The organism is Sphingopyxis sp. (genome assembly GCF_965279725.1).
Classification (GTDB): Bacteria; Pseudomonadota; Alphaproteobacteria; order Sphingomonadales; family Sphingomonadaceae; genus Sphingopyxis.
This window is the reverse complement of record NZ_CBDIIL010000002.1, coordinates 228,172-342,229: the sequence shown is the minus strand read 5'-3', so window position 1 is coordinate 342,229 and position 114,058 is coordinate 228,172. Positions and strand designations below refer to the sequence as shown.

The 114,058-nt window shown below is 62.8% G+C and carries 108 protein-coding genes, 5 tRNA genes and 1 pseudogene (2 of these 114 running past the window's edge); 64 read left to right on the top strand and 50 right to left on the bottom strand.

Annotated elements, in window-relative coordinates; genetic code table 11:
- Positions 1-316, top strand: the 3' end of a protein-coding gene (locus tag ACQY6T_RS06030) for a dihydrolipoamide acetyltransferase family protein (protein ID WP_428629503.1). It extends 986 nt beyond the left edge of the window; 316 of the gene's 1,302 nt are visible here — the last part of the coding sequence; the start codon falls outside the window, past its left edge; its stop codon occupies positions 314-316.
- Positions 317-422: 106 nt separating this feature from the next.
- Here ACQY6T_RS06030 and ACQY6T_RS06025 read toward each other — a convergent pair whose 3' ends face one another.
- The 4 genes from ACQY6T_RS06025 to ACQY6T_RS06010 all read right to left on the bottom strand — a co-directional run bounded on the left by ACQY6T_RS06025 (position 423) and on the right by ACQY6T_RS06010 (position 8,227).
- Positions 423-5,528: a hypothetical protein gene (locus ACQY6T_RS06025; protein ID WP_428629501.1), complete on the bottom strand. Its 5,106-nt coding sequence runs from the start codon at positions 5,526-5,528 to the stop codon at positions 423-425.
- Positions 5,529-5,595: 67 nt separating this feature from the next.
- A complete protein-coding gene (locus tag ACQY6T_RS06020; protein WP_428629499.1) occupies positions 5,596-6,660 on the bottom strand; it encodes a hypothetical protein in 1,065 nt (354 codons plus the stop codon).
- Between the two features lie 74 nt (positions 6,661-6,734).
- Positions 6,735-7,199, bottom strand: coding sequence for a hypothetical protein (locus tag ACQY6T_RS06015; protein WP_428629498.1), 465 nt, complete (start codon positions 7,197-7,199; stop codon positions 6,735-6,737).
- A gap of 11 nt (positions 7,200-7,210) precedes the next feature.
- Entirely contained in the window at positions 7,211-8,227 is a 1,017-nt protein-coding gene (locus ACQY6T_RS06010) for a hypothetical protein (RefSeq protein WP_428629496.1), read from the bottom strand.
- A 197-nt stretch (positions 8,228-8,424) separates the two neighbouring features.
- Between ACQY6T_RS06010 and ACQY6T_RS06005 the strand changes: the two genes are divergently transcribed.
- Together ACQY6T_RS06005 and ACQY6T_RS06000 are read left to right on the top strand one after the other, a co-directional pair.
- On the top strand, positions 8,425-9,621 hold the full coding sequence (locus ACQY6T_RS06005; protein WP_428629494.1) for an AI-2E family transporter: 1,197 nt from the start codon (positions 8,425-8,427) through the stop codon (positions 9,619-9,621).
- 43 nt (positions 9,622-9,664) lie between these two features.
- A tRNA-Asp gene (locus ACQY6T_RS06000) sits at positions 9,665-9,741 on the top strand.
- Positions 9,742-9,820: 79 nt separating this feature from the next.
- Here ACQY6T_RS06000 and ACQY6T_RS05995 read toward each other — a convergent pair.
- The 4 genes from ACQY6T_RS05995 to ACQY6T_RS05980 form a co-directional block, all read right to left on the bottom strand.
- Complete coding sequence (locus ACQY6T_RS05995) at positions 9,821-10,051, bottom strand: DUF2842 domain-containing protein (protein ID WP_428629492.1); 231 nt, start codon at positions 10,049-10,051, stop codon at positions 9,821-9,823.
- Positions 10,048-10,641, bottom strand: coding sequence for a 5-formyltetrahydrofolate cyclo-ligase (locus ACQY6T_RS05990; protein ID WP_428629490.1), 594 nt, complete (start codon positions 10,639-10,641; stop codon positions 10,048-10,050). The genes ACQY6T_RS05995 and ACQY6T_RS05990 overlap by 4 nt, the downstream gene beginning before the upstream one ends.
- Before the next feature lie 219 nt (positions 10,642-10,860).
- Positions 10,861-11,304 (bottom strand): cell division protein ZapA, encoded by a 444-nt coding sequence (locus ACQY6T_RS05985; protein ID WP_428629488.1) that lies wholly within the window; start codon positions 11,302-11,304, stop codon positions 10,861-10,863.
- Positions 11,297-11,494, bottom strand: coding sequence for a hypothetical protein (locus ACQY6T_RS05980; protein WP_428629487.1), 198 nt, complete (start codon positions 11,492-11,494; stop codon positions 11,297-11,299). Before ACQY6T_RS05980 ends, ACQY6T_RS05985 begins: the two co-directional genes overlap by 8 nt.
- A gap of 169 nt (positions 11,495-11,663) precedes the next feature.
- On the opposite strand from ACQY6T_RS05980, the gene tkt reads away from it, so the two are divergent.
- The 5 genes from tkt to ACQY6T_RS05955 all read left to right on the top strand — a co-directional run bounded on the left by tkt (position 11,664) and on the right by ACQY6T_RS05955 (position 17,521).
- Positions 11,664-13,631 carry a transketolase gene (gene tkt / locus ACQY6T_RS05975; RefSeq protein WP_428629485.1) on the top strand — a complete coding sequence of 656 codons (1,968 nt, stop codon included), beginning with the start codon at positions 11,664-11,666 and terminating at the stop codon, positions 13,629-13,631.
- A 39-nt stretch (positions 13,632-13,670) separates the two neighbouring features.
- A complete protein-coding gene (gene gap / locus ACQY6T_RS05970) occupies positions 13,671-14,678 on the top strand; it encodes a type I glyceraldehyde-3-phosphate dehydrogenase (RefSeq protein WP_428629483.1) in 1,008 nt (335 codons plus the stop codon).
- Between the two features lie 16 nt (positions 14,679-14,694).
- On the top strand, positions 14,695-15,891 hold the full coding sequence (locus ACQY6T_RS05965) for a phosphoglycerate kinase (RefSeq protein WP_428629481.1): 1,197 nt from the start codon (positions 14,695-14,697) through the stop codon (positions 15,889-15,891).
- Between the two features lie 100 nt (positions 15,892-15,991).
- Positions 15,992-16,861 (top strand): fructose bisphosphate aldolase, encoded by an 870-nt coding sequence (locus tag ACQY6T_RS05960; RefSeq protein WP_428630385.1) that lies wholly within the window; start codon positions 15,992-15,994, stop codon positions 16,859-16,861.
- A 24-nt stretch (positions 16,862-16,885) separates the two neighbouring features.
- Positions 16,886-17,521: an O-methyltransferase gene (locus ACQY6T_RS05955; RefSeq protein ID WP_428629479.1), complete on the top strand. Its 636-nt coding sequence runs from the start codon at positions 16,886-16,888 to the stop codon at positions 17,519-17,521.
- On the opposite strand, the gene ACQY6T_RS05950 is transcribed toward ACQY6T_RS05955, so the two are convergent.
- Positions 17,518-17,919 carry a hypothetical protein gene (locus tag ACQY6T_RS05950; RefSeq protein ID WP_428629477.1) on the bottom strand — a complete coding sequence of 134 codons (402 nt, stop codon included), beginning with the start codon at positions 17,917-17,919 and terminating at the stop codon, positions 17,518-17,520. The two genes, ACQY6T_RS05955 and ACQY6T_RS05950, sit on opposite strands and share 4 nt — an antisense overlap.
- A gap of 35 nt (positions 17,920-17,954) precedes the next feature.
- Here ACQY6T_RS05950 and thiE point away from each other — a divergent pair, with 35 nt between their 5' ends.
- From thiE to ACQY6T_RS05930, 4 genes are all read left to right on the top strand, one after another.
- Entirely contained in the window at positions 17,955-18,593 is a 639-nt protein-coding gene (gene thiE / locus ACQY6T_RS05945; protein WP_428629475.1) for a thiamine phosphate synthase, read from the top strand.
- Positions 18,594-18,893: 300 nt separating this feature from the next.
- Positions 18,894-20,852, top strand: coding sequence for an OPT family oligopeptide transporter (locus ACQY6T_RS05940; RefSeq protein WP_428629474.1), 1,959 nt, complete (start codon positions 18,894-18,896; stop codon positions 20,850-20,852).
- 101 nt (positions 20,853-20,953) lie between these two features.
- Entirely contained in the window at positions 20,954-21,517 is a 564-nt protein-coding gene (gene efp / locus ACQY6T_RS05935; protein WP_428629472.1) for an elongation factor P, read from the top strand.
- Between the two features lie 106 nt (positions 21,518-21,623).
- Entirely contained in the window at positions 21,624-22,442 is an 819-nt protein-coding gene (locus ACQY6T_RS05930) for an inositol monophosphatase family protein (RefSeq protein ID WP_428629470.1), read from the top strand.
- 6 nt (positions 22,443-22,448) lie between these two features.
- On the opposite strand, the gene ACQY6T_RS05925 is transcribed toward ACQY6T_RS05930, so the two are convergent.
- Entirely contained in the window at positions 22,449-22,982 is a 534-nt protein-coding gene (locus ACQY6T_RS05925; RefSeq protein ID WP_428629468.1) for a YbjN domain-containing protein, read from the bottom strand.
- Positions 22,983-23,019: 37 nt separating this feature from the next.
- Complete coding sequence (locus tag ACQY6T_RS05920) at positions 23,020-23,505, bottom strand: YbjN domain-containing protein (protein WP_428629466.1); 486 nt, start codon at positions 23,503-23,505, stop codon at positions 23,020-23,022.
- 215 nt (positions 23,506-23,720) lie between these two features.
- Between ACQY6T_RS05920 and ACQY6T_RS05915 the strand changes: the two genes are divergently transcribed.
- The 22 genes from ACQY6T_RS05915 to ACQY6T_RS05810 all read left to right on the top strand — a co-directional run bounded on the left by ACQY6T_RS05915 (position 23,721) and on the right by ACQY6T_RS05810 (position 43,263).
- A complete protein-coding gene (locus ACQY6T_RS05915) occupies positions 23,721-24,095 on the top strand; it encodes an NADH-quinone oxidoreductase subunit A (RefSeq protein ID WP_428629464.1) in 375 nt (124 codons plus the stop codon).
- Positions 24,096-24,124: 29 nt separating this feature from the next.
- Positions 24,125-24,658, top strand: a complete 534-nt coding sequence (locus ACQY6T_RS05910) for a NuoB/complex I 20 kDa subunit family protein (protein WP_428630384.1) — start codon at positions 24,125-24,127, stop codon at positions 24,656-24,658.
- Entirely contained in the window at positions 24,658-25,560 is a 903-nt protein-coding gene (locus ACQY6T_RS05905; protein WP_428629463.1) for an NADH-quinone oxidoreductase subunit C, read from the top strand. Before ACQY6T_RS05910 ends, ACQY6T_RS05905 begins: the two co-directional genes overlap by 1 nt.
- A complete protein-coding gene (locus ACQY6T_RS05900; protein WP_428629461.1) occupies positions 25,557-26,813 on the top strand; it encodes an NADH-quinone oxidoreductase subunit D in 1,257 nt (418 codons plus the stop codon). The genes ACQY6T_RS05905 and ACQY6T_RS05900 overlap by 4 nt, the downstream gene beginning before the upstream one ends.
- Positions 26,810-26,995: a hypothetical protein gene (locus ACQY6T_RS05895; protein WP_428629459.1), complete on the top strand. Its 186-nt coding sequence runs from the start codon at positions 26,810-26,812 to the stop codon at positions 26,993-26,995. The genes ACQY6T_RS05900 and ACQY6T_RS05895 overlap by 4 nt, the downstream gene beginning before the upstream one ends.
- Complete coding sequence (locus ACQY6T_RS05890; RefSeq protein WP_428629457.1) at positions 26,988-27,656, top strand: complex I 24 kDa subunit family protein; 669 nt, start codon at positions 26,988-26,990, stop codon at positions 27,654-27,656. Before ACQY6T_RS05895 ends, ACQY6T_RS05890 begins: the two co-directional genes overlap by 8 nt.
- A gap of 11 nt (positions 27,657-27,667) precedes the next feature.
- On the top strand, positions 27,668-28,027 hold the full coding sequence (locus tag ACQY6T_RS05885; protein ID WP_428629455.1) for a hypothetical protein: 360 nt from the start codon (positions 27,668-27,670) through the stop codon (positions 28,025-28,027).
- Entirely contained in the window at positions 28,017-29,306 is a 1,290-nt protein-coding gene (gene nuoF, locus ACQY6T_RS05880) for an NADH-quinone oxidoreductase subunit NuoF (protein WP_428629453.1), read from the top strand. The genes ACQY6T_RS05885 and nuoF overlap by 11 nt, the downstream gene beginning before the upstream one ends.
- Positions 29,303-29,938 carry a hypothetical protein gene (locus tag ACQY6T_RS05875; RefSeq protein WP_428629452.1) on the top strand — a complete coding sequence of 212 codons (636 nt, stop codon included), beginning with the start codon at positions 29,303-29,305 and terminating at the stop codon, positions 29,936-29,938. Before nuoF ends, ACQY6T_RS05875 begins: the two co-directional genes overlap by 4 nt.
- Positions 29,939-29,941: 3 nt before the next feature.
- Complete coding sequence (gene nuoG / locus ACQY6T_RS05870; protein WP_428629450.1) at positions 29,942-31,954, top strand: NADH-quinone oxidoreductase subunit NuoG; 2,013 nt, start codon at positions 29,942-29,944, stop codon at positions 31,952-31,954.
- On the top strand, positions 31,951-32,091 hold the full coding sequence (locus ACQY6T_RS05865; protein ID WP_428629449.1) for a hypothetical protein: 141 nt from the start codon (positions 31,951-31,953) through the stop codon (positions 32,089-32,091). The genes nuoG and ACQY6T_RS05865 overlap by 4 nt, the downstream gene beginning before the upstream one ends.
- Before the next feature lie 166 nt (positions 32,092-32,257).
- Positions 32,258-33,286, top strand: coding sequence for an NADH-quinone oxidoreductase subunit NuoH (gene nuoH, locus ACQY6T_RS05860; protein WP_428630383.1), 1,029 nt, complete (start codon positions 32,258-32,260; stop codon positions 33,284-33,286).
- Positions 33,283-33,771, top strand: coding sequence for an NADH-quinone oxidoreductase subunit NuoI (nuoI, locus tag ACQY6T_RS05855; protein WP_428629447.1), 489 nt, complete (start codon positions 33,283-33,285; stop codon positions 33,769-33,771). Before nuoH ends, nuoI begins: the two co-directional genes overlap by 4 nt.
- Positions 33,772-33,783: 12 nt before the next feature.
- The gene (locus ACQY6T_RS05850; protein ID WP_428629445.1) at positions 33,784-34,395 is read left to right on the top strand and encodes an NADH-quinone oxidoreductase subunit J; all 612 of its coding nucleotides are present in this window, start codon (positions 33,784-33,786) and stop codon (positions 34,393-34,395) included.
- A 124-nt stretch (positions 34,396-34,519) separates the two neighbouring features.
- Positions 34,520-34,825, top strand: a complete 306-nt coding sequence (gene nuoK, locus ACQY6T_RS05845) for an NADH-quinone oxidoreductase subunit NuoK (RefSeq protein ID WP_428629444.1) — start codon at positions 34,520-34,522, stop codon at positions 34,823-34,825.
- A gap of 4 nt (positions 34,826-34,829) precedes the next feature.
- Entirely contained in the window at positions 34,830-36,875 is a 2,046-nt protein-coding gene (gene nuoL, locus ACQY6T_RS05840; protein ID WP_428629442.1) for an NADH-quinone oxidoreductase subunit L, read from the top strand.
- Positions 36,872-38,416 (top strand): NADH-quinone oxidoreductase subunit M, encoded by a 1,545-nt coding sequence (locus ACQY6T_RS05835; protein WP_428629440.1) that lies wholly within the window; start codon positions 36,872-36,874, stop codon positions 38,414-38,416. Before nuoL ends, ACQY6T_RS05835 begins: the two co-directional genes overlap by 4 nt.
- Positions 38,413-39,846 (top strand): NADH-quinone oxidoreductase subunit NuoN, encoded by a 1,434-nt coding sequence (nuoN, locus tag ACQY6T_RS05830; protein ID WP_428629438.1) that lies wholly within the window; start codon positions 38,413-38,415, stop codon positions 39,844-39,846. Before ACQY6T_RS05835 ends, nuoN begins: the two co-directional genes overlap by 4 nt.
- Positions 39,768-40,571, top strand: coding sequence for a biotin--[acetyl-CoA-carboxylase] ligase (locus ACQY6T_RS05825; protein WP_428629436.1), 804 nt, complete (start codon positions 39,768-39,770; stop codon positions 40,569-40,571). The genes nuoN and ACQY6T_RS05825 overlap by 79 nt, the downstream gene beginning before the upstream one ends.
- The gene (locus ACQY6T_RS05820; RefSeq protein ID WP_428629434.1) at positions 40,572-41,357 is read left to right on the top strand and encodes a type III pantothenate kinase; all 786 of its coding nucleotides are present in this window, start codon (positions 40,572-40,574) and stop codon (positions 41,355-41,357) included.
- Entirely contained in the window at positions 41,354-42,988 is a 1,635-nt protein-coding gene (locus ACQY6T_RS05815; protein ID WP_428629432.1) for a ribonuclease J, read from the top strand. The genes ACQY6T_RS05820 and ACQY6T_RS05815 overlap by 4 nt, the downstream gene beginning before the upstream one ends.
- 14 nt (positions 42,989-43,002) lie before the next feature.
- Positions 43,003-43,263: a DUF1467 family protein gene (locus ACQY6T_RS05810; protein ID WP_428629430.1), complete on the top strand. Its 261-nt coding sequence runs from the start codon at positions 43,003-43,005 to the stop codon at positions 43,261-43,263.
- 102 nt (positions 43,264-43,365) lie between these two features.
- Here the strand turns inward: ACQY6T_RS05810 and ACQY6T_RS05805 are convergent, their stop codons facing one another.
- On the bottom strand, positions 43,366-45,726 hold the full coding sequence (locus tag ACQY6T_RS05805) for a hypothetical protein (protein ID WP_428629428.1): 2,361 nt from the start codon (positions 45,724-45,726) through the stop codon (positions 43,366-43,368).
- Between the two features lie 68 nt (positions 45,727-45,794).
- Here ACQY6T_RS05805 and ACQY6T_RS05800 point away from each other — a divergent pair, with 68 nt between their 5' ends.
- Positions 45,795-46,091, top strand: a complete 297-nt coding sequence (locus ACQY6T_RS05800) for an Hpt domain-containing protein (protein ID WP_428629426.1) — start codon at positions 45,795-45,797, stop codon at positions 46,089-46,091.
- Positions 46,092-46,281: 190 nt separating this feature from the next.
- Positions 46,282-47,589: a tetratricopeptide repeat protein gene (locus ACQY6T_RS05795; protein WP_428629424.1), complete on the top strand. Its 1,308-nt coding sequence runs from the start codon at positions 46,282-46,284 to the stop codon at positions 47,587-47,589.
- A gap of 87 nt (positions 47,590-47,676) precedes the next feature.
- Here ACQY6T_RS05795 and ACQY6T_RS05790 read toward each other — a convergent pair whose 3' ends face one another.
- On the bottom strand, positions 47,677-48,150 hold the full coding sequence (locus ACQY6T_RS05790) for an Lrp/AsnC family transcriptional regulator (RefSeq protein WP_428629422.1): 474 nt from the start codon (positions 48,148-48,150) through the stop codon (positions 47,677-47,679).
- 184 nt (positions 48,151-48,334) lie between these two features.
- On the opposite strand from ACQY6T_RS05790, the gene ACQY6T_RS05785 reads away from it, so the two are divergent.
- From ACQY6T_RS05785 to ACQY6T_RS05770, 4 genes are all read left to right on the top strand, one after another.
- Positions 48,335-49,990, top strand: coding sequence for a histidine kinase dimerization/phospho-acceptor domain-containing protein (locus ACQY6T_RS05785; RefSeq protein ID WP_428629420.1), 1,656 nt, complete (start codon positions 48,335-48,337; stop codon positions 49,988-49,990).
- Positions 49,991-49,996: 6 nt separating this feature from the next.
- Entirely contained in the window at positions 49,997-51,043 is a 1,047-nt protein-coding gene (locus ACQY6T_RS05780; protein WP_428629419.1) for a polysaccharide deacetylase family protein, read from the top strand.
- Between the two features lie 68 nt (positions 51,044-51,111).
- A tRNA-Ile gene (locus ACQY6T_RS05775) sits at positions 51,112-51,186 on the top strand.
- 70 nt (positions 51,187-51,256) lie between these two features.
- Complete coding sequence (locus ACQY6T_RS05770; protein WP_428629418.1) at positions 51,257-52,732, top strand: M20 family peptidase; 1,476 nt, start codon at positions 51,257-51,259, stop codon at positions 52,730-52,732.
- Positions 52,733-52,776: 44 nt separating this feature from the next.
- On the opposite strand, the gene ACQY6T_RS05765 is transcribed toward ACQY6T_RS05770, so the two are convergent.
- The 3 genes from ACQY6T_RS05765 to ACQY6T_RS05755 all read right to left on the bottom strand — a co-directional run bounded on the left by ACQY6T_RS05765 (position 52,777) and on the right by ACQY6T_RS05755 (position 54,819).
- Positions 52,777-52,853: transfer RNA gene (locus ACQY6T_RS05765), tRNA-Pro, on the bottom strand.
- Positions 52,854-52,908: 55 nt separating this feature from the next.
- A complete protein-coding gene (locus tag ACQY6T_RS05760; protein WP_428629416.1) occupies positions 52,909-53,208 on the bottom strand; it encodes a hypothetical protein in 300 nt (99 codons plus the stop codon).
- A 204-nt stretch (positions 53,209-53,412) separates the two neighbouring features.
- Complete coding sequence (locus tag ACQY6T_RS05755; protein WP_428629414.1) at positions 53,413-54,819, bottom strand: M28 family peptidase; 1,407 nt, start codon at positions 54,817-54,819, stop codon at positions 53,413-53,415.
- 132 nt (positions 54,820-54,951) lie between these two features.
- On the opposite strand from ACQY6T_RS05755, the gene ettA reads away from it, so the two are divergent.
- The 3 genes from ettA (at position 54,952) to ACQY6T_RS05740 (ending at position 57,535) form a co-directional block, all read left to right on the top strand.
- On the top strand, positions 54,952-56,631 hold the full coding sequence (gene ettA / locus ACQY6T_RS05750; protein WP_428629412.1) for an energy-dependent translational throttle protein EttA: 1,680 nt from the start codon (positions 54,952-54,954) through the stop codon (positions 56,629-56,631).
- Positions 56,632-56,702: 71 nt separating this feature from the next.
- Complete coding sequence (locus ACQY6T_RS05745; RefSeq protein WP_428629411.1) at positions 56,703-57,080, top strand: PaaI family thioesterase; 378 nt, start codon at positions 56,703-56,705, stop codon at positions 57,078-57,080.
- Positions 57,081-57,154: 74 nt separating this feature from the next.
- Positions 57,155-57,535, top strand: coding sequence for an SCO4402 family protein (locus ACQY6T_RS05740; protein ID WP_428629409.1), 381 nt, complete (start codon positions 57,155-57,157; stop codon positions 57,533-57,535).
- A 52-nt stretch (positions 57,536-57,587) separates the two neighbouring features.
- Here the strand turns inward: ACQY6T_RS05740 and ACQY6T_RS05735 are convergent, their stop codons facing one another.
- Together ACQY6T_RS05735 and ACQY6T_RS05730 are read right to left on the bottom strand one after the other, a co-directional pair.
- The gene (locus ACQY6T_RS05735) at positions 57,588-58,172 is read right to left on the bottom strand and encodes a hypothetical protein (protein ID WP_428629407.1); all 585 of its coding nucleotides are present in this window, start codon (positions 58,170-58,172) and stop codon (positions 57,588-57,590) included.
- Positions 58,173-58,186: 14 nt separating this feature from the next.
- Entirely contained in the window at positions 58,187-58,828 is a 642-nt protein-coding gene (locus ACQY6T_RS05730) for a carbonic anhydrase (RefSeq protein ID WP_428629405.1), read from the bottom strand.
- 62 nt (positions 58,829-58,890) lie between these two features.
- On the opposite strand from ACQY6T_RS05730, the gene lipA reads away from it, so the two are divergent.
- Together lipA and ACQY6T_RS05720 are read left to right on the top strand one after the other, a co-directional pair.
- Positions 58,891-59,826 (top strand): lipoyl synthase, encoded by a 936-nt coding sequence (gene lipA / locus ACQY6T_RS05725; protein ID WP_428629403.1) that lies wholly within the window; start codon positions 58,891-58,893, stop codon positions 59,824-59,826.
- Positions 59,827-59,834: 8 nt separating this feature from the next.
- A complete protein-coding gene (locus tag ACQY6T_RS05720) occupies positions 59,835-60,314 on the top strand; it encodes a type II toxin-antitoxin system RatA family toxin (protein ID WP_428629401.1) in 480 nt (159 codons plus the stop codon).
- Here the strand turns inward: ACQY6T_RS05720 and ACQY6T_RS05715 are convergent.
- Together ACQY6T_RS05715 and ACQY6T_RS05710 are read right to left on the bottom strand one after the other, a co-directional pair.
- Positions 60,257-60,814: a CinA family protein gene (locus ACQY6T_RS05715; protein WP_428629399.1), complete on the bottom strand. Its 558-nt coding sequence runs from the start codon at positions 60,812-60,814 to the stop codon at positions 60,257-60,259. The genes ACQY6T_RS05720 and ACQY6T_RS05715 overlap by 58 nt on opposite strands.
- Positions 60,815-60,816: 2 nt before the next feature.
- Complete coding sequence (locus ACQY6T_RS05710) at positions 60,817-61,995, bottom strand: bifunctional 2-C-methyl-D-erythritol 4-phosphate cytidylyltransferase/2-C-methyl-D-erythritol 2,4-cyclodiphosphate synthase (RefSeq protein ID WP_428629397.1); 1,179 nt, start codon at positions 61,993-61,995, stop codon at positions 60,817-60,819.
- Between the two features lie 95 nt (positions 61,996-62,090).
- Between ACQY6T_RS05710 and dusB the strand changes: the two genes are divergently transcribed.
- From dusB to hflX, 7 genes are all read left to right on the top strand, one after another.
- A complete protein-coding gene (dusB, locus tag ACQY6T_RS05705; RefSeq protein ID WP_428629395.1) occupies positions 62,091-63,089 on the top strand; it encodes a tRNA dihydrouridine synthase DusB in 999 nt (332 codons plus the stop codon).
- Complete coding sequence (locus ACQY6T_RS05700; protein ID WP_428629394.1) at positions 63,086-64,177, top strand: two-component system sensor histidine kinase NtrB; 1,092 nt, start codon at positions 63,086-63,088, stop codon at positions 64,175-64,177. The genes dusB and ACQY6T_RS05700 overlap by 4 nt, the downstream gene beginning before the upstream one ends.
- Positions 64,174-65,583 (top strand): sigma 54-interacting transcriptional regulator, encoded by a 1,410-nt coding sequence (locus ACQY6T_RS05695; RefSeq protein WP_428629392.1) that lies wholly within the window; start codon positions 64,174-64,176, stop codon positions 65,581-65,583. Before ACQY6T_RS05700 ends, ACQY6T_RS05695 begins: the two co-directional genes overlap by 4 nt.
- 93 nt (positions 65,584-65,676) lie before the next feature.
- Positions 65,677-67,968, top strand: coding sequence for a sensor histidine kinase (locus ACQY6T_RS05690; protein WP_428629390.1), 2,292 nt, complete (start codon positions 65,677-65,679; stop codon positions 67,966-67,968).
- Complete coding sequence (locus tag ACQY6T_RS05685; RefSeq protein WP_428629388.1) at positions 67,958-69,337, top strand: sigma-54-dependent transcriptional regulator; 1,380 nt, start codon at positions 67,958-67,960, stop codon at positions 69,335-69,337. Before ACQY6T_RS05690 ends, ACQY6T_RS05685 begins: the two co-directional genes overlap by 11 nt.
- A 114-nt stretch (positions 69,338-69,451) precedes the next feature.
- Positions 69,452-69,952 carry an RNA chaperone Hfq gene (gene hfq / locus ACQY6T_RS05680; protein ID WP_428630382.1) on the top strand — a complete coding sequence of 167 codons (501 nt, stop codon included), beginning with the start codon at positions 69,452-69,454 and terminating at the stop codon, positions 69,950-69,952.
- A gap of 41 nt (positions 69,953-69,993) precedes the next feature.
- On the top strand, positions 69,994-71,313 hold the full coding sequence (gene hflX, locus ACQY6T_RS05675) for a GTPase HflX (RefSeq protein WP_428629387.1): 1,320 nt from the start codon (positions 69,994-69,996) through the stop codon (positions 71,311-71,313).
- On the opposite strand, the gene mazG is transcribed toward hflX, so the two are convergent.
- From mazG to ACQY6T_RS05625, 10 genes are all read right to left on the bottom strand, one after another.
- Complete coding sequence (gene mazG, locus ACQY6T_RS05670; RefSeq protein ID WP_428629385.1) at positions 71,288-72,064, bottom strand: nucleoside triphosphate pyrophosphohydrolase; 777 nt, start codon at positions 72,062-72,064, stop codon at positions 71,288-71,290. The genes hflX and mazG overlap by 26 nt on opposite strands.
- 114 nt (positions 72,065-72,178) lie before the next feature.
- A complete protein-coding gene (locus ACQY6T_RS05665; RefSeq protein WP_428629383.1) occupies positions 72,179-72,355 on the bottom strand; it encodes a hypothetical protein in 177 nt (58 codons plus the stop codon).
- Entirely contained in the window at positions 72,352-73,116 is a 765-nt protein-coding gene (locus ACQY6T_RS05660; RefSeq protein ID WP_428629382.1) for an MBL fold metallo-hydrolase, read from the bottom strand. The genes ACQY6T_RS05665 and ACQY6T_RS05660 overlap by 4 nt, the downstream gene beginning before the upstream one ends.
- 13 nt (positions 73,117-73,129) lie before the next feature.
- The gene (locus tag ACQY6T_RS05655) at positions 73,130-73,906 is read right to left on the bottom strand and encodes a TatD family hydrolase (protein WP_428629380.1); all 777 of its coding nucleotides are present in this window, start codon (positions 73,904-73,906) and stop codon (positions 73,130-73,132) included.
- Entirely contained in the window at positions 73,906-75,498 is a 1,593-nt protein-coding gene (metG, locus tag ACQY6T_RS05650) for a methionine--tRNA ligase (RefSeq protein WP_428629379.1), read from the bottom strand. Before metG ends, ACQY6T_RS05655 begins: the two co-directional genes overlap by 1 nt.
- A 38-nt stretch (positions 75,499-75,536) precedes the next feature.
- A complete protein-coding gene (locus ACQY6T_RS05645) occupies positions 75,537-76,517 on the bottom strand; it encodes a DNA polymerase III subunit delta' (protein WP_428629377.1) in 981 nt (326 codons plus the stop codon).
- Positions 76,514-77,134 (bottom strand): dTMP kinase, encoded by a 621-nt coding sequence (gene tmk / locus ACQY6T_RS05640; RefSeq protein WP_428629376.1) that lies wholly within the window; start codon positions 77,132-77,134, stop codon positions 76,514-76,516. Before tmk ends, ACQY6T_RS05645 begins: the two co-directional genes overlap by 4 nt.
- A 78-nt stretch (positions 77,135-77,212) precedes the next feature.
- Positions 77,213-78,136 carry a D-alanyl-D-alanine carboxypeptidase family protein gene (locus ACQY6T_RS05635; RefSeq protein ID WP_428629374.1) on the bottom strand — a complete coding sequence of 308 codons (924 nt, stop codon included), beginning with the start codon at positions 78,134-78,136 and terminating at the stop codon, positions 77,213-77,215.
- Between the two features lie 52 nt (positions 78,137-78,188).
- Positions 78,189-79,130, bottom strand: a complete 942-nt coding sequence (locus tag ACQY6T_RS05630) for a septal ring lytic transglycosylase RlpA family protein (RefSeq protein ID WP_428629372.1) — start codon at positions 79,128-79,130, stop codon at positions 78,189-78,191.
- Between the two features lie 13 nt (positions 79,131-79,143).
- On the bottom strand, positions 79,144-80,139 hold the full coding sequence (locus ACQY6T_RS05625; RefSeq protein WP_428629370.1) for a lytic murein transglycosylase: 996 nt from the start codon (positions 80,137-80,139) through the stop codon (positions 79,144-79,146).
- A gap of 213 nt (positions 80,140-80,352) precedes the next feature.
- Here ACQY6T_RS05625 and ACQY6T_RS05620 point away from each other — a divergent pair.
- Positions 80,353-80,442, top strand: a tRNA-Ser gene (locus ACQY6T_RS05620).
- Between the two features lie 5 nt (positions 80,443-80,447).
- Here ACQY6T_RS05620 and rsgA read toward each other — a convergent pair.
- Both rsgA and ACQY6T_RS05610 read right to left on the bottom strand, forming a co-directional pair.
- Positions 80,448-81,338: a ribosome small subunit-dependent GTPase A gene (gene rsgA / locus ACQY6T_RS05615; RefSeq protein WP_428629368.1), complete on the bottom strand. Its 891-nt coding sequence runs from the start codon at positions 81,336-81,338 to the stop codon at positions 80,448-80,450.
- 303 nt (positions 81,339-81,641) lie between these two features.
- Entirely contained in the window at positions 81,642-81,845 is a 204-nt protein-coding gene (locus ACQY6T_RS05610; protein WP_428629366.1) for a hypothetical protein, read from the bottom strand.
- Between the two features lie 17 nt (positions 81,846-81,862).
- Here ACQY6T_RS05610 and ACQY6T_RS05605 point away from each other — a divergent pair, with 17 nt between their 5' ends.
- The 4 genes from ACQY6T_RS05605 (at position 81,863) to ACQY6T_RS05590 (ending at position 89,028) form a co-directional block, all read left to right on the top strand.
- Positions 81,863-84,871, top strand: a complete 3,009-nt coding sequence (locus tag ACQY6T_RS05605; RefSeq protein WP_428629364.1) for an autotransporter outer membrane beta-barrel domain-containing protein — start codon at positions 81,863-81,865, stop codon at positions 84,869-84,871.
- Positions 84,872-84,957: 86 nt separating this feature from the next.
- Complete coding sequence (locus ACQY6T_RS05600; RefSeq protein WP_428629362.1) at positions 84,958-85,626, top strand: RNA polymerase sigma factor; 669 nt, start codon at positions 84,958-84,960, stop codon at positions 85,624-85,626.
- Complete coding sequence (locus ACQY6T_RS05595; protein WP_428629360.1) at positions 85,616-86,548, top strand: FecR family protein; 933 nt, start codon at positions 85,616-85,618, stop codon at positions 86,546-86,548. The genes ACQY6T_RS05600 and ACQY6T_RS05595 overlap by 11 nt, the downstream gene beginning before the upstream one ends.
- Before the next feature lie 2 nt (positions 86,549-86,550).
- Positions 86,551-89,028, top strand: a complete 2,478-nt coding sequence (locus tag ACQY6T_RS05590) for a TonB-dependent receptor domain-containing protein (RefSeq protein WP_428629358.1) — start codon at positions 86,551-86,553, stop codon at positions 89,026-89,028.
- Between the two features lie 38 nt (positions 89,029-89,066).
- Here ACQY6T_RS05590 and ACQY6T_RS05585 read toward each other — a convergent pair whose 3' ends face one another.
- From ACQY6T_RS05585 to ACQY6T_RS05555, 7 genes are all read right to left on the bottom strand, one after another.
- Positions 89,067-90,206 carry an acyl-CoA dehydrogenase family protein gene (locus ACQY6T_RS05585; RefSeq protein WP_428629357.1) on the bottom strand — a complete coding sequence of 380 codons (1,140 nt, stop codon included), beginning with the start codon at positions 90,204-90,206 and terminating at the stop codon, positions 89,067-89,069.
- Between the two features lie 107 nt (positions 90,207-90,313).
- The gene (locus ACQY6T_RS05580; RefSeq protein WP_428629355.1) at positions 90,314-91,507 is read right to left on the bottom strand and encodes an acyl-CoA dehydrogenase family protein; all 1,194 of its coding nucleotides are present in this window, start codon (positions 91,505-91,507) and stop codon (positions 90,314-90,316) included.
- Between the two features lie 248 nt (positions 91,508-91,755).
- A complete protein-coding gene (locus ACQY6T_RS05575; protein WP_428629353.1) occupies positions 91,756-92,652 on the bottom strand; it encodes a PAS domain-containing protein in 897 nt (298 codons plus the stop codon).
- Between the two features lie 99 nt (positions 92,653-92,751).
- Positions 92,752-94,380 carry a TadG family pilus assembly protein gene (locus tag ACQY6T_RS05570; protein ID WP_428629351.1) on the bottom strand — a complete coding sequence of 543 codons (1,629 nt, stop codon included), beginning with the start codon at positions 94,378-94,380 and terminating at the stop codon, positions 92,752-92,754.
- 2 nt (positions 94,381-94,382) lie between these two features.
- Entirely contained in the window at positions 94,383-94,805 is a 423-nt protein-coding gene (locus ACQY6T_RS05565) for a TadE/TadG family type IV pilus assembly protein (protein WP_428629350.1), read from the bottom strand.
- A gap of 201 nt (positions 94,806-95,006) precedes the next feature.
- Complete coding sequence (gene yghU, locus ACQY6T_RS05560) at positions 95,007-95,882, bottom strand: glutathione-dependent disulfide-bond oxidoreductase (protein WP_428629348.1); 876 nt, start codon at positions 95,880-95,882, stop codon at positions 95,007-95,009.
- 75 nt (positions 95,883-95,957) lie between these two features.
- A complete protein-coding gene (locus ACQY6T_RS05555) occupies positions 95,958-97,154 on the bottom strand; it encodes a CaiB/BaiF CoA transferase family protein (protein WP_428629346.1) in 1,197 nt (398 codons plus the stop codon).
- A 191-nt stretch (positions 97,155-97,345) separates the two neighbouring features.
- Between ACQY6T_RS05555 and ACQY6T_RS05550 the strand changes: the two genes are divergently transcribed.
- Positions 97,346-100,585, top strand: a complete 3,240-nt coding sequence (locus tag ACQY6T_RS05550; protein ID WP_428629344.1) for an amidohydrolase family protein — start codon at positions 97,346-97,348, stop codon at positions 100,583-100,585.
- Between the two features lie 92 nt (positions 100,586-100,677).
- Positions 100,678-100,767, top strand: a tRNA-Ser gene (locus tag ACQY6T_RS05545).
- A 66-nt stretch (positions 100,768-100,833) separates the two neighbouring features.
- Here the strand turns inward: ACQY6T_RS05545 and ACQY6T_RS05540 are convergent.
- A complete protein-coding gene (locus tag ACQY6T_RS05540) occupies positions 100,834-101,472 on the bottom strand; it encodes a Yip1 family protein (protein WP_428629342.1) in 639 nt (212 codons plus the stop codon).
- Between the two features lie 187 nt (positions 101,473-101,659).
- On the opposite strand from ACQY6T_RS05540, the gene hspQ reads away from it, so the two are divergent.
- On the top strand, positions 101,660-102,034 hold the full coding sequence (gene hspQ, locus ACQY6T_RS05535; RefSeq protein WP_428629341.1) for a heat shock protein HspQ: 375 nt from the start codon (positions 101,660-101,662) through the stop codon (positions 102,032-102,034).
- A 21-nt stretch (positions 102,035-102,055) separates the two neighbouring features.
- On the opposite strand, the gene ACQY6T_RS05530 is transcribed toward hspQ, so the two are convergent.
- Positions 102,056-102,928, bottom strand: coding sequence for an ABC transporter permease (locus tag ACQY6T_RS05530; RefSeq protein ID WP_428629339.1), 873 nt, complete (start codon positions 102,926-102,928; stop codon positions 102,056-102,058).
- A 118-nt stretch (positions 102,929-103,046) separates the two neighbouring features.
- Between ACQY6T_RS05530 and ACQY6T_RS05525 the strand changes: the two genes are divergently transcribed.
- Positions 103,047-103,742, top strand: coding sequence for a GcrA family cell cycle regulator (locus ACQY6T_RS05525; protein ID WP_428629337.1), 696 nt, complete (start codon positions 103,047-103,049; stop codon positions 103,740-103,742).
- The gene (locus tag ACQY6T_RS05520; protein WP_428629335.1) at positions 103,739-104,137 is read left to right on the top strand and encodes a PaaI family thioesterase; all 399 of its coding nucleotides are present in this window, start codon (positions 103,739-103,741) and stop codon (positions 104,135-104,137) included. The genes ACQY6T_RS05525 and ACQY6T_RS05520 overlap by 4 nt, the downstream gene beginning before the upstream one ends.
- 57 nt (positions 104,138-104,194) lie before the next feature.
- Here ACQY6T_RS05520 and ACQY6T_RS05515 read toward each other — a convergent pair whose 3' ends face one another.
- Positions 104,195-105,025 (bottom strand): outer membrane protein, encoded by an 831-nt coding sequence (locus tag ACQY6T_RS05515; RefSeq protein ID WP_428629333.1) that lies wholly within the window; start codon positions 105,023-105,025, stop codon positions 104,195-104,197.
- A 168-nt stretch (positions 105,026-105,193) separates the two neighbouring features.
- On the opposite strand from ACQY6T_RS05515, the gene parE reads away from it, so the two are divergent.
- Together parE and ACQY6T_RS05505 are read left to right on the top strand one after the other, a co-directional pair.
- Positions 105,194-107,173: a DNA topoisomerase IV subunit B gene (parE, locus tag ACQY6T_RS05510; protein WP_428629332.1), complete on the top strand. Its 1,980-nt coding sequence runs from the start codon at positions 105,194-105,196 to the stop codon at positions 107,171-107,173.
- A 10-nt stretch (positions 107,174-107,183) separates the two neighbouring features.
- Positions 107,184-108,503, top strand: a complete 1,320-nt coding sequence (locus ACQY6T_RS05505) for a serine hydrolase (RefSeq protein WP_428629330.1) — start codon at positions 107,184-107,186, stop codon at positions 108,501-108,503.
- Between the two features lie 9 nt (positions 108,504-108,512).
- Here ACQY6T_RS05505 and ACQY6T_RS05500 read toward each other — a convergent pair whose 3' ends face one another.
- The 8 genes and pseudogenes from ACQY6T_RS05500 to uvrC form a co-directional block, all read right to left on the bottom strand.
- The gene (locus tag ACQY6T_RS05500; protein WP_428629328.1) at positions 108,513-108,989 is read right to left on the bottom strand and encodes a DUF417 family protein; all 477 of its coding nucleotides are present in this window, start codon (positions 108,987-108,989) and stop codon (positions 108,513-108,515) included.
- Between the two features lie 61 nt (positions 108,990-109,050).
- Positions 109,051-109,845, bottom strand: coding sequence for a LysR family transcriptional regulator (locus tag ACQY6T_RS05495; protein WP_428629326.1), 795 nt, complete (start codon positions 109,843-109,845; stop codon positions 109,051-109,053).
- On the bottom strand, positions 109,842-110,243 hold the full coding sequence (gene apaG, locus ACQY6T_RS05490) for a Co2+/Mg2+ efflux protein ApaG (RefSeq protein ID WP_428629325.1): 402 nt from the start codon (positions 110,241-110,243) through the stop codon (positions 109,842-109,844). The genes ACQY6T_RS05495 and apaG overlap by 4 nt, the downstream gene beginning before the upstream one ends.
- A gap of 17 nt (positions 110,244-110,260) precedes the next feature.
- Positions 110,261-111,466, bottom strand: coding sequence for a trans-sulfuration enzyme family protein (locus ACQY6T_RS05485; RefSeq protein WP_428629323.1), 1,206 nt, complete (start codon positions 111,464-111,466; stop codon positions 110,261-110,263).
- Positions 111,467-111,470: 4 nt separating this feature from the next.
- A complete protein-coding gene (gene leuB, locus ACQY6T_RS05480; protein WP_428629321.1) occupies positions 111,471-112,517 on the bottom strand; it encodes a 3-isopropylmalate dehydrogenase in 1,047 nt (348 codons plus the stop codon).
- A gap of 48 nt (positions 112,518-112,565) precedes the next feature.
- Entirely contained in the window at positions 112,566-113,303 is a 738-nt protein-coding gene (recO, locus tag ACQY6T_RS05475) for a DNA repair protein RecO (RefSeq protein WP_428629319.1), read from the bottom strand.
- Positions 113,291-113,683, bottom strand: coding sequence for a PaaI family thioesterase (locus ACQY6T_RS05470; protein ID WP_428629317.1), 393 nt, complete (start codon positions 113,681-113,683; stop codon positions 113,291-113,293). Before ACQY6T_RS05470 ends, recO begins: the two co-directional genes overlap by 13 nt.
- A 12-nt stretch (positions 113,684-113,695) precedes the next feature.
- Positions 113,696-114,058 (bottom strand): annotated as a pseudogene (gene uvrC, locus ACQY6T_RS05465) (excinuclease ABC subunit UvrC) (it continues 1,571 nt past the right edge of the window).

Here is a 114,058-nt window from a genome sequence, read left to right as displayed (position 1 = left end):
GCGTTTGGCCGAGGCCGCGCGGACCGGCAAGGCAAAGGTCGAAGAGCTATCTGGGTCGACGCTGACGATCACGTCGCTCGGCCCGCTCGGCGGGATTGCGACGACACCGGTGATCAACCGGCCCGAGGTCGCGATCATCGGTCCGAACAAGATTGTCGAGCGTCCGGTGTTTGACGGTGACGATATTCGCCGGGCGAAGCTGATGAACCTGTCGATCAGTTGCGACCACCGCGTCGTCGATGGCTGGGATGCCGCCAGTTATGTGCAAGCGCTGAAGAAGTTCGTGGAAACGCCCGTTCTGCTGTTCGCCGACTAAGATTCATCCAATCCGTTCGTATCGAGCGAAGTCGAGACACGCCGAAGGGGCTTGCCGACGATGGGCATCTCTACTTCGCTCGATGCGAACGGGTGTTTAGGTCGCGCTAGAGCCCCAACCCGGCAAAACTCGTCTGGTCGAACTTCAGCTTGAACGTGACATAGGCGCCCGACCGCGAGTATCGCGCGTCTTCGAAGTCACGGTCGTCGAAGCCCGCGAAATTATAGCCGAAGGTGACGTTGGCGTTCTTCATCGGCGCCAGCGTCACGGTCGGACCGCCTGCCCAGCTGACCGTATCGGCATCGGTGCCGATGCGCACGGTTCCTGAAGCACCAACATCGACATGTTCGCCCAGATTGAAGCGGAAGTCGGCGCCGATCAGGTTCGACCAGCCCTTGACGTCGTCGGCGCCAAATTTGTCGAAATTATAACGCGTTCCCCAGAAAAAGCCGAATTCGCCGCGTTCGTACCACATGCGGCCCGCGTCGCCGCGATCACTACGATCGCCAAGCGGGGTCCAGTTGACCGATAGGCTGTTGAGCACACGCTGGCTCGTCGCGTCCCCGTCGATCGTCAGTGCGCCGCCGCCGATCGGGCCGGGCTGGCCGGCGATCGCACCGCGGACCTTGTCCGAGCGGAATTCACTTTTGTTGAGCCACGACACGCTGGAGTCCGCAGGGCGGTGCGCCCAGCTCATTTCGAAATTGATGACCTCGGTCGTCGGCGTCGTCCCGCTGCCGCTCGCCTTGGCATAGGTGAACAGGGCGCCAAGGGCGCGGCCTTCGCCGAGCTGACGCAGGCCGCCGAGCGTCAGGCCGTAACGATTGGCGATTTCACCATCGCGATATTCGGCGCGCCCCGTCAGCGTCCAACGGTCGGCGCGATAGGTGGCACCGGTGCTCACCGCGAGAAAGTCCTCGGTCAGCGTGCCGTTGTCGCCAAGGAAGCCGCCCGAGGCAACCGGCTGGTTAACATTGATAACATCGCCCGCGCGAACACCGCCGATGGTGCGATTGCCGTCAACCGACACATCGACCGACCAGCGCTCGCCCAGCTTGAGCGCCTGTGACAGGCCATAAGCGGCAAAGCTGCGGGGGCCATATTCGCCAATCTCTTGCTGGTTGGCCGTCGCGAGCAACCGCGCGCCCGACCAAGGAGTCAGATCGAAACCCAAACGCGCGGTGCGCGCCTTGATCGTGTCGCCATCGGCGATTTCATAGCTGCCGACCAGATTGACGTCGCGATTGATCGCAAAGCGCGCGCCGAGGCGGTGACGGGTCGGAAAATCGATGCTCGCATCCTTGCCGCCCAGCGCAAATTCGGTCTGTGCGTCGAGCTCGAGGCGTTTTTCGAACAGACGCTGCGTCGCGCCCAACTGGACAATGTTGGAGCGATTGCGGGTACCGTCCGAAAGCCGGTCGTCGGCATGGGTCAGTCCAGCGCGGCCTACCGTGGTGCCATTGTCATATTCGGCGAGTATCCGCGCAGCGCGTCGACGCGCGCCGCCGACCAGAAAATCTTCCTGCCAGGCGCTACCTGCCAGCGACAGGGTCCGGGTCGTACGCAGCCGCGCATCGACGCCGAACTTTCGCGTACCGTTTTCGCCCCGGTTGAGCTGCCCCGCGCCGAAACCCGCTTCACGCTCGCGGACATAGGCCAGCAGATCGGCCTTGCTGCTGTGATGTTCGGCCTCGATCAGCCATGCTTTGGCGGAACCCGATGCTGCCGCCGGGCTGCCATTTTGGGATTTGGCGTCGCTGACCGCGAGCTCGGCACGGACTTCGGTGTCGATGCTGGGGCGATAACGGGCATCGACGCCGCCCAGGTTCGTCTTGGCATTGCCGTCCTCATCATGGATGAAGGTCGCGCCGACGCGCAGTTTTTCGTCATTCGACTGGTAGCTGACCCGGCCGCCGGCGTTGAGGACGCGCTGTCCGATGCCATCGACTTCATATTCCGCGACGATGAACTGCGGGTCGAGATTCGACGAGCGGCTGAGCACCGGGCTGCGAAAACGGACCGTGCCCGACAGATAGTCGATATCGTAATCGACGTGGCGCGTCATGCTAACGCTGTCAACAATGCGCTCGCTGTGGAAGCGGTCGCGGGTTTCGATGACGATGCGCTCGCTGTTCGGCAGGATGTCGCGCGCGCCGAGCCGATACGGGCCGGTCAGGCCGATGCCCTGGATCTCGTCGCGGCGGAAGCGATAGGGGGTGTCGGCGACGAAGGCGGTCGCGGCGAAATTGCGGCCGCGATACTCGGCCTTGCCGCCGTTCAGCGCACGCTGATAACGGGCAAGCTCCGGTTCCGAAATTCCTGTCTCGATATCGCCGAACATGGCATAAAACTGCGGCCGTTCAAGGCGGACATACAGCTTGCGCACCGATGCGGCGTCGTAGCGCGTCTCGTTGCGATCGGCATAGATGGTGTAATAGGCGCGCGGATCGATCACGCCGCCGAACCGGGCGTCGTCTTTGTCCTTGTCGCTGTCATACGCCAGCGTCATCAGCCATTTGCCGCGCACCCGGCCCTTGGCATAGAGCGCCAGGCGCGCGTCGGCATTGAGGTCGTCGAGCGTTTCCGCCGCGGGTTCCATGCGGTCGTCGAGGGTGTTGTAGCCGAGGGTGCCAGCGGCAAAGCCGACGACAGTCCACGGCCGATCGCCCGGATCGAGCCAGGTTTCGATCGTCTGCTTGCGCGTAACCTTGTCGTCGCGGAAGGTGAAATCGATCGCCAGCGTCCCCGACGCGGTGGTCGGTTCGAGTTCGACATAGGCGATGCCTTCGTCGCCATCGATTTTCCACAGCGGCGCCGCGCGTTCGAGCCCGGCGAGTTGGCGCGCCTGCTGCGCATCGGCTTCCACCGCGGGATAATAAGGGGCAGGAACGCTGAAATCGCCCGTCAGCCCGGCGCGGATCGGCTTGCCGTCGCGATCGGTCAGGCGCACCGCGATGACTGGGCGGGTGACGCCGTCGGCGACCAGCACCGACTTCTCACGGATCAGCGCGGCACGCATCGGAGTGATGGAATAGTGAACCTGACGCTCCAGCGTCTCGATGATAACGCCGTTCACATCCTTAACCTCGGCGGTCAGGCGGTTTTCGCCCTCGCGAATTTCGAGCCCGCGCCACAGGCTGACCGCGACGGTGCCGTCGGCAGACTTGCTGGTACCCTCGAAGGTCAGCGGGTCAGCGGCTTTGCCGTTGACGTGGAGCGTTACCGTCTGTCCCGGGGCGTGCTTCACTGCGGCGCGGATCGCCTTCGATCTCGGGTTGTGGTCGGTTGCGGGGAATAACCAGGCGATACCCGGCGCCTGACCGGCGAGCCAGTCGCGACCGGCACCCGCGGCTTCGGGATCGCTGAGCACCGCGGGTGCCGCGATCGCGGTGGTTTTGGGTGCCGCGCGCAGTGCACTGGCGACAGCGCGGAAATCAGCGCGTTTCAGCGCGCCGCCGCGGCCGTCAACGAAGCGCGAGATGGCGCTGCCGGCGCTTTGTGTCGAGCGGGCGCAGTCGATGGCTTCGCGGTCGAGCGGCAGCGTCGACGGGTCGATCTGGACCACGTGCAACCCGGGGCGCACGCCTTCGAAATGGTAGCGGCCATCCTCGTCGGTGACGGTGTAGCTGCCGTCCTGGAGCATTACGCGCACCCCGGCAATGCCGTCGGCTTTGCGCGGATCGATACTGCACCCGCCATCGGTAATACGGCCGATGATCGTCATCCGATCGCCAAGCTGGTCGCGTTTGATCGAAATCGTCGCCTCGGCAATATTGCTCGCCGACCCGCGATTATCGGTGGCGGAGGCGCGGTTAAGCGCGTTGCCCGGCTGCGCCGAGACAATGACTTCGGCCAGATAGGTGAGCAGCGCGGTGCGCGACGCCGCGATACTGGGGACGACCACGCTGAATTCGCGGCCGTTGGCGGCGATGTTGGCGGTCACGCGTGTCCCGTCGATCCGAACCGTGTCGGCGCGCAGGCGCATACCGGCAGGCAGGACGTCGCTGACAGTGACTGCGCCGGTATTCCGGCGCGCGTCACGGTTGGCGACCTCGATGCGATATTGGATGACGTCGCCGGGGACGGCGATCTGGGTGGAGGTCGTCTTGCGCAGGATCATTGGCAGGCCGGGCTGATCGACCGGAATGTCGACCCGTACCGGCGCCGGACTGTTGAGCGTGAAGGGGCTACTATAGCTGGCGCCGCTGATTTCGAACGGCAGTCCGTCGTCAGGGCGACGGAAGCCCGCCAGGTCGGCGGGACTCGATGCCGAGGGCGCGGTGAACGGCGCGGGCGGCTGAACGATCAGACGATAGGTTCCCGGTGCGACGAACGGAAAACGATAGTCGCCTGGCGGGAAGACATAGGTTTTTTCGCTCGCGTCGGTGACGCTTTGGCCCGTGATGACACTGGACGGGTAGGCGGAAACGCCGTCATCGCCGAATACCTGCGCGGGCTGGCCCGTCGCGGTGTCGACGATCGTGACGCGGCTGCCGGGGACGGGGGTGCCATCGCCGCTGTCGAACACGACGCCGAACGGATCGACAAGAAAATTGATAGTCGCCAAGGCGACAAGGCTGGCGTTCGCCTGGTCCGTCACGCGCAACGACAGCGCCGCGCCCGGATTGACCGAGAGGCGGCAGTCGCCCTGAACGACTGCGGGCGGAACGCCGATCGTGTTGATAATACCAACAAATTCGCCGCTGTTATTGGTGGTTTCGGTAAGCGTGATCTGCTCGCGGTCGCCATTTTCCAGCTCGAGGACGACGGCCAGTATGTCACGCTGCTGCGGATCGACATTCGCCGATGCGAGCGTGACGCCAACGACCAGCACTTCGCCGGCGCGAAAATTGTCGGTGCTTTGCAGCGAGGCCGGGGCGGTCGAAATGCCCTCGTAAACGCCGCTGAGGGGGATCGTGCTGCTCGTGCTGCGTGCGTTGGTGCGCGTACACTGGGTCGGCGCCAACGGCACCGATTTGTTGCCGCCGCCATTGGTCAGGCGATAAGTGGTGATTGTCGGCCGTTCGGGGGGGCGCGGCGCCACGGTGACGTCGACGCGGTTCGACAGCGCCTGACCGGGTGCGCCGTCATGCGTCCACTGCGCCGAAGCCGTGTTCGTGATCACCTGTGCACGCGCCGAGGGAACCGCGGGCAGCAATGCTGCCGCGACCAAGGCGGTCACAAGGCCGAAATATTTGGTGCCGAACGCCATGATAGCCCCGAATGGAGCAGCGGGAGACGGTTTTTGGGCCGTACCCGCTGCTCCGTTCGTTATTCGATCAGTTGACCGTCGCGCGGAAAACGAGCGTGCGCGTGGCGCCCGCTGCGATCGTGGCGATGGTGCCCGATACGTTGGGCGCCGAATAGCTGCCGCCTGCAGCGCCATCAGCGTTGCAGACGCCCCCGGTTACCGTACCGTTCAGCAGGATGGTCCCTGCATTGAACAGCAACTGGCCAGGGACCGGATCGTTGATCAGGACTGTCGTTGCCGCGACGCTGCCGCTGTTGGCCACCTGAATGCAATATTCAACGATTGCACCGGGAATCAGCTTCGGATTCGTCGTATTGTTGAACGGATCCGAGATGACGCGGCTGGTCTTGGTGACCGCCAATGTTGCGGTTTGCACGGTATAATCGTCGTTATCGCTATGCGACCCGTCGCGCGCCGCATCGCCGGTTGCACCCGCAATGTCGGCAAAGACGGTGTCCTTGCCAGCGGTGTTGGCGCCGGTTGTTTCTGTGATTGCCACGCCTTGCGAACCGACAAGCCCGCCTTCACGCGCCGTGGCGCGCAAGGTCACACCAGCGACGGCGTTGTTGGCAAGCGCCGCCGGAATATCGGCGACGACAAACAGCCGGATCGCCGTATCGACGACGAGTTCGTCGACGTAGCCGGTCAGCAGCGTGTCGCCGACATCCCAGCTACCGATCGTGCCGGTAACCGTATTATCGCGGTAAATCCGCACGTTGGTGGCATCGAACGTGTCGGTTCCCCCATGCGCGGCGGTACCGCCGGCGATCTGAGACGCGACAAGCGCAAAGTCGAGCACTTCGTTCGAGCTGTTGGTCAGCTGGAACGTCGTGACGGCGTTGGTTTGTCCAGGCACGACATTGGTCGTGACCGTCCCTACCTCTTCGACAAGCAGGTTGATCTTGCGATCGACGGTGAAACTGTTCGCCGCCGACTGCTGTCCTTGGGTGACGCCACCGACCTGATAGTCGACGGTGGCGGTATTCGTGATCGTGGTACCTGCGGTCGTTCCGGCAGCAAATGCCGGGGTAGCGGCGAGACTTGTGATCGCCGCCAGACCGATGATGCCCACGGTGTTCAGCTTGCTGGTCATAGCTGAGCTCCTTGGCTTTGATCGATTGCCGTTTCCCCACCGCTGGCAATCATTAAGCGGCTGTATCTATTATGTTATTTAACTACTCCTCGAAACATCAGCTTGCCGGTGCCACCGACCGGAATCGGCTTTTGAAAGGCCCAGCGGATGTGCGTCACATCGTCTGGCTGCGCCGCGCGGCGGGTGCCGTCGTTCAGCGCCACGGTCAGTTGATCCAATTGCCCCCAGCCGCGGCCGCCATCGATCGATACGAGCGGCCGGGTATCGCCGGCATCGGCAAAGCGTACCGCGGCGGGCAGGGGGTTGGTGATGACGAACTTGTCGGCGGGCTGTGCGCCCGCGTTGCGATAGTTCAGCACGAAGACAAGCCGGTCACCGGGAACCACAACCTTGGGTTCCTCGAGCAATATCCTCTGTTTACCTGTCGCATCGGTGATCACGCGCTCGACGAACACGTCGTTAGCGAGCGCCACCTGATTTGCGGCGAGCACCTGTCCCGGCAACAGCGCCGCGAGAAGCAAGAAAAGGGCCATGCGCATGCGCGTCTCCATCAATTGATCGTGGTTCGGAAGGTGACGGTGCGGGTCTGGCCGCCGGCAACGGTGCCGAGCGCGACGTTGATCCGCGTGCCGTTGTAATCGCCCGCATCGGCATCGACCCCGTCGGACTGCGCGACGCCGCCGAGCGTGATCGAGCCCGCGAGATAGCTGGTGTCTGCCGGGACATTATCGGTGATCGCGAGGCCGCTGACCGCACCGCTGCCCGCGACGGTCGCGACAATCGTGTAGGTGATCGTCGCGCCGGGGATCGGGTCTGCGGTACCGAGCGGGTTCGTCACCACCGCCGATTTTACTAGGGTGACGGTGGCCGCCGACACGATAAATGCGCCGGCATCGGTGCCATCCGCCCCGGTCGAGCCGACGACTGCGTCGCCGCCACCTTCGCCCTGACCGGCGAAGCTGGTTCCCGGCGCGCCGGTGCCGGTGACGGCTGCGGCGATCAGGCTGACGATACCGCGGTTGCCATCGACGACAGCGCCGGGCGTCGTCGCGACAACGAAAATAGTGACGCTTTCATCCGGGTCGAGTTCAGGATCGTTGGCACCGGGCGTATAGAGTGTGTCGGTGTTGGGATCGAAAATGCCGTCGCCATTGTCGATGTAGATTTGGGTGACGACGGGGTCATAATTGTCCCCCCCGGCGTTGGCGATCGTGCTCAGGGCGAAATTTTCGACGCCATTGCCGGTGTTGGTGACCGAGAAGGTCAGCACCTGTCCGGTCGCGCCCGGGGTCGTCGGCACATCGGCGGGATTACTCGAATCAACCGTCACATCGAGCAATTCGTCGACGAGCAAGTCGACCTGGTTCGAATTGATCGTGGTCGAGCCGCCGCCAGTGTCGAAAGTGGCACTCGCGGTGTTGCTGATCGTCGTCCCCGCGCGCGTCAGCGGCGGGGTGGCAACTTGGGCCTGAACCTGCGTGGGCAGCGCGAACGCCGCCAGCAGAGCGAGAATCGAACAAGAGGGTAGAAGCTGATGCTTCGCGCCCCCCACAGGCGCTTTCATCATCATTTTGACTCCGGATAGGTTGGTCCTTGGAGCCCTCAGTCGATGAAAAAGGGTAATTTCCGGTTAAAATGCAGAGAGAAAGACGGGTTCTGACCCAGACGGGGACAGAATGTGCGCTCGGTTCGTCGCAAAACGGGGCGACTGGCGCAAATTGTAAAGCGCGCGTAAGACGAGGCGGTTAACGCAGGAGACTTGGGGTGGCGGATGATCGGGCGAGCAGAGACACGCGCCCGCGCTCCAATCCGCTGCATCAGATTGAAATCGACGATTTCCGCCGCGATCGACTGCTCGCGGCGCTGGCGCTGATATTTGGCGCCAGTTTTTGTCTTGGACTGCCCTTTGCGTTGCAGGCGGGGGCTGAGTTCTTTCTACCGCTGACCGCTGCGATCGTGATCGCGATCGCGCTGGTGCCGCTGCTCGAGTGGCTGGAGCGGCGCGGGGTGCCGTCGGGGCTCGCGGCGTTCCTGTCACTGACCATGTTCCTGATGCTGATCAACGCGGCGCTGGCGATCATCGTTGTCCCGGCCACCGACTGGTTCGCGCGGCTTCCCGATTCGATCCCGCGAATCCAGAGCAACCTGGCGCCGCTGATCGACTTTTATTCGTCGCTGCAAGCCTTTGTCGATCGGACATTGCTGTCGGTTGCCAGCGGGAGCCAGGCAACGGCGCAGGCGGTAGCGGCGACCGCCCCAACGTCGGTCGTCGATTATTTCATCACGTCGGCGCCCTCGGCGGCGATTCAGCTGTTCTTTGCGGTGTTGGTGATCTTTTTCTTTCTCGCCGGGTGGACGCGCCTGCGCAAAGGCACGATCCGGCGGCGCGGTAGCTTCGACGGTGCGATGCAGACGGCGCGCGTGATCCAGAATGTCGTCGATGCAACTGCCGACTATCTGGCGACGATCACGATGATCAACGCCATCTTGGGTCTGACTGTCAGCCTGCTGTTGTGGGCTTTGGGGATGCCGTCGCCGTTCATGTGGGGCGGGATCGTCAGCATCTGTAATTTCGTGCCGTATCTGGGGCCGATTGTCGCTGCCGCATTATTGGGGCTGGGTGGGTTGATGACCTTCGACGCGGTCGGGCTTGCGCTGTTGCCCGCGATGATCTTTATCGGCGTGCATCTGGTCGAGGCCAATTTGATCACCCCGCTGGTGCTGGGCAAGCGGTTGACGATCAATCCGCTCCTCATTCTGGTGTCGTTGAGCTTCTGGGGATGGGTGTGGGGGACGCCGGGCGCCTTGCTGGCGGTGCCACTGCTGCTGATCCTGCAGACGGTCCTCGCATCGACCGGAACGCCCGATCTGGCGGGTTTCCTTTTCGAGCATGGTACGCTGACGACCACCGACGAGATGCGCGATCGATTAAATCGCACCCCGGAAGAAAGCGACGGTTGACAGGCCGGAGCGCGCCGCATATTGGCGCTGCTCCCAAGCACACGCGGGTGTAGCTCAGTTGGTTAGAGTGCCGGCCTGTCACGCCGGAGGTCGCGGGTTCGAGCCCCGTCACTCGCGCCATTCCTTGTCTTTCCGGACAGGATGGCGACCGCGGCTTGGGATTATCCATCTCAGGAAATTGGGGACTTGGCGCCGTTCGTTAGCGGCGCCAAGTCCCCAATTCCATCCAGCGCAGCAGCGGCTTAAGCGGCAGGATCCAGACGATCCCGGCGACCAGATAAAACACCGCCTGCACCAGCACCGGCCACCTGCCGACCCATGGCGACAGGCTGGCGATAATCGCGGTCCAGGCCGCGATCAGCAGCAGGATCAGCAACATTCCGGCCGGCTTGCGCCAGCTTGGCTGGGGATCGTTGGGTAACTGGCTCACAAACGGTCTCCACACAGGATGAATTCTTGCTCGGTCAGGATCGCATCGAGCGCCATGTCCGTCGATTCGCGGGGCGCAGCGTCGATTTCCTGCACCGACCAGCCGACCCCGATCCGTAGCGCCCCGGGATGCGCGGCGAAATAACGATCATAATGGCCACCGCCCTGGCCGATCCGGCTGCCCAGACGGTCGAATCCTACCAGCGGGCAAAAGATGAGGTCGGGGGCTGCCGGGCGCGCGTCGCCCATGGGCTGCTGCGTCCCCCATGGTCCCTTGTCCAGCGGCTCACCGGTTCGCCAGCGCCGAAAGTCCATTACGGCGATGCGCGCGGGGTGGTGAGGCAGGGCGAGCCCGCCTGCCGACGCGAGTTCAGCGAACAACGGCAGGATGTCGGGTTCATCGCCCCACGCCACATAAGCGCCGACGACGGCGTGATCGGCAAGAAGTTGTACCAGTGGCGCCGGCAGCGCGCGAAACGCAGCCAACTGGGCCATAGGGTCGAGATTGGCGGCGAAATGCTGCCGCCTAAAGCGCAGCCGTTCGCGCAATTTCTGCTTTTTCTGGGCCAGATCGGCGGACAAGTGGGTCATCGCCTCCTCCGGTCTTGTACAGGTCGGTTGGCGGGACCGCCGAGGTCGTTTGCTGGAAAGTCCTCTGACGCCAGTAACGTCAGGTGGGAACCATGTACGTCGGACCAGGGTCCGGGCAGGGACAGCTCCCTAGGATGATGTATCGCCTCAGGGATTTTCGCAAAAGCTCGTGCCGGGCAGTACCCGCCGCCCCTTATGTAGGGGCGCGGGCACGCGCGCTCAAGACATTTGCTCGACTTTCGTCGCCAGTGCCTCGATCCGGTCGGCGATCTGAAGCAGCGCGCGGTCGTTGGCGGGCTTGGCGAGCGTCGGTGCTGTCGGCGTGGATCGCAGCGCTTCAAGTTCCTTCAGCGCCGTCTGTTCGCGGACGACGGCAGCGCGCAATTCCTCGCGTGTCGCCGCTTCACGGCTTTCGGCGAGTGCGACCGCGGCGCGCAGCGAATCCGACTGGGGTTCGGCCTTGTCGACCTTGCCCTTGGCGTCCTGAGCATCGTCAGCGAGCATCAGGGCAGCGAAAAGCAATTGGCGAACTTCGGTCCCGCCCTGAATGCCGCGCGCCTTCTCGTCGACCACGGCCGCAAGCTGCAACAGCTGCGCTTCCTCTCCATCGGCACAATGGACGTCATAGGGGCGTCCGGCGATCGTCAGTTTGACATCAGCCATTTTCAGCCTCCGCAATCAGTCGGTCGAGCTCGCCAATCACCGCGGCAACTTCGGCCTTGAGCGCCGATTGGTCGGCCGCAGGGACCGCAATCGCGGGTTTGGGCGGGTTGGACAACGCCTTTTCGATGCGACTGAGCGCGCGTTCGATACGGCCGATGGCCAGGCTGGATTCGTCAAGATCGAGTTCCATGGCACATGGGTTAGCAGCGCCAGGGAGGGGGTGCAATTGCCCTCTCTGTCCAAAATGCGCGGATTTTGCGTCACGAGCGGTTGACTCCGGCCCCCGCCACCGCAAAGGGCTGTGCGCATCCGAACCGGACGGTGTGTCCGGCATCAGCCCAGCCATTCCCGGGGGATCCATGACACTGCCCGAACGCCAGCTCGCTAACGCCATCCGCGCGCTTGCCATGGACGCCGTTCAAGCCGCAAACAGCGGCCATCCGGGGATGCCCATGGGCATGGCCGACGTCGCCTCGGTGCTCTACGCAGATTATCTGAAGTTCGATCCGACCGACCCGAAATGGGCCGATCGCGACCGATTCGTGCTGTCGGCGGGGCATGGCTCGATGCTGGCCTATGCGACCTTGCATCTTGCAGGCTACGCCCGACCGACGCTCGACGACATCCGTAATTTTCGTCAATTGAACAGCCCGTGCGCGGGTCATCCCGAGAATTTCGAGCTGGAAGGCGTCGAAACGACAACGGGTCCCTTGGGGCAGGGGTTGGCGACCGCGGTCGGCATGGCGATTGCCGAGCGGCACCTCAATGCGATTTATGGCGACGATCTGGTCGACCATCGCACATATGTCGTGGCTGGCGACGGGTGCCTGATGGAAGGCATCAACCACGAAGCGATCGGTCTGGCCGGCCATTTGCAGCTCGGCCGCATGACGGTGTTGTGGGACGACAACAAGATCACCATCGACGGATCGACCGACCTGTCGACCAGCGAGGACATTGCGACGCGCTATACGGCGACCGGCTGGCATGTCGAAAGCTGCGACGGCCATGATCCCGCCGATGTTCGCCGCGCACTCGACGCTGCGCTGGCCGATCCACGCCCGTCGCTGATCGCATGCCGCACGATCATCGGGTTCGGGGCGCCGAACAAGCAAGGGACGTCGGCGACGCATGGCGCGCCGCTGGGTGCCGACGAGATTGCGGCGGCGCGCAAGGAATTGGGCTGGACTGCCGAGCCGTTCGTCATTCCCGCCGATATTGCTTCGGCATGGGCCGCGTTCGGTGAAAAGGGCAAGAATCTTCACGCGGAATGGAATGATCGCCTTGCAAGCAACCAAAAGAAAAAGGAATTTGAGGATCGTCTGAGCGGTAAGATTGTGCTAGGCGACGCTTTCAGAGCCTATCTCGACGGCCTCGTCGCAGAACCGCCGAAAGTCGCGACGCGCAAGGCCTCGGAGAACACGCTGGGCGCGCTGACCGCCGATATTGCGGCGCTGATCGGCGGCAGCGCCGACTTGACCGGTTCGAACAACACCAAAACTTCGTTGACCAAGCCGCTGACAAAAGACGATTATTCTGGCCGCTATATCTATTACGGCATCAGGGAATTCGGCATGGCCGCCGCGATGAACGGCATGGCATTGCACGGTGGCGTCGTTCCCTATGGCGGCACCTTCCTGGTCTTCGCTGATTATTGCCGCGCCGCGATCCGCCTGTCGGCGTTGCAGCAGCAGCGGGTCGTTTATGTGATGACCCACGACAGCATCGGACTGGGCGAAGACGGCCCGACGCACCAGCCGATCGAGCATCTCCAGTCGCTCCGGGCGATGCCGAACCTGCTTGTGCTGCGTCCCGCCGACGCGGTCGAAACCGCCGAGTGCTGGGCGCTGGCGCTGGCGCAGCAGAGTCGGCCGTCCTTGCTTGCGCTGACCCGCCAGAACCTCCCGCCGCTGCGTCATGACGTCACGGAAAATCTTTGCCTTAAAGGCGGTTACCGCCTTCGCGATGCCGCAGCAGCGCGCAATGTCGTGCTGGTCGCAACCGGCTCCGAAGTCTCGCTGGCGATCGAAATTGCCGATACGCTGGAGGCTGCCGGCCACGGCGCCGACGTTGTTTCGATGGTATCGACCGAGCTGTTCGACGAGCAGACCGCAGCTTATCAGGCTGACATTCTGCCCGCCGATGTGCTGACCGTGTCGATCGAGGCGGGTACCACCTTCGGCTGGGAACGCTATACTGGCCGCGACGGCCTGCGCTTCGGCATCGACAGCTTTGGCGCGTCGGCACCGATCGACGATCTCTATAAGCATTTCGGCCTGACCGCCGATATCATCGCCCCCAAGATATTGGCACGACTGGGCGCCTGAGGACCCGGACGACCGCACACGCAGAAAGGATTTTTCGACATGGCAGTGAAAGTCGCAATCAACGGTTTCGGACGTATCGGCCGCAACGTGGCGCGTGCCATTTTGGAGCGGACCGACCATGATCTGGAGCTGGTTTCGATCAATGATCTGGGGGACGCCAAGGCGAATGCCCGCCTGTTCCGCAATGACTCGGTCCATGGTGCATTCAGCGGCACTGTCGAAGTCGATGGCAATGACCTGATCGTCAACGGCAAGCGCATCCAGGTGACCGCAGAGCGCGATCCCGCCGCTCTGCCGCATGCCGCGAACGGCATCGATATCGTGATGGAATGCACCGGCTTTTTTACCAACAAGGCGGGCGGCCAGAAGCACCTCGACGCCGGCGCCAAGCGTGTCCTGATTTCGGCGCCCGCAAAGGAAGTCGACCTGACCGTTGTTTACGGTGTTAACGACGACAAGATCACCGCCGATCATCTGATAATCTCGAACGCGTCCTGCACCACCAACTGCCTCGCGCCCTTTGCCAAGGTGCTGCATGAAGCGATCGGTATCGAGCGCGGCCTGATGACCACGATCCATGCCTATACGAATGACCAGAAGATCCTTGACCAGATCCACGACGATCCGCGCCGCGCCCGCGCCGCCGCGATGTCGATGATCCCGACGTCGACCGGCGCGGCGGTGGCCGTCGGTCTGGTGCTGCCCGAACTCAAGGGCAAGCTCGACGGGTCGTCGATCCGCGTTCCTACCCCGAATGTGTCGGTGGTCGATCTCACCTTCACGCCGGTCCGCGAGACGACCAAGGACGAGGTCAACGCGCTGCTCAAGGCGGCGGCAGAAGGCCCGCTGAAGGGTGTGCTCGCCTATACCGACGAGCCGCTGGTTTCGATCGACTTCAACCATGATGCCGCCAGTTCGACCATCGACAGCCTCGAAACCGCGGTGATCGACGGCAAGCTGGTGCGCGTGCTGAGCTGGTATGACAATGAATGGGGCTTCTCGAACCGCATGATCGACACCGCGGGTGTGATCGCCAAATTCCTCTGATCCAAAGGAAACGTCGATGACCGCTTTTAAGACCCTCGACGATATCGGCGACGTCACCGGCAAGCGCGTGCTCGTGCGTGTCGACCTGAACGTCCCGATGTTCGAAGGCGCGGTCAGCGACGTGACGCGGATCCAGGCGGCGATGCCGACGATCCGCGAACTGTCGGACAAGGGCGCTATCGTGCTTTTGCTCGCGCATTTCGGGCGGCCAAAAGGTGCGAAGAACCCGACCCAGTCGCTCAGCCTCGTGATGGGCGGGCTGGAAGATGTGCTCGGCCATTCGGTGATGTTCATCCCCGAATGCGTCGGAGAAGGCGCGAAGGCGGGCATTGCGGTGCTCGCCGCGGGTGACGTCGCGGTGCTCGAAAACACGCGCTTCAATCCCGGCGAGGAAACGAACGATCCGGCCTTTGCCGACGCTCTGGCCGAAATCGGCGACCTGTACGTCAATGACGCCTTTTCGGCCGCGCATCGCGCGCATGGCTCGACCGAAGGCATTGCGCGCCGCTTGCCGGCTTATGCCGGCCGCGCGATGGAGGCCGAACTCAAGGCGCTCGACGCCGCGCTCGGCAATCCGGCGCATCCGGTCGCGGCGGTCGTCGGCGGCGCCAAGGTGTCGAGCAAGATCGACGTACTGCGCCATCTGGTGACCAAGGTCGATCACCTGATCATCGGCGGCGGCATGGCGAACACCTTCCTCGCCGCGCGCGGGGTCGATGTCGGCAAGTCGCTGTGCGAGCATGACCTGGTCGATACCGCAAACGCGATCTTCGACGCAGCGGATGCCGCGAATTGCACGATCCACCTGCCATATGACGTCGTGGTGGCAAAGCAGTTCGCACCGAACCCGCCGACGCGCACCGTCAACGTCCATGAAGTCGCGGCCGACGAGATGATCCTCGATGTCGGGCCGGCGGCGACCGAAGCCTTGGCAGACGTGCTCAAAAATTGCCGCACTTTGGTGTGGAACGGCCCAATGGGGGCGTTCGAGACCCCGCCGTTCGACACCGCGACCGTCGCGCTGGCCAAGACCGCTGCAGCGCTGACCCGCGAAGGATCGCTGATCTCGGTCGCGGGCGGCGGCGACACCGTCGCGGCGCTCAACCATGCCGGTGTGGCCAAGGACTTCACCTTTGTTTCAACCGCGGGCGGCGCTTTCCTCGAATGGATGGAAGGCAAGCCGCTGCCCGGGGTGGACGCGCTTAAAGCCTGAGTTTTTCGCGGCATTTGCATCCCGCTTGCCGGGTCGCTATGCGCACCGCCACATACGTATGCAAATCTACGGAGACGTTATGACCACCGCCGACGCTGCCATGCTGGACCAGATCAAATCGGGGCAGGGCTTTATTGCCGCGCTCGACCAGAGCGGCGGTTCGACGCCGAAGGCGTTGAAAGGGTATGGCATCGAAGCGGATGCGTTTTCGAACGACGAAGAGATGTTCGGGCTGATCCATGCGATGCGCAGCCGCATCGTCACCGCACCGTGCTTCAACGGCGAGAAAGTGATCGGCGCGATCCTGTTCGAACGCACGATGGACGGCGAAGCGGACGGCAAGTCCGTCCCGACGCTGCTCTGGGAGCGCGGCGTGGTGCCGTTCCTGAAGGTCGACAAGGGTCTGGAAGACGAAGTTAACGGTGTTCAGTTGATGAAGGCGAACCCCGGCCTCGACGAACTGTGTGAGCGCGCGGTCGCCAAGGGGGTTTTCGGGACCAAGATGCGCAGCGTCGTCAATCTTGCAAACCCGTCGGGCGTCAAGACGATCGTCGAACAGCAGTTCGCCGAAGCGAAGCGCATCGCGGCGCACGGCCTGGTCCCGATCATCGAGCCCGAAGTGAACATCAGGAGCACCGAGCGCGATAGCGCCGACCGCCTGCTGTTGAACGAAACGCTCGCGGCGCTGGACGCATGGGACGGCGCTCCGGTGATGCTCAAGCTGTCGCTGCCGACCGAGGCGGGGCTGTTCCAGCCGCTGGTCGATCATCCCAAGGTGCTGCGCGTCGTCGCGCTGTCGGGCGGCTTTGCGCGCCCCGAGGCGTGCGCCGAACTGGCGAAGAACCCGGGCGTCATCGCCAGCTTTAGCCGGGCTTTGCTGGACGACCTGCGTCATCAGATGAGCGACGACGAGTTCGACAAGTCGCTCGGCGACGCGATTCACGAGATTCACGCGGCCTCTGTGGCCTAGGTGATGGGAGAGCGGTGGCAAGCCGTGGACGATTATATCGCCGCAAAATTGCTCGGCGATGACGATGTGCTTGCCACCACCCTCGCCAACAATGCCGGCCAAGGCCTGCCGCCGATCGATGTGTCGGCGGCGCAGGGCAAGATGCTGTCCCTGCTGGCGCAGATAGCGGGTGCCAAACGCATATTGGAGGTCGGTACGCTCGGCGGCTATTCGACGATCTGGCTGGCGCGGGCGTTGCCCGATGGCGGTCGGCTGGTGACGCTGGAACTCGAGCCGCATCATGCGGCGGTGGCGCGCGCGAATCTGGAACGGGCAGGGGTGTCGGCCAAGGTCGATATTCGCGTTGGCCCCGCAGCCGATAGCCTTGCCGCGATGACCGACGAACCGCCGTTCGATTTCGTTTTCATCGACGCCGATAAGCAGAGCAATGCGCATTATGTCGTCGAGGCGATCCGGCTGGGGCGTCCCGGCACGACGATTATCGTCGACAATGTGGTTCGCGAGGGCGGGGTGCTGGAGGTTGACAGCGACGACGAGCGCATCGTCGGAACGCGGGCACTGTTCGACATGCTGAGCGCCGACCCGCGGCTCGATGCGACCGCGGTGCAGACGGTGGGCGCGAAGAAATGGGACGGGTTTGTGCTCGCGCGGGTGCGTTAAAGTCCGCCAGCAAAGCGGAACGAGAAGCGATAGTCTTCGGGCTTCAGCACGATATTCGTCATTTTGTCGGGGCGGACCGATTCCAGCATAATGCTGCCGTCGGCCAGCGGCGTCGATTCGCCCAGCGTCACCTCGAACGGTTGCTTTTCGCCATTGCCACGAATCCACAGCATCTTTACGCGCAAGCGGCCTGCCCAGACGCAGCGGGCGTTCATCGGACAGCGGCTGTCCTCCAGCACTTCGACCGGCTGAATGATCGGGCCGTCGGCATAGGCTCGCTGGCCCAGCGCGACGTTGCTGGCATCGGCGAGCGGCGTTTGCGCAGATGTCGCGGCGCACGCCGACAGCGCGAGGGTGGCGATAGCGATGGGGGCGGCAAGGCGGGAGATGTTCTGCATTTGCCGGTTGCTAACCGCGTCGCTATGAACGCGCCATGACCCGTACCCCCTGCCTCCTTTATCTTATCTCGCCGCTCGATGTCGGCGGCGATTTTCCCGACCGATTGGCCGAGGCGCTCGATGCCGGCCCGGTCGCGGCGTTCCAGTTTCGCGTCAAGGGGCTCGAACAGCATGAGGCGGCGGAGCTCGCCGAACCGTTGCAGGCGATCTGCGCCGCGCACGACGTGGCGTTTATTGTGAATGACGATGTCGCGCTGGCAAAGCGGCTCGATGCTGATGGCGTGCATCTCGGACAAGGCGATGGCGATCCGCGGGAAGCGCGTCGGGAGTTGGGTGCCAATGCCCAGATCGGCGTCACCTGCCACGCGAGCCGCCATATGGCGATGGAAGCGGGTGAAGCAGGCGCCGATTATGTCGCGTTCGGCGCCTTTTTCCCAACCGCAACCAAGGCGGTCGAGCATCACGCCGAACCCGAGATTCTGGAGTGGTGGCAGGGCATGTTCGAACTGCCATGCGTCGCAATCGGCGGGATCACTGCCGAAAATGCACGGCCTCTGGTCGACGCGGGCGCCGATTTCCTGGCGGTATCGAGCGGTGTGTGGGCGCATCCCGACGGCCCGGCGGCGGCAGTGGCGGCGTTCACGGCGCTGTTGAAAGATCAACCCGCGGGGTAATCGCCGCCCGGCGTTTTCGGGTATCCGCTCACCGGGCGCGGCGAGCCGCCATCCTGGCGCCAGCCAAACAGCCCCGCGCATGGCGCGGTGCGCGGTACGGGGCGGGCTCCGGCCCGCCGAGGCCGAGGTGTCAGATCGGAAAGATCGATACTCATCATGTCGCCGGTATGCCGGTAACGAATGCATCCATATTGGATCGATGCGTCAAATCGGCTTCGGTTCGTCGCCTTTTTGGCGTGGCTTAAATTTGAGCTTGCCAGGGGCGCGGCGGGTCGCGAGACAACGTGCGGGGAGATATATATGACCGACATCACCACGGCGACCGCACGCGGGCGCGAATTGACGCTTCGCGCGATCGTCCTTGGCGGCGTCCTGACGCTGATGTTCACTGCCGCGAACGTCTATCTGGGGCTGAAGGTCGGACTGACCTTTGCCACATCCATCCCCGCGGCGGTGATTTCGATGGCGCTGCTGCGCTATATGTCCGGCGCGACGATCCTGGAAAACAACATTGTCCAGACCATCGCGAGCGCGGCGGGTACGCTGGCCGCGATCATCTTCGTGCTTCCGGGGCTGGTGATGGTCGGTTACTGGCAGGGCTTTCCGATGCTGGAAACCACCGCGATCACGATGCTCGGCGGGATATTGGGGGTGCTGTTCTCGGTCCCGCTGCGCCGCGCGCTGGTGGTCGATTCGGATCTGCCCTATCCCGAGGGCCGCGCCGCCGCCGAAGTGCTGCAGGTCGGCGCCGCGAGCGCCGAGGGCGCCGAAGAAAATCGCGCCGGGCTGTCAGCGCTGCTGTGGAATTCGATTGTTGCCGCCGTCTTTACGCTGCTCACCCAGATGAAACTTGCGGGCGCTGAGGTTGCACGCTGGTTCGCGGTCGGCAGCGGTGCGACGGGCATTGCGGGTGGGCTTGCCTTCGCGTTGTTCGGCGTCGGCCATCTGGTCGGTCTGTCGGTGGGTATGGCGCAGCTTGTCGGCCTGATCACCGGTTGGTGGGTTTTGCTGCCGATCATGACCCAAGGTGGGGTAGGCGATGCGGAGACGCTGGCGAACACGGTGTTCCGCGCCGATGTACGCTTCTTTGGCGCCGGGGTGATTGCGGTCGCGGCGATCTGGACGTTGATCAAGATCGCCGGACCGGTGCTTGGCGGTATTCGCTCGGCGATGGCGGCAAGCCGCGCGCGGCAAGGCGGTGCAGCGATGGCGATCGAAGAACAGGATATGTCGATTTCCTGGGTGTTCGGCGGCTCGCTGGCGCTGATGCTGCCGATCGGCTGGCTGCTCTGGTCGGTGCTCGCCGGCGGACCGCTCGCGGGATCGTCGATAATTTTGGTCGCTGGCGCAATCCTGTTCATCATCGTCGTCGGGCTGATGATCGCATCGGTTACCGGCTATATGGCCGGCCTGATCGGCGCGTCGAATTCGCCGGTGTCGGGAATCGGCATCCTCGCGATCATCGCATCGTCGCTCTTGCTTCTCGGCCTGCTCGGCCGCGGCGGCGGCGAGGAAGAAATCAACGCGATGGTGGCGTATGCGCTGATCGTCACCGGCTTGGTGTTCGGGATTGCCACCATTTCCAACGACAATCTGCAAGATCTGAAAACGGGGCAGTTGGTCGGCGCGACGCCGTGGAAACAGCAGGTCGCGCTGATCATCGGCGTGATCTTTGGTTCGTTGATCGTGCCGCCGGTGCTCAATGTGCTGAACGAGACTGTTGGCTTTGTCGGGGTACCCGGCGCCGGACCAAACGCGCTTGCTGCCCCGCAGGCTGGGTTGATTTCGTCGCTGGCGCAGGGGGTGCTGGGCGGCGACCTGAACTGGGCGATGCTGGGCTATGGCGCCTTGGCCGGGGTCGGTTTCATCATCGTCGATGGACTGCTTGGCCGCGCGGGCAAGCTGCGACTGCCGCCGCTGGCGATTGGCATCGGGATCTACCTGCCGATGGCGGTGATCCTGCCGGTGGTGATCGGCGCAGTCGGTGGCTGGTTCTATGACCGCTGGGCTGCAAAGCGACCCAATGCGAGCTTTGCCCACCGCATGGGGGTGCTGACAGCGACGGGGATGATCGTCGGCGAAAGCCTGTTCGGGGTCGTTTACGCGGGCATCGTCGCGGGCAGCGGCAGCGATGCGCCGCTCGCCGTGGTCGGTGAGGGCTATGCATCCTATGCGCCTTGGGTCGGGCTGGTCCTGTTCGTCGGGCTCGTCTGGCTGAGCTATCAGCGCACCCGGCGGTTGGTCGTCGCAACGCCCTGACTTGCCCTTCGCCGCGCGCAGCGCTAAAGGCGCGCACCTGATACCGGTGCGCTGCGGGGCGCCGGTTTGCTCTTTCCATCCTTGAACAGCGAGTGTGCGCGATGAAAATCACCGGCGTTGAAATCCGTCCCGGCAATATTATCGAATTTGAAAAGGGGATCTGGAAGGTCACCAAGATCCAGCACACCCAGCCGGGCAAGGGCGGCGCGTATATGCAGGTCGAAGCCAAGAACCTGATCGACGGCCGCAAGCTCAACAACCGCTTCCGCAGCGCCGACACGGTCGAAAAGGTTCGCCTCGACACCAAGGATTTCCAGTTCCTTTATGCCGAGGGCGATGACCTGGTATTCATGGACAAGGACAGTTTCGAACAGATCACCATCGCCAAGGATGTCGTCGGCGAGGCGCACGAGTTTCTGCAGGACGGCATGGATGTCGTGCTCGAACTTTGGGAAGAGCGCCCGATCTCGGTCGAATTGCCCGAAACGATCGAAGCTGTGATCGTCGAAGCCGACGCGGTGGTGAAGGGCCAGACGGCGTCGTCGTCTTACAAGCCCGCGATCCTCGACAATGGCGTGCGCGTGATGGTGCCGCCGCATATCACCGCTGGCACCAAGATCGTAGTGCATGTGTACGACCGCGAATATGTCCGCCGCGCTGACTGATTGATTGCCCCTCCCGCTGGCGGGAGGGGCCAGGGTGGGCGACAGGCCCGCCTGTGTTTCTGACCACCCCCGACCCCTCCCGCAAGCGGGAGGGGGGAGAAAATAAATGGCCATATCCGGCATCATCACCGTCATGGAACGTGCCGCGCGCAAGGCGGGGACCAAGCTGCGCCGCGATTTCGGCGAGATCGAACATCTACAGGTCTCGCAAAAGGGTCCTGCCGATTTCGTGTCCAAAGCCGACCAGGCCGCCGAACGCACATTGTATGACGAACTGGGCCGTGACCGCCCGGGCTGGGGCTTCGTACTCGAAGAGGGCGGGATCATCGAAGGCGAACCGGGCAAACCGCGTTTCATCATCGATCCGCTCGATGGCACGTCGAACTTTCTTCACGCCATCCCGCATTTCGCGATTTCGATCGCGGTGCAGGAACCGAAGATCGGCGGCGGCTGGGGCGACATTACGTCGTGCCTGATCTATCAGCCGGTGACCGACGAAAGCTATTGGGCCGAGCGCGGCCGCGGCGCGTGGCTGCACGACCGGCGTTTGCGCGTCGCGTCGCGCCGTCAGCTCAACGAATGCCTGATTTCCACCGGTATTCCGTTCATGGGCCATGGCAATATGCCGCAGTGGAGCCGCATTTTCGGCGCGGTCGCCCCCGAAGTCGCCGGCATCCGGCGCTTTGGTGCCGCCAGCCTTGACCTCGCATGGGTCGCGGCGGGACGTTACGATGGTTTCTGGGAAAGCGACCTCAAAATCTGGGACGTCGCCGCCGGCATGCTGCTGGTGCGCGAAGCCGGCGGTTTCGTCAGCGATTTCCGCGGCGGCGACCGCGCGATCGAGCGCAGCGAATTTATCGCGGGCAGTGCGGCGGTCCATTCGAAGCTGCAAAAGCTGGTCGCGGGCGCGCTGCGCAACGCCTGAGCGCGCTTATTTCTTCTTCTTGGCGCTATCTCCGTCGTCGAAAACGAATGTGTCGAAATTGGCCATAACGTCGGTCCAGATCAGCAGGTTTTCGACGAACTGCGCGCGCGGCATGCCTCCGGCGTCGAGATGAAGGTCCATCTCGATGACTGGATCATTGTCTTTATCGACATAAGCGCGGCCGTAGCGATTCTTGGCGTTCCACTCGTTTGTGCGTTCCATCGGGAAGCGCTTACCGATCGTGAAGCCTGTGTAGAATTCGATGGATTTGCAGGGACCAACTTTTACCCCGCCGTCGCATCCAAGAAACAGCACAGTGAAGTCGCGTCCGCTGCTGCCCGATTTGATAAAGGGAGTGCCATCGTCCTCGGTTTCGATCTTGGCGCGATACCCCTCGTCTGACAGAAGTTTTGCGATCTGCCCGGCGTCCGCCCTGATCGGCACATTCGCCGCCGTCGCTTCTTGGAGCGGCGCCGTATTTTCCGTGGCACCCTGCGCAGGGGATGCAGCAAGCATGGCTACGGCAAACAATGTCTTCACAAATTTCCCCTTATTCTGCCGCCTCGGCGAACCATTTTTATTTCTCGAAAACATAATCGCGGTAACTGTCCATCAGGGCCGCCCAGGTGTTGAAGCTTTCGCCGACATTTTCGCGCGGGAGGCCCGCGAAGTCGAGATCGACGTCCATTTCGAGCACCGGATCGCCTTGGTCATCTTTATAGGCGCGGGCGAAGCGTTTGTCTTTGTTCCACTTGTTGAGCTTTTCGAGCGAAAGATCCTTCGCGTCGCTGAAACCCATGTAAAATTGCAGCGTCTTGCAATTCTTTTTGTCGTCATCGCAGTTCATGAACAGGACGAGGAACTTCAGATCGTTGCGACTGCTTTCGATGTAAGGGCTCTCGTCGGCTTTGGTGATCAGCGTTGCCGGCCAGCCTTGCGACTCGACGATCGCTTTGATGGTCTGCGGATTTTTGGCGTTGACCAGTTCAGCATGTGCCGGAACGGCCGCGATTGCGGTGGCCACCGCGAGTGTGAGCGCGGCGCGAAATATATTGTTTATCATGATGTCCCCTTTATCGACGGCGCAACCCACGCGCGGTAATCCGACCCCATCTTGGCGGCGTATCACGGCGATAGGGGCTGTCACCAGCTTGCTTTCTACTTTTGGTCACTTGGGCGATGAAAATCATGCCCGCGGTGCTTGCGACCGGCGGCATGCTGGCCTAAAGCGCCCGCATAACGGGTGGCAAACCCCTCAAAACAAGACTGCGAGCTCCCATGGTCGATCTGACGCAATATCTGCCGATCCTGATATTCCTGGTCATTGCGGTCGGGTTGTCGTCGGCTTTCGTGTTCCTGCCGATGGGCGTGGCGCGGCTGACCGGCGCGCATCAGCCCGACCCGGCGAAGCTGACCGAATATGAATGCGGCTTCCCGGCGTTCGAGGACGCGCGCAGCCAGTTCGACGTGCGCTTTTACCTCGTCGCGATCCTGTTCATCATCTTCGATCTCGAAGCGGCGTTCCTGTTTCCCTGGGCGGTTAGCCTGAAGGAAATCGGCTGGGCGGGTTGGGCCACGATGATGATATTCCTCGCCGAACTCGCGATCGGCCTTGTCTATGCATGGAAGAAAGGGGCGTTGGACTGGGAATGAGCAGCTCGATCGTCCTGCCGCCCGGCCAGATGCCGGTTGCAAGCCCTGTCGCACCGGGGACCAACCCGGACATGTCCTATTTCGACGACCTCAACAGCGAAGTCGGCGACAAGGGCTTTCTCGTCACCTCGACCGAGGACCTGTTCAACTGGGCGCGCACCGGGTCGCTGTGGTGGATGACGTTTGGTCTCGCCTGCTGTGCGGTCGAGATGATCCACGTCAACATGCCGCGCTATGACATGGAGCGCTTCGGCGCTGCGCCGCGCGCGTCGCCGCGTCAGTCGGACGTGATGATCGTCGCGGGCACGCTGTGCAACAAGATGGCGCCCGCGCTCCGCCGCGTTTACGACCAGATGTCGAACCCGAAATATGTCATTTCGATGGGCAGCTGCGCCAATGGCGGCGGCTATTATCACTATAGCTATTCGGTGGTGCGCGGCTGCGACCGTATCGTCCCGGTGGATATCTATGTTCCGGGTTGCCCGCCGACCGCCGAAGCCCTGCTGTACGGGGTGATGCAATTGCAGCGGAAGATCCGCCGCGTCGGGACGATCGAACGCTGATGGGTCATTCCGCTCCTCTCGTCGCGTCGCAGCCGGCGCTGGCCGCTGCGCTCAAGAAGCTGATCGGCACCGACCTGCTCGCGCATGTCTTCACCGTCGATGAAGACAGCATCACCGTCGATCGCACCGCGATTGCCGGGGTGATGATCAGCCTGCGCGACAATCTCGACTATCAGCAGCTGATGGAAATTGCGGGGGTCGACTATCCTGATCGCGCGGAGCGGTTCGAGGTCGTTTATCATCTGCTCAGCGTCACGAAAAACCACCGTCTGCGCGTCCGCGTGTCGACCGATGAGGCGACCCCGGTGCCGACGATCGTCCCGGTGTGGCCGAATGCCGGCTGGCTCGAGCGCGAAGTGTTCGACATGTATGGCGTGTTGTTCGCGGGTAATCCCGACCTGCGCCGCATCCTGACCGATTACGGGTTCCAGGGTCATCCGCAGCGCAAGGATTTCCCGCTGACCGGCTACACCGAACTGCGGTATAGCGAAGAGGACAAGCGCGTTGTCTATGAACCGGTGAAACTGGCACAGGATTTCCGCAATTTCGACTTCATGTCGCCGTGGGAAGGCGCCGACTATGTGCTGCCCGGCGACGAAAAAGCTGGCGGCACGGGCGAAGCGCCGGGCAAGGGCGCCCCGTCGCCGATGACCGCGAAGGAAGTGAAAGCGTCCGACAACAAGGCGAAGGCTTCGCCACCGCCGACCCCGAAGACGACCGAAAAGCCGGAGCAGACCGGGGCAGGGGCGAAGACCAACCTCAAGGCCGCAAAGACCAGCCGCGACGGCGCGAAATCCAAGGTTTCGACCAAGGAAGCCAAGACACCCGCGACGACCAAGGCCGAAAAGGCGCCGCCGAAGCCGCGCGCGCCGCGCAAGCCCAAGACAGGAGGTGACGCATGACCGACGCTCCGCATGTCAATCACTATGGCGGCGACCTGTTCGAGGGCTATCCGGTCGATACCGCGAACACCGCGGGCGATCAGGCGGTCACCAACTACACAATCAACTTTGGTCCGCAGCATCCGGCGGCGCACGGGGTGCTGCGTCTGGTGCTGGAGCTGGACGGCGAGATCATCGAGCGCGTCGATCCGCACGTCGGCCTGCTGCATCGCGGCACCGAAAAGCTGATCGAGTATAAGACCTATCTGCAGGCGCTGCCCTATTTCGACCGGCTCGACTATTGTTCGCCGCTCGCGATGGAGCACAGCTATGTGCTCGCGATCGAAAAGCTGCTCGACCTCGAAGTCCCGGCGCGCGCGCAATATCTGCGGGTGTTGTTCGCCGAGCTGACGCGCATCTGCAATCATATGCTCAACATCGGGTCGCACGTCATGGACGTCGGCGCGATGACCCCGAACCTGTGGGTGTTCGAACTCCGTGAGGATTGCCTGAACTTCTTCGAACGGGCTTCGGGCGCGCGGATGCACAGCGCCTATTTCCGTCCCGGCGGCGTGCATCAGGATGTTCCCGAAAAGCTGCTCGTCGACATCGGCGAATGGTGCGAAAAGCGCCTGCCGAAGCTGTTCGGCGACGCGATGAGCTTGGTCATCGACAACCGCATCTTCAAACAGCGCAACGTCGACATCGCGACGGTGAGCAAGGAAGACGCGCTGGCGTGGGGCTTCTCCGGCCCGATGATCCGCGGCAGCGGCATCGCATGGGATCTGCGCAAGTCGCAGCCCTATGACGCCTATGCCAAGATGGAATTCGACATTCCCGTCGGCACCCGCGGCGACTGCTACGACCGCTTCATGGTGCGCGTCGAGGAAGTCTATCAGTCCGCGAAGATCATCAAACAGTGCCTGCGCGACATGCCCACCGGCCCGATCGCCAGCCTCGACCGCAAGGTCGTGCCGCCGAAACGCGCCGAGATGAAGCAGTCGATGGAATCGCTGATCCATCACTTCAAGCTTTACACCGAGGGCTTTCACGTTCCGGCAGGCGAAGTTTATGTCGCGACCGAAAGCCCGAAGGGCGAATTCGGCGTCTATCTGGTCAGCGACGGCAGCAACAAGCCGTACCGCTGCAAAATCCGCCCGACGGCGTTTTCGCATCTGCAGGCGATGGACATGATGTCGAAGGGCCACATGCTCGCCGACACCACCGCGATCATCGGCGCGATCGACGTCGTGTTCGGGGAGTGTGACCGGTGATCGCTTTGCTCGACACGATCCAAAAAATGGCCCTTGGCGCAGCCCTCATGCTGCTCGCGCTGTATTACGCGCGCGGGTTTGAGGTAGGTGACGAAATCGCGCTAATGAACCTTGTTTGGCCAATTGCTCTCCTTGCCAAGCTGGCGCTTGAAAAACGCTCGAAAGTAGTCGCTCATGGCTGACGCACCCCAAATTCCCGATGAAGCTGAAACCCGCGCGCGCTGGGGCGCTTTTGCGTGGACGGCGGAGAACGCCGACAAGGCTAAGGCTGTCATTGCGCGCTATCCCGCGGGGCGTCAGCGCTCGGCGGTGATGCCGCTGCTCGACCTTGCGCAGCGCCAGGTCGGCGCCGAGACGCAGACGCAGGGCTGGTTGCCCGTGCCGGTGATCGAATTTGTCGCGGGCCAGCTCGATATGCCGTTCATGCGCGCCTATGAGGTCGCGTCCTTTTACACGATGTACAATCTGGCGCCGGTCGGCCGCTATCATGTGCAGGTGTGTGGCACGACGCCGTGCCTGCTGCGCGGGTCGGACGATGTGATGGCGGCGTGCAAGAACCGCGGCATGACCAAGGGCAAGACGACGCCCGACGGGCTGTTCACGCTGACCGAGGTCGAGTGCATGGGCACCTGCACCAACGCGCCGATGGTCCAGATCAACGACGATAATTACGAAGACCTGGATTTCGACCGCATGGCCGCGATCCTCGACGCGCTGGCGGCGGGCGAGACGCCGAAGGCAGGGACGCAGATCGAAGGCCGTCACACGAGCGAGCCTGAGGGCGGTCCGACGACGCTGAAAGAGATGGTCAAGGCCAACCATGATTATCGGAAGCAGTGGTAATGGCGTTCCGCATGCCCGGCATCTTGACCGTCACGCTCGCGCTGATCGGGATCGGTATGACCGCGACCGGCTATGCTTACGGCGCTGCGTTCGTGCTGGCCGGTCTGGTTTTCCAGATGCTGCATAATTCGGGCAACACATCGCCGCCGGTGCGCGGGTATTTCGCGATCGATCGCGCGCTGGGGCCGCAGAATGCCGCCGTGGTTGCTGGATTGCTGGCCGCTGCTTTGCTGGCGCTCGTTCTGTTCGCGGTCCATCGCGACGGTTTGAGCGTGACGCGCGGATTGCTGTTGGCGGCCCTGGCCGGGGTATTTTTGATCGATTTCGTCGCTCGTCGTTGGCGGAAAGGGAAACAGCGCCATGCTGGCTGACAAAGACCGCATCTTTACCAACATCTATGGTTTTCAGCCGTGGAACCTGAAATCGGCGCAGATGCGCGGGGATTGGGACAAGACCAAGGATCTGATGAAACGCGGCCAGGACGCGATCATCGAGGAGATCAAGGCATCAGGGCTGCGCGGCCGCGGCGGTGCGGGCTTCCCGACCGGGCTCAAGTGGAGCTTCATGCCGAAGGAGCCGCGCGCCGACCGCCCGAGCTTCCTCGTCATCAACGCCGACGAATCCGAGCCCGGTTCGTGCAAGGACCGCGAGATCATCCGCCACGATCCGCACAAGCTGATCGAAGGCGCGTTGATCGCGGGCTTCGCGATGCGCGCGCGCGCGGCCTATATCTATATTCGCGGCGAGTTCATCCGCGAGGCCGAGACGTTGTTCGCGGCGGTTCAGGAGGCATATGACGCCGGCCTGCTCGGCAAGAATGCGGCGAAATCGGGCTATGATTTCGACGTTTTCGTCCACCGCGGCGCCGGCGCGTACATCTGCGGCGAAGAAACCGCGATGATCGAAAGCCTGGAGGGCAAGAAAGGCCAGCCGCGCCTGAAACCCCCGTTCCCGGCGGGAGCGGGCCTCTATGGCTGCCCGACGACGGTGAACAACGTCGAGAGCATCGCGGTCGTCCCGACGATCCTGCGCCGCGGCGCGCCATGGTTTTCTTCCTTCGGACGCGAGAACAACAAGGGGACCAAGCTGTTCCAGATCAGCGGTCATGTGAACGCGCCGTGCGTCGTCGAGGAAGAGATGGGTATCACCTTCCGCGAACTGATCGACAAGCATTGCGGCGGCATCCGCGGCGGCTGGGACAATCTGCTTGCGGTGATCCCCGGCGGATCGTCTGTGCCGCTGGTTCCTGCGGCCGAAATCATGGACGCGCCGATGGATTTCGACGGGCTGAAAGCGGTCGGATCGGGGCTCGGCACCGCCGCCGCGATCGTCATGGATAAATCGACCGACGTCGTTCAGGCGATCAGCCGCATCAGCTATTTCTACAAGCATGAAAGCTGCGGCCAGTGCACGCCGTGCCGTGAAGGCACCGGCTGGATGTGGCGCGTGATGGAGCGCTTGCGCACCGGCGACGCCGACATCAGCGAGATCGACACGCTGTACGACGTGACCAAGCAGGTCGAGGGCCACACTATCTGCGCGCTCGGCGATGCGGCGGCGTGGCCGATCCAAGGCTTGATCAAGCATTTTCGGCCTGAATTGGAGCGGCGGATCCGCGACAATGGCGGCGTGTTGGAGGCAGCGGAATGATGATGAGACTTGTTCTTTTGCCTGCCATCGTTGCTGCTCTGGCCATCTGTACGCCATCGGCCGCTCTTGAGCCGATCGCTGCGAACGATGCCAATACACCTGAAGGGCGATTGGCGATCGAAGCCTATGGCGCCTGCGTGGTTAAGCTTAGCCCAAAGGAAAGCGCCCGCGTCCTGTCGATGGATTATAAAAAGTCGACATATCGCACGGCATTGAAAATGCTCGTAAAGGATGCTGAACGTCCATGCGCTCGGGCCAGCTTTGGCACAGGCCGCATGCGCGGTGATGACCTCAGTATGGCCGCCGCCATCGCCGAAGCGCTCATCGAAGCCGACCCCACAGCTGTGAATGCGCGCCTGGCGGGGATTGGTGCCGCCCAACGCACTCCGCTGGGTAAGACAGACGCTGTCGCGCATTGCCTCGCCCGCTCGTTGCCAGATCAAGTGAGTCAACTCTTCGCCACGGCCCCGGCATCCGAAGCCGAGGCTGCCGCCGCTGCTCCGCTACTGCAGGCTGTCCCAACGTGCGCGCGCGCAACCGCGGCGCCGGAGCAGTATGACCTCTCCATTCCAGCCGTGCGCGCAATACTTGCAACCGCCAGTTTCCGCATATTAGCGGCGCAGGAAAGCTGATTCATGCCTAAAGTCACCGTAGATGGCGTTGAAATCGATGTCCCGCAGGGCGCCACCGTCCTGCAGGCGTGCGAGCTGGCGGGGAAGGAAATCCCGCGTTTCTGCTACCATGAACGTCTGTCGATCGCCGGCAATTGCCGCATGTGCCTCGTCGAAGTCGCGCCGGGTCCGCCGAAGCCGCAGGCGTCGTGCGCGCTGCCGACCGCCGAGGGGCAGATCATCAAGACCGACAGTCCGATGGTGAAAAAGGCGCGCGAAGGTGTGATGGAGTTTCTGCTCATCAACCACCCGCTCGACTGCCCGATCTGCGACCAGGGCGGCGAATGCGATCTGCAGGATCAGTCGGTCGCTTATGGTCGCGGCGCGACGCGCTATGACGAGAACAAGCGCGCGGTGACCGAAAAATATATGGGTCCGATCGTCAAGACGGTGATGACCCGCTGTATTCAGTGCACGCGCTGCGTCCGCTTTGCCGAGGAAGTTGCCGGGGTCGAAGACATCGGCGCAATTGGGCGCGGCGAGAATATGCAGATCACGTCGTATCTGGAACGCGCGGTCGCGAGCGAGCTGTCGGGCAATGTCGTTGACCTGTGCCCGGTCGGTGCGCTGACCAGCAAACCCTATGCGTTCGAAGCGCGGCCGTGGGAGCTGACCAAGACGCTGGGCATCGACATGATGGATGCGGTCGGCACTAATGTCCGCATCGATGCGCGCGGGCGGCAGGTGCTGCGCGTGCTGCCGCGGATCAACGACGATGTGAACGAAGAATGGGCGAGCGACAAGACGCGTCACCATGTTGACGGCCTGACCCGCCGCCGCCTCGATCAGCCGTATGTGCGCGTGAACGGCACGCTGCAGCCCGCTAGCTGGAACGAGGCGTTCGCGGCCATCGCGGCGGTGAAAGCCGGTTCGTCGGTCGCGGCGATCGCGGGCGATATGGCCGATTGCGAGACAATGTTTGCCGCCAAGGCGCTGGTGAACGCGCTCGGATCGACGCTGCTCGAAGGGCGCCAGACCGGGCTCGACTATGACGTCACCAGCCTGTCGGCGGTCAATTTCAACACGGGCATCGCCGAGGCTGAAAATGCCGACGTCATCCTGCTGATCGGCACGAACCTGCGCTGGGAAGCGCCGTTGATCAACACCCGCCTGCGCAAGGCGGTGTGGAAAAAGGGCGCGAAGGTTTTCGCGATCGGGGCCGAAAAGGATCAGACGTACAAGGTCAGCTGGCTTGGCGACGACGCTTCGCTGGTGGCGAAGCTGCCCGCCGCGGCGCTCGACGCGCTGAAGGGCGCCGAACGGCCGCTGATCATCGTCGGCGGCGGCGGCCTGGCGGTCCCCGGCGTGCATGGTGCGGCGCTCGCGCTCGCCAAGTCGGTGAACGCGGTCAAGGATGGCTGGAACGGTTTTTCGGTGGTGCATATGGCGGCGAGCCGCATGGGCGGACTGATGCTCGGCTATGCGCAGCCCGGCGGCATCAAAGATATTGTCGCGGCAAAGCCGAAGCTGGCTTTCTTCCTTGGCGCCGACGAGGTCGATTTCACGGCCTTCGATAAGATATTGAAGGTCTATGTCGGCCATCATGGCGACAAGGGCGCACACGCCGCTGACGTGATCCTGCCGGCCGCGGCGTGGACCGAGAAGGATTTTACGACGGTCAACACCGAAGGCCGCGTCCAGCGCAGCGAAAAAGCGGTGTTCGGACCGGGCGACGCGCGCGAAGACTGGAGCATTTTCCGCGCTTTGGCCGATACGCTCGGGGTGTCGCTCGGCTTCGACAGCTTCGACGCTTGCCGCGCCGCGATGATTGCAGATGTTCCGGCGCTCGGCGTCGAAGGTGTCGCCGATTATGGTTGGACGGTGCCGAAGCTGCCCGCCAAGCCCGAAGCGCGCGCGATCCCGTCGCCGATCCAGGATTTCTACCTCACCAACGCCATCTGCCGCGCGTCACCGACGATGCAGCGCTGCTCGGAAGAGCTGGTCCATGGCGTCGATTTTGCGGAGGCCGCGGAATGACCCCGGTGCATATCATCGCGAGCACGCTGCTCGCCGGAATGAGCTTTGCCGTGTGGCGCGGGTTCAATCCCAAGAGCAAGTCGGAAAAGCCCGGGCCGCATAATGGTTGGAAAAACCAGGACGGGGCCAAGAAATGAGTTCCGTATTCATCAACATCGTCATGCCGGACTTGATCCGGTATCCATTCCGGCGTCTGCGTAAATGGACCCTTGATCAAGTCCGGGGTGACGAAATGGGGTGGTCGCTGTGACCGAATATTTCCAACGGATGATGCTCTACGTCCCGTTCAAGGGCTGGGTCGACATGGGAATGTCGGCCGAGGCGGCGTGGGCGCTTGCGACGATCGCGGGTATCCTGCTGATCGCGCTGCCGCTGATGCTCAGCGTCGCGATGATTATTTATGCCGACCGCAAGATCTGGGCGGCGATCGCGTTGCGCCGGGGTCCGAACGTTGTCGGTCCCTTCGGGCTGCTACAAAGTTTTGCCGACGGGTTGAAAGTGTTCCTGCAGGAAACGATCATCCCGACGGGCGCGAACCGCGGGCTGTTCCTGATCGCGCCGATCATCACCTTCACCGTCTCGCTGATGGCGTGGGCGGTGATCCCGTTCAATTCGGGCGCGGTGCTCGCCGACATCAACGTCGGGCTGCTCTACATCCTCGCGATTTCGTCGCTCGGCGTGTATGGCGTGATCCTGTCGGGCTGGGCGTCCAACTCGAAATATCCCTTCTTTTCGGCGATGCGCGCCTCGGCGCAGATGATCAGCTATGAAGTCTCGATCGGGTTCATCCTGATCGGCGTCGTGCTGTTTGCCGACAGCTTCAACATGAACGAAATCGTCAAGGCGCAGCAGGGCCATGGTCTCGGCATCGTCAACGCCTTCGGCTTCAACCTGCTGCTCTTCCCGCTCGCGGTGATGTTCCTGATCTCCAGCCTCGCCGAAACCGCGCGTGCGCCGTTCGATTTGACCGAGGCCGAGAGCGAGCTCGTCGCGGGGTATCAGACCGAATATTCGTCGATGGCCTTCGCGCTGTTCTGGCTCGGCGAATATGCCAACGTCCTGCTGATGTGCACCCTCAACGCGGTACTGTTCTGGGGCGGCTGGCTGCCCCCGCTCAACATCGACCTTATCCCGTGGTTCGACATTCCCGGCTGGGTCTGGCTGTTCGGCAAAATCCTGTTTTTCTTCTTCATCTTCAGCTGGGTGAAGGCGACGGTGCCGCGCTACCGCTATGACCAGCTGATGCGGCTGGGCTGGAAAATCTTCCTGCCGATTTCGCTGATCTGGATTTTCCTGATTTCCGGCTATTTGATGCTGACGAGGTATTCATGACTTCCATTGCCCACCTCATCAAAAGCTTCACCTTGTGGGAATTCGTGAAGGCGCACGCCCTCACGCTGAAATATTTCTTCAAGCCGAAGGCGACGATCAACTATCCGTATGAGAAGAACCCGCTGAGCCCGCGGTTCCGCGGCGAGCATGTGCTGCGGCGTTATCCGAATGGCGAGGAGCGCTGTATCGCGTGCAAGCTTTGCGAGGCGGTGTGCCCGGCGCAGGCGATCACGATCGAGGCCGAGCCGCGCGAGGACGGCTCGCGCCGCACGACGCGCTACGACATCGACATGACCAAATGCATTTACTGCGGTTTCTGTCAGGAAGCATGCCCGGTCGATGCGGTGGTCGAGGGGCCGAATTTCGAATTCGCGACTGAAACGCGCGAAGAACTACTGTATGACAAGGCCAAGCTGCTCGCCAATGGCGACAAATGGGAACGCGCGATCGCGGCGAATCTTGCCGCCGACGCGCCCTATCGATAAGGGCGCGCGCACATGATCCAACTCTTTGCCTTTTACCTGTTTGCGACGATCGTCATCGCCTCTGCGGCGATGGTGATTTTTGCGCGCAACCCGGTGCACAGCGTGATGTGGCTGATCCTCGCCTTCTTCAACGCGGCGGGGCTGATGCTGCTGGCGGGCGCCGAATTCATCGCGATGCTGCTGGTCATCGTCTATGTCGGCGCGGTCGCGGTGCTGTTCCTGTTCGTCGTGATGATGCTCAACATCGATTTCGCCGAACTGCGCGCGGGTTTCGTACGTTATTTACCGCTCGGCGCGCTGGTTGCGATCATCCTGGCCGCCGAACTGATCTTTGCGGTCGGCGCGTGGAGCGCGGGCGGGGTCGATCTGGCGGCGCGCGCCGCGCCCGCAGTAACCGACAAAAGCAATATCCAGCAGATCGGAGAGCTCCTCTACACGCGTTACATCTTCCTGTTCGAGGCGGCGGGTATCGTGCTGCTGGTCGCGATGATCGGCGCGATCGTGCTGACACATCGTCAGCGCGGCGGAGTGCGGACTCAAAATATCTCGTTGCAGAACCAGCGCCGCCCGCAGGATGCGACGCGGCTGGTCGATCCGGGCGTCGGGCAGGGGATGAAGCTGTGATTTGTAGCAGCCCCCAAACTCCGTTTGCATCGAGCGTAGTCGAGATGCGTCTGGCGCTGTGCTCGCGTGTCTCGACTTCGCTCGACACGAACGGAATTGAAAAGACCGTGATTGGAGCGAGTGCATGATTTCGGTCCGCCATTATCTCGCCGTTTCGGCGGTGCTGTTTACGCTCGGCGTGCTCGGCATCTTCATCAACCGCAAGAATATCATCGTCATCCTGATGGCGATCGAGCTGATCCTGCTCGCGGTGAACATCAACCTTGTCGCGTTTAGCGCCGCGCTGGGCGATTTGGTAGGACAGGTGTTCGCGATGTTCGTGCTGACGGTCGCCGCGGGTGAAGCCGCGATCGGGCTTGCCATTCTTGTGATTTATTTCCGCGGCCGCGGCACCATTGCGGTCGATGACGCCAACCGGATGAAGGGATAAGCCGGTGATTCAGGCGATCGTTTTCCTGCCGCTACTCGCGGCGCTTGTCGCAGGGTTGGCGCAGCGGGTCATTGGTCCGTTCGCGTCCAAGCTGATCACCACCGGCGCGCTGTTCACCAGCTGTGCGCTCAGCTGGCCGATCTTCCTGTCGTTCGTGACGGGCAGCGGCGAAGCCACGGTGACCCCGGTGCTGCACTGGGTGTCGTCGGGCGCGCTCCAGTTCAACTGGGAACTGCGCGTCGACACGCTGACCGCGGTGATGCTCGTCGTGATCACGACGGTGTCGGCGCTCGTCCACCTCTATAGCTGGGGCTATATGGAGGAAGATCCGGACCAGCCGCGCTTCTTCGCATACCTGTCGCTCTTCACTTTTGCGATGCTGATGCTGGTGACCGCGAACAATCTGGTTCAGATGTTCTTCGGCTGGGAAGGCGTCGGGCTCGCATCCTATCTGCTCATCGGTTTCTGGTACAAGAAACCCAGCGCCAATGCCGCCGCGATCAAGGCGTTCGTCGTCAACCGCGTCGGTGACCTTGGCTTCATGCTCGGCATTTTCGGCACTTTCCTGGTGTTCGGCACCGTGTCGATCCCTGAGATATTGGCCGCCGCGCCGGGCATGGCGGGGTCGACCATCAGCTTCATGGGGATGCGCCTCGACACGATGACGATCCTGTGCCTGCTGCTGTTCATCGGCGCGATGGGCAAGTCGGCGCAGCTTGGCCTGCACACCTGGCTTCCCGACGCGATGGAAGGCCCGACCCCGGTGTCGGCGCTGATCCACGCCGCGACGATGGTCACCGCGGGCGTGTTCATGGTGTGCCGCCTGTCGCCGATGTTCGAAACCGCGCCGATCGCGCAGGGCGTCGTGATGTTTATCGGCGCCGCGACCTGTTTCTTCGCGGCGACCGTCGCGACGACGCAATGGGACATCAAGCGCGTTATCGCTTATTCGACCTGTTCGCAGCTCGGCTACATGTTCTTTGCCGCGGGCGCGGGCGCTTATGGCGCCGCGATGTTCCACCTGTTCACCCACGCCTTTTTCAAGGCGCTGCTGTTTCTCGGTGCGGGTTCGGTGATCCATGCGATGCACCATGAACAGGACATGCGCTATTACGGCAATCTGCGGAAATCTATCCCGATCACCTATTGGGCGATGATGCTCGGCACGCTGGCGATCACCGGCGTCGGTATTGCGGGCGTCGCGGGCTTTGCAGGCTTCTATTCGAAGGACGGCATCCTCGAGGCAGCGTTCGCGAGCGGCGGCGGCGGTGTGGTGGCTTTCTGGGTCGGCATTTTCGTGGCCTTCCTCACCAGCTTCTATTCATGGCGCCTCGTCTTCCTGACCTTCTATGGCAAGCCGCGCTGGGACCAGAGCGAGCATATCCAGCACGCGGTTCACGACGATCATGGCCACGGTCATGACGATCATGCCCACGCCGCGCATGACGATCATCATCATGCCGTTTCGGGCGACGGGACCGCAGGCTATAAGCCGCACGAAAGCCCGATCAGCATGCTGATCCCGCTCGTCGTTCTGTCGATCGGCGCGGTGTTCGCGGGCATCTTGTTCCACCACCAGTTTATCTATCCCGAAGAGGGAATGGCGTTCTGGAACGGCAGCCTCGCGTTCGACGAGCATCTGATGCACGCCGCGCACGAAGTGCCGTGGTGGGTGAAGTGGATGCCGTTCACGGTGATGGCGATCGGGCTGTTCTTGGCGTGGAACAGCTATATCCGCAACACGACGTTGCCTGCGCGCTTCGTGGCGCAGTTCAAGCTGCTCCACCAGTTCCTCTACAACAAATGGTATTTCGACGAGCTGTACAACATCGTGTTCGTGAAGCCCGCCTTTGCGATCGGCCGCTTTTTCTGGAAGCGCGGCGATGAGCAGACCATCGACCGCTTCGGTCCCGATGGTGCGGCGGCGCTCGTTCAGGGCGGTACGCGGCTCGCAGTTCGGCTGCAATCGGGTTATGTTTATGGATATGCGTTTGTGATGCTGCTCGGGCTTGTCGGCCTTGCCAGCTGGGCCATGGTGAAGTTCCTGTGAGCGGTTTCCCGATCCTTTCGCTGATGCTGGCCGTCCCTGCGGTCGCCGCCATTGCGTGCGTCTTTACTGGCGACAAGGCGGCACGTTTGATCGCGCTCGGCGCGACGCTGGTCACCTTTGTCCTCGGCTGCGTGATGTGGGCGCAGTTCGATATCGGCGGCGCCCAGTGGCAGTTCACGGAACGCGCCGACCTGTTCGGGCGTTTCCAATATGCGCTCGGCATCGACGGCATGGCGCTGATGCTGATCATGCTCAGCGTCTTCCTGATGCCGCTCTGCATCCTCGCGAGCTGGGATGCGATCAAACAACGCGTCGGGCTGTACATGGCGATGTTCCTGATCATGGAAACGATCATGATCGGCGTGTTCTGCGCGCAGGATTTGCTGCTGTTCTACATCTTTTTCGAAGCCGGCCTGATCCCGATGTATTTCATCATCGGCATCTGGGGCGGCGCGAACCGCATCTATGCGGCGTTCAAATTCTTCCTCTACACGCTGCTCGGATCGGTGTTGATGCTGATCGCGATCATCGCGATGATCTCGGAAGCCGGCACGACCGACATTCCGACGCTGCTAAACTACGACTTCCCGCCGGCGATGCAGACGTGGTTGTGGCTCGCCTTCTTTGCTAGCCTGGCGGTCAAGATGCCAATGTGGCCCGTCCACACCTGGCTGCCCGATGCGCACGTGCAGGCGCCGACTGCGGGTTCGATGATCCTGGCGGGTGTGCTGCTCAAGCTCGGCGCCTATGGTTTCCTGCGCTTCATGATGCCGATGTTTCCCGATGCGTCGGGGCAGCTGATGTGGATCGTGTTCGGCCTGTCGATGGTCGCGGTGGTTTACACAAGTCTGGTCGCGCTGGTGCAGAACGACATGAAGAAACTGATCGCTTATTCGTCGGTCGCCCACATGGCGATCGTCACTGCGGGCCTGTTCGCGTTCAACCAGCAGGGCATCGAGGGCGCGCTGATCATCATGCTCAGCCATGGTGTCGTGTCGGCCGCGCTCTTCTTCTGCGTCGGGGTGATCTATGACCGGCTGCACACGCGTGAGATCGACCGTTACGGTGGGCTGGCGGTCAACATGCCCGCCTATGCGCTGTTCTTCATGCTGTTCACGATGGCGTCGATCGGCCTGCCGGGGACCAGCGGATTCGTCGGCGAGTTCCTGAGCCTCGCGGGGATCTACGAAGCGTCGAGCTGGGTCGCGTTCGTGTGCACCACGGGCATCATCCTCGGCGCCGCTTACATGCTCTACCTCTACCGCCGCGTTGTGTTCGGCGAACTGACCAAGGACGATGTGAAGGCGATGCCCGACCTTAATCCCCGCGAATGGGCGATCCTGGCGCCGCTGGCCGCCGTGGCGCTGTGGATGGGCGTTTATCCCGAAAGCTTCCTCGCGCCGATGCGCGGTGACGTGACCACCGTCGTTGCGCGCCTCGCTCCTGCGAAGCCTGCGGGCGACGCGCATCTCGCGGTGGGCAAGGCGAAACCTGCGGGCGCCGCGCAGGGCGAAGCGCATCATGGGGGAGGCATGCCATGACCGCCGATCTCGCGCTTATCTGGCCCGAACTGATCCTGACGATTGGCGGGCTCATCACGCTGATGCTGGGTACCTTCTTCGGTGACCGGCAAGTCGGCCTTTACCAGCTCAGCGCGCTGCTGACGCTCGCTGCTGCGGCGGCCGCGGTTGTCGCGCTGTTCGGTATTAAAACGACGGTTTTTTCCGGCACGCTGTCAGTCGATAGCTTCGGCGGCTTTGCCAAGCTGCTGATTTATGCCGCGAGCTTTATTTGCATCCTGATCGCTCCACGATTCTTCAAGGACGGCATGCGGGCGGAATATCCGACGCTGATCCTGTTCGCCGCGCTCGGCATGGGCATCATGGCGTCGTCGCGTGACCTGATGACGCTCTACGTCGGCCTCGAGCTCAACAGCCTCGCGGCTTACGTGCTCGCCAGCTTCATGCGGACCGATGAGCGGTCGACAGAGGCGGGCCTCAAATATTTCGTCCTCGGCGCGCTCGCCTCCGGCATGCTGCTCTATGGCATCTCGCTGCTGTATGGCTTCACCGGTACCACCGACTTTGCCGGCATCGCCAAGGTGATGGGCGGCGAACTCAATATCGGACTGATTTTCGGCATCGTGTTTGTTCTTGCTGGCCTCGGTTTCAAGATCAGCGCCGTGCCGTTCCACATGTGGACGCCCGACGTTTATGAGGGCGCCCCCTTGCCGGTGACGACGTTCTTCGCCAGCGCGCCCAAGGTGGCGGCGATGGCGTTGATGACGCGCGTCGTGATCGACGCGATGGGGCCGGCGGTTGGTGCATGGCAGCAGATCATCATTTTCCTCGCGCTCGCGTCGATCATCCTCGGTGCGGTCGGCGCGATCGGGCAGAAGAATATCAAGCGGCTGCTCGCCTATTCGTCGATCAACAATGTCGGCTTCATGCTGATTGGCCTTGCTGCCGGAACGCAGCAGGGAGTCGAGGGCGTGCTGACCTATCTGCTCGTCTATGTCGTGACGACGCTCGGCGCCTTCCTTGTCGTGCTGCAACTGCGCGACGCCGACGGCAATCAGATCGAGAGCATTCCGGCGCTGGCGGGTCTGTCGCAGTGCCGCCCCGGTCTTGCCGCTGCCATGGCAGTATTCATGTTCAGCCTCGCCGGCATCCCGCCGCTGTTCGGTTTCTGGCCGAAGTATCTGGTGTTCGAGGCCGCGGTAAACGCGAGCCTTGTGCCGCTGGCAGTCGCGGGCATCGTAGCGTCGGTGATCGGCGCCTTCTATTATATCGCGATCATCAAGATGATGTATTTCGATGATAAATCCGAAACCGAGATTCCGGCGAGCGGCGGCGTGATTGTCGAGGATGCGGTCATCACCGCGAGCGCATTGTGGCTCTCGGTCGTCGGCTATTTGTTCATTCCCGTGCTCGCGATGGTCTCGGCAAGCGCAGCAGCGGTGCTGTTCTGATACCGCCGATCGAGCGGATTGCGCAGACAGGTTCGACCAACGCCGACCTGCTGGCGCGGCTGGCCAGCGGCGAGCATGTCGGGGACGGGCATTGGCTGGTCGCCGACCGCCAGACCGCCGGCCGTGGTCGTTTGGGCCGCGGCTGGAACGACGGGCAGGGCAATTTCATGGGTTCGACCGTCGTTCATTTGACCGTGGGCGATCCGTCGGCCGCGACGCTCGCGCTGGTCGCCGGGGTTGCCTTGGCCAAGACCGTGGCCGCCCTTGCACCCGGCGTCGGCGCACAGCTCAAATGGCCGAATGACCTGCTGATCGACGGCGCAAAGTGCGCCGGGATTTTGATGGAACGCACCGGCAATTCGGTAGTGATCGGCATCGGCGTCAATTTGACCGCCGCACCCGAACTGCCCGACCGGCCGACCGCCACGCTGGCGGCCAATAGTGCCCCAATCGACCGCGATCATTTCGCCAGTGCGCTGGGAATCGCGATGATCGACGCGCTGTGGACGTGGCGGCAGGAAGGCGTGGCCAGCATCGTCCGCGCCTGGTTGCCGCAGGCGCACCCAGTCGGGACGCCGCTACGCGTGTCGGAACAGGGGATCGAAGGCTATTTCGACGGCCTCGCAGAGGATGGCGCGCTGCGCTTGCGCCGCGACGGCGGGGAGACCATGCTGGTCCACGCCGGAGACGTCGAGCTAAGACGTCCGGTCGAGGAGGGGAATTAAATGCTGCTCGCAATCGATGTCGGCAACACCAACGCCAAATTTGCCCTTTTCGATGGCGCCGAGTTGCTCGCGCGCTGGCGCATTGCCACCGATGACCGCCGCACCGCTGACGAATATATGGTCTGGCTCGACCAGTTGCTGCGGATCGAAGGCTATGAACGCGAGGGTGTAACCGCCGTGATCATCTCGACCGTCGTTCCGCGCGCTCTCCACAATCTCCAGTTGCTCGCAGTCAAATATTTCGGCGTCGATGCGCTGGTCGCGGGGCGTGATCCGGTGACCTGGGGCATTGCGCTCAAGGTCGACGAGCCACGCTCGGTCGGCGCCGACCGCGCGGTCAACGCCATCGCGGCGCAGGCGGTTGCGCCTGGCAAGGACAAGCTCGTCATCAGTTTCGGCACCGCGACGACGCTCGACCATATCGGGGCCGACGGCGCATATCTTGGCGGCATCATCGCCCCGGGGGTCAATCTGTCGCTCGAGGCGCTGGTCGCTGCCGCCGCAAAGCTACCGCGCATTGCAATCGAAGCCCCCGCAACCCCCAGCGTCATCGGGCGCACCACCGAAAGCCAGATGTTGATCGGCGTCTATTGGGGTTATGTATCCATGATGGAAGGCCTAATAGGGCGTATGAAATCCGAAATCGGCAAACCTCTCACCGTCATTGCGACCGGCGGCCTCGCAACCCTGTTTCAGGAACAGGCGCACCTGTTCGACCGGATCGAGCCCGATCTGACGCTCAATGGCCTGATGCATCTCTATAACCAGCGGAGTGCCGCGGCATGACCGTCCCCGGCAAGGAGTTGCTCTTCCTCGCGCTCGGCGGGTCGGGCGAGATTGGGATGAACGCCAACCTCTATGGGTGCGACGGCAAATGGATCATGCTCGACCTGGGGGTCACCTTTGGCACCCATGATTATCCCGGCATCGACATCATCATGCCCGACCTGGAATTTATCGAGGATCGCAAAAAGGACCTTCTCGGCATCGTGCTCACCCACGGGCATGAGGATCATATCGGCGCCTTGCCCTATCTCGCCGCCGATTTGGGAGTACCGCTTTACGCCAACCGCTTCACCGCCGGGCTGATCGCCAACAAGCTGGCGGAAGAAGGGTTGGAGAAAGAGGTCAAGATCAAGACCGTCGACATCGACGCGCATTTCCAGCTTGGTCCGTTCGGCATCCGCCTGATGCCGCTCGCCCACTCGATCCTCGAGATGAGCGCGGCGGTGATCGACACGCCTTACGGGCGCGTGTTCCACACCGGCGACTGGAAGCTCGATGCCGATCCGGTGCTTGGCACCCCGTCGAGCGCCGCGGCGCTGACCGCGATCGGTGACGAGGGCGTCGATTTCCTGGTCGGCGATTCGACCAATGCGTTCAATCCCGAGGCGTCGGGCAGCGAGGGCGATCTGTATGACGGGCTGCTCGATGCCGTCGGCGCCGCCAAGGGCCGGGTCATCGTCACCACTTTCGCCTCGAACGCCGCGCGTCTCAAAACCCTGGGCCGGGTCGCCACGGCGACCGGGCGTACCCTGTGCGTCGCTGGCCGCTCGCTCGACCGCATCTTGGGCGTGGCGCGGTCGGTGGGCTATCTGAAAGACTTTCCGCCGACGGTCGATTTCGACGCCGCGATGCGGCTGCCGCGCGACAAGGTCATGGTGATCGCGACTGGCGGGCAGGGCGAGCCGCGTGCGGCGCTGGCGCGCATGGCGGCGGACAGCCACCAGATCAAGCTCGCGCCCGGCGATACCGTCGTGTTCTCGTCGAAACAGATTCCGGGCAACGAAGTCGCGATCGGGCGGATCATGAACCAGCTCGCGGCGAAGGACATTCTGACCGTCACCGAAAAGCAGGCGCATATCCATGTCAGCGGCCACCCGGGGCAACCCGAGCTGGCGGCACTCTATGGCTGGCTGCGGCCGAAGCTGGTGGTGCCGGTGCATGGCGAAATCCGGCACATGCACGAACAGGCGCGCTTTGCGCTGGAGCGAGGCGTCCCCGACGCGCTGATTCAGGAAAATGGCGATCTGGTGCGCTTGTCACCCGGTCCGGCTAGAATCCTGGAGCGCGTCCGCGCCGGGCGGCTGATCCTCGACGGCGACGTCATCCTGCCTGCCGATGGTGAGACGATCAACGAGCGCCGCAAGCTCGCTCTGCATGGGCATATCACCGTCGCTGCCATCTTTACCGGCAAACGCTTCACCGAAGCCGCGATCAGTTATCGCGGCGTCCCCGTCGAGGATGAACGCGAAGCCTTTATCGACGAGATGCGCGAAGCGGCCAAGAAAGCTGCGCTGGCGCCCGCGAAGGAACAGGACAGACTGCGCGAGGCGGTTCGTCTGGCCGTCCGCCGCGTTGCGACCGACTGGACGGGAAAAAAGCCCGTGGTCGACGTCATGCTCGTGCAGCTCTGAACGGAACCACGACGATGAAATGGACTTCGATTCTCGCCATCTATCTGCTGTTCTGGGCGTTCAGTGCGTTTTTTGTGCTGCCGTTCCATGGTCGGCGAGCGAGCGATGACGATACGCCGCTGGTCAAGGGGCAGGATCACGGAGCCCCGGCGACGCTCCAACCCGGGCGCATCCTCATGCAGATGACCGTCGTCGCGACAGTCGGCTTCGTGATCTATTACGTCGCCTATGTGAACGGTTGGGTCGATCCCGACGTGATGAGCGGGCGGGCGTAAGCTATCGTCATTGCGAGCGAAGCGAAGCAATCTCCCGCTATCGTTTGTTATTGCCGATAGCTGGAGATTGCTTCGTCGCACGCGCCTCGCAATGACAGAGATTTAGTTGCGTAACCGGTCGATCGACTGCGCCAGCGCCACGTACAGCTTGCCGATATCGGACGACAGCAGGGTGACGCTGATCGCCGACCCGTCGCGGGCGCCGATCAGCAAGCGCAGCATGGCTTCGAAATCATGGATGAACTGGTTCACCGATGCGTGGAAGCCATTGTCATTCTGGTAAAGCCGCAGGATTTCCTTGGCCTCGCCATTCTCGATCAGTTTGACCGCGCGGCGCGCGAACACGCCGCGATCACCTTTCAGATAGGCGTCCCACGCGGTGTCGCTGACTTCGCTCGACAATATCTTGGTGACGTCGATCGCAGTCGATTTCAGCGCTTCGGTCAGCAACCCGACCTGTTTAGCCAGCGAATCGCGGTCGGAGGCCGCGATGGCCTGTTCGGCCTCAGCGACCCGCTGCTCGACGCTGGCGCTGGTGTCCATGATCGTGATCAGCTGGCGCATCAGGCGATCGGCCGCACCATTGGCGGCGGTAACGGCGCGCGCGGAGGCCTCTTCGATCGCGGTCAGCTGCGCCATGATCTCGTTCTTGAATGCGGCGTCGATCGCCTCGGTCGCGGTTGCCTGCATGGCTTGGCGGGCGCCTGCGACCAGCTTTTCAAGCGTCTGGCGCGCTTCGTCGGCGGCCGAATCGGCAGTGGCGCGCACTTCACCCAGCGTCGCGATCATCCTGGCGCCGCCTTGTTCGGCAAAGTCGTCGGCGCCATCGCGCAGCTTCGCCAGCGCGGCTTCGGCGTCCGCAAGCGATACATTGATGCGATCGACGAGCGCCTGCTGACTGGTCGCATGCCCCGCCATTTGCTCTTCGTTCGATTTGAGCGTCGCCTGGACCGCGTTGACGTGCGACATCGTCGACTGCGCGACAAGCTCCGACGCCTCGAGCATCGGTCGCAGCTGCGCCAGCGCCGTTTGCGTCGTCTTGCCGTGCGACGTCATGCGATCGAGCGCATGCGGTAGCGTCTCGTCGAGCTCGCGGGTGACGGCATCGAGGGCGAGGAGCAGCGATTCGGCGTGGGTGATCAGCTGGTGTGCCGATGCGTTGCCGCTCTGCACTTCTTGCATGAATGCCCCGAGCTGCGCTTTCGTGTCGTCGATTGACCGTCCGATGACACCCGTGCTGGCGCTGACGCTGATATCGAGCACCTCCAGCTGCTGCGCGACATCGGTAACATGCGCGGTGATCCGGGTGGCCAACGCGTCGCTGGCATCGGCATGCGCCGCCAGCTGGGCACCCATGGCGTCGCCAGCATCGCGCGCCGCGGCCAGCTTGCCATCCATCTGCGCCGCGGCCGTATCGACGCCATCGCGGAACAAGCGCCAGCTTTCATTCATCTGGGCGGTCACGGTAGCGACCGTGGAGGTCATGTCGTTGCGTGCCTCGGCGCTGACGCTCTTCATTCGTATGAGCGCGGCGTCATGGGCGTTGCCGACTTGTGTCGACGCGGCGACCAAGCTCGTTTCGGTCTCTTTGCCTTGTTCCTGCAGGGCGACGATTGCTTCGAGAATGCTGGCCGTCGCCGTCTCGCCGGTTTGCGCCGTTTTGGCCGCTTCTTCACCAAGCGCGGCAAGCTTGGCTTCGAGACTAGCGCCCTGCTGGTGCGCGACAAGGCCCGCTTCGCGGAAATTGACCGCGAGCCGCTGTGCAACATCGTCGATCCGCGGCAGTCCAGCGAGCAGCCCGTCCATGCGCTGGAGGGCGACATCGCCCGACCGTGCAAGCTGATCATGCGCGTTGGCGATTACCGAGGCGTTGCTGGCGAGCTTGTCGCTACTTTCACCCAAGCGCATCACGGTGTCGAGCCCAAGCTGCTGGACGATGCGCGCCTGTTCGCCAAGTTGCTTTTGCGCGTCGGCCAGATGAAGACCAAGCGAATGCATCGATTGGTTCAGTGCCAGATTCTCGTCGCGCAGCGCGGCCGCGATACGCGCGAAGCGCGCCTGTTCGGAGCGACCCGACCGCAGCAGCGCCATCCACAGGACCGCGAGAAGCGTGAGGGGCATCGCGATCATTGCGATCAATGCCGGCCAACTGCCGATGTCGGGAGTCACCGTGAAAGCATTGGTCGCCGTATAAACGGCAAAGACGGTCCAGCCGAGGCCGAGCAGACCGAGCAGGGCAGGGGCGATGCGATCGCGCCAGTTCGATGACCGACCCGCGTCAGCAAAGGCGACCTCCGGGTCATCGAGCGACGACATGTCGAGCCATTCGCGTTCGGCAGGCGCCTCTGCTTCGGTGGTGAGCACGGTTTCCGGCAGCGCGGTTTCGGCCGACGCTGCGATGTCCGCTTCCTGGTTTGCCGCGGAATCCCGCCACAATCCGACGATCTTCTTGTCCCCCGTCATTCCGCCTTCTTAGCATCAAATGGCCGTCTTGAAACGGAAACTTAACCACAAGCTGCCAACCCTGTGGAATGTCGTTCGATAGTGGCCCTCTTGACCGTTACCTTAGCGCCGCAATCGGTGACGATCCGGCGATCGCGCTGGACCTGCGCAGCGCGTTTACCGGCAGCGCGCGCGACCTGGCCGATTTGATGCGGCGTTCCCGCTGCGACGCCAATTGGGAGGTCGCGGCGCTCCGTCTGAAGGGGCTCGCTGCGACCTTTGGCATCATCTCGCTGATCGAACTGGCCGAGCAAGCCATGGCCGGCGCGCCGGGCGATCCCTTGGTGCTGCGCCAGATTAACGCCGCGATCGACGACATCGCCTGAGCGGCAGGCGGGGTTCAATCCCCGTTCAGCCGCTTCCGTACAAACAAATATCGATATAGGCTGTCTTGCCTTGGCAACGCGACGGGTTTAGCCGCGTTATGAAAGCGCGCAGGAACCCTGTTTGCGTGGCCAGTTTTCTTTGGGGCCAGTTTGCTTAGGGCTGACCGGCCGACAATGAGGAGAGATTTCGATGTTCATCCGTTTCCGCTCGATGCCCGCAACGGCCATGGCCGCTGTGCTGGGCTGCGCGCTGATGACGACCGCCACGCCGGCTGCCGCCCAGAAAAAGGAAAAGCCGAAAAAGCAAGAAGTCGCAAAGGGCAAACAGCTGGCCCCGAGCAAGGGATTTGCGCCGGCGCTCAAAAAGATGACCGACGCTTCGGCAGCTAAGGACGCTGCGACGTTGCAGGCGGCGCTGACTGAAGGGCAAGCGAGCGCTACGGCGCCCGACGACAAATATCTGGTTGGCTTTTACCAGCTCCAGCTTGGCGTTCTGAACAAGGATCAGACGCTGCAAGCGCAGGGGCTGGATGTCATGGTGGATTCGGGCCTGACCCCCGCCGAGAACATCGGCGTTTATAACTTCTATTCGGGCAATTTCGCTTATGGCGCGAAAAATTATCCCAAAGCGATCCAGCGGCTCGAAGCGGCAAAGGCGGCAGGATCGACCGAAGCCCCGCTCACGCTGATGCTGGTCGATAGCTATCTCAACGCCGGGCAGCTCGATCAGGGCTTGGCTGCGGCCAAGGCTGCCATCGAAACCAGCCGTAGCGCGGGTCAACGCCCATCCGACGAACTATATGTCCGTCCGATCAAGGCGTTACAGGCCGCGAAGCGGAACGACGAAGCGCTCGATTTGATGACATTGCGGATGCGCGATTACAATCAGCCGGCGGTTTGGCGGCAAACGCTGTTCATTCTGCTGCAGCAGACTTCGGACAAGGAAATCGGGCTTGATGTGCTTCGTCTGATGCGCGCGACCAATGCGATGACCGAGCGTCCTGAATATCTGGAATATGCCGCTCTCGCGACCGAAGCGGCTTTGCCGGGTGAAGTGGTATCGCTCATCAAGGCGGGCAAGGCGAGCAAGGCGATCCCGACCCCCGACGCGAAGCTCGACGAAGTTCTCAAGTCGCAGTCGGACCGGATTGGCGACGAGGAATCGACGCTCACAGCCTATGCCGCAAAGCCTTCGACGCAGTCGAATCCTAAAGTTGCCGGCGCAACGGGTGATGCCATGGTCGGCTATGGCCGCTACGCAGATGCGGTCCCGTTGTACAAGGCAGCGCTGGCGGCTGGCGGCGACAAGGAGCTTTGGACCTATCGGCTCGGCGTTGCGCAATCCTATGCCGGTGATGCCGCTGGAGCCAAGGCTAGCTTTGCGCAGGTTGCCGGTTCGCGCAAGCGGCTCGCGCAGCTTTGGATGACCAAGATCGACGCGGCCGCTGCTCCGGCTGCCCCCGCGGCGGCACCAGCGGCTCCTGCCACTGGAACCTGATTCTCGTCGGGCTTTTTTACGAAAAAGGGCGCCATTCCGAATTGGAACGGCGCCCTTTTTTTGCTGGCGATTCGGAATTCGAACCCGTCAGGCTTCGACGGGAATCCCAGCTAGCTGCTTTGCCGTGCGAATCGTCAGCGATGTCTTCACGCTGGTGACGTTGGGCGCCGACGTCAGATGCGCCGTGAGGAACGACTGGAAGCTCTGCAGGTCACGCGCGACGACTTTCAGCAGAAAGTCGATCTCGCCGTTCAGCATATAACATTCGCGTACTTCGGGGAGTCCGCCGACATAATCCTCAAACGCTTTCAAGTCGGATTCGGCCTGACTGCGCAGGCTGACCATCGCGAACACGGTGATGCCATAGCCCAGCTTCGCTGCATCCAGATCGGCATGATAGGATCGGATGACCCCCGACTCCTCGAGCGCGCGCACCCGGCGCAGGCAGGGTGGGGCGGTCAATCCGACCATTTGCGCCAGTTCGACATTCGTCATCCGGCCGTTTTTCTGTAGTTCGTCCAGTATCTGAAGATCGATCTGATCGAATTTCTGACTCGCCATCGTTGAAACATCCGCTTTCCAAAACTGCGATGACCATAATATTATTTCAGGCGATTGCAATTGTCCCACAATGTGACGTGGCCAGTGAAGGCACTTTCATGACCAGGGGATTCACGCTAGCCGGTAAGCTTACGGTAACCAACGATAGAAGGTGTGGGGCTGGTTTCGCGTGACTGCTGACTCGATGATCGCGACCATCTTGCGCCAAGCGCCTGCGGACGGCCGCGCCAGCATCGCGGCGTGGCGCCAACTCTCCGATATTCTGGCTCAGCGCGGCAATCAACTGGCTGATGAAGATATTCGTCGCAGCCTGCATGCGCTCGCCGTTTTGCGTCCGCGCGTTCCCGAATCGGTGCGCCGCGATTGCGCGCGGTCGATAGCCAAGCACGGCCGATTTGCGCCGGTGGTGGCGCTTTATGCGAATGACGTGGCAGCCGTGTCGGCGATCATGCTGCGCAGCGCCCAGTTGTCGGAAGCCGACTGGCTCGCGATGTTGCCGGCGACCAACGCCATGGCACGGTCGGTGCTGGCCGGGCGAGTCGACTTGCCGCAGGGGGTTTATCGCGCGCTCGCCAGTCTGGGAAGTGCTTCGGTGGCGCTACCCCAGCCGGCAACCATGGCCTCCGCCGCAATGGACGAGGCCGTCCCGGCGCCGGTCGTCCCGCTCCACGCTGCCCCGGATGCTGCCGTGGAAAATGGCACCAGCCAAATCAGCGAACTCGTCCGCCGGATCGACAAATTTCAGTCGACCCGCGGCCAACCCGCGGCGGCAACGGCTGCCCAAGCGTCGCGGGCCGCGTTCCTGTTCGAAACCGGCCCCGATGGCGTGATCCAGTGGGTCGACGGCGTCACCCGCGGCGCGGTGATCGGGCTATCGATTGCCGAGGCGGCCTTTGGCGGCGAGCCCGGGACCGACGGCGTCGCCGCGGGCGCGTTTCGCCAGCGCGCCGAAATCCTGAATGCGCGTATGATGCTGGAAGGTACGCCTGCCGACGCGGGTGAATGGCGCTTTTCGGCGTTGCCGTGGTTTGACCCGGCCACGGGACAGTTTCGCGGCTATCGCGGCAGCGCGCGCCGCCCCAATCGCAGCGAGACCCCCTATGGTCGGCCCGTCGCCGAGGATTCGGGCGATTCGATCCGCCAGCTGATCCACGAACTGCGGAGCCCGCTTAACGCCATTTCGGGCTTTGCCCAGATCGTCGCCGGACAGATGTTCGGACCGGTCAATCAAAGCTATCGCACGATGGCCGATACGATTGTCGCTGACGCGCTTTCGGTCCAGACGATTATCGACGATCTGGAAACTGCGGCGCGAAGCAACGCCGCCATCGTCGATCCGTCGCCAAGCGAGATTGTCGATGTCGGTGCGGTCGTAACCCAGGTCGAAAGCGATCTTGCGACATTGTTGCGGGAACAGCGCGTCGACCTGAGCATTTCGCGGGTCGGCGGACCTTTCATGGGGCTGAGCAATGATGCCAACGCGCGGCGCATGGTCGGCCGCCTGTTGACCGCGCTGGTCGACGTATCCGAAACGGGCGCAATTCTGGTTGGCCAACTGGTCACCGAATCGCCGCACGACGATATGTTGCAACTGCGGATTGTCCGGCCCGCGACGATCCGCTTTGCCACCGCCGCCGACCTGCTCGATCCGGGATTCAGCCCCGAAGGCGAAGCGCCCGGGGCTGCGGTGCTCAGCTTGGGCTTTTCATTGCGGCTGGTTGACAGTCTGGCCCGCGCGGTTGGCGGACGGCTCGACATCGGGCATAACGCCTTGACCTTGCACCTGCGCTCCGCCAACTCGAAGGCCGAGGTCGAGCTGGAAGCCCAGCAAGGCGAATAGCCCGAGGTGGCAGCGGCAAAGGGGAGCGCGGTGCAGCCTGCGGGCAATTTCTTGGCAGATCCGGCGGCATCCGACTTGGTGGAACTGGCCGCGGACGATCGGCCGCGCTTTTGGGTCACGATCGACACCGAAGAGGATTTCGACTGGGCCTCGCCGTTCGCCCGCACTGGCTATGGCCTCGCGTCGGTCCCCGCGCTCGCTGAATGCCAGGATTATTTTAGCCGCGCGAATGTGAAGCCGATTTATCTGGTCGATTGGCCGATCGTCGCCGATGATCGCGCGGTCCAAATTCTCGGTGCTGCTCAGGCCACTGGCCATTGCGAGATCGGGGCGCAGCTTCACCCGTGGGTCACGCCGCCGCACGACGAAGACGTCAGCGCGCGCAACAGCTATGCCGGCAATCTGCCCCCCGATCTGCAGCGCGCCAAGATGACGGCGCTGCGGGACGCGATCCGCGATCGTTTCGGAACGGCGCCGACCGTGTACCGCGCCGGACGTTATGGCCTTGGCCCCGATAGCGCGACGATGCTCGCCGAATTGGGTTTCCGCTGTGATACGTCGGTGCGTGCTGGGTTCGATTACCGTTCTGGTCATGGCCCGGACTATCGCGGCGCACCTCTGCACCCGTGGTGGGTGCAAACCAAAGCGGGGGCGGTGCTCGAGGTACCGGTGACGACGGTGTTTGGCGGCATGCTGGGGAACGCCGGGCAGCGCGTCTATCACGGCGTGGCACGCAACGGTACGCATGCCGGTGCGGTGCTGGCGCGGCTGGGCATTGTCGAACGCATTGCGCTCACGCCCGAAGGGATTCCCGCCGGACGCGCCTGCAAGGCGATCGACATCGCCGTCGACCGGCGGCTGCCCGTCCTCAACTTTTCGTTCCATTCGCCGTCGCTGCAACCGGGCAATACTCCCTATGTACGCAGCCCTGCTGACCTCGACCTGTTCTATCGCTGGTGGGACGTGGTACTGAATCATCTGGCGCGGCGCGGAGTCGAGGCGACCACGGCGGCGGCAATACTGGCGATGGCCGAAAGCAGGACAATGCGCTGAGCGTTGGCGCTTGCCAATCCGCCGCGCGCTCCGCTATCGCCTGCAGACCCCCAGCGGGTTGCAAAGGGGGGCCTGTAGCTCAATGGTAGAGCCGGCCGCTCATAACGGCTAGGTTGCGGGTTCGAGTCCTGCCGGGCCCACCATTTCCTCCAAGCATTTCCCTTGCAAATCGCAACTGATGACGGTCCATTGCACCGGCAGAAGGAGAGGGACATGGGAAAGCGGCGGACGATCCTGATCGGAGGGCTTGCGGTCATTGCGGTCGTGGCGGGAACGGTCGCGGTGCGCACCGCGACCTTCGCACCCACGGATATTGCCGACGGCAGCGACGTCCGGCTTGCGGCGACGCCGACCTATGATTTGCAGGCCGCGGTTGTGCACCTGAGCGCGGCGGCGCAGATCAAGACGATTTCGCATCAGAATGCGGCCCAGAATGACATTGCCGAATGGGATCGGCTACACAGCTGGCTGGCCGCGACCTATCCAGCCACCCATCGCGCCATGACGCGCACCATATTGCCGAACCGCACCCTCATCTATCATTGGCCGGGCAGCGACACATCGCTGGCGCCGATCATCGTCATGGCGCACCAAGATGTGGTACCGGTCACCGAAGGCACCGAAGCTGACTGGAAATACCCGCCCTTCGCTGGGACGGTTGCCGAACAAGCCGTTTGGGGGCGCGGTACTGTCGACGACAAGGGGTCGCTGATCGGTCTGTTCGAAGCGCTCGAAGCGCTGGCGGCGCAGGGGTTCCAACCCAAGCGCAGCATTTACTTAGTTTCCGGTCATGATGAAGAGGCGGGCGGCGCAGGGGCCGTTGGGGCGGCCGCAAAACTGAAGGCCGACGGGGTGCGCGCCCTTTTTACACTCGATGAAGGCAGCGTGGTGCTCCGCGATACACCGGTGATCAACGGTCCGGCTATCCTGATCGGCATCGCTGAAAAGGGCTATGCGACGCTTCAGGTCACTGCCAATGCGCCCGGCGGGCATAGTTCGATGCCGCCCGCCGAAACCGGTGTGACGACGCTGGCGCGCGCTGTCCTCGCGATCGCGGAAAGCCCATTCCCCGTCGAAATGCGCGGCCCTGGTGCGGCCATGGTCGAATCATTGGCGGCGCGTAAGGGTGGCACAACAAAGATGGCGGTCGCCAATCAATGGCTGTTCTCGCCGATTTTGAAACGCCAGCTCGCGGCATCGCCGTCGACGGCGGCGGCTTTTCACACCACCATCGCGCCAACGATGCTGGTGGGAAGCCCGAAGGAGAATGTGCTGCCGCAATCGGCGACGGCGCTGATCAACTATCGCATCGCGCCGTGGAACAAATCGGCCGACGTCATGGCGCGGGCAAAGGCGGCGGTTGGTGATGCGCCGGTCGAACTCAGCTGGGTCAAGCCGCCGAACGAACCTTCGCGCGTTTCTTCGACCAGTTCGCGAGGCTGGAGATATGTCGTCGCCGCCGCGCGCGCCGACGCGCCCGACGCCGTGGTCGCACCCTTTCTCGTTGTGGCCGCGACCGACAGCCGCAGCATGGAGTCGATTTCGCAGGATGTGTACCGCTTCATGCCGATGCACTTCACATTGAAGGAAACCGCGATGATCCACGGCACCAACGAACATATGAAAGTCGACAGCTTCAAACGCATGATCGATTTCTATGCGCGGCTGATCGCGACCTCTGCCGGGTGATTTGCGGCCCGGGTAACTTGGGCTGGATTGATCTGGGAGGATAGTGGTCGGGGAGACAGGATTCGAACCTGCGACATCCTGCTCCCAAAGCAGGCGCGCTACCGGGCTGCGCTACTCCCCGACTACTGGTTGGCGCCTTAGACAGGGCGAAGGCGCAAGTCTATCCCGCGTAAGCATTAGGCAAAGAAAAAGGCGGCCTTCCCGAAGGAAGACCGCCCGTTTCTCGTTTCAGTCAACGCCCCGAAGGGCTGTGACTTACTTCTTTTCTTCAGCCGGAGCGGCAGCAGCCGGAGCAGCAGCGGCATCAGCCGGAGCAGCCATGGCGTCGGCCGGAGCAGCAGCTTCTGCACCAGCAGCAGCAGCGTCGGCACCAGCAGCAGCGGCTTCAGCGCCAGCAGCAGCGGCGTCGGCGCCTTCTTCAGCAACTGCTTCAGCAGCAGGAGCTTCCGTGGTGGCTTCTTCAGCAGCCTTTTCACCGCAAGCGGCGAGGGCGAACATGCTGGCAGCAACGGCGATAGCAGCAAATTTCTTCATGATGTGTGGGCTCCCTAAAATGCCTTAACGCGATGGGGAACTTTCCCGTCCCGCGAGCGGCGGGATTTAGCCGTTCCATGTGAATCGTCAACAAAAATAATTGAGATGGTCAGCGGGCTCGGAAATCTGTCATTTCTGAGTCACAATCAGGGAAGCTCGGTATCGCTGCTATCGGCGAGAATCGCCAAAGCAGTCGTCCAGACCATGACATTTTGCCGCAGCTGGACCGGATCGATCTTGTCCAGCGTGTCATCGGGCGTGTGGTGCAGATCGAAATAGCGCGTGCCATCCTGGGCAAAGTCGATCGCGGGAACGCCCGCCGCGACCAATGCGCCGATGTCGGCGCCGCCGCCTGCCGGGTCTTTGCCGCGGACAACCCCATAAGACGCAATCGCCGCGCTGATCCGGTCGGTGAGCGACTTTGCACTGTCAGGCAGCTTGAAATCGACCCGCCACACGCGGTCGGCGCCGAAATCTGATTCCATCGCGACGGCATGCTTTTCTTTCCCATACGCGTTGAAATAGGCCTTGCCGCCGAACACTCCGACTTCTTCTGCGCCCGCCCACAGGATGCGGATGGTGCGGCGCGGCTGGCCCGCCATCATCACATATTTGGCAGCTGCTGTGATGATCCCGCAACCCGCCGCATCGTCGATCGCGCCGGTACCAAGGTCCCAGCTGTCGAGGTGGCACGCGAGGATGATCGGGCTGGCGGCGGGGTCGCTGCCGGGAACTTCGGCGATGACATTGCCCGACGTCTGCTGCCCCAGGTTCCGCGGCGTTAGCAGCAGCTTCATGCGCAGCGCTTCGGGCGTGTCGCCATGCCCGCTCGCCGGTCGCATTGCCTGCGCGCGCGTCCATTGACGGACCAACTGGTCGGCATCGGGGTTCGACAGCGCGCCAGCCGGGATCGGTTTGACGCCGGTATCAAAATTGGTGACTCCCGTGTGCGGGTTGCGGTGGCTGTCGGTACCGATCGAGCGGATGACGATGGCGATCGCACCCTTTTTCGCCGCAACATTGGGACCAGTGAAGCGGCCGCGGCCATAAGTGCCATAGCCGCTGCCGTCCTGGGTTGGCGCCATCTTGTGGTCGATAAAGACGATCTTGCCTTTGACGGCGCGATCGGGTGCGGCCTGCAACGCGTCGAAGCTGGCGAAATACACGACCTCGCCCTCAATCCCTTTCGGGCCGGTCGGTGCGCTGTTCCCCAGCGCGGCAATGGCCAGTTTCTGAGGGTGGAACGGACCAATCAACGACGCCTGTTCTTCGCCGCGAACCCAGGTCGGCATCTTGAACTTTTCTTCGCGGACGTTCTGGAACCCCATCTCTCGCAGGCGTTGGACGGCCCAGGTTCGCGCCGCAGCTTCGGCTTCGGTCGCGGCCTGACGCGGTCCGATTTCGGTGGTGAGGTCTTCGACAATCCACCACGCAAGGTCTTGCCCTTGCTGCGCCAGTTCCGCCGCGACAGGTTCGGCGGCGAGGGTGGTGGTGCTGACGATGGCGGCAGCGGACAGGGCGAAGAGGCGAATAGCGCGACCAATGATTTTCATGCCACATCCCTAACGAGTTCGCGCCGCCAACGGCAAGCGTCGATTGCCAAATTCGCGCCCATTCGCTAACCGCCCCACGATTCCTTCTCGTCCGGCCGCGCGCGCGGCCCAGCCCATATTCGGAGCATTTCCATGGCCGCCCAATATAGTTTCGTGATGAAGGGTCTGAACAAGACCTATCCCGGCGCGCAAAAGCCGACACTCAAGGATCTGAGCCTGCAATTTTATCCCGATGCCAAGATCGGCATCGTTGGCCCGAACGGCACCGGCAAGTCCACCTTGATGAAGATCATGGCGGGTATCGACACTGAATTTACCGGCGAAGCCTGGGCGGGTGAAAACATCACGGTCGGTTATCTGGCGCAGGAGCCCGAGCTCGACCCGACCAAGACGGTCAAGGAAAACGTCATGGACGGCGTCCGCGAAGTCGCCGACATGATGGAGCGCTTCAACGAAATCAGCACGCTGATGGGTGATCCCCCCGCCGACGCCGACTTCGACGCGTTGATGGAGGAAATGGGTACGCTGCAGGAAAAGATCGACGCGGTCGACGGCTGGACCCTCGACAACCAGCTCGAAATCGCGATGGAGGCTTTGCGCTGCCCGCCGGGCGATGCGAGCGTCGAGAGCCTGTCGGGCGGCGAAAAGCGCCGCATCGCGCTCACCCGCCTGCTGCTCGAAAAACCCTCGATCTTGCTGCTCGACGAACCGACCAACCACCTCGATGCCGAAAGCGTAGCTTGGCTCGAAAAGCATCTTGTCGACTATCCGGGCAACGTCATCCTCGTCACCCACGATCGCTACTTCCTCGACAATGTCGTGAACTGGATCCTTGAACTCGATCGCGGGCGCTATTTTGTCTATGAGGGCAACTACTCCACCTACCTCGAAAAGAAAGGCAAGCGCCTCGAGCAGGAATCGCGCGAGGACGCCGGTCGCCAGAAGGCGATCAAGGACGAGCTCGAATGGATCCGGCAGTCGCCGAAAGCCCGCCAGGCCAAATCAAAGGCGCGTATCAAAAGCTTTGACCAGCTGGTCGAGGCGCAGGAAAAGCGCATCCCCGGCAAGGCGCAGATCGTCATTCAGGTTCCCCAGCGCCTTGGCGGCAAGGTTATCGAGGTCGAAAACATCTCGAAAGCCTATGGCGACAAGCTGCTCTTTGAAGACCTGTCCTTCTCGCTGCCGCCCGGCGGCATCGTCGGGGTCATCGGTCCGAACGGCGCCGGCAAGTCGACCCTGTTCAAACTGATCACCGGACAGGAAATCCCCGACAGCGGGCAGGTCGTCATCGGCGATACTGTCCACCTTGGCTTCGTCGACCAGAGCCGCGACGATCTGAAACCCGATAACAATGTCTGGCAGGAAATTTCGGGCGGCGCCGAAATGATGAACATCGGCAAGCACGAAATGCAGACGCGCGCCTATGTCGGCGCCTTCAACTTCAAGGGTGTCGACCAGCAGAAAAAGGTCGGCCAGCTGTCGGGCGGCGAACGCAACCGCGTCCATATGGCCAAGATGCTGAAACAGGGCGGCAACGTTCTGCTGCTCGACGAACCGACCAACGATCTCGACACCGAAACGCTCGCCGCGCTTGAAGAAGCGCTGGAGAATTTCGCAGGCTGCGCGGTGGTCATCAGCCATGACCGCTTCTTCCTCGATCGCCTCGCGACCCACATCCTCGCGTTCGAGGGCGACAGCCATGTCGAATGGTTCGAAGGCAATTTCGAATCCTATGAAGAAGACAAGATCCGCCGCCTCGGCGACGACGCAACGCGGCCGCATGCGACGTCGTACAAAAAGCTGACGCGCTGACCGGCGTGGGGGAGGCGGCGCCTGTTTCATCGAGTGCGATCCGCTTGGATGCGGACGCGCTAAACGCCTTTTTGACCGAGGCCTTTCCCCATTCGGCCCCCGGCACGCGCGGTCATGTCGAGTCGGCCGCACCCGGGCATATCCAGGCGCGGATGGACCCGACCGACAAGGCACTGCGTCCCGGCGGCCTGATTTCTGGACCGACCCAGATGGGCTTCGCCGACATGGCTGCCTATGCGCTCGTCCTCGCACATATCGGCCCCGTGGCGATGGCCGTAACCAGCGCGCTCAACTACCAGTTCCTGCGCCCGTGCCGGCCGGGTCCGCTGTTTGCCGACGCAAACATGCTGCGCCTTGGCAAGCGGCTGGCGGTAATGGATGTGCGGATATGGACGGACGATCCTGACAGGCCGGTGGGGCAAGCAAATGTGACTTACGCGATTCCCTAACTGGCGTGATCGACGACGGCTACCGACCAATTGCGGACATTGCAGTCAATCGCGATCATAGTTACCGTCGCAATATGACGGATGATCACTCATTCCTGCCTGCTTCGCTTGCCAATCCGGAAAAGCGAGAAGAGCTCATTCTATATCTCCAAGAGCTAGCGGCGGAAGATCCGGAAGAACTGTGGCACAACGAGCGCGAACAAGGACTGATGCCTAGCATCGATCAGATTTTTCATTTCTTCTTTGACGACAATGATTTTGATGAACGCGCGATCGGCGAAAGTCTTTTGGACACAGAAGAAGCCAAGACCATCGACGAGGTGAAGGCCTTGTTGGACGCGATGCTTGTGGACCTACCCAAGGGAGAAGACGCAGCATTCGTCAGCCATCACTTATGGCCACGCTTGCGCACTAGGGCGCAAGCCGCACAATCTGCTTTTGAAGCGCGGACCTAAACGGCAGCTTCCCACCCCAAACATGCCGTTTACCGAACAACCGCTTATGTGATCAGCGTATCGCGGGTGGAACTTCCCACAACACCAATTTGGTGGCGTGAACATCCTCACGCGCCTTGGCGGCGTCGAGGCGTTCCAACTTGATGCTGCCCTTCAAGGCGCCCATTTCGATCATCGCGCCGATCACGACGACCCCGCCCGCGCCGACATCAATGTCGAATTCGGCAGGATGCGCCAGCTTTGCCTTGGCGGTCGCGATATGCAGGTGATGTCGCCCCGGCTCAACATCGGCCATCAGCATCTGGCCCGACTTAATCTGACCCTTTGCCGATCCGTCGAGGATCACGTTCATGCCCTGTAGCGCCGCAACAAAGCCGCGGCGCGTGACATGGATGCGCGCTTTCCCCGCAGGCGCCTGCATTGTCCGCGCGTCGGCGATGACAGCGGTATCGGCCTTGGCGCCGCTCTTGTTACTCGACAGCGCCCAGAAACAGAAGATCACGATGCCGCCGATCAGCAGCACCGACAGGATGAGCAAGGTTCCTGGCGACAGGACGCTGGCCAGCGATGGCCCCATGAACGCGCCGACTACCGCCGCTACAAAAATGAGGGTCAGCCACATCGCATTCTTGCTCATAATGCGCTCCTGTTTCAGGCGGCGGGCACGAATTCCCCGGTCGCTTCGTCCAATAAATGCAGCACCCCATCGCTGATCGCGAAAAAGGCGCCGCGGACGCGCAATGTGCCGCGCCGCTCTTTTTCCTGAATGCAGGGAAAAGTCCTGAGATTGTCTATGCTTACGCGCACCGCTGCCAGCTCCATCGCACGGCCTGCTTCGCGGTTGTTGATGTCGGGGTGGTCGCTGCGTACCTGCGCGCTGGCGTCATCGAGCATCGCGATCCAGTCGGCGATGAAACCGCCGCGTCCGGGCTCGGCGCCCGCCATCGAGCGGTGCAGCGCCGCGTGGCAGCCGCCGCACAGACCGTGGCCCATCACGACGATCTCCTCGACGTGCAGAAACTGAACCGCAAATTCGAGCGCCGCCGACACGCCGTGGCGACCGGGCGTGGTCTCGAACGGCGGAACCAGCGCTGCGACGTTGCGGACGACGAAGATTTCGCCCGGATTGGTGTCGAAAATCTGCGACGGTTCGACGCGGCTGTCGGAACAGGCGATCACCATCACCTTGGGCGATTGTCCCTCGGCCAACCCGTCCCAGCGTTCGCGCTGTTCTTGCCAGCCGCCGTCACGGAAACGGCGGTAACCTTCGATCATCTGTGCAAAGTGAGTCATGGACGCGCCTTAGCATAGGTAGAGAGGTTGAGAAGAGCCGCGCGCGGGACTATGTGATCGAAATGAACGCTCCTGCACAACCCGCATCCACTCCCAGCCAGCGCCAGCGCAAGCCCGACTGGATTCGTGTCAAAGCGCCAACCAGCCCCGGCTATGCCGAAACGCGCAAGCTGATGCGCGAGCTGAACCTCAACACGGTGTGCGAAGAGGCGGCGTGCCCGAACATCGGCGAATGCTGGACTAAAAAACACGCGACGGTGATGATCCTGGGCGACACCTGTACCCGCGCCTGCGCCTTCTGCAACGTCAAGACCGGGATGCCGCGCGCGGTCGATCTGCTCGAACCCGAACATACGGCGATCGCGGCGGCGAAGATGGGGCTCAGCCACATCGTCATCACCTCGGTCGATCGCGACGACCTGCCCGATGGCGGCGCGAGCCAGTTCGTCAAGGTTATCAACGCACTGCGCCGCGAAACGCCCCAGACGACGATCGAAATCCTGACCCCCGATTTCCGTAACAAGCCCGAAAGCGCGGTGGCGGCGATCGTCGATGCGCGGCCAGACGTCTATAACCATAATCTCGAAACCGTGCCGCGGCTCTATCCGACGATCCGCCCCGGCGCGCGATACTATGCCTCGCTGCGCCTGCTCGAAAGCGTGAAACGCCGCGATCCGTCGATCTTCACCAAATCGGGGATCATGCTCGGGCTCGGCGAACAGCGGATGGAAGTGCACCAGGTGATGGACGACATGCGCAGCGCGGACATCGATTTCATGACGATGGGGCAGTACCTGCAGCCGACGCCGAAGCACGCCAAGGTGATCGACTTCGTGACCCCGCAAGCGTTTGACGCCTATGCCCAGATCGCGCGCGCCAAAGGGTTCCTGCAGGTCGCTTCGTCGCCGCTGACGCGCTCAAGCTATCACGCCGGCGACGATTTCGAACGGATGCGCGCGGCGCGTGAGGCGCAGCTGGCACGCGCCAACGCCGGCTGATTCCGCTCTTGCCAAGGCACCACGAAACCCGCGTCCTGCCGTATAGCGACGAGCAGATGTTTGCGCTCGTCACCGATATCGAGCGCTATCCGGAGTTTCTGCCGTGGGTGATCGCGCTGCGTCTGCGCAGCGAGAGCGAACAGGAAGCTGTCGCCGACATGATCGTCGGGTTCAAAGGGCTGCGCGAAAGCTTTTCCTGCCGAGTCCACAAACAGCGGCCGCGCGAGGTCATTGTCAGCTATATCGACGGACCTATGCGTCACCTCAGCAATGAATGGCATTTTACTGCGGTCGAGGGCGGCGGGTGCCGCGTCGACTTCATGGTCGACTTCGCTTTCCGCAGCCGGATGTTCGAAGCACTGGCCGGGCAGATGTTCGACAAGGCGCTGCGCAAGATGATCACGGCGTTCGAAACGCGCGCCGACGATCTTTATGCTGCGGGCAGCGCAATATCTTCCGAGGGCCGCAGTTCGTCTCTTTCGGGCTGAAGCAGATCGAGCGCGAACAGGGTCGCATGATGGCGAATTGTGGCGCGATCATTTGATTCGAACTGGACCCGCTGGCTGAAATAGTCGTCGGGATCCTGGCCGCGCAGCGCGCGGGCGAAAACGACCAAGCCCACCGGTTTCTTTTCCGATCCGCCGCCAGGGCCGGCGATGCCGGTGATCGCGACGGCAATATCGGCGTCGCTGTTGGCAAGCGCACCTGCCGCCATAGCCCACGCGGTAGCGAGCGAGACCTCGCCAAAGGTTTCCAGGATTTCGCTGCTCACGTCGAGTTGGCTCTGCTTGGCATCGCCTGAATAGGTGATGAAGCCCGCCGAAAAAACATCCGAACTACCAGCGATGTCGGTCAGCGCCGCGCTGACCATGCCGCCGGTGCAGCTTTCGGCGACCGCCACTTTGCGCCCCGCAGCGCGATTGTTGGCGAGCACAATCGTTGCAAGCGCGTCGCGCACGGCAAGCCGCGATTCATCGTCAGGCAGCACGGTCAATTCTCCGGAAGTTGCAAAGTCGCGACAGCCTGCGCAGCGATCCCCTCGCGGCGACCGGTGAACCCCAGCCGCTCCGTCGTTGTCGCTTTTACACTAACTCGTTCGAGCGGGATCGCAAGGATTTCGGCGATGCGGGAGCGTATCGTCCCACGGTGTGGGCCAATCTTGGGTGCTTCGGCGATGATCGTCAGGTCGACATGATCGATACGACCGCCCCGTTCTGCGACGCGGGTCGCAGCAAAGTCGAGGAAGCGGTACGAAGCAGCACCCCGCCATTGCGGATCGCTCGGTGGGAAATGATCGCCGATGTCGCCGTCGCCGAGCGCACCGAGGATCGCGTCGGTCAGCGCATGAAGCCCGACGTCGGCATCGCTGTGACCTTCAAGACCATGACTATGCGGGATTTCTATGCCGCCGATCCACAGCGGCTTGTCGGCGACAAGGCGGTGGACATCATATCCCAAGCCGACCGTGGTACGTGTCATAGTCCTGATTCCCAGCAGGCCGAAGAGGATCGCCATATCCTCGGCATATGTCAGTTTGTGGAGCCGGGCCTCGCCAGGCACCGCCGCGACCGCGACGCCCAGTCGCCGGACAAGCTGCGCATCGTCGGTCGCGGTCGCCCCGACCGCCGCGACATGGGCTCGGCGCAATGTCCCAAGACGAAACGCCTGCGGCGTCTGAACGCGGGCCAGCGTACTGCGGTCGACGACGTCGCCTGCCGCATCGTCCGTTTGTTCGACAAGTGTATCGGGAACCGGCAGCGTGGGAATCGCGGCCTCGGCGTCGACTAGCGCCGCGAGCAAGCGATCGATTACCTCCGCGCTCACGCCGGGCCGCGCGGCATCGTGAACAAGCACCAGCGCATCGTCATCCCAATCGGAGAGCCCCACGAGCGCATTGGAGACAGATTGTTGCCTTTCGGCGCCGGGATCGGCGGAGATCCAGCCTGCCGGCAAGGGTCCTGCGGCCGCCATGACGTCGCAATTCGCCACCAGCACGCCGCCGGCCACCGCGGGATGCGCGGCAAAGGCGTCGAGGCTCCAGCGCAGCACCGGCTTGGCGCCCAGCATCGCGAGCTGCTTCGGGACGTCGAATCCCGCGCGCACGCCTTGACCGCCGGCCAGCAGCACGACCGCGACGAGCGGGGCAGGGGAAGAAGCGAAATCGTTCATATCACGCGCCGGGTAGCGCAGCCACGCCTTGCGGGGAAGCGGCTTAGCGTGTACGGGCTGCTCAAATTTTAGGCAATTAGACGAAAGCTTCCCCCATGGCGCCGCTGCGGCCCATCCAGATCGGCAACATCACCATCGCGGATCCCGTAATCCTCGCGCCGATGACGGGCGTCACCGACATGCCTTTCCGCACGCTGGTGCGTCGCTATGGTTCTGGGCTGAATGTTACGGAGATGATCGCGAGCCAGGCCGCGATCCGCGAAACGCGTCAATCGATCCAGAAAGCCGCGTGGCATCCGGTCGAAGAACCGGTGTCGATGCAACTCGTCGGCTGCACCCCCTATGAAATGGGCGAGGCAGCGAAGCTGAACGAAGATCGCGGCGCCGCGATCATCGACATCAACATGGGCTGCCCGGTGCGCAAGGTGACCAGCGGCGACGCGGGGTCGGCGCTGATGCGCGATTTGAAGCTCGCATCGGCGCTGATCAAAGCCTGCGTCGAGGCGGTCAAGGTGCCTGTGACGGTCAAGATGCGAATGGGGTGGTGCCACGACAGCCTGAACGCCCCCGAACTGGCGCATATCGCTGAGGATCTGGGCGCGAAGCTGGTGACGGTTCACGGCCGCACCCGTAACCAGATGTACCGCGGCGAAGCCGACTGGAGCTTTATTCGTTCGGTCAAGGACGCGGTATCGATCCCGGTGATCGCCAATGGCGACATTTGCTCGGCCGACGACGCGCGCACCGCGCTGGCGCAAAGCGGCGCCGATGGCGTGATGATCGGTCGCGGCGCCTATGGTCGTCCCTGGCTGCTTGGGCAGGTCATGGCGGCGCTGCGCGGCGAGGGCGATCGGCCTGATCCCGGTATCGACGAACAATATGACGTCATTACATCGCATTACCGCGCGATGATCGACCATTACGGCGAGATTACCGGGGTCAATATGGCGCGCAAGCATCTCGGCTGGTACGTCAAGGGGCTGCACGGCTCGGCCGAATTCCGCAACATGGTCAACCAGATCCCCAGCAGCCGCGACGTGCTCGATGCGCTCGAACGTTTTTACACGCCGTTCCTGAGCAAGGCCGCCGCGTGAGCGCGCTCACGTCGAGCATACCGAGCTTCGACCACGACGAGCTGATCCAGTCGCATCCCATCCCGACATTGTTAATCGACAAGGGCGGCGTCGTGTTGTTCGTCAACGCCGCCGCCGAGCAGATGTGCAACGTCAGCCGTTCGGCAATGGTGGGGCGCGTCGTTTATGATGTGATCGACATGGATCGCAGCTATCGCCAACGGATGAGCGACGCAGCGACGTCGGCGTTGTTCGCGCATCGTGCCGAAATTTCGGTTGGCGGGCGCAAGACGATTTTCGTTGATATGCAGATGGTCCCTTATGGCCATAGCGGCCACCGTATCCTGGCGCTCGTCCCCGCGCAAAGCGAGACCGAACTGATGGGCGGTGCGATCGGGCGATCGGGCCGCGCCGCAGGGGGCGCCGCATCCATGCTGGCGCACGAGATCAAGAACCCGCTCGCAGGGATCAAGGGCGCGGCGCAGCTGCTGGCACGCAAGACCGACATCAGCGGCGAGCGTTTCACGACGCTGATCTGCACCGAGGTCGACCGGATCGCGACGCTGATCGACCAGATGGAGCATTTTTCGCGGGGACAGCCGATCGCCTGCGCGCCGATAAACCTTTATCAACCGATCCATCAGGCGATGGAAACGGCGCGCGCGCGCCAGTTTCCAGGAGTTCGCTTTGCCGAGGATTTCGATCCGTCGTTGCCGCTCGTGCATGGGAATCATGACGCCATGGTGCAGATTTTGCTCAATCTGGTGACCAATGGTTGCGAGGCTTTGGGTGGGCGCGACGATGGAGTTGTGCGGCTGGCGACCGCCTATCGCCACGGCCTGTCGATCGACAATGGCGACGGGCGCGGTCGCATCGCGCTGCCGATCGAAGTCAGCGTCAGCGACAACGGCCCCGGCGTCCCCGCTGACATCCGCGGCGACCTGTTCGACCCCTTCGTCACGACGAAGCGTGAGGGACGGGGGCTTGGCCTGGCGCTCGTCGCCAAGCTGGCGCGCGACATGGGCGGCACCGTCCAGCATATACGCGACGGTGAATGGACCCGCTTTCGTGTGCACCTCCCCGTCGCACAAAAGGGACGAGCCGGATGAGCAACGGCAAGGTAATCCTGCTGGTCGAGGATGATCCCGCGATCGCGATGATCATCCGCGAAACGCTGGTCGGCGAGTGTGGACAGTTCGTGTCGGTCGGCAGCATCGCCGAACGCAACGCATGGCTGGCCGACAACCGTCCCGATCTGGTGATCACTGACGTCGTCCTGCCCGATGGCGACGGCATCGATTCGCTGCGGGTGGATGGCGGTACATCGGTGATCGTGCTGTCGGCGCAGAACACTTTGGACACCGCGGTGCGCGCGACCGGCATCGGCAGTTACGACTATCTGCCCAAACCCTTCGATCTCGACGAGCTGACCGCGAGCGTTCGCGCCGCGTTGCAACGGCGCGCCGAACCGGCGGCAAGGCCTGATTCGGCGCAAGCTGATAGCCACGGCTTGGTCGGCCGCGCCCCGGCGATGCAGGCGGTGTATCGCACCATCGCGCGCCTCGCTTCGAACGACCTCGCGGTGTTGATCCTTGGCGAATCGGGAACGGGCAAGGAAGTCGTCGCGCGCGCCGTTCATGCGACCGGGCTGCGCCGGACCGGTCCCTTCGTCGCGATCAACATGGCGGCGATTCCGCGAGAATTGATCGAAGCCGAACTGTTCGGGCATGAAAAGGGCGCGTTCACCGGGGCGCACAGCCGCAATGCCGGACGCTTTGAGCAGGCCGCCGGCGGAACGCTGTTCCTCGATGAAATCGGTGACATGCCACTGGAGGCGCAGACGCGTCTGCTGCGTGTCCTGCAAAGCAACGAATATTCAACCGTCGGCGGCAATCAGGCACTCCGTGCCGATGTTCGCGTTATCGCCGCGACGCACCGCGACATGCGGACGCTGGTTGCGGATGGCCGGTTCCGCGAGGATTTATTCTATCGGCTCAACGTCATTCCGGTGACTCTACCGCCGCTGCGCGACCGGCGTAGTGACATTGCCGCGCTGGTCCGCCACTTCGTCGAAGCGGGGCGTAGCTCGGGATTGCCAGACCGCCAGTTCGCGCCCGCCGCGATGCAATGGCTGGAACGTTATGACTGGCCGGGCAATGTTCGCGAACTCGGCAACGTCGTCCAGCGACTGGCGGTGCTGTCGCGGGATACCGTGGTCACGGTACGCGACGTCGAGACGGTTCTGCACGAAAATGGCGAGGGTGGGGGCGCGGCGGCACCTGCGGATCTGATCGCCCGCGCCGTCGATGACTGGGCGCGTGAGCATATGGCAAGCGAGGCACCCGACGGCGAACTTCATCGCCAACTCGAAGCGATCGTCGAGGCGGCTTTGTTCCGCCGCGTCCTGCGCGATGTGCGTGGCAACCAGCTGGAGGCGGCGCGGCGGCTCGGCATCAATCGCAACACGCTGCGCAAACGGCTGGGGCAGCTGGATATCGACCCGACCCATCCATGAGCATAAGAAACTAGCTCAAAATAGAGGCGTTTGAGCCCTCCAGGCGCAGTTTGTGTGTTTTCTATGCAACAGGTTTGTCGTAGCATGGCAACAATGGCGCAAGCGGCTCCCCTGACCTTCGACGTCGATTCCGACGAACCGGACGCGCGTTCGGGGTTCTGGCGTTTTGCGGCCCCCGAATATTATACGCTGGCGCTGATCGTTAGCATTGGCTTGGCGACATATGTTTTTGTGACCGGCGATGCGCAGAGCGAACGGCTGCTGACCCCGGCGCTGGTTGCGGCGATCATGGTCGCTAATCTGGTCCCCGCGATGGCGCTGATAGTGCTGATCGGCAGCCGCGTGGCGCGTGCGCGCGCGGTGCGGTCGATGGAGGGTGGCAATGGGCGACTGCACGTACGGCTTGTCGCTCTGTTCTCACTGATCGCGGCGACACCGACCTTGCTCGTCGTGATCTTTGCGTCGCTGCTGTTCCAGTTCGGCGTCGATTTCTGGTATTCGGACCGATCGCGAGGGATGTTTGAAAACGCCGCTACTCTTGCGCAGTCCTTTTACGAGGAAAGCCAGAAGTCGGTCGCCGTACAGACTTCCACGATGGCGGGAGACCTGAGCAAATATCTCGACACCCAAGCTATCGACAGCATAAGTTTTCAGGACGCCTATGGGTTTCAGGTGGTCGTCCGCGAACTCACTGAATCGGCGATCATAGAAATGGGTCGCGATGGCGTACCGCGCACCGCAGTGATGATCGACCCCGACAATCGAGCTGCGGAAGGCCGCGTTTCGCTGGCGACCATAAAGCGGCTCAATGCTGGCGAAGACGTTGTCGTCACCCGAAGCGCCAACCGGATCGAAGCTGTCGCGCGGCTTCCGGGTCGGCCCAATGCATTTCTTTATGCGTCGCGGGCGGTATCCAGCCTGGGTCAACAGCAATTCGAGCTCGCTCGCACGGTTCTGGGGGATTACAATGCGCTGTTTCAGCGCTCACAGCTGCTGCAGCTCCAGTTCAATGGGGCACTCTATCTTGGTTCCCTGCTGCTCCTCGCGTTCGCCGTTATCGCCGCGATCGTAGTCGCCGACCGCATAGTTCGGCCGTTGGGAACGTTAATCGGCGCGACCCGCACGGCGGCGGACGGCGACCTGTCGGTGCGCGTCACGCCGCCGGCGCGCGACGACGAGATTGCTGTGCTGACGCGCGCGTTCAACCGGATGACCGAGCAGTTGGAAGGACAAACGGGCGCGCTAGTCAGTGTCAACGCACAGCTCGAAGCACGGCGCAGCTTTATCGAAGCGGTGCTCAGCGGCGTGTCGTCAGCGGTCGTATCGGTCGATGCCGATCACCACATCCTGCTGGCCAATGCGGCGGCGGAAAGGCTGATCTGCCAATCGAGCGACTGCCTGACGGGCCGTCCGCTGGCCGAAGTGGCGCCCGAGCTGGCGCAATTGCTGATCGGCAATGAGCGGGAGGCCATCGTTCAGCTGGCCCGCGCGAACGCCGAGCCCGCGACACTCGCGGCCAAAGCGGTCGCGCTGGGTGACGGCTTTGTCCTGAGTTTCGAGGATATTACCCAGCAATTGCTCGATCAGCGCCGTGCCGCCTGGTCCGACGTCGCGCGGCGCATCGCGCACGAGATCAAGAACCCGCTCACCCCGATTCAACTCGCCGCCGAGCGGCTGCAACGACGCTTCGGTGACAAGGTCGAGGGTGACAGCGCGACGTTCAAGAAATTGACCGATACGGTCATTCGGCAGGTTCACGACATGCGCCGGATGGTCGACGAGTTTTCCAGTTTCGCGCGCATGCCCAAACCGACGTTCGGGGTCGAGGATGCGCGCGATATCCTGCGCCAGGCCGTATTCCTGTTCGAAGTCGCCAAACCCGACATCGTCTTTACGGTGAATATTCCCGACGGGATCGAACCGCTGGTCTGCGATCGCCGCCTGTTGTCACAGGCGATGACGAATATCGTTAAAAATGCCGTAGAAGCTATTGAAGAACAATCAAAAAATTCGACGACGGTTCCAGTCGGTCATATCGATGCCGAGCTGGCGATTGGAGCGCAGGGCGAGATGGTGATCCGCATCATCGACGATGGAATCGGGCTGCCGCAAGCGCGCGAGGCGATCGCCGAACCCTATATGACGACGCGCCAGGGCGGCACCGGGTTGGGCCTCGCGATCGTCAAAAAAATCGTCGAGCAACATTATGGCGAGTTAGAGTTTTCGGACAATCCGGCGGGACAGGGGACTTGCGTCACGTTGACGCTTTACCCCGAGCGGCTACGTCCCTTGGCGGGCACAGGCGAAGAAACATACATGGGACAAGCAGAATCGGTTCCGGGGCGGATCCGCAATCGACAGGACAAAGACGAACATGGCGCTTGATATTCTGATCGTCGATGACGAGCGCGACATTTGCGAACTCGTCGCCGGCGTCATGGAGGACGAAGGTTATGAGGCACGGACCGCGTCCGACAGCGATTCCGCGCTAGAGGCCATCCGCCAGCGGCGCCCGTCGCTGGCGCTGATCGACGTCTGGTTGCAAGGATCGCGGCTCGACGGACTGGGACTCGTCGAGGCGATCAAGGCGTTCGACCCGACGCTGCCGATCATCGTCATTTCGGGCCATGGCGGGCTCGACACCGCGGTCGCAGCGATCCGGCGCGGCGCCTATGATTTCATCGAAAAGCCGTTCGAGGCTTCTCGCCTGCTCCACTTGGTCGCGCGCGCGACCGAAAGCGAGCGGCTAAAGTTCGAATATGAGCAGCTGCGCGAAAAGGCAGGGCCGTCCGACGAACTGACCGGCGCCAGTGCGTCGATCAACAATGTCCGCGCCACGTTAAAGCGCGTGGCAAGTACCGGCAGCAGGGTGCTGATCACCGGCGCGCCGGGGGTCGGCAAGGAAGTCGCTGCGCGCGTGCTGCACGGGTGGAGCGGGCGACAGAACGCGCCTTTTCGCGTCATTTCCTCTGCACGGATGGATCCCGAGACGGTCGAAACCGAATTATTTGGTTCCGAATCCGACGACGGATCGATCCGCGTCGGGCTGCTCGAACAAGCGCATGGCGGCACATTGTTTCTGGACGAAGTTGCCGACATGCCGCTGACGACGCAGGGTAAGATTCTGCGCGTGCTGACCGACCAGAGCTTTACGCGTGTCGGCGGCCGCACGATGATCCGCGTCGATGTGCGGATCATTTCCGGGTCGGCGCGCGATCTGACGACCGAAATCGCCGAGAGCCGCTTTCGCGAAGATCTTTATTATCGGCTGAACGTCGTCCCGGTACATATTCCGCCGCTGCGCGAGCGCCGCGATGATATTGCCAGCCTGTGCGACCATTACGTCCGTCGCTATGCCGCCGACCGCCGCGTCCCGCCGCCCGAGATCAGTTCGGAAGCGATGGCGGCTTTGCAGGCGCATGAATGGCCGGGAAACGTCCGCGAATTGCGCAATGTGATCGAGAGGGTGATGATTTTGGCGCCGAGCGACCGGCTGGCGCGGATCGATGCCGATATGCTGCCTGCCGAGTTGGTCCGCGGCGGTACCGACATCCTGCACAATTCGGAATCGATCACCGCGATCCCGTTGAAAGAAGCGCGCGAGAATTTCGAACGTGAATATCTGCGGATCCAGATCAACCGCTTTTCCGGCAATATATCGCGCACCGCGACCTTCATCGGCATGGAACGCTCGGCGTTGCACCGCAAACTGAAACTTTTGGGTCTCACTGAGAGTTCGGACGGTGAAGGGTAGGGCTTTGCGCTAGACCTTGCGCGAGCTTTGCCGCATATTAACGTGAAGAAGAAGGTTTTAACGCCGGAAAACCGGCCATACCCGCGGTTGTACCGCCAAAAACAGGAGGCAAATGTGTCCGATAAGAACCAGAATCTCCAAGATATTTTTCTCAACGCCCTGCGCAAAAGCAAAACCCCGGTCACGATGTTTCTCGTCAAGGGTGTGAAGCTTCAGGGCATCATCACTTGGTTCGACAATTTCTCGCTGCTGCTGCGCCGTGATGGCCAATCGCAGCTGGTGTATAAACATGCGATCTCGACAGTAATGCCGTCGCACGATTTCGATCTCTCGCTGCTTGGCGGCAATTTGCGCGATTCGCCTCCGAGTAAGGGCAAGGCATTGCAGGATGTGTTCCTGAACGCCGTGCGCAAATCGGATGAATCGGTCACGATGTTCCTCGTCAATGGCGTGATGTTGCAGGGCGATATCGTGGCGTTCGACCTGTTCTGCATGCTGCTCGAACGCGAGCGGCAGGTTCAGCTGGTGTATAAGCACGCGATTTCGACGGTGCAGCCGAACGGCCCGATCAACCTGACCGACAGTGAGCCAGACGCAGAAGCGGACAACGCCTGATCGATCCGCATAATGCCCAGATAGGTAACAGCGAAGACGAGGTGACGCGCGGCGCCGCCGCGCTTCTGGTCGTGCCCGAGTGGCATACCCAGCGCCTGTCGCGTGACCTCGACGCGCGCGCCGAGGAGGCGAAGGGGCTGGCGCTGGCGATTGGACTAGAAGTCGTCGCGGTGCACACGCTTCGTCTGCGCCAGACACGCGCCGCGACACTACTTGGTGTCGGTCAGATCGAAGCGATCACGCCCGATATCGAAAAGCATGGGGTTCAGCTCGTCGTTGTCGACGCGGCGCTCAGTCCGATCCAGCAGCGCAATCTGGAAACGGCGTTCGGCACCAAGGTGATCGACCGCACCGGGCTCATCCTCGAAATCTTCGGCGAACGCGCCGCGACGGCCGAGGGACGGTTGCAGGTCGAACTGGCGCATCTGGATTATCAGGCGGGCCGGCTGGTCCGTAGCTGGACCCACCTCGAACGCCAGCGCGGCGGCTTCGGCTTCCTGGGCGGCCCAGGCGAAACCCAGATCGAGGCCGATCGGCGGATGATCCGCAACCGCATGGCGCGCATCCGGCGCAGCCTGGAGGACGCGCGGCGTACGCGTCAGTTGCAGCGGTCAAAGCGTCAGCGCGCGCCATGGCCGGTGGTCGCGCTGGTCGGTTACACAAACGCCGGAAAATCGACGTTCTTCAATCACTTGACGGGAAGTGACGTCATGGCGGAAGATATGCTTTTCGCTACGCTTGATCCGACGATGCGCGAGATTCGACTTCCAGGTATCGACAAGGCGATCCTGTCCGATACCGTGGGCTTTGTGTCCGACCTGCCTACCGAGCTCGTCGCTGCTTTCCGTGCAACGCTGGAAGAAGTGACGACCGCCGACCTGATCGTCCACGTCCGCGACATCGTCCATCCCGACAGCGACGCGCAATATGACGATGTGCGGGCGATCCTGAGCTCGCTCGGCGTGAACGGGGCGCAGGATGACGGGGAGGGCGACGCGCCGCCGACAATCCCACAGATTGAAATCTGGAACAAGATCGACACGGCCGATGCGGAGCGCCGAGCCGGAGTCGAGGAGATGGCGGCGCGGCGGACTGACGTCGCGGTGATATCGGCGGTCTCGGGGGAGGGTGTCGAGGCGGCGCGTATCCTGATGGCGGCGCACCTTACCGCGCTGCACAAGCTTCAGCGCATTTATCTGGCGTATAGCGAGGGTGAAGCGGCGGCGTGGCTTCACGCGCGCGGGGAAGTCATGTCCGACGAACCGGTGGGCGAGGGGCATGTACTGACCGTCCGGCTCGATCCCGCGGACAGTGCGCGCTTCGAACGGCTCTGGCCTACGACCGACGCTCCGACGCCTTGACCGCCAGCCAATGCGCTTCCTGCGCATCGAGTGACAGGCCCGACAGGCTTCCGCCGGCACGATCTTCCATCGCCGCGAAACGGCGCGCAAATTTGACGTTGGCGTCGCGCAGCGCGCCTTCGGCGTCGACGCCAAGGTGACGAGCATAATTCACCACCGCTAACAACAGGTCGCCGACTTCTTCGTGCCGCTCGGCTTCGCTTCCAGCGTTCGCCACCTCGGCCAGTTCCTCGGTAATCTTGTCACGTGGTCCGTCGGCGTCGGGCCAGTCGAAACCGACGCGTGCAGCCCGGCCTTGCAACTTCTGCGCGCGGAGCAGTGCGGGCAAAGATAGCGCCACGCCCGCCAGTGCGCTCGTCTGGCCATCCTCGTCGCGTTCGTCGGCCTTGATTTGTTCCCATTGCAACCGAACGTCGTCCGTTTTGCTGTCACCGAAGATATGCGGATGGCGGCGCTCCATCTTGTCGCTGATCGCATTCGCGACGTCGTCGAAGCCGAACAGACCGTCGTCGGCCGCAATCTGGCTGTGGAACACGACCTGGAGAAGCAGGTCGCCGAGTTCGTCGCAAATGGCGCCGGGATCACCGCCAGCGATCGCATCGGCAACCTCATAGGCTTCCTCAATCGTGTACGGCGCGATCGTCGAGAAGTCCTGCGCGAGATCCCATTCGCAGCCGCCGTCGGGATTGCGCAGTTGCGCCATGATGGCGAGCAGGCGATCGATGGGGGATGACGTCACAGCCTCGGGCATAAATTTATCCGATAATATATATTATGTTAAATCATCCAATGGATCAGGAGAGCGAAACCCCCCTGCCGTTGAAATCATTCCCATTTCAAGGCCCACGTTGGTGCCTTCCGGCAATCAGGTAACGAGCTGCCACGTCCGTATCACAACAAACACCAGCCCAAAGATGGCGACCCAAGCCAGCGCCATCTTGAGCCAGTCGGCCATCGGCAACCGCCTCGCCACCAACGAACTGATCACCAGCGTGAACGCGCCGACAAACCAGATCAGCTGTACGCCTGTCTCGCCGCTCATAGCTGCACCTCCAGCCCGTCATAACCCGGTTCGACGCCCGGCGGCAATTCGGCCGCAAGGTCGTCATAATCCATCGTATTGTCCATATGCGTGATGATCGCACGCGGATTGCCGACCTTTTCGAGTGCCGCGAGTGACATGGCGAGATGCGGATGGGTCGGGTGCGGATAACGGCGCAGCGCATCGATCACAAACAGATCGACGCCCTGAAAGAAGTCGACCATCTCGTCGGTAAACTTCGAAAAATCAGTGGCATATCCGATTTTATGCACACCGTCGCTGAAGATAAGTCCGCTCGCCTTGATCGGGCCGTGCGGCATTTCGATCGCAGACACCTCGATCGGGCCGATCGATTGATGGTCCATCAAATCGATCGGATCGACCAACGCCGGATAGCCGGCGTTTCCGGCAAAGGCATAGGTAAAGCGCCATTTGAGCGTGTCGAGCACATGGCCCCTGGCATAAGCCGGCACCAGCGAGCCGCGCAGGTGCATGATCTGGCGCAGGTCATCGAGCCCGTGGCAGTGATCGGCATGTTCGTGGGTCCAGATGATCCCGTCGACGACACCGACTTCGGCATCGAGAAGTTGCAGCCGCATGTCGGGACTGGTGTCGACGAGCAGGCGAAAGCCGCCCAGCGAGATCAGGATCGACGACCGGCTGCGCAGGTTGCGCGGATTGTCGGGGTCGCATTGTCCCCAATCGTTGCCGATACGCGGGACGCCCGACGACGTGCCGCAACCCAAGATGCGAACCTTCATGGACTTTGTGACGTCATGGCGTCGCCTTGTTGAACAGCGCATAGAAATTGGCGCTGGTTGCCGCCGCTAACGCGTCCTGGTCGTCGTCGCGAAGCGCCGCGAGAAACGCCAGCGTGTCGGCGACAAACGCCGGTTCGCCCGTCTTGCCGCGATGCGGCACCGGGGCGAGGAAAGGGGAGTCGGTTTCAATCAGCAGCCGGTCCTGCGGCAGCCATTTGGCGGTCGCCTGAAGATCTGCGGCGTTCTTGAAGGTCACAATCCCCGAGATTGAGATGAACATCCCAAGATCGAGCGCCCTGTGCGCAAAATCGTCGCTCGCGGTGAAGCAATGGATCACGCCGGGGAAGGTCGCCCTGCCCATCTCCTCGCCCAGTAGGTCCAGCATGTCCGCTTCGGCATCGCGGGTGTGGACGATGATCGGCAGACCCGTCTGCTGCGACGCATGGATATGCCGGCGAAAATTGTCTTGCTGGCGGACGCGGTCGCTCTTGTCGTAATAATAATCGAGGCCGGTTTCGCCGATCGCGATTACCCGCGGATGCGCCGCGCGCTCGACCAGCTTGGCGGTATCGACGTCGGGATGATGATCGGCATCGTGCGGATGAATGCCGACACTGGCCCAGACGTCGCCGTTCGCTTCGGCGGCCGCCAGCACATCGTCCCACTCGCTTTCGCGCGTCGCGATGTTGAGCATCGCGGTGACGCCGCGGGCGCGGGCGCGGTCCAATACCTCACCCTGCTGCTCGGCAAGGCCCTTGTAATTGAGGTGGCAGTGCGAATCGACGAGCATCAGGCCTCTCCTTCCCCCCCACCCTCGTTGGCGGGCAGGTCGAGGCGCGGGAAAAGTGCTACCGGCTGCGCGACTTTGAAGTCGGTTGCAGCGAGGCGCGCAAACCAGTCGTTATCAGCCAGCGCCGCGAAATCGCGAGCGTCGTCGGCAATGCCCATTTGGTCCAGCAGTTTGTCGGCTGCTGCGGGAACGACCGGACGTATGGCAATCGCCAAGGTGCGCACCACCTTGAACAGGGTCATCAACACTGCGCGCATCCGCTCTGGGTCGCTCTTGCGCAGCGCCCACGGCGCCTGGGTATCGACATATTGATTACAGGCAAAAACGGCACGTAGCCAGTCTTCGATCCCGGACGAGAAGGCGAGCTGTTCAAAAGCGGATGGCAGGCAGTCGCGCGCCATCTCGTTGACTTCGCCGAGTAGGTCAAGATCGTCCTGCGCCTGCGCATAGTCGATCGACAAATCGCCATCCAAATTTTTGAAAATCATCGATAAACTACGCTGCGCGAGATTGCCGAAGCTGTTCGCCAGATCGGCGTTGGCGGTCCGGACAATCGCCTCGGCCGAATAGGTGCCGTCCTGTCCGAAGCTGACTTCGCGCAGCAGATAATAGCGGAGCGGGTCGACGCCGAATTGCTCGGCAAGCGCCATCGGGTCGACGACATTGCCCAGCGACTTCGACATCTTCTCACCGCGGTTGAGCAGGAAGCCGTGGCCGAATATCTGTTTAGGCAACGGCAATCCGGCACTCATCAAGAAAGCCGGCCAGTAAACCGCATGGAAACGCACGATATCCTTGCCGATCATATGGATATTCGCCGGCCAGAATTTGCCGAAGTCGCCATCAAGATTGGGATAGCCCAGCCCCGACAAATAAGTGGTGAGGGCGTCTACCCAGACATACATCACGTGCCCAGGCGATCCCGGCACCGGAACGCCCCAGTCGAAACTGGTGCGCGATACGCTGAGATCTTTCAGCCCGCCTTCGACAAAGCGCAGCACCTCGTTCCGACGGCTTTCGGGGCGGATGAAATCGGGCTGTTCTTCATACAGCGCAAGCAACTTTGCCTGATATTCGGACAGCTTGAAGAACCAACTTTCCTCGACGGTCCATTCGACGGGCGTCCCCTGCGGAGAAAGGCGGGCGCCCCCCCCTTCCCCGGTAGTAAGCTCGCTTTCGTCGTAATAAGCTTCGTCGCGGACCGAATACCAGCCTTCGTAACGGTCGAGATACAGGTCGCCATTGGCCTCCATCGCCCGCCAGATCGCTTGCGATGCCGCGTGATGCGCGGCATCCGAAGTCCGCATGAAATTGTCATAGCTGATATTCAGCGCGGCATACATCTCACGGAAATATGACGACATTTCATCAGCGAGATCGATCGTTTCGCGCCCCTGGTCGCGCGCTGTCTGAAACATCTTCAGCCCATGTTCGTCGGTGCCGGTAATCAGCCGCACATCGCGGCCGCGGGCGCGCTGGAACCGCGCCATCACGTCGGTGGCGATCGCTTCATACGCATGGCCGATATGCGGGCGGCCATTGGGGTAGCTGATCGCGGTGGTGATATAGAAAGGGGCGCTGTTTTCGGACATGGCCGCGCCTTAGCCGCTGGCGCGCGTAAGGGAAAGCGTCAGCGTGCCGGTTGCGCTGACCGCGGCGCCAGGTCGGCAAGGCAATTGCCGATTTCGAAGCCGACCATCGTTCCGTCATAGGAACCGCGGACCGCGTCGCGGACAGTGCGCTGAACCCGGTCCCATTGCGCAAGGATCGGCGCGATCTCTGCGACGGGGCGATCGCGCGCCAGCCGTGCGAGCAGCCCGGGCACAATATCGATCACCAGTTCCAGCCGCGCCCGGTTGGCGGTGCCGCCGACTTCGCGGGCGAGTGCTTCGCGCAGCCGGTTTTCGGGATCGCCGGTGGCGGCAATCGCGAGCAGCTTCTTTTCCATCACCGCGACATCACTGTCGATCAGCGCCAGCGCTTTGCCCGGCACACCGCCCGATGCGGCGACGATCGCGCGCACCTCGGCGATCTCGAGCATCGGGCGCAGATCGTGCAGCCATGCGGTCATGACGTCATGATCAACAGGTTGAAAACGCAAGTTTCTGCATCGCGACCGGATCGTCGGCAACAGGCGGCCCGGCGAATGACTGACGAGCAGGAACAGCGTTTTTGTTGGGGGCTCCTCGAGTGTTTTGAGCAGTGCGTTGGCGGCGTCGGTCTCCAGATCGTCGATCGCGTCGACAATGATGACGCGCCAGTCTCCGAGCGACAGCGACAGATGCAGGCGGCGGATCATGGTCCGCACCTGATCGATCGTGATGTTGCGCGCGAGGTCTTTGCTCTTGTCCTTGAGCTGGCGCGTCACGTGCAGGATTTCGGGGTGATTGCCCGCCTCGACCAGCCGACCCGCAGCGCTATCGCCGGGATCGTCGAGCGCAACAGCCTGCCCGTCGCCGCCGCGGCCATGGGTGACGAGAAAACGCGCCACACGTGCGGCAAAAGCCCCCTTCCCCATCCCCTGCGGTCCGGCGAGCAGCCAGGCGTGATGCAGCCTGCCCCCCTGCCAGCCTTCGAGAAAGGCTGCCTCGGCGTCGTGATGACCGATCATAGCCATTCGGCAAGACCGGTGAGGATTGCCGCCGTTACTTGCTCGGCGGGGGCATCGGCGTCGACAACCCGCCAGCGTTCGGGCTCCGCCTCGGCCATTTCGACGAAGCGCGCGGCGAGGCGCGCTTGATAATCGGCGGGCTTGCTGCCCATGCGGTCGCTGCCCCCGCGGGCGGTCAGACGGTGCGCGGCTTCGGCAGGGCTGACGGTGAGCAGGAAGGTGCGGTCGGGCAACAAGCCTTCGGACCCCACGCCGTGCAGCGTCAATATGTCAGCGTCGGTGATGCCACCGCCGCCGCCCTGATAGGCGCGGCTCGAATCGACGAAACGGTCGCACAGCACCCACGCGCCGCGCGCCAGTGCCGGGCGGATCGTGCGCGCGACATGGTCGGCGCGCGCGGCGGCGAACAGCAAGGCTTCGCTACGCGCATCCCAGCGGTCGTCGCTGCCTTCCATCAACAGGGTACGGATCGCTTCGGCGCCTTGGCTGCCACCGGGCTCGCGAGTGGTGAAGATGTCGATGTCGCTTGCGGCCAGCGCCGCCGCCAACGCGCGGATCTGCGTCGATTTGCCGACCCCCTCGCCGCCTTCAAGCGTGATGAAGCGCCCTCGCGTCATGCCGCCAACCCGCACAGATGGAAAATGGAATATCGGCCGCGCATCATGTGGCGGTAGCCGCCCGCACCGCGTTTGTCATCAAGGCGCAGCGCGACCTGTACCGGACGCCGATTTTTTGCCTTTGCCGACACCGAGGGACGGCATAGGCGTTCCGAAACCCCAGCTCATCAGCCGCTCTGCCTCGTCGCGCCGCGCCTTTTCGCTCGGCAAGCCAGCGACGACCATGATCAGGCGGCGTCCGTCACGCTTCGCCGAACCGAGGAAGCAATAGCCAGCTTCCGACGTATGGCCGGTCTTTAGCCCGTCGGCGCCAACAAAGCGGCCGAGGATCGGGTTGCGGTTAGACTGCACGATCGGCTTGCCTTCGGGCGACGTGCCGTGCGGCAGCCTTGGCACAGCGAAATAGCGCGCATAGCCGCCGGGATGATCGCGGATCAGTCGGTCGGCGAGCGTGATCAGATCCGCAGCGCTAACCTTGGTGACGCCGCCGTCGGGCCAGCCATTCGGCGTCCCGAAATTACTCGATTTCATCCCAATTTCAGAAGCTATCGCATTCATTCTTTTAACAAATGCGGCTTCGCTTCCATCGATCCCTACCGCCAGCGCCGCGGCTGCGTCGTTGCCAGATACGGTGATCAAGCCTTTGAGCAAGCTATCGACGGTTATCTTTTCGCCTGGGCGCAGAAACATCGTCGACCCGCCGTTGCTGCCGCTCCATTTTTTCCATGTCGCCTCGCTGACGGTGAATTGCTTGTCGCGCGCCAGTTCGCCTCTTTTGATCAGGTCGAGCACGACATAGGCCGTCATCACCTTGGCCATCGATGCTGGCGCGAACCGTTTGTCGGCTCCCCGCGAGAACAGGATTTCGCCCGACTCAAGATCCTTGAGCATGACGATCGGCGCTTGGGTGGTGTAGGGCGGACGGGTGGCCGCCGTATTTTGGGGGCTGGCGTTGCCGGTCGCGGTGACTGGGGTGGTAAAGACGATCGCAAGTCCCGCCAAAACTGCGATGCGTCGCCTTGTGATCGTTATGATTTTCAAGAAGTCTCGCTCTTCAGCGGTCGCGCTGGACGACCGCGTCACGGAAACCTTTGGCCTTTGCGGCGCCAAGCGCACCGCGTGCCGCGGCATCGCTGTCGAACGGCCCGATCCGCACACGCCACAGGTTGCCCGCCTTGCTCACTGTGCCGCCGACCGATTTGGCTGCGGCGTTCGCGCGGGCTTCGCTGCTGAATGCGCCGACCTGCACGACGAATTTGCCGATAGCCGTCGGAGGGGGTTTCGCAGTCGATACCGGTTTGGCGGCGGGTTTCGCACCGTCGACGACCAAGCGGTCGTCGCCTGGCTTGGCCTTTCCCGATGCAATCGGGGCAGCAGGCTGTTCCTCAACCGGGGGCGCGGTCGCCAGCCCCTTGGGAACCGGCATTGCTTTCAGCTTGGTTTGCAGGATCGACAGGAGTGAAGCGGGCGTCGCGATCCGTTCGGGGACAGGCCGGCCGCTGCGCAGCTGCAGGCGTTCTGCCGCGGGCGGGTTGGTGCGGCGGACGCGCACCGCCGAAACGCCGGCATTCAGCCCCAGCTGTTCGGCGGCGCCGCGCGACAGATCGATCAACCGATCGCCGACCATCGGTCCGCGGTCGTTGACGCGCACCAAAATAGTGCGTCCGGTGTCCAGCGCGGTGACCTCGACATAACTGGGCAAGGGCAACGTCTTGTGCGCCGCGCTGACCCCCGCAGGGTCGAATATCTCGCCATTGGCGGTCGGCCGTCCGGCGAGTTCTTCGCCATACCAGCTGGCATAGCCGACATCGTCATAGTCGGCGACGTCTGCGGGGGTGTAGGTCGTGCCGCCGACGGTGTAGGGATCGCCGACCTTGACCGGCGTGTCGCTGACCCCATTCGCCGTCGGCGCCGGTGTCGCGCCAGCGGTCGGTCCACCCTCGCGCTTGCCGCCGAACGTACCGCAACCGGCGAGCATCAGCATCGCCCCGGCCATCAGCCCTGCATTTCTAACGATCGATTTCATCCGCCAGCAACCCCACAGAAAGTGCGTAAAAGTTGGAACAATTATAGTCCAATATCGCACGATAGTTACCGGTCAGCAAATATGCGGTCCGTCCCGGGCCATCGGGTTCGAGTAGCACCGCCTGAATCTGTCCGTCGGGCCAGCGCCCACCGACGGGCTGGATGCCGTCTGCGCGCCATTCCGTCATCGAGCGCCAGCGGCTGTGGCGCGCAAAGACACGGGGGCAGCGGGTGGGGGCGAGCCGGCTAGCAAAACGGTTGCGGTCGAAGCCGCTTGGCACCGTAACCGCGACGCCCCACGGCTGTCCCGCGCGCCAACCGGCGCGGCGCAGATACGCGCCGATCGATTCGATCGCATCGGCCTCGCTCGACCAGATATTGGCGCGCCCGTCGCCATCGCCGTCCTCTGCCACCTGCAGATAGACCGACGGCAGGAATTGCGGATAACCGAATGCCCCCGCCCAGCTGCCCTTCAGCACCTCACGCGGCACGCCGCGCTGCACCATTTCCAAGGTCGCGAGGAATTCAGGCTCGAATAGGCTGCGGCGGCGTCCCTCGTAAGCCAGCGTCGCCAGCGCCTCGGGCAGGTCGAAACTTCCGGTGACCTGGCCATAGGCCGTCTCATGACCATAAATCGCGATCATGATGCTCGTCGGCACCCCGGTGCGCGCCTCGATGCGCGAGAGCAAGGGCAGCAGGCGGTCGTGAACGCGCCGTCCGCCCCCGATCCGTGCCGCATCGACATGCTTCGCCTTGTACGGCGCGAAGTTCGGGATCGGCGTGTCATTCGTCGGCGGACTACCCAGATTGTCCCGGTCGAGCGCGATCACGCGGGGGTTATAACGCAGGCCAGCGGTGACGCGGTCAAAGACTTGCCGCGAAACACCGCGCGCCTGCGCCTTTGGCCACAGCGACTGGACATAGGAGTCGAAGCTGGCATCGCCGCTCTGCGCGTGGAGCGGGGCGGACGCGGTGAGCATCCACGCCGACAGGACGGCAGCGGCGACAGCGAAAAGACGGCCAATTCTGGAAAATATAGCATGCATGATGTTCCCACCCATAAGGCGTGTTTCGCACAGATGCGAGCGGCTTGGCTAGGTTGCGGCGGGATGAGCCGAGTCATTCCCGCGGCGGGCCGTGCGAGCAATGTTTTTCTTGCTGCAAGGCGCCATCTCGCTATGGCGCGAAGGTGCGGACAGGTGGCCGAGTGGTTTAAGGCAGCGGTCTTGAAAACCGCCGTGGGTGCAAGCTCACCGTGGGTTCGAATCCCACCCTGTCCGCCAAGCTACTACCGACGGCGCTTCGGCGGATGCGAAGCGGCACTGTCCTCAGCCGCCAGTTTTTGCCAACGGGCGAACCGATCGGCGGTCAGCGCGCCGCCGGCAATGGCGGCGCGGACCGCGCAGTCGGGCTCGGCGCCATGCGCGCAATCCGAGAAACGGCATTGCTCTGCCATCAGAATGAAATCATCGAAAATCTCGGCAATGCCCGCCGCCGCTTGCGGCAGCTGAAGCTCGCGCATCCCCGGCGTGTCGAGCAGCCAGCCGCCATGATCGAGCCGGTGCATTTCGCGGGCGGTGGTTGTGTGGCGTCCGGTGTCATCGCGCGGGCGGATGGCCTGCGTCGCGATGCTGCTCGACTCCCGCAATGTATTGACCAGCGTGGATTTGCCGACCCCTGAGGAGCCGAGCAACGCCACGGTTTCGCCCTTGCCGCACCAGGCCGCAAGGCGCGCAACGCTGGCAGGATCGCGGCCGTTGACCGGTTCGACGCGCAGTCCAGGTTCGATCGCGCTCGCGGCGGCGACGAATTTCCCCGGATCGTCGGTCAGGTCGGTCTTGGTCAACACGACGACAGGTGTGACCCCCACTTCGCGTGCCAGAACCAGATAGCGCTCCAGCCGCGCAACGCTGAAATCCTGGTTGCAGGAGGCGACGACGAACAGCGTATCGACATTTGCCGCGATCATCTGTTCGCGGTTCGGATCGCCGGGTGCGCGCCGCTTGAACAGGTTCAACCGTTCCAGAACGCGGACGGCCTCGTGTGTGTTCCGATCGATCAGAAGCCAGTCGCCGACGGTCGGGTGGGCGTCGGATGGCGCGGCACCGACGATATAGGGAGAAATAAGCTGCTGTCCGCCCGCGCCCGCGACGGAAATCTTGCCACGGTGCACTGTCATGACCCGAACCGGGAGGTATGTTGCAGCCTCATCATCGGTCACCTGCTCAGCAAAGTAAGGGCGCCAGCCAAGTGTTTCCAAAATTTCGTTGGCCGATGTCATGAGGTGCTAAAGCGTCTTTCCGTTGGAGCGTGCGGATATGCCGGAAGCGACCGCGTCCGGCCTTTTCGGCGCTTTGCGCCGCCGTGGCAACCGCGTTGGCTGCGGTAACGCGGAGATCAGAGGACAGGCTGATCTTATTTTCAAGGCTGCGCCGCAGGGGCTCCGTCTTGTGATTGTCGCCGGAACAACATCCGGCCCTGATCACAAGAGGAACCCGATGCGCAAGACCTTGCTGGCCACCACCTGTCTGGCCGCCCTGCTTTCGACGACTGTCCAGGCGGAAACGACGATCACCACTGCGACGACCGCCCCCGTACGGACATCGACGATCAAATCGGGCGCACCCGACGACATCAAGATCACTTCGACAGGGTCGGTGAAGCCGACGACCGGTACTGCGGTCACCCTCGACAGCAACCACAATGGTCATCAACGAAGGCACGATCGAGATCAGCAACGTCAATGGCGCGCGCGGGATCGTCGCCAATGCCGGGACGGTCGGATCGATCACCAACGCCGCGACCGGCAAGATCATCATCGACGAACCCTATGCCCCGACCGACATCGACAACGACGGCGACATTGACGGAGCCTTTGCGCTGGGCAGCAACCGCGTCGGCATCGCGACCCTTGGCGCCTTTACCGGCAATATCGTCAACAGCGGGGCGATCACGATCGAGGGCAATGATTCGGCAGGCATCCGCCTTGGCGGACCGCTGACCGGCAATTTCACGACCGACGGGAGCATAACCGTGCTTGGTGATCGCGCGCTTGGCGTGGGGTTGCAGGATGTGACCGGCAATGTTCGGCTGGCGGGAACGATCACCGCGACCGGGCTCGACGCCATCGGCGCGCGGCTGTCGGGCAATGTTACCGGTGCGCTCGTGGTCCAGGGCAATCTGACCGCCACTGGTTACAGGTTTACGACACCGCCGGCGGACCCCTCGAAGCTTGACGCCGACGACCTGCTGATCGGCGGCCCGGCACTGTCGATCGAGGGCAATGTGACCGGCGGCATCGTCTTGGCCGTCCCGCCCAAGGATTCGAGCACGACGGACAACGACGAGGACAAGGACGGCATCCCCGACGACAAGGAGGGCAGCGCCGCGGTGCGGTCCTTTGGCTCGGCGGCTGCAATACGCATCGGATCGGCCACCCAAAGCGTGACGATCGGTCCGGTCGCGGGGACCGGGACCGGGCTGGGCCTGATCATCGACGGCAGCGTCGTCGGTAATGGACTTTATGCCGGCAAGGACGGCAACGGGATGCAGATCGGCGGCCTGGGCGGCGCCGTCACGATCGCGGGCGGGATCGGCATTGGCGCGACCGGCAGCGTGACCGCATTGTCAAAAGATGTCGCCGCGACTGCGATCCGCATCAGCAGCGCGGCGACGACGCCCGAATTGCGCAACGCGGGTAAGGTCGAGGCGACCACCGCAGGCAATGTTGCAGGTTCGGTCGCGACTGCCGTGCTGGTCGAAGCCGGCGGTAACGTTGCGCTGATCCGCAACAGCGGCGCCATCACCGCCAAGACGGGCGGCGACGTTAGCACCGCGCGCGCGATTGTCGATCTGTCGGGCAGTGTGGGCACGGTCGAGAACAGCGGCACGATCAGCGCCACCGGCGCGCTCGCCACGTCGGACCGCAATGTCGCGATCGACCTGTCGGCGAACGTCGCCGGTGCGACGGTCAAGCAGACCGCGGTCGCCACGGGGGTGACCGCCCCCAGCATCATCGGCGACGTGCGCTTTGGCGGCGGGAACGACATTTTCGACATCGCCGACGGTTCGGTGAAGGGCAACAGCTTCTTCGGGGCCGGTAATAATCGCCTCGCGCTGTCGGGCGACGCGACTTATGCCGGCAACGCGCGCTTCGGCGGCGGCAACGACAGCATGGCGCTGACCGGCACGTCCAAGTTCACCGGCGCGGCCGATTTCGGCGGCGGCGCCGATACGCTGAGCATCGGCGGCACGTCGGTTTTCGCGGGCACCTTGGCGAACGCTCAGGGGCTGGCGGTCTCGGTCAGCGGTGGCACGTTCGACGTCACGGGGGCTGCGCGGATTGCGTCGCTGGCGGTCGCCGACAAGGGAACGCTCGGTGTCCTGCTCGACACCGGCAGCACCGGCACCGCCTTGCAGATCACCGGCAACGCCAGCTTTGGTGCCGAATCGAAACTGGCCTTGCGGCTGACCAGCATTGAACAGGCCGAGGGACAGCACATCGTTCTGACTGCAGGCACGCTGACCGGCGCAAGCAACCTGACCGCGTCGCAGACCTTGCTGCCTTTCCTTTACAAAGGCACGCTGACGTCGAACGCGACGCAATTGATTGTCGATGTGTCGCGCAAGAGCACCGGCGAACTCGGGCTCAACCGGTCTGAAGCCGGCGCATTCGACGCGGTGCTCGACGCCGTCGTGGCGGACCAGAAGATCGAGGACGTCTTCCTCGGCATAACCAGCGGCGATCAATTCCGCAGTCAGTTGGGCCAGATGCTGCCCGAGCATGAAGGCGGCGTCTTCGAAACCGTCACCTCGGGTTCGCGCGCCCTGTCACGCTACTTGCAAGACCCCAGTGCGCCGTTCCAGGACGAAGGCAAATGGGGTTACTGGGTCAACCAAGCGGTGTGGGGGACGTCAAAGAGCGTCGGCGACACGGCAAGCTATGACGTCAGCGGCTGGGGCATCGGGCTTGGCGCCGAGATCAAGAGCGATATCGGTAACTTCGGTGGTTCGATCGCGTTTCTCAACGGCAAGGACGGTAATGGCAGCAACGCCAATGAAGTCACCACCAGCCAGTTCGAAGGCGCGCTGCACTGGCGCCTGCGATCGAAGGGCTTCATGGCCAACGCCCGCGTGTCGGGCGCTCCGATCAGCCTGAAAGGCACGCGCATCTTCAGCGCCGAGGCGGGCGCAGAAGATGTCGAAAAGACGATGAAGGGCAAATGGGACGGCACATTGTGGTCCGCATCGGGTTCGCTCGCCTATGATGCCGAAGCGGGCGCCATCACGATCCGGCCGATGGTCGCGGTCGACTATTTCAAGCTGACCGAGAAAGGCTATCAGGAGACTGGCGGCGGTGATGCGCTCGACCTGAAAGTGCTCGGCCGCGACAGCGACGAGTTGGCAGTGTCGGGTACCATTGCGCTCGGCATGGATTTCGGCGGCCTCGACCAATATGATGGCTGGACGCGCTTCGAAATCGAGGGCGGTCGCCGGCAGATTGTCGGCGGCACGCTGGGTTCGACCACCGCGTCGTTCAAGGACGGTACGCCGTTCACCCTTATTCCCGATGATCGCACGAGCGGCTGGGTCGGCCGTCTCCGTGGCATTGCTGGCAATTCGGCCTTTCAGGTCGCTGGCGAAATGTCCGCGGAGGAACAGCAAAACCATATTGGTTGGGCTTTCCGTGCGAGTCTGCGGGTCGGCCTCTAGCCCCCCGGCCGGCCCCGCGTGCAAGGGGGAGGCACCTCCCTACCCCCGCCTCCCCCTTGCTTAGACAGAAATGAACGAAGACACCGATGCTCGCACTGTCCCTCCCCTCTTTCCCGGCACCACGGTTGCGCGGCGAGACATGGGCGCTATATGACGGCGGCATCGGGGGAACCTATGGCGTGCGCCGGGGCGGCGCTGACCGGCAGAAAATGGCGTTCCAGAGCAAGCAATCGATGACCAGTTCGCACGACCGAACCGATACCGCCCAAGGCATCGAAGGCGTATTGCTCGCCAACCGGGATCGTATCGTCCGGTTTTTGCAGCTGCGCGGCGCGGGCGATGCGGCGGAAGATGTTTTTCAGGATTTGTGGATGCGGCTGACCGACCGCAGCATCGGCCCAATCGCCGATCCGCTGCCCTATGTCATGCGCGCGGCGAACAATCTGATGCTCGACCGCTATCGTTCGGCGCGGCAAAGCGCACTGCGCGATCAGGCCTGGGGCGAAGCCACTGCGGGACGGCAACCTTCGACCGAGCGCGCGCTGATTTCGCGCGAGCAACTCGGGCTGGTCGAGACGGCGATCGCGGCCACCGGCGACCGTCCCGCCCGCATCTTTCGCCGGTTCCGGGTCGACGGTTTGAACCAGCGCGATATAGCCAGCGAAATGGGGGTCAGCCTGAGCACCGTCGAAGCCGATTTACGCAAGGTCTATGCCGCGCTTGCCGCGATCCGGAGGCAGTTCGATGCGCCCTGACGCCAATCCCGCCGAAGCGCGCGCCATCGATTGGCTGGTCCGCCAGCGCGATCCGGCATTCGATGATTGGGACGGTTTCTCCGACTGGCTTGGCGAAGATCCCGGTCATGCGGCGGTTTACGATGCTATTGCGACGTTCGACCGGGATCTCGACGCCCTGCCCGCGGCGCCGAAGCCCTTGGTCGTGGTAATGCCGACCGCACCGCGCCGTCCGTCGCGCCGTGCGTGGTTCGGCGGCGCCGTGGCGGCGGCGCTGGTCGGGGTTATCGGTGTGTCGACGCTGTCGCCGTTCGGCAACGCCAAGCGGATCGAAACCGCAGCGGGCGAGCATCGCACCGTCGAACTTGCCGACGGATCGCGGATTGAAATCAACGGCGGATCGATCATCGAGATCGATCAGGATCGCCCGCGCTTTGCCCGCCTGGAATCGGGCGAGGCTATGTTCCATATCGTACACCGCGATGATGATCCCTTTGTCGTCGAAGCAGGTGGTGACCGGATCGTTGACTTGGGTACCGCGTTCAATGTCGTGCGGCGCGAACGGCAGACGTCGGTCGCCGTGTCGGAAGGCATTGTCCTCTACAACCCCGATCGCGACAAGGTCCGCCTGGTTGCGGGCAAAGCGATCGAAGCGCGCGATGATGACAGTAAGGAACCGGTCGTTCAGGACGTCGATGTCGCCAGCGTCGGCGGCTGGCGCACCGGGCTGCTGGTGTACAACGGCGCGCCGTTGGCGCTCGTGGCCGATGATCTGAAGCGAACCGCCGGGATGAACGTGCGGATTGCACCGGCGGCCACCGAGGTGTCGTTCCGCGGCGCGCTGATCATCGACGCTAACCGGGACCGGACCATATCCGATCTCGCCGCCTTGTCAGGGACGAAGGCACAGCGGCAAGGCGATGGCTGGATATTGACCCGCTGACAATGACGCCTCGCCTTGTCTTTGTCGCGGGCGCGCTGGCGCTGAGCCTGCCCACGCAGGCTTCGGCGGCGGAGGACCGTGCGTTCGACGTGCCGAAAGGCAGCCTGTCGGCGGCCCTACCGGTGATCAGTCGGCAAGCGGGCGTCAGCATCAGCGTCGTCGATGCCAAATTGTGGCAGGCGCGGGTCAAGCCGGTGCGCGGACGGATGAGCGTCGACGAAGCTATTCGCCGCATGCTCAACGGATCGGATGCCCGCGCGGTTCGGGTCAGCGCGACGAGTTGGCGCATCGAACGTCGCCCCGCGCCGCCGCGTCTTGCCCACCGCCCCGCCCCACGGCAGGCACCGCAGCCCCGCGCCCGCGAACCGTCGCACGACATGGTCGCAGCGGCGCAGGACGAGATCATCGTCACCGCGTCGAAAACCGACCTGCCCTATTCGCATTTCGCCGGCGTCGTCACGCAACTTAGTGGCGGCGATTTGGCGTTTGGAGGTGAGCGCGGGATGGATTCGATCCTGTCGCGGACCGCGACCGTGTCCTCGACCCATCTGGGTTCGGGGCGCAACAAGCTGTTCATTCGCGGCATCGCCGATTCCAGCTTTACCGGTCCGACACAGTCGACGGTCGGTCAATATCTGGGCGACATCCGCCTCAGCTATAACGCGCCCGATCCTGACCTCAGGCTATACGACGTCGACAATGTCGAAATCCTCGAAGGGCCACAGGGTACGCTTTACGGCGCCGGGTCGCTCGGGGGGATCATCCGCGTCGTGCCGAAAGCGCCCGACCCACGCGCGATGACGGTGCAGGCGATCGCCGGTCTTTCGCTGACCCAGCATGGTGAACCCGGCGGCGACATTGCCGCAATCGTCAATGTCCCGGTCGGCGACCGGGGGCAAGCGGTACGGCTGGTTGGCTATATGCTCACCGACGGCGGCTATATCGACAACCCGCTGCGTGGTCAGAATGACGTCAATCGCGTCCATGTCCGCGGCGGTCGCGGTTCCTTTCGTTTCGATGCCGGTAATGATTGGACGATCGATTTCGGCGGCGTTTACCAATCGATTTCCTCCGACGACGCGCAATATGCCGACAAGGCTGCCGACCCGCTGACCCGCAACTCGATGGTCGAGCAGAATGCGTCGGCGCGGTACGGCCTTGGTACGATTGTGGTGATGAAAGACTGGGACGACCTGCATTTCCAGTCGTCCAACGCCTTTATCGACCACCGCCTGTTCGAACGCTTTGATGCCAGCCTGCCCGAAGCGCCTCCCGGGTCGGTCGTCACGGTTGGCGCGGTCGATGTCGAGCGGCTGTTTGCGCCGGTTCAGATTACCGCGCTGAGCGACGTGCCACGCGTGCTCGACCAACATAATGCGACGCGTATGTTGGTCAGCGAAAATCGGCTGTCGCGCCCTTATAACAATGGTCTAGGCTGGGTGATCGGCGCCAGTTTCATCGACAATCATACGCGGCAGGACCGGGAATATGGCTATGGCCCGCTGCGCGCCGTGTTGCCCGGGGTCACCAATAAAGTGACCGAATTCACCGGCTATGCCGAGGCCACGGTCGAAGTCATGCCCGACCTCGTTGCCGCAGGTGGGCTTCGATTGTCGCATGCGCGGCTTGGCGGCATGGCGGAAGGCGTGTCCTTCGCGATTGCCCAGGCCGGGCGCGCGACGACGGCGTCGCGCAATGAAACCGACCTGTTGCCGTCATTCTCACTGCTCGCGACGCCATTCGACAATGTGCGGCTCTATGCGCGTTATCAGGAAGGGTTCCGCCCCGGCGGACTGGCGGTCGATGGCAATTTCGTGCGGCGTTTCCTGAATGACGAAGTCCGCACGTGGGAAGCCGGTGTCCGCTTTGGCGACAAGGGGCATGGCCTGTTCGATGCCAGCATCGCGCTCTCGCACAGCCGCTGGCGCAACATCCAGGCCGATTTTATCGACAGCACCGGCTTTCCGACCACCGCCAACATCGGCGATGGTCGTATCACCAGCCTGTCGGGCGCGCTCGCGATGCGGCCGACCGAGGCGCTGACCTTTGAGCTCGGTGCCGTCTATAACCACAGCCGGGTCGATGATCTGGCGCTGGAAATTCTGCCGGTGTTCGATAGCGCGCCGGGACGGCTAGGGCGCATTCCCAACGTCGCGAGCCATGCGGTGCGCGGCTCGGTCAACTATGCCACGGTCGCGGGCAACGAAGATTTCCGGGTCAACGGCTGGGCCAATTATGTCGGGCCGTCGCGGCTTGGGATCGGGCCGGTGCTGGGTGAAAGCCAAGGCGATTATATCGACACCGGACTTGCCATGCGGGTGGGCAATGATCGCCGCGGACTGTCGCTGACGCTGACCAATTTGTTCGATTCGCGCGGCAACCGCTTTTCGCTTGGCACCCCGTTCGTCGAAGGCAATGCCGGTTTCATGACGCCGCTGCGCCCGCGCACGTTGCGGATCGCGGTGGACGTCGCCTATTGAGCATGGCCCCCTCCCTGCAGGGAGGGGGCCATCCCCTATCAATCCGCGAGCGTGATCCGCTCATAGCGGTCCATGTGATAATCATGGCTGCCGAACTGGCCCTCGATCATCGTTGCTCGCTTGAAATAATGGCCGATCGCCAACTCCTGTGTGATGCCGATGCCGCCGTGGGTCTGGATCGCATTCTGGCCGACGAAATTGGCCCCGCGCGCAACCTTTGCCTTGGCGGCCGACACCGCCGCCATGCGTTCGTTCGCAGGCAGGTCGAGCTTGAGCACGCCCATGATCGTCATCGAACGGGCCTGTTCAACCTCCATGAACATGTCGACCATGCGGTGCTGAAGCACCTGGAATTTTGCGATCGGAATACCGAACTGCTTGCGCTGCTGGGTATATTCCAATGTGCCTTCGTGCATTTTCTGCATGACCCCGGTCGCCTCGGCGCACACCGCGACGGTCGCCTCGTCGACGATCTGTTCGACCAGCGGCAGGCCGGTGCCTTCGCCGCCGAGTAAGGCATCGCCGGGGATTGCGACATTTTCGAAATAGATTTCCGACGCGCGGCTGCCGTCGACGGTCGGATAGTCGCGGCGGACGATGCCGGGCAGGTTTGCGTCGATCAGGAACAGCGAAACGCCGTCACGGTCGCGCGGACCGCCGCCGGTACGCGCGGTGACGAGCAGTTGTGTCGCCCATGGCGCCGCGTAAACGACGCTCTTGTGGCCGCTCAGCACATAACCCGCTCCATCCTTTTTCGCAGTGGTGCGCAGGTTGGCCAGGTCGTAGCGACCCTGCGGTTCGGCATAGGCAAAGGCGATGATGGCGTTGCCGGCAATGATCTCTGGGATCATCGCATCGGCCTGCGCGCCCCCAACGGCTTTCAGCGCGCCGCCCGCGATGACGACGGTCGGCAGATAGGGTTCGATCCCGATGACCTTGCCGAGCTCCTCCATCACGATCGCATTTTCCAGAGCGCCGCCGCCGAGGCCGCCATGGTCTTCGGCAAAGGGCGCACCGAGCATGCCGAGTTCCTGCGCCAGCGCGGTCCAGATCGCGGGGTCGCGGCCGCTGTCGCTATTGATGAACTTCTGGCGCGTTTCGAAATCATAGGTATCGGCAAGGAAGCGCGCCAGCGTATCGCGGATCATGTCCTGCGTTTCGGTGTAGGTGAAATCCATCTTGTTATCCTCGTCGCCCCCGCAAAGACGGGGGCCGCTGTCGTTTTAAACTGCGGCGCCGGGTCAGCCCGATTGTCGCCCCTGCCCGCGCAGGGGCGACGCGTTCCTCAGAGACCCAGAACCATCTTGGCGATGATGTTGCGCTGAATCTCGTTCGACCCGCCATAAATCGTCGTCTTGCGGACGTTGAAATAGGTCGGCGCGGCACGATGGGCATAATCGGGCCCAATCGGATGCTCGTTGTCACCCTCGCCAAAGCCGCGGAAATAGGGCGCGCCATAATGGCCGACGGCTTCAAGGCTCAACTCGGTCAACCGCTGCTGGATTTCCGATCCCTTGATCTTGAGCAAGCTGGATTCCGGCCCCGGACCGCGTCCCGCGTTCGAACCAGCCAGGCTGCGCAGCTCTGTGAATTCCAGCGCCGCGAGGTCGATCTCGAGTTCGGCGACCTTGCGCTTGAAAAAGGCGTTGGCGAGCAGCGGTTTGTCACCATCTAGTTCGGTGCGGGCGATCGCCTTCACCTTTTCGATTCCGCGCTTCGACGCGGCGACCCCGGCGATGCCGGTGCGTTCGTGCGCGAGCAGAAACTTGGCGCAGGTCCAGCCCTTATTCTCTTCGTACACGCGCTGCGATTGCGGGACGCGGACGTCCTCCAGCCACACTTCGTTGACCTCATGCTCGCCGCCCAAGGTGATAATTGGGCGCACGGTGATGCCGGGCGATTTCATGTCGATGAGCAGGAAGCTGATGCCTTCCTGCTGCTTGGCTTCCTTGTCGGTGCGGACGAGGAAAAAGCCCCAGTCGGCATGCTGCGCCAGCGTCGTCCACGTCTTCTGACCGTTGACAATATAATCGTCGCCGTCGGGAACAGCGGTGGTACGCAGCGACGCCAAATCCGAACCCGCGCCCGGCTCCGAATAGCCCTGACACCACCAATCCTCACCCGACAGGATGCGCGGCAGAAAATGGGCTTTTTGTTCGGGGGTACCAAAGGTGTAGATTACCGGGCCGACCATCGCGAGGCCGAAGGGCAGCAAGCGGATACAGTCGGCGCGCGCCGATTCTTCAGACCAGATGAAACGCTGCGTCGGGGTCCAGCCGGTGCCGCCATATTCGACCGGCCAAGCGGGCGCGATCCAGCCCTTGTTATAGAGAACCTTGTGCCAGGCGAGGAAATCCTCCTTGGCCATCTCTTCGCCCTCGTCCTGCTTGTCGCGCAGGTCGGCGGGGTAATTTTCGGCGATGAAGTCGCGCACTTCCTGTTGGAAGGCGAGATCTTCGGGGCTGAATTCCATGTCCATCACGAATCTCCCATCGGATAATGGCGCCCTTATAATGGGCGCTCACCTTTACGTAAACGGCAAGTTGCAATTGACAACTTTCCTAATGGTCATGATTGCGCGTAACAACGCGGCTTGTCCAGCGCGCGGGGCCGCCGCGGGCGATGAAGGGCAGCGGGCCATTTTGACGGGCCGATCTTCGTCGGCGACGACCGCCAATATTCCTCGGTACCCACTGGCAGCAAGGCGATCGAGCGCGGCAGCTCGTTCTAGACAGGGCGACGCGTCACCAGCACCACGGCGCCATCGCTGGCATAGGGGCCGCAAACCTCAGCGATCGCCAGGTTCACGTCGATCGCTGCGCCGTCGCGGGTCACGATCTGCGATGCGATACGCGCCGGTTGCCGCGACCGGAATACGGATTCGAGCGCCTCGGCAAAAGCGGCGCGATGACCGACCGGCAGCAGCGCCGAAAAACGCACCCGCCTGATAGCGGCAGCGTCGACGCCGATCAGACCGGTTAGCGTATCATTTGCCGCCTCGACCGTTTCGCGTACCGAAATGTGGGCGTGGCCGATGTCACCCGCCGCTTCGACCGCATCAAGGATCGCCTGCCGCGCATCGCTCTCGGCAAAATCAGCCAGCGCGCCGCTTACGTCGCGCAAGATCAGCGCGCCGCCGATAGGCACCGGTACCAAATCGATGTGAAGCCACTGGCGCGGCCGCAACAGGTCGGGCACGTCGCCCGAAAAACGTTCGCGATGATCGATCAGCCGGATGAGGTGCTGGGCCAGCAAACTTCCCGCCAATCGCGGCGCCACGCTGGTCAATTGTTCGCCGATCATGTCCGCACACGACCGTTCGAGCATGTCCGAGGCCGCCGGGTTGACCGCCGCGATGCAGCATTGCCGATCGATCAATATCACCGCGTCGCGGATCGATTCGACCAGACTGGCAAGCGACCGTTGCGCAGCGTCCGCGGTTACCGCGACATCGTCCGCATCGCGGCCCAGCCGCCGATAGTCGTCGAGCGAGATCAACACATGCGCATCCTTGCCATGATGCGTGACGACGACCGGCTTGCGCGCCGATTGCAGACGCCAATTGGCAAATCCGCGGATGAAGTCCGCCGCCGAAACGCGCTGTGGTTCATGCACTGCTGGCACCCTGGCCTCCCCGATTACCCTATCGCTCGGCATCCTTTTGGGGCGGTTTGTGCGACGGCGGCCATAAAGTTCGTCCGCGGCGGCGCCGTTATGGCGCGATCAGACCAGCTTTGCCTTGCCGCAACGCAGCGCATTGACCCGCGCATCGGCCTGCCCGAGATGCACCCCAAGCAGTCCGGTGATGTCCGACAGCACGGTGTCGAGGACCGGTGCCGCAAGCGCGACAGCGTCGCCGACGACCGTCCGCAGTGCGTTCAGGTTGAGCCCGAGACCGAGCACATTGACCTTCAGGTCCATGCGATCGGAAAGTGATTTTGCGGCGCCTGCGACCAGCCCACCACTCGATACCGTCTTCACTTGGCCGACATCGATGTCGCTGCGTGAAAAGGAGACCTGCTTTTCGGCGAGATCCGATAGGACGAGTTCAGACTCGGCATCGACGCTGGCGAGTGGCAGTTTCACCAGCCGCGCGGGCTTGGGATCGAGGCGGCGCTGCATATTCTGGAAATCGGCATTATCGACTGTCCCGATCGCCAGCATCGCAGGTGAGGTCACGATCCCGAGCGACACCGCCGCGCTGCTGTTCGGGCGGCAGTCGATGTCAGAGATTCGCGCCGAGGCCGACCCCAGTTCGGCGAGGACCGGAATTTGGACACTGGCCAGCGGCGTCTGGACTTTGGTCTCGAGTTTCAACCGCACCTGCGCGGTCCGCACGATCACCTCATTGGTATCAGTTACCGCGATCAACGGCGAATGCGCAGGCGGTTCGCCGATCAGCAGTGCGATGTAGATCCCCGATCCGCCGGGCAGATTGCTCGCGACTGACAGATCGACCTGACGGTTGGCGTTGCCCAGCAACAGCATCGCGCGCAGCAGACTGAGCGCATTGACCTTTACAGGATTGGCGGCGTCGACGCGAATGCTCGACGAGCGAGGTCCCAGATCGATCGCGCGCGATGGCACCAGGCTGCGCGGCAAGGCGCGCGAAGCGATATGCTCCAGCACATTTCCTGCCTGCCCGTCCGATGCGCTGGCCAGCGCCGATATGACCTGCGGCATCGTCACCTGACTGTCGAGTGTCTGGCCAAAAGTCAGCACATCGGCATCGATCTCGGTCCGCAGCGCATCGGAAAACGCCAGCAGGTCGATGTCGGCGCTCGCCAGTGCATTATAGTCCATCAGCGACAGGTTAAGCTGGCTACCGGTCAGCCCCGATAGCAAGGCATTCGGCAGGCCGCCATTCACGGCAGCGACCCGAGACCCGAGCGAAAAGGCCGCATAACCGCGCCGAGCTCCGGTCGCGGTCGCGCGGATGACGCTGTCGCTCCTGCCGGTCAAAAAGCGCCCGAAATACAGCGGGCGGTCGCGCGTCAAAACGATCCGCACCGCATTGGCCGACGCGCCGCCGGCCGCAAATCGCTGTTCGGCGGCGACTGCCTGGTCGGGCGAATAGGTGCCGGTAGTCAACGCCGCGATGCGGATGTCGCAATCGCAGTTCGCCGCGATGATCCGCTCAGCCGCAGTCTGTTCCTCGCCAGGTCGGCCCGCCGCTGCCATCGCTGCGGCATCGGCGATGCCCTGTAATTTGCGGCGATCTAGGTACAGCGAACCGACATCGACGGCGAGCGCGGCGGCGCCGATCAGCATCGTCATCGCAAAGGCGGTGATAATGCTGATTCCAGCGCGCCGGTCGCGGATAAGGACATCGAGATGTGAGAGAACAGCCATGGTCAATCCACCGGCAATTCAAAGGTCGCGCGTGACCTGATGACATTGGTCGGCGACGGTACGAGCGCCGATCTCAGAAAACTGTCGGGTGGCGCGGTGAACGTGACCGCGACGGTGATCGCCTCGCTGGTTTCGGACACCGCAACACTGTGCGTACCGGTCACCGCTGCCAGGCTCCGTTCGACCGCCCGCGCCGCGACCGCGCGGCGGTCCGCGGCATTCAGCCCGACAATTGCAGCGCGTGCACCGTCGTTCGCCGCCTGCTGAACACTGTGCGCCAGCATGAAATATTGCCCATAGACCAGCACCCCCATCAGCAGCGCGAGGAGCAGCGGCAGCACGAGCGCCATCTCGACAATCGCGGCGCCGCGCTTGTCGCGCGCTAGGCCATTACCGGTCAGGACGAGTCTGCGGGGCTGCCGCATAAATTCAGGGAAAGCTGTCATGCCGATCAGCATGGCGCCCCCGAATGAAAGCGGCATCGAGAGAGCCCGACGCCGCTTTTGCGCGTTTTACATATAATGTTGGCGACGCGCCGCGGGGCAACTGGGCGGATTCCTGCTCATCGTCGCTATCATTGACGAGCCGCTAATATCGCCCTGCCACCCGCGCATCGCAAAATGCGTTTATTCGGCGGCCTCCAGCTTGTCCTGGGTCTTGAGGTCGAAGTCAGACGCATCATGACGTTCGCGAAGCTGACTCGCCGGATCGCCCATCACCCGATTGACCATTCGTCCGCGCTTCACTGCCGGCCGCCCCGCAATCTGATCGGTCCAGCGCTGGACATTTTTATAGTCCTGAACCTGCAAAAATTCGCCAGCGTCATAGACGAGCCCCTTCACCAGCGCGCCATACCAGGGCCACACCGCCATATCGGCAATCGTATAATCTGCACCGCCCAGATACTCGCTTTCGCCCAATCGCCGGTCGAGCACGTCGAGCTGTCGTTTCACCTCCATCGCATAGCGATTGATCGGATACTCCTGTTTGAACGGCGCATAGGCGTAGAAGTGGCCAAAGCCGCCGCCAAGGAAGGGCGCGCTGCCCATCTGCCACATCAGCCACGACAGAACCTCGGCGCGCTGGGCGGTCTCGGTCGGCAGGAAGGCACCGAACTTCTCAGCCAGATGGATCAGGATCGCGCCCGATTCGAAGATACGGATCGGCTCGGCGCCGCTGCGGTCGACCATCACCGGGATTTTGCTGTTCGGATTGGCGGCGACATAACCGCTCGAAAACTGATCGCCCTCGCCGATGTTGATCAGCCATGCGTCATATTCGGCACCGCTATGTCCTGCTGCCAGCAGCTCCTCGAGCAGCACGGTAACCTTCACCCCATTGGGCGTGCCAAGTGAATAAAGCTGCAGCGGATGTTTGCCGATCGGCAAATCCTTGTCGTGCGTCGGCCCGGCGATCGGGCGGTTGATATTGGCGAAACGCCCACCACTTTCCTTGTCCCAGGTCCAGATTTTCGGCGGTACATATTCGCTGGTATCGGTCATCGAGCGCTCCTGGGTTTATTTTTATACTGGTCGGTAACTTAAGAAGCACTGGGCGTCCCGTCCACCCCTGCCCGGTCAAATAATCCTTGCCCCCCGCAAAGCGGAAATCGCCTCCACGTCATATCCCAGCTCGATCAGGATCGCATCGCTATGCTCGCCAAGCTGAGGTGCGCGCTGAACTGCCAGCTTTTTGCTGGCCGACAGGTGGATTGGCGCGCGGATCATTGGCACGGCTTGGCCAGCGCCCGGATAGGCCACCGGCTCGACCAGCCCCATCGCCTGAACCTGCGGCTGCGCCAGCGCTTCCCCCGCGCGCAGCACCGGCGCGGCGGGAACCCGCGCCGCGCCCAGCTCGGCAATCGCGTCGGCATTGGTGCGCTCGGTGCACCAATGCTGCATGATGACGCTCAGCGCTTCGCCATTATCGCCGCGCAAGATGTCGCTGGCATAGAGCGGGTCGTCGATCAGTTCGGGGCGCCCGACCAGATTGGCCCAGCGGGCAAAAATGCCGCCGCCGACGATCTGCGTCACGATCCATCCGTCGCGGGTGCGGAAGATATCAGTCGGCCCGGAGCTGTAGGCGCGGTTGCCGATCGGCTGGCGTTCGATCCCGTTGAGCGCATGGTCGATCGCCAGCGCGTTGGAAAAAGCGAGCGCGGTACCGAGCAGCGAGCCTGAAACACATTGCCCTTTCCCCGTTGTCTCGCGCTCGCGCAACGCCATCATGACGCCAAACGCACAATGCAGCGCGGTGCCGAAATCGACATAATTGACCTGCGCGCGATAGGGCTGGTCCGGGGTTCCGGTCAAATGCACCGCGCCGGACATCGCCTGCCCGACCGCGTCGAATCCAACATTTTGCGCCAGCGGCCCCTCGCTGCCAAAGGCTGATGCCGTGGCGAGGATGATCCGCGGATTGATCGCCGACAGGCTCGCAAAATCGAGCCCCAGCTTGACCAGGGCATCCTGCGGCAGGTTGGCAATGACGACATCGGCGGCCTCGACGAGCCGCCGCACGATCTCGCGGCCCTCAGGGCTCCCGGGCTTCAGCGTCAGGCAGCGCTTGCCACGGTTCATCTGCATGAACATTGCGCCCGACCCGTCGTCAGCGACGGGAACCGTGAAGCGGTCGTCATTGCCGCCGGGTGCCTCAATCCGGATAACATCGGCGCCATAATCGGCGAGCAGTGAGGCACAATAGGGGCCAGCAATATAGCGACCGAAATCGAGGACTCGTATTCCCTTGAGCGGCACGCCTGTCTCTCCCAACATATTATCGTCATCCCGGCTTAGCCTTGGACCCGCTTTGTCTTGCGGATAAGGCGGGTCTCGGGTCAAGCCCGCGATGACGAACGATGGATCGCCGCTGGTCGATCCCGTCGATGCCTTCATCGAAACCCCGCCCTTGCGCTCACCCGACAAAGCCATATGGTCGGCAGATAATTTCAACAGGGGATAATTTCATGGCGCGCTTCGCTCTCGCCCTCGCGGCGACTTTGGCTTGTTCAACCTCGGTTTTCGCCCAGCAAGCAACGCCACCGACGGCAACCGACGCCAAGCCCGAGAAATGGGACGTCAACGCCCCGCCCGGCATGACGACGCGCAAGGTGAATATCGCCGTCGACGAAGGCAGCTGGATGAACGTCGATGTTGCGCCCGACGGCCGCACCATCGCCTTCGACCTGCTCGGCGACATCTACACCATGCCGATCGAGGGCGGCACCCCGACGCGCATTGCCGAAGGGCTGGCCTATGAACATCAGCCGCGCTTCTCGCCCGACGGCAAACGCATCGCCTTCGTCTCCGACCGCGCCGGCGGCGACAATATCTGGCTGATGAACCGCGATGGCACGGGCAAGGTGCAATTGAGCAAGGAAGATTTCCGCCTGCTCAACCAGCCAAGCTGGAGCCCCGACGGCCAGTTCATCGTCGCCAAAAAGCATTTCACGACGGGCCGTTCGCTCGGCACTGGCGAGGTGTGGATGTATCATGTGTCGGGCGGCGCTGGGGTGCCGCTGGTCAAGAAGCCTAACGAACGACACCAGAAAGAGCTGGGCGAGCCGATCTTCGCTGCTGACGGAAAAAGCGTTTTCTATACCCGCAACGTCACACCCGGCCCGATCTTTGAATATGCGCAGGACAGCAACACCGATCTGTTCCACATCGAGCGCTACAGTTTGCAGGACGGTGAGGTCAGCACCGCCGCATCGGGCGCCGGCGGCGCGGTGCGCCCCACTCCTTCGCCCGACGGCAAGCGTCTGGCATTTGTGCGCCGTGAAGGCACCCAGTCAAAACTCTATATCAAAGAGCTCGCGTCGGGCACCGAGAAGAAGGTTTATGACGCGCTCGATCAGGACGTGCAGGAAACCTGGGCGGTCACCGGCGTCTATCCGAACATGGCTTGGACCCCGGACAGCCGCGACATCGTCTTCTGGGCCGGGGGCAAGCTGCGCCGCGTCAGCGGCGGCGGCGGCGAAGCCCGTATTGTTCCCTTCAGCATCAACGACGACCGTGTGATCGTCGACGCCACCCATCCGACAGTCGAAGTGGCCCCCGACAGCTTCACCACGCAGATGCCGCGCTGGGCCGAGGTGTCGCCCGACGGCCGCAGCATAGTCTTCGAAACTTTGGGCAAGCTCTATATCAAACCCGCGAGCGGCGGCGCCGCGCGGCGGCTGACCGCGGCGAAGGACAATGCGCTGGAGGCGTGGCCCAGTTGGTCGCGCGACGGCAAGTCTGTCGTCTTCGTCCGCTGGACCGACATCGGCATGGGCGAAATTCATGTCGCCGGATCGGGCGGCGGCGCGTCGCGCAAGGTGACGACCGTGCCCGGTCATTATGCCGAACCGCGCTTCTCCCCGGACGGCAAGACCATCGCCTTCGAACGGCGCGGCAGCGGCGGGCTGACATCGACGCGCTGGAGCGAGGATCCCGGCGTCTATCGCATCGCGGCCACCGGCGGCACTGCCGAACGGATCAGCAGCGAGGGTGCCAAACCGCAGTTCGGCGCTGCGAACGACCGCGTCTTCATGGTGACCACCGCTGACGGCAAGAGCCAGCTCGTCAGCACGGACCTCAACGGTCAGGACAAGCGCACCCATGCCAATGGCGAACTGGTCAGTGATTACGAAATTTCCCCCGACGGCCGGACCCTGGCCTTCCGCCAGAATTACGACGCCTATGTCACCCCACTGATGCCCGGCGGGCAGGATGTGTCGCTCGGCACCAAGAGCGGCGCGCTGCCTGTCACACGGGTCAGCGGCAGCGGCGCCGATTATATCCATTGGTCGAATGGCGGCTCCAAACTGCACTGGAGCCGCGGCGCCACCTTGTTCAGCGCCGATCTCGCCAACCTGTTCACCAACGCCCCGGCGGATGAAAAAGCACCCAAGTTTGCGCCGCCGATTGACGGCGTGTCGCTGGCCATGACCGAGCGGGCGTCGAAGCATAAGGGCACCGTCGTCATCACCGGCGCCAAAATCGTCACCATGGCCGACAAGGACGGCGGCATCATCGAAAACGGCGCGATCGTGATCGAGGGCGACCGTATCACCGCTGTCGGCCCGCTGGTGTCAATCACCGTTCCGGCTGGCGCGGTGACTGTCGATGCAACCGGCAAGACGATCGTCCCCGGCTTCGTTGATGCCCATGCCCACGGCAGCCACGGCGACGACGAGCTGGTACCGCAGCAAAACTGGTCCGAAATCGTCAATCTCGCGATGGGAACGACAACCAGCCACAACCCATCGTCGCGCGCGTCGGAAATCTTCGTGTCGTCCGAAATGCAGCGCGCCGGGCTGATCCTGGCGCCGCGCATCTTTTCGACCGGCGAGATCATTTACGGCGCAAAGGCGGCGGGCGTTTATGCCGAAATCAACAGCTATGAAGATGCGCTCGGCCATGTCCGCCGGTTGAAGGCGCAAGGGGCACACAGCGTCAAAAACTACAACCAGCCACGCCGCGAACAGCGCCAGATGGTCGTCAAGGCGGCGCAGGCCGAAGGGATGACTGTCGTGCCGGAGGGCGGCTCGCTCTATACGATGGACTTGACGCTGATCCAGGACGGCAACTCGACCGTCGAGCACAACATCCCGCTCCACACTTTCTACAAAGATCTGGTGCAGCTGTGGGGCCAGACGCAGGTCGATTATACCCCGACCCTCGTCGTCACCTATGGCGGCCCGGCGGGCGATCCCTATTGGCGTGCGCACACCGATGTGTGGGAGCATCCGATCCTGACCAAACACATCCCGCCAACCGAGCTTGCCGCGAACAACAAGCGCCGCGTGATCGCGCCCGAGGCCGATTATGTCGACGATGATTCGGCCCGCGAAGCGGGCAAGATCGCAGCAGCCGGGCGGATGGTTTCGATCGGCGCCCACGGTCAGCAATCGGGGCTGGGCGCGCATTGGGAAATATGGTCGTTCGTGCGCGGCGGGTGGAGCAATATCGACGCGCTGCGCGCCGCGACAATCATGCCCGCGACCTCGTTGGGCTATGCGAAGGATATCGGATCGCTGGAGGCAGGGAAGCTCGCCGACCTCCTTATTCTGGATGCCGACCCGACCCAGAATATTCGCAACACCGAACAGATCCACCGCGTGATGCTGGGCGGGCGGCTCTACGATCCGTTAACGATGAACGAGGCCGAGACGGGCAATCGCAAGCGCACAGCCTATTGGTGGGAGGCCGACAAACCCTGATTCAACGCCGGCAGCTGGCGGCGAGCCGCGATTTTGTGACGAGAGGGTTGCAACGACGACGGACCGCCGCTAGGGGCGTCTGCTCTCAGCGAGGAGAGTTGGCTGAGTGGTCGAAAGCGTCGCACTCGAAATGCGAAGTGCCGGCAACGGTACCGAGGGTTCGAATCCCTCACTCTCCTCCATTTTTCCCTGATTTGACCACCAGGATGACGGCCGCCCCGGCACAACGCCGGGACGGCTGACCAGCCTTATCCCCTGATGCTGAGCAGCGACGGAGCCGCCAAGGCGCCGACGACCGCGCCGACAATCAGGAACAGCACGATCGCGACAACGACGACGACAGCAGTGTAACCGAACGCCTTGTCTTGCGGCGATTTCATCAGCACCGGCAACCCCAGATAAAGAAGATAAAGCCCATAGAGGCCGAAAAGAACGCCGATCAGCGAAAGGGCTGGAATCAGCTGGAAAACTCCACCGACCCAGCCGGCCGTCGCCGAGTATGCCGCGACCTTCAGCGCCTGAACCTGATCTTTCTGCCCGCCAAAGTTGGGCGCGAGGCCATCGATGACCAGAGCGAGCACAAAAACAGTCGCCAGCCCCAGACCGTAGGAAACGATAGCCGACACCAACGCGCCGACCAGCGGCGGATGATAGGTCACGCCGAACACCGTGATACCAAAGACCTGCCCGCCGATGAACCCCGCCAACGGCCCGATCGCGGCCAGCAACAGGACATAAGGAACATAGATGGACTGCGTCGTTGCGGGTTCCGCCGCGATGCCAGACCATGTCTCTTTCGGTTTAAGGATGATGTCCTTGGCGCGCTGGATGATACCCGATGCCGGATGCCCGGGAGGAGTGGGGTTGCTGGACGGAATGTCGCTCATGAAATGCCTTTCCCTGTTGCCAATCAATACCGCCCGCAATCCAGCCCGGACTTAGCGGCGGCCGAACCGGCACTAGCCCGAACCGCCGAGACGTCTGTAACCTTCGTCACAGCCGGGATTCGGTCGGTCCGCGGACGAGTGAGTGTAACGGACTTGAAACAGGAAGGAATAGGCATAGATTGGAGCAATGACGCCCGAATCCTCCGCCGAACGCCTCGCGACCGTCGACGCTCCGCTCATTGGCCGCGCGAATTTTGCGCCGGGCGACATCGTGCGTCACCGCATGTTCGATTTTCGCGGGGTCGTGTTCGACATTGACCCGGTCTTTGCCAACAGCGACGAATGGTATGAAGCGATCCCGGAGGAAATTCGTCCGGCGAAGGCTCAGCCCTATTACCATCTGCTCGCCGAAAACGGCGATTCATCCTATATTGCGTACGTCAGCCAGCAAAATCTGTTGCCCGATGCCGAGGGCGGCCCGATCGACCATCCGCAGATCGACGCCATGTTCGAAGGGTTGGATGACGGGCGCTATCGCGTCCGTGCAATCCACCGCCACTAAGCCTTAAACACGCCGGCGCGGTCAGGCTTTCAGCTTCCAGCCCGACGCCAGCAGGCGATATGTCAGCAATCCCAGCACGATGTTGATGGCGACCAGCACTAACATGGCGGTCAGCACGGGGTTGGCGATCGTCGAATCGACCGTACCGATAAACCCGTAGCGGAATCCCATGATTGCATAATAGACGGGATTGCCGTGCGCGACGGTCTGGAACCAGGGCGCGAGCCGATCGACCGAGTAGAACGTCCCCGAAAGCAGAGCGAGCGGCGTCACAACAAAATTGGTCACGGCTGCCGCATGGTCGAATTTCTCCGCCCAAATCGACGTGATGAGGCCAAGAAACCCTAGCATCGACGCGCCCAGGACCCCGAACACAACCACCGCCCACAAATGATCTGGCAGGACGTGAACACCGGGCCACAAGAGCATCGCAAGCCAGAGTGCCAGACCAACCAGGATCGATCGCGTAATCGCTGCGCCAACCAGTGCGATGATCAACTCGCCAACGGCGAGCGGGGGCATCAGATAGTCGACGATCGTCCCTTGGATCTTGCCGACGAGGAGCGAAAAGCTCGCATTGGCGAAGCTATTCTGCAGCATGGCCATCATGATCAGGCCCGGCGCGATGAAATCGGCGAAGGGAACGCCGATGACTTTACGCCCGGCCCCGCCGAGCGCGACGGTGAAAATCACTAGGAACAAAAGCGTGGTGATGGCCGGTGCCCAGATTGTTTGCAGCTGCACCTTGAAAAACCGCCGCACCTCCTTGACATATAGCGCCTGCATGCCGGGCACGTTGAGCGTCCGGATATGCGGCACTCCCGGTTCTGCAAAGGGCGGGCTTGCCGCGAATTTGCTCGAGTCGGGTCGCGAAATTTGGGGCTGGTCGTTCATGGCGTTCTCGCCTATCGCCTCCCCGATCTTACCGCAAGCTGGGCAGTGGCGCCGGTCCGAAAGGATCGCATGGATGACCGCGAAATGGCCCGCGGCGTGGAATGATAAGGAATAGATTATGTCATGGACCGATGAGCGCATCGAAAGCCTGCGCAACATGTGGGAAAAAGGGCTGACCGCCAGCCAGATCGCCGAAGAACTCGGCGGGGTAAGCCGCAACGCGGTAATCGGCAAGGCGCATCGCCTCGGCCTGAAATCGCGCCCCTCGCCCGTCAAAGCAACCGACAAGGCCAAACCCGCCAAGGTCGCCGCCGCGCCTGCGCCAAAGCCGTCGGCCCCGGCGGCGCCGCCGCGCGCCGCCGCCCCGGTCGCACCGCGCCCGGTCGCCGCCGTTCCGCCGAAGTCCGAAGCGCGCCCGACCGTCGGGACGCCCACCGCCGACGGTTCGGTCGGTGCGCAAATCCCAAAGGCGGATCAACCGCGCATCGTGTCGATCGGCCCCGGCGGCTTCATCCGCCAGGGTCCGGGCGACCAACAGGCGCCGATTCCGCCGGCCCCGCCGCGTCGCCTGATTCCGGCGAAGCCAAGCCCCGATATCGCCGACAAGACGACGCTGCTCGACCTTAATGACCGTATCTGCCGCTGGCCGATGGGCCATCCGGGCGAGCCCGATTTCCATTTTTGCGGCCAGGCCGTGAACCCCGGCTTCCCCTATTGCGTCGAACATTGTGGCCGCGCCTATCAGGCTCAACTGCCGCGCGGTACGCGTCGCCCACCGCCGCCGCCGCCTTTCGGGGGGCCGCGCGTTCGGTGAAGCCGTTCGAGCAGGATTTTGAGTTTGCGCGCGCGCTTGGCCTGCAAGGCGTCGGGCGCGGCGACGGACGCTGTACCATGGCGATTGACGTCAATGCACGTCAGCACTTCAACCCACAGGGCGCGGCGCATGGCGGGGTCGCCTATTCGCTGGCCGATACCGCCATGGGCGGCGCGCTGACCAGCCTGCTCGACGACGACCAATGGTGTGCGACGCTGGAAATCAAATTCAACTATCATGTCCGCGTCGACGAAGGACGGCTGACCTGTGAGGCTGCAGTGCTGCATCGCGGCAAACGCGTCGCAAATATCGAGGCCAGGCTTTATCAGAACGGCCGCTTGGTCAGCAGCGCCAACGGCAATTTCGCGATTTTTGCGGCCCCGACTGCTCCATAAGCGAAAGGCGCCGGATCTTTCGATCCGACGCCCTCCTATCGCCGCTTCTACGAGAGTTTAGAAGCGGAAGCTCAGCGTGCCACGTACGCTGTGCGTACGGAAATTGTCACTGCTGCGCTTCATGTCAGTCCCGCCACCGTTCAGCAGGAACGGGTTAGTCGCCGGTGCGGTACCCGGGCCGACGTTCACGACAAAATCATTGTCCTTGATGTCGGTGTAAAGATATTCGAGGCCGAGCGCGATGTTGTTGGTCACCATCACTTCGGCACCGCCACCGGCGGTGTAGCCCCAACCGTTCGTTTTACCATTATCGGCAAAGCTGTTGGCGCCGTTGCTCGTCGAGAAACGGTTGTCGAGGCGCGCATAAGCACCGCCACCGGTCACATAGAACAGAGCGCCGCCACCGGGCGTGTAACCGGCACGCAGGCGAGCATTGGCCTGATAATCGGCTTCACGGCTGAAGGTGTAGCTGGCAGGGGTCGTCGAAAAGGCAGTGACGCTGTCGCGCGCGACGCTGCGTCCGCCCTCGATCACGGCGCCAAGGACGAAGTTGCCCATACGCTTGTCAAAACCCAGGCGGCCGAAATATTCCGGGCCGTCCTTGTCATTGCGGCAATTGCGGTTTGCGCTGCTGGTTGCCGCGCCGTTACAAAAGCCCGTCGAGAAAGCGTTGGCGCCGCCGACGGTCGTTACCTGGTCGCCATAGGTGCCGTCGCGGTTGGTATCAAACAACACGGTTTCGCCGTTGTCGTTGCCTTGCAAAGTACCGCCACCGCCGATGCTGATGTAGGGGCCGTTGAAATCCTGCGAGGTGTCGCGGTCTTGGGCAAAAGCCGGAACGGCCACGGTGCTCGCCGCCAAGACAGCTAGGAGAGAGAGAGTTTTCATTTTTTACTCCGCTTTTTGAATGACTTTTTAGTCTCCGGCCAAACCCCCTTGTCTCGATCAAAGTTCCCTCGCTGACCAAAAACGGGATGAAGCGAATGCGGAAAGGGGGACGTGGTGCGCCAAAAACCGCGCTTGCCAGTGGGCTTGGCCGCCCCCTATAGCCATGCCATGAGTCACGATTTGTTCGACGCCGCGACCCCGGCCACCGAGAGCTATAATGCTTCGCAGATCGAGGTGCTGGAGGGACTGGAACCCGTCCGTCGGCGCCCGGGCATGTACATCGGCGGGACCGATGAGCGCGCGCTGCATCACCTCGCCGCCGAGGTGATCGATAACAGCATGGACGAGGCCGTCGCCGGGCACGCGAACCGCATCGAAGTGACGCTCGACGTCGGCAACCGGCTGACCGTAACCGACAACGGACGCGGCATGCCGGTCGATCCACATCCAAAATTTCCGGACAAGTCGGCCCTCGAAGTCATCATGACCATGCTGCATTCGGGCGGCAAGTTCGAGGGCAAGGCCTATGCCACGTCGGGTGGCCTGCACGGTGTCGGGGTCAGCGTCGTCAACGCTCTTTCGGTCGACACCGAGATCGAGGTTGCACGTGGCAAGCAGCTTTACCGCCAGCGTTTCTCGCGCGGCGCCCCGCTCGGCGGGCTAGAAGAGCTCGGTCCCACGCCCAACCGACGCGGGACGAGCGTCAGCTTCGTCCCAGACCCGGAAATTTTCGGCGATCACGGACGTTTCAAGCCGCAACGCCTCTATCGCATGGCGCGATCGAAGGCGTATCTGTTCGCGGGCGTCGAAATCCGCTGGAAATGTGCGCCTGAACTGATCGGCGATGATACGCCCGCCGAGGCAATTTTCCAATTTCCCGGCGGCCTCGCCGATCATTTGAAGGAACAGATCGGTACCCGCGAATGCGCGACCGCCGACCCTTTCATCGGGAGGCAGGATTTCCCGGGCGATCAGGGTCGTGCCGAATGGGCGATCGCCTGGCCTTTGTGGTCCGATGGCAGCTATAGCTGGTATTGCAACACCATTCCCACCCCGGCTGGCGGCACCCACGAAGCGGGATTGCGATCGGCGCTGACCAAGGGATTACGCGGCTTTGGCGAGCTGATCGGTCAGAAAAAGGCGGCGCAGATCACCGCTGAGGATGTGTTTAACGGCGGCGAAATGATGCTGTCGGTTTTTATCCGCGACCCGCAGTTTCAAAGCCAGACGAAGGACCGGCTGAGCAGCCCGGAAGCGACGCGTTTCGTCGAAAATGCGGTGCGAGACCATTTCGACCATTTCCTGTCGGACAATATGGACCGCGGCCGCGCCTTGCTAGGCTTGATCCTCGACCGCATGGACGAGCGCCTGAAGCGCAAGGCCGAGCGTGAGGTGAAGCGCAAGACCGCCACCAGCGGGCGCAAGCTGCGGCTGCCCGGAAAGCTCACCGACTGCGCGAACGATGGACCCGAAGGTACTGAATTATTTATCGTCGAAGGCGATAGCGCGGGCGGCAGCGCCAAGCAGGCTCGAAACCGCAAAACCCAAGCCATCCTACCGATCCGCGGCAAGATATTGAACGTCGCGAGCGCCAGCAATGACAAGATCCGCGCCAATCAGGAAATCGCCGACCTGGCGCTCGCCTTGGGTTGCGGGATGCGCAAGGACTGCGACGCCGACCGGCTGCGCTACGAAAAAATCGTGATCATGACCGACGCCGATGTTGATGGCGCCCATATCGCGACCTTGCTGATGACCTTTTTCTTTCAGGAAATGCCCGACATTGTCCGTCGCGGTCACCTCTATCTGGCGCAGCCGCCGCTCTATCGTCTTACCGCCGGCAACGTAACGACTTATGCGCGTGACGATGCGCATCGTGCTGAAATCGAAGCGAAACAGTTCAAGGGCAAGAAGGTCGATGTCGGGCGGTTCAAGGGGCTGGGCGAGATGAACCCGAACCAGCTCAAGGAAACGACGATGGACCCGGCGACCCGCTCAATGCTGCGCGTCACGCTACCGCAGGAATATGAGGAACGGCATCTGGTCAAAGATCTGGTTGATCGGTTGATGGGCAAGCACCCCGAGCATCGCTTCCAGTTCATTCAAGCCAATGCGGCAACGCTCGACGAGGCCGCGATCGACGCCTGAGGAGGTGAGCATGGCCAACTATGTGTTAGCCGCGCTTGCTGCGGCCTTGTTGGCCGCGCTGTCGCCGCATCTGGCCGTCGCCCAAACATCCGACACCGCCGCGCCAGCGACGCAAACGCCTTTTGATCGGCGAGCGGCGCAACTCGTTGAGATGATGACCGGCAACATCGCCTTTGCCGAATATTTCGATCCCGTTTTTCAGGTCGCGATACCAGAAGCGCAGTTCAAGGCGATTACCACCAGCCTCATTGCGCAATATGGCCAGCCGGTGACGGTAGAAAAGGCAACGTCGGCTGATGGCCGATCGGGAACGATCCTGCTGCGGTTCGAAAAGGGCGTGGGGACGGTGCTTCTCGACGTCGGTGCAGCGACCGACGAACGGGTGATGGGCCTCCGCCTGACGGGCTTTGCGATGGCAGGCGACAATTATGACAAGATCGCGGCGGACTTTGCAGCGCTTCCCGGCCAAACGGGATTTCTGGTCGCCGAACTGGGCCAGGCTGGCGTTCGCCCCCTCGCCTCCGCCAACCCCGACCGGCAATTTGCGGTCGGCTCGACGTTCAAATTGTATATCCTCGACGAACTCGCCGCACAGGTTGCGGCGGGTAAGCGGCGGTGGTCCGATGTCGTGCCGCTATCGCGCTTCAGCTTTTCGTCGGCGGGAACCGCGAACTGGCCGCAAGACACGCCAGTGACCCTGCAAACGCTCGCCAACTGGATGATCTCGGTCAGCGACAATGGCGCCACCGATACGCTGATCCACGTAATCGGCCGCGAAAAGATCGAGGCACGAATGCGCGCGGCGGGCCACAGCAACCCGTCAAGAAATATACCTTTGCTCACCACCGTTGAGGCGTTTGCCCTCAAAGGGAACAACTTCAACGATCTGCGCGCCGCCTTTGTCGCGGGCGACGATCATGCCCAGCGCAAGCTGATCGACGGCAACCAGCACCGACTGATCCTGAACAATGTTGACGGCGTCAGCTTCACCGCCGGTCCGCGCTTTATCGACAGCCTGGAATGGTTCGCCAGCCCGAACGACATAGCCCGCCTGATGGTCGACCTGCGCGCGCGCGGGTCGACGGCCGCTTTGGCGGCGATGGCGATCAATAACGGCGTTGGACCGGTGGCGGCGACAGACTGGCGCTACCTCGGTTATAAGGGCGGGTCGGAGAATGGCGTCCTGTCGATGAGCCTGCTCGCCGAGCGCAAATCCGATGGCAAATATTTCGTCGTGACGGCAAGCTGGAACAATCCCGACGCCAACGTTGCGATCGAACCTCTGGTCGGGCTGGTCACCCGGTTGCTGGCGCTCGCCGCCCAGCCCTGACGGCGCCGATCAGGTGGGCGATGCAGAGCGCGTGCGCAGCATATGCGCGGCGTGCAACGCCAAGGTCAGGCATGCCGCCAACAACACGGCATCCTTGAACAGGAACTGCGCGAAAGATCCCATGAACGGGAACCCATATTCCTCCTCCCACAGCGGCGCGCCCAAGCTGAAGCTGAGGGTGACGAGGAAAGTGAACACACCCATCAAGCCGCCGACCAATCCGGCGCGATGCGACCATGCCCCGATTGCGATCAACGCGCCGGTTGCCAACTCGATCGATCCGATGACGTTGCTCGTACCTTGGACGCCGATCAGCGGGTACATCCAGGCGAACAAGGGGTAATTCATGCCGATCTGTGCAACGCCTTCGGCCTCATAAGTCGCAAATTTCGCGATACCGAACATTGCAAAGATGAACACCATGGACCAACGCAGCGCCGCAAATCCGAGCGCTTGCGACGGAAAGCGATCTAATATTCTCAGCATTTTGATTCCCCGATTTATATCTATCGGGAAAGGTTCGGTCGAAATCCGCCTCGGGTTACAGTCAGCCCGCCGTCAGCGCCGCCACCAGCGCCTTGACCTTGGCTTGGCGCCATTGCGGTGTCGGTGCCACCAGCCAATAACCGCGCTTGACCGCAAAGGCATCGCCGACCAGGCGAACGCGGCCCGACGCAATATCGGCTTCGGCCAGCATGGCCGGGACATTGGCCTGCCCCAACCCGTTCGCCGCCGCATCGATCGCCAGGCCGGCATCGCCCAACCGCAGCGCCGGCTCGCCGTCGGCAACCGGACATCCGGGCCAGGCAATCCGCGTGTCGCTATTGCTGCCGGGACCGGCGACGGTCACCATCAGCGCCTCGGCGAGCGAAACGCCTTCATGCTCGCCGATTCCGTCGGACCAGAAAATCGCGAGGTCCAGGTTGGCCTCGGTGAAATCGATCCCGCTGTCGGCAGATACCAATGTGAAGCGCACATCGGGTGCCTGCTGGCTATAACGCGCAAGCCGCGGCGCGAGCCATTTCGCGGTCAGGTCGCGCGGCGCGGCGATGGTCAGCGATTGCGACGATTGCCCCGCCTGCATCGCACGTACCGATTCCTCGAACTGCAGGAAGCCCCGCCGCAGCGCGTCGAGCCCCGCTTCGGCCTCGCCCGTCAGCTCCAGCCCCTTGGGCGTACGGCGGAACAGCACGACGCCCAGCATATCCTCTAGCGCGCGAATCTGCTGTCCGACCGCAGCAGGAGTTACCGCCAGCTCGTCGGCGGCGCGCGTAAAGCTGAGGTGCCGGGCCGCAGCGTCGAACACGCGCAAGGCGTTCAGCGGCAGGTGCGTGCGTTTCATGCCGCGGTCGCAGGCGCCACAAGCGGGAAATGCGGGATCGCGATCAGCATTTGCGACCCGTCGCCGATTTCCATCGTGTAACTGCCGACCATCGATCCTTCGGGGGTCGGGAGCGGGCAGCCCGAAACATAGTCGTAAGCGCCGCCGGGCGCGATCAACGGTTGCTCGCCGACGACGCCCTCGCCTTCGACTTCACTGGTCCGGCCGCGACCGTCGCTGATCTGCCAGTGACGGCTGATCAACTGGACTGAAAACTCGCCATGATTTTCGATCCGGACATGATAGGCCCAGAACCAGCGCCCCAGCGCCGGATGCGACTGTTCGGGCAAATAGCTGACCGACACCCGCACGGTGACGGGTCCGGTGGTTGTCGCAAAGGGGAAGAAGGAGTCGATCATTGTTCCCATAGCGTCGCTCAAAGCCCGACCCTGGTCAATGCCTGGTCCAGATCGGCGATCACATCGCGCGAATCCTCCAGCCCGATATTGATCCGCAGCATCCCCTCGACGACCCCCATATCGGCGCGCGCCTCGGCGCTGACGCTGTAGTGGGTGGTCGATGCGGGGTGACAGCACAAGCTGCGCGAGTCGCCGATATTGTTTGAAATATCGACGAGTTCGAGCGCGTTGAGGAACGCCATCGCCTGTTTTCGGTCTTCGAGGATGAACGAAAAGATCGGCCCGCAGGCGTCCGACTGGCTCATCGCCAGATTATGCTGCGGATGGCTGGGCAGCCCGGGGTGGAGCATGCGCGCAACGCGGCTTTCGATCGATTTCCCAACCGCCAGCGCGTTTTCCGACTGGCGCTTGGCACGAAGGTCCAGCGTTTCGAGTCCTTTCAGCACGACCCAAGCGTTGAAGGGCGACAGGTTCGGCCCGGTATTGCGCTGGAACGGCAACAGCACGTCGTTGATGAACTTCTCGGTCCCGCACACCGCCCCGGCGAGCACGCGACCCTGCCCTTCCATCAGCTTGGTCGCCGAATAGGCAACGACATCGGCGCCGAACTCCATCGGCCGTTGCAGCACCGCGGTCGCGAAGGCATTGTCGACCACCGATGTGATGCCGTGCGCACGTGCGACACCGCAGACATGCTTCATGTCGACGATGTCCATCGTCGGATTGGCCGGGGTTTCAAAGAAAAACACCTTGGTGTTCGGCTTGATCGCGCGTTCCCAAGCATCATTGTCGCGCCCGTCGATCACCGTTGTTTCGATCCCGAAGCGCGGACACAGCTGATCGACCAGCCAGCGGCACGACCCGAACGCGGCTTTTGCCGCGACGATATGGTCGCCCGCCGATAGCTGGCACAGCAACGCTGTTGTCATCGCCGCCATGCCCGTCGCCTGCGTCCGGCACGCTTCGGCGCCCTCCATCAGCGCGATGCGTTCTTCGAGCATGGCCACGGTCGGATTTTGCAGCCGCGAATAGGTCATGCCCTGCGCCTCACCCGCAAAGCGCGCCGCGACCGTTTCGGCATCGTCGTAAGTATAGCCCGAGGTCAGGAACAGCGCCTCCGACGTCTCGCCATGCTCGCTGCGCCATGTCCCGCCGCGTACCGCCTGCGTCGCGGGGTGCCAGTTGCGCGTGGTGTTGCGATCGAAACCGGTGGTCTTTTTCATGTCTCTATCCGTTCAAAGCGGCAACAACCGCATCGCCGAGCGCCGCCGTACCCATGTTACCGCCCAGATCGGCGCCGCGGCAACCATCGGCCAGCACTTTCGCTACCGCCGCCTCGATCCGATCCGCGCTTGCCGCGTCGTCGCCCGAATGGCGCAGCAACATCGCGAGCGACAGGATCATCGCCAGCGGGTTGGCGATGCCCTGTCCGGCAATGTCGGGCGCGCTGCCGTGGATCGGCTCGTACAGTCCCTGTTTGCCTTCGCTCAGCGACGCCGACGCGAGCAGGCCGATCGAGCCGACGCACATCGACGCCTGATCGGACAGAATGTCGCCGAACAGATTGCCCGTGACGACGACATCGAATTGCCCCGGATTGCGCACCAGCTGCATCGCGGCGTTGTCCACATACATATGGCTGAGCGCGACGTCGGGATAGTCGGCGGCAACCTCGATCACAACATCGCGCCACAGCTGCGACGTTTCCAGGACATTGGCCTTGTCGACCGAACAGAGCCGTCCTTTGCGCCCTTGCGCTGCGCGAAAGGCGACATGTGCGATGCGTCGCACTTCGCTCTCGCTGTACGACATGATGTCATAACCTTCACGCTCGCCGGTCGCGGTCGTGCGCGTGCCTTTTTCGCCGAAATAGACGTCACCATTGAGTTCGCGGACGATCAGCAGGTCGATCGCCGACGCAACTTCGGGGCGCAGCGCCGAGCTGTCTTCCAGACCGGCAAACATTTTCGCGGGGCGGAGATTGGCGAACAGGCCAAGCTCCGAGCGCAAGCCGAGGATCGCCTGTTCGGGGCGCAAATGGCGCTCAACATTGTCAAAGCGCGGATCGCCGACTGCGCCGAACAGGATCGCATCGGCGGCTTTCGCCTTTACCAGCGTCTCGGGCGGCAGCGGATGGCCGGTCACCGCATAGGCCGCCCCGCCGACCAGCGCACGGTCGAGCGTCACCGGCAGCGCCAGCGCGGCGAGCACCTTCTCGGCCTCAACCATGATCTCCGGACCGATACCGTCGCCAGCCAGCAGCAGGATTTTCAACTTGTCGCCCTTTCGTGTCTCGCCCGCCGCTTAGACAGCGGCGGCGCGTCACGCAACCGCCCTGCCCAGCCGATCGATCAATCGCGCGCGCACATCGAGCAGATCGCGCGCGCGCCCGTCGAGTAGGTCGCGGTCGATGAAATGGCCGGTGATCGCCAATCCGTCGAGGACATCCGCCAGCGACGGCCCCGCATCGGCGCCCCGCAGGAAGAGCGGCAGGCGGAGCAGTCGCTCTTCATAGCCAACCGCAGCCGCGGCACTGACTGCACCACCCGACTTCCGGCTTACGAACGCCAGGTCGCTCGAAATTCCGGTCACCACACATTCGTCGAGATCGAGCCCGAACCCCAGTTCGGCGAGCAACAGCAGTTCATATCGCGCCAGCGCCGCTGCCCATTGCCGCGCCGACGATGCAACCCCGATCGCATCGAGCAGCCCCGACAGCGCCGAATAGAGCGCCGGATAGGGCTGGCTTTCGGGCAAGAGCATCGCCGTAACGCTGGTCACCCAGTCGATGGCGGCCGCCGCCAGCGGCTCGGCGAGCAACGGCGCGCGGCTTTCCAGAAGTTCGGCAGTGGCGCTCGCCAATTGCTCCTCGGTGCGCGCGCGCAGTTCAAGCGCGATCAGATTGCCCGCCATCAAGATCGGGCGCAGCCGCGTCGACCGCCCGCCGCGCACATAGCCCGCGACCAGACCAGCTTCCTCGGTCAGCGCGCGCAATATCGCCCCATGCTCGCCATGCGCGCGCACCGCACAGACGATGGCGGGGGCGGTCAGGCTGGCCAAAGCACCAGCTGCGTCTGCGTCACCAGCGCGACATCGGCGCCGTCCTCGATACGGATGCGCGTCTGCCAGACCGACACGCGCTTGCCGATCTTCACCGGAGTCGCCTCGCCGATCAGCACGGATCCAACCGGTCCGGCGCCTAGGAAATTGGTCTTGCTCTCAATCGTCGTCGTGCCGCTCGCGCCCTCGGGCAGCGTCAAAAACGCCCCGACCGCGCCCAGGCAGTCGGCAAAGGCCATGATCGCTCCGCCGTGAACGATCCCACCCGCGGTACAGATTTCGGCGCGCACGGGCAGCTTTCCGGCGACAAGCTCCTTGCTGCCTTCATGGATCGTCACGCCCAGCGTTCCGGCCAATGGCATCATCGCAGCAAAATCCATCGTCTCGCTCTCCTAATTGCCCGAATGATAGAAATCATGGACGGCTTGCGCCACCGCCGCGCTTACCCCCGGAGCCTTCTGCAAATCCTCCAAACTCGCGCCGCGTACCGCTCGGGCGGTGCCGAAATGCATCAGCAGTGCTTTCTTGCGCGAAGGCCCGATCCCCGGCACCTCGTCGAGCGGTGAGGCGCCCATTGCCTTTGACCGCTTTGCGCGGTGCGCACCGATCGCAAAACGATGCGCCTCGTCGCGCAGCCGCTGGATATAGAACAGCACCGCATTGTTCGGCGGCAGGGTGAATTCGCGCCCGTCGGGATAGTAGAAAGTTTCGCGCCCGGCGTTCCGGTCCGGCCCCTTGGCCACCCCGATGAAAGT

Coding starts and splice junctions, on each gene's coding strand:
- ACQY6T_RS06025 (WP_428629501.1), bottom strand. CDS start 5,528: ATGGCGTTCGGCACCAAATATTTCGGCCTTGTGACCGCCTTGGTCGCG.
- ACQY6T_RS06020 (WP_428629499.1), bottom strand. CDS start 6,660: ATGACCAGCAAGCTGAACACCGTGGGCATCATCGGTCTGGCGGCGATC.
- ACQY6T_RS06015 (WP_428629498.1), bottom strand. CDS start 7,199: ATGCGCATGGCCCTTTTCTTGCTTCTCGCGGCGCTGTTGCCGGGACAG.
- ACQY6T_RS06010 (WP_428629496.1), bottom strand. CDS start 8,227: ATGATGAAAGCGCCTGTGGGGGGCGCGAAGCATCAGCTTCTACCCTCT.
- ACQY6T_RS05990 (WP_428629490.1), bottom strand. CDS start 10,641: ATGACCCACTTGTCCGCCGATCTGGCCCAGAAAAAGCAGAAATTGCGC.
- ACQY6T_RS05985 (WP_428629488.1), bottom strand. CDS start 11,304: ATGGCTGATGTCAAACTGACGATCGCCGGACGCCCCTATGACGTCCAT.
- ACQY6T_RS05980 (WP_428629487.1), bottom strand. CDS start 11,494: ATGGAACTCGATCTTGACGAATCCAGCCTGGCCATCGGCCGTATCGAA.
- tkt (WP_428629485.1), top strand. CDS start 11,664: ATGACACTGCCCGAACGCCAGCTCGCTAACGCCATCCGCGCGCTTGCC.
- gap (WP_428629483.1), top strand. CDS start 13,671: ATGGCAGTGAAAGTCGCAATCAACGGTTTCGGACGTATCGGCCGCAAC.
- ACQY6T_RS05965 (WP_428629481.1), top strand. CDS start 14,695: ATGACCGCTTTTAAGACCCTCGACGATATCGGCGACGTCACCGGCAAG.
- ACQY6T_RS05960 (WP_428630385.1), top strand. CDS start 15,992: ATGCTGGACCAGATCAAATCGGGGCAGGGCTTTATTGCCGCGCTCGAC.
- ACQY6T_RS05950 (WP_428629477.1), bottom strand. CDS start 17,919: ATGCAGAACATCTCCCGCCTTGCCGCCCCCATCGCTATCGCCACCCTC.
- thiE (WP_428629475.1), top strand. CDS start 17,955: ATGACCCGTACCCCCTGCCTCCTTTATCTTATCTCGCCGCTCGATGTC.
- ACQY6T_RS05940 (WP_428629474.1), top strand. CDS start 18,894: ATGACCGACATCACCACGGCGACCGCACGCGGGCGCGAATTGACGCTT.
- efp (WP_428629472.1), top strand. CDS start 20,954: ATGAAAATCACCGGCGTTGAAATCCGTCCCGGCAATATTATCGAATTT.
- ACQY6T_RS05930 (WP_428629470.1), top strand. CDS start 21,624: ATGGCCATATCCGGCATCATCACCGTCATGGAACGTGCCGCGCGCAAG.
- ACQY6T_RS05920 (WP_428629466.1), bottom strand. CDS start 23,505: ATGATAAACAATATATTTCGCGCCGCGCTCACACTCGCGGTGGCCACC.
- ACQY6T_RS05915 (WP_428629464.1), top strand. CDS start 23,721: ATGGTCGATCTGACGCAATATCTGCCGATCCTGATATTCCTGGTCATT.
- ACQY6T_RS05910 (WP_428630384.1), top strand. CDS start 24,125: ATGCCGGTTGCAAGCCCTGTCGCACCGGGGACCAACCCGGACATGTCC.
- ACQY6T_RS05905 (WP_428629463.1), top strand. CDS start 24,658: ATGGGTCATTCCGCTCCTCTCGTCGCGTCGCAGCCGGCGCTGGCCGCT.
- ACQY6T_RS05900 (WP_428629461.1), top strand. CDS start 25,557: ATGACCGACGCTCCGCATGTCAATCACTATGGCGGCGACCTGTTCGAG.
- ACQY6T_RS05890 (WP_428629457.1), top strand. CDS start 26,988: ATGGCTGACGCACCCCAAATTCCCGATGAAGCTGAAACCCGCGCGCGC.
- ACQY6T_RS05885 (WP_428629455.1), top strand. CDS start 27,668: ATGCCCGGCATCTTGACCGTCACGCTCGCGCTGATCGGGATCGGTATG.
- nuoF (WP_428629453.1), top strand. CDS start 28,017: ATGCTGGCTGACAAAGACCGCATCTTTACCAACATCTATGGTTTTCAG.
- ACQY6T_RS05875 (WP_428629452.1), top strand. CDS start 29,303: ATGATGATGAGACTTGTTCTTTTGCCTGCCATCGTTGCTGCTCTGGCC.
- nuoG (WP_428629450.1), top strand. CDS start 29,942: ATGCCTAAAGTCACCGTAGATGGCGTTGAAATCGATGTCCCGCAGGGC.
- ACQY6T_RS05865 (WP_428629449.1), top strand. CDS start 31,951: ATGACCCCGGTGCATATCATCGCGAGCACGCTGCTCGCCGGAATGAGC.
- nuoH (WP_428630383.1), top strand. CDS start 32,258: ATGGGAATGTCGGCCGAGGCGGCGTGGGCGCTTGCGACGATCGCGGGT.
- nuoI (WP_428629447.1), top strand. CDS start 33,283: ATGACTTCCATTGCCCACCTCATCAAAAGCTTCACCTTGTGGGAATTC.
- ACQY6T_RS05850 (WP_428629445.1), top strand. CDS start 33,784: ATGATCCAACTCTTTGCCTTTTACCTGTTTGCGACGATCGTCATCGCC.
- nuoK (WP_428629444.1), top strand. CDS start 34,520: ATGATTTCGGTCCGCCATTATCTCGCCGTTTCGGCGGTGCTGTTTACG.
- nuoN (WP_428629438.1), top strand. CDS start 38,413: ATGACCGCCGATCTCGCGCTTATCTGGCCCGAACTGATCCTGACGATT.
- ACQY6T_RS05820 (WP_428629434.1), top strand. CDS start 40,572: ATGCTGCTCGCAATCGATGTCGGCAACACCAACGCCAAATTTGCCCTT.
- ACQY6T_RS05815 (WP_428629432.1), top strand. CDS start 41,354: ATGACCGTCCCCGGCAAGGAGTTGCTCTTCCTCGCGCTCGGCGGGTCG.
- ACQY6T_RS05810 (WP_428629430.1), top strand. CDS start 43,003: ATGAAATGGACTTCGATTCTCGCCATCTATCTGCTGTTCTGGGCGTTC.
- ACQY6T_RS05805 (WP_428629428.1), bottom strand. CDS start 45,726: ATGACGGGGGACAAGAAGATCGTCGGATTGTGGCGGGATTCCGCGGCA.
- ACQY6T_RS05800 (WP_428629426.1), top strand. CDS start 45,795: ATGTCGTTCGATAGTGGCCCTCTTGACCGTTACCTTAGCGCCGCAATC.
- ACQY6T_RS05795 (WP_428629424.1), top strand. CDS start 46,282: ATGTTCATCCGTTTCCGCTCGATGCCCGCAACGGCCATGGCCGCTGTG.
- ACQY6T_RS05790 (WP_428629422.1), bottom strand. CDS start 48,150: ATGGCGAGTCAGAAATTCGATCAGATCGATCTTCAGATACTGGACGAA.
- ACQY6T_RS05785 (WP_428629420.1), top strand. CDS start 48,335: ATGATCGCGACCATCTTGCGCCAAGCGCCTGCGGACGGCCGCGCCAGC.
- ACQY6T_RS05770 (WP_428629418.1), top strand. CDS start 51,257: ATGGGAAAGCGGCGGACGATCCTGATCGGAGGGCTTGCGGTCATTGCG.
- ACQY6T_RS05755 (WP_428629414.1), bottom strand. CDS start 54,819: ATGAAAATCATTGGTCGCGCTATTCGCCTCTTCGCCCTGTCCGCTGCC.
- ettA (WP_428629412.1), top strand. CDS start 54,952: ATGGCCGCCCAATATAGTTTCGTGATGAAGGGTCTGAACAAGACCTAT.
- ACQY6T_RS05740 (WP_428629409.1), top strand. CDS start 57,155: ATGACGGATGATCACTCATTCCTGCCTGCTTCGCTTGCCAATCCGGAA.
- ACQY6T_RS05735 (WP_428629407.1), bottom strand. CDS start 58,172: ATGAGCAAGAATGCGATGTGGCTGACCCTCATTTTTGTAGCGGCGGTA.
- ACQY6T_RS05730 (WP_428629405.1), bottom strand. CDS start 58,828: ATGACTCACTTTGCACAGATGATCGAAGGTTACCGCCGTTTCCGTGAC.
- lipA (WP_428629403.1), top strand. CDS start 58,891: ATGAACGCTCCTGCACAACCCGCATCCACTCCCAGCCAGCGCCAGCGC.
- ACQY6T_RS05710 (WP_428629397.1), bottom strand. CDS start 61,995: ATGAACGATTTCGCTTCTTCCCCTGCCCCGCTCGTCGCGGTCGTGCTG.
- dusB (WP_428629395.1), top strand. CDS start 62,091: ATGGCGCCGCTGCGGCCCATCCAGATCGGCAACATCACCATCGCGGAT.
- ACQY6T_RS05695 (WP_428629392.1), top strand. CDS start 64,174: ATGAGCAACGGCAAGGTAATCCTGCTGGTCGAGGATGATCCCGCGATC.
- ACQY6T_RS05690 (WP_428629390.1), top strand. CDS start 65,677: ATGGCGCAAGCGGCTCCCCTGACCTTCGACGTCGATTCCGACGAACCG.
- ACQY6T_RS05685 (WP_428629388.1), top strand. CDS start 67,958: ATGGCGCTTGATATTCTGATCGTCGATGACGAGCGCGACATTTGCGAA.
- mazG (WP_428629385.1), bottom strand. CDS start 72,064: ATGCCCGAGGCTGTGACGTCATCCCCCATCGATCGCCTGCTCGCCATC.
- ACQY6T_RS05665 (WP_428629383.1), bottom strand. CDS start 72,355: ATGAGCGGCGAGACAGGCGTACAGCTGATCTGGTTTGTCGGCGCGTTC.
- ACQY6T_RS05660 (WP_428629382.1), bottom strand. CDS start 73,116: ATGAAGGTTCGCATCTTGGGTTGCGGCACGTCGTCGGGCGTCCCGCGT.
- ACQY6T_RS05655 (WP_428629380.1), bottom strand. CDS start 73,906: ATGCTCGTCGATTCGCACTGCCACCTCAATTACAAGGGCCTTGCCGAG.
- metG (WP_428629379.1), bottom strand. CDS start 75,498: ATGTCCGAAAACAGCGCCCCTTTCTATATCACCACCGCGATCAGCTAC.
- ACQY6T_RS05645 (WP_428629377.1), bottom strand. CDS start 76,517: ATGATCGGTCATCACGACGCCGAGGCAGCCTTTCTCGAAGGCTGGCAG.
- tmk (WP_428629376.1), bottom strand. CDS start 77,134: ATGACGCGAGGGCGCTTCATCACGCTTGAAGGCGGCGAGGGGGTCGGC.
- ACQY6T_RS05630 (WP_428629372.1), bottom strand. CDS start 79,130: ATGGCCGGGGCGATGCTGATGCTCGCCGGTTGCGGTACGTTCGGCGGC.
- ACQY6T_RS05625 (WP_428629370.1), bottom strand. CDS start 80,139: ATGCTCACCGCGTCCGCCCCGCTCCACGCGCAGAGCGGCGATGCCAGC.
- rsgA (WP_428629368.1), bottom strand. CDS start 81,338: ATGACAGTGCACCGTGGCAAGATTTCCGTCGCGGGCGCGGGCGGACAG.
- ACQY6T_RS05605 (WP_428629364.1), top strand. CDS start 81,863: ATGGTCATCAACGAAGGCACGATCGAGATCAGCAACGTCAATGGCGCG.
- ACQY6T_RS05600 (WP_428629362.1), top strand. CDS start 84,958: ATGCTCGCACTGTCCCTCCCCTCTTTCCCGGCACCACGGTTGCGCGGC.
- ACQY6T_RS05595 (WP_428629360.1), top strand. CDS start 85,616: ATGCGCCCTGACGCCAATCCCGCCGAAGCGCGCGCCATCGATTGGCTG.
- ACQY6T_RS05590 (WP_428629358.1), top strand. CDS start 86,551: ATGACGCCTCGCCTTGTCTTTGTCGCGGGCGCGCTGGCGCTGAGCCTG.
- ACQY6T_RS05585 (WP_428629357.1), bottom strand. CDS start 90,206: ATGGATTTCACCTACACCGAAACGCAGGACATGATCCGCGATACGCTG.
- ACQY6T_RS05580 (WP_428629355.1), bottom strand. CDS start 91,507: ATGGACATGGAATTCAGCCCCGAAGATCTCGCCTTCCAACAGGAAGTG.
- ACQY6T_RS05570 (WP_428629351.1), bottom strand. CDS start 94,380: ATGGCTGTTCTCTCACATCTCGATGTCCTTATCCGCGACCGGCGCGCT.
- ACQY6T_RS05565 (WP_428629350.1), bottom strand. CDS start 94,805: ATGCGGCAGCCCCGCAGACTCGTCCTGACCGGTAATGGCCTAGCGCGC.
- yghU (WP_428629348.1), bottom strand. CDS start 95,882: ATGACCGATACCAGCGAATATGTACCGCCGAAAATCTGGACCTGGGAC.
- ACQY6T_RS05555 (WP_428629346.1), bottom strand. CDS start 97,154: ATGTTGGGAGAGACAGGCGTGCCGCTCAAGGGAATACGAGTCCTCGAT.
- ACQY6T_RS05550 (WP_428629344.1), top strand. CDS start 97,346: ATGGCGCGCTTCGCTCTCGCCCTCGCGGCGACTTTGGCTTGTTCAACC.
- ACQY6T_RS05540 (WP_428629342.1), bottom strand. CDS start 101,472: ATGAGCGACATTCCGTCCAGCAACCCCACTCCTCCCGGGCATCCGGCA.
- hspQ (WP_428629341.1), top strand. CDS start 101,660: ATGACGCCCGAATCCTCCGCCGAACGCCTCGCGACCGTCGACGCTCCG.
- ACQY6T_RS05530 (WP_428629339.1), bottom strand. CDS start 102,928: ATGAACGACCAGCCCCAAATTTCGCGACCCGACTCGAGCAAATTCGCG.
- ACQY6T_RS05525 (WP_428629337.1), top strand. CDS start 103,047: ATGTCATGGACCGATGAGCGCATCGAAAGCCTGCGCAACATGTGGGAA.
- ACQY6T_RS05515 (WP_428629333.1), bottom strand. CDS start 105,025: ATGAAAACTCTCTCTCTCCTAGCTGTCTTGGCGGCGAGCACCGTGGCC.
- parE (WP_428629332.1), top strand. CDS start 105,194: ATGAGTCACGATTTGTTCGACGCCGCGACCCCGGCCACCGAGAGCTAT.
- ACQY6T_RS05505 (WP_428629330.1), top strand. CDS start 107,184: ATGGCCAACTATGTGTTAGCCGCGCTTGCTGCGGCCTTGTTGGCCGCG.
- ACQY6T_RS05500 (WP_428629328.1), bottom strand. CDS start 108,989: ATGCTGAGAATATTAGATCGCTTTCCGTCGCAAGCGCTCGGATTTGCG.
- ACQY6T_RS05495 (WP_428629326.1), bottom strand. CDS start 109,845: ATGAAACGCACGCACCTGCCGCTGAACGCCTTGCGCGTGTTCGACGCT.
- apaG (WP_428629325.1), bottom strand. CDS start 110,243: ATGATCGACTCCTTCTTCCCCTTTGCGACAACCACCGGACCCGTCACC.
- ACQY6T_RS05485 (WP_428629323.1), bottom strand. CDS start 111,466: ATGAAAAAGACCACCGGTTTCGATCGCAACACCACGCGCAACTGGCAC.
- ACQY6T_RS05470 (WP_428629317.1), bottom strand. CDS start 113,683: ATGGATTTTGCTGCGATGATGCCATTGGCCGGAACGCTGGGCGTGACG.